Source organism: Streptomyces sp. NPDC091282, from assembly GCF_044757385.1.
Lineage (GTDB): Bacteria > Actinomycetota > Actinomycetes > Streptomycetales > Streptomycetaceae > Streptomyces > Streptomyces gramineus.
The window spans coordinates 1093488-1206597 of the sequence record NZ_JBIVUX010000002.1; the positions used below are offsets into that span (position 1 = coordinate 1093488).

Annotated in this window: 103 protein-coding genes (1 of these 103 running past the window's edge); 53 read left to right on the forward strand and 50 right to left on the reverse strand. The window is 73.3% G+C overall.

Annotated features, from left to right (window positions below):
- Positions 1-119: 119 nt before the first annotated feature.
- The 3 genes from ACIQOE_RS11980 to ACIQOE_RS11990 all read right to left on the reverse strand — a co-directional run bounded on the left by ACIQOE_RS11980 (position 120) and on the right by ACIQOE_RS11990 (position 4677).
- Complete coding sequence (locus tag ACIQOE_RS11980) at positions 120-1631, reverse strand: cellulose binding domain-containing protein (RefSeq protein ID WP_401411181.1); 1512 nt, start codon at positions 1629-1631, stop codon at positions 120-122.
- A gap of 418 nt (positions 1632-2049) precedes the next feature.
- Positions 2050-3369 (reverse strand): radical SAM protein, encoded by a 1320-nt coding sequence (locus ACIQOE_RS11985; protein ID WP_351328604.1) that lies wholly within the window; start codon positions 3367-3369, stop codon positions 2050-2052.
- A 300-nt stretch (positions 3370-3669) separates the two neighbouring features.
- Positions 3670-4677, reverse strand: coding sequence for a hydroxyacid dehydrogenase (locus ACIQOE_RS11990; protein WP_401411184.1), 1008 nt, complete (start codon positions 4675-4677; stop codon positions 3670-3672).
- A gap of 135 nt (positions 4678-4812) precedes the next feature.
- Here ACIQOE_RS11990 and ACIQOE_RS11995 point away from each other — a divergent pair, with 135 nt between their 5' ends.
- Both ACIQOE_RS11995 and ACIQOE_RS12000 read left to right on the forward strand, forming a co-directional pair.
- Entirely contained in the window at positions 4813-6066 is a 1254-nt protein-coding gene (locus ACIQOE_RS11995) for an FAD-binding protein (protein WP_365564807.1), read from the forward strand.
- A gap of 83 nt (positions 6067-6149) precedes the next feature.
- Positions 6150-7385, forward strand: coding sequence for an ROK family transcriptional regulator (locus ACIQOE_RS12000; RefSeq protein ID WP_401411187.1), 1236 nt, complete (start codon positions 6150-6152; stop codon positions 7383-7385).
- A gap of 16 nt (positions 7386-7401) precedes the next feature.
- Here ACIQOE_RS12000 and ACIQOE_RS12005 read toward each other — a convergent pair whose 3' ends face one another.
- The 3 genes from ACIQOE_RS12005 to ACIQOE_RS12015 form a co-directional block, all read right to left on the reverse strand.
- Complete coding sequence (locus ACIQOE_RS12005; RefSeq protein WP_351328613.1) at positions 7402-8082, reverse strand: alpha/beta fold hydrolase; 681 nt, start codon at positions 8080-8082, stop codon at positions 7402-7404.
- Positions 8075-8665: a TetR/AcrR family transcriptional regulator gene (locus ACIQOE_RS12010; protein WP_401411189.1), complete on the reverse strand. Its 591-nt coding sequence runs from the start codon at positions 8663-8665 to the stop codon at positions 8075-8077. Before ACIQOE_RS12010 ends, ACIQOE_RS12005 begins: the two co-directional genes overlap by 8 nt.
- A gap of 151 nt (positions 8666-8816) precedes the next feature.
- Positions 8817-10514: a DUF2264 domain-containing protein gene (locus tag ACIQOE_RS12015; protein ID WP_401411191.1), complete on the reverse strand. Its 1698-nt coding sequence runs from the start codon at positions 10512-10514 to the stop codon at positions 8817-8819.
- Between the two features lie 465 nt (positions 10515-10979).
- On the opposite strand from ACIQOE_RS12015, the gene ACIQOE_RS12020 reads away from it, so the two are divergent.
- Both ACIQOE_RS12020 and mmuM read left to right on the forward strand, forming a co-directional pair.
- Entirely contained in the window at positions 10980-13496 is a 2517-nt protein-coding gene (locus ACIQOE_RS12020; RefSeq protein WP_401411193.1) for a SpoIIE family protein phosphatase, read from the forward strand.
- Positions 13497-13556: 60 nt separating this feature from the next.
- Positions 13557-14474, forward strand: a complete 918-nt coding sequence (mmuM, locus tag ACIQOE_RS12025; protein WP_401411195.1) for a homocysteine S-methyltransferase — start codon at positions 13557-13559, stop codon at positions 14472-14474.
- Between the two features lie 258 nt (positions 14475-14732).
- Here mmuM and ACIQOE_RS12030 read toward each other — a convergent pair whose 3' ends face one another.
- The 5 genes from ACIQOE_RS12030 to ACIQOE_RS12050 form a co-directional block, all read right to left on the reverse strand.
- Positions 14733-16280 carry a carboxylesterase/lipase family protein gene (locus ACIQOE_RS12030; protein WP_401411197.1) on the reverse strand — a complete coding sequence of 516 codons (1548 nt, stop codon included), beginning with the start codon at positions 16278-16280 and terminating at the stop codon, positions 14733-14735.
- 245 nt (positions 16281-16525) lie between these two features.
- On the reverse strand, positions 16526-16768 hold the full coding sequence (locus tag ACIQOE_RS12035; RefSeq protein ID WP_351328626.1) for a hypothetical protein: 243 nt from the start codon (positions 16766-16768) through the stop codon (positions 16526-16528).
- The gene (locus tag ACIQOE_RS12040; protein ID WP_351328628.1) at positions 16765-17637 is read right to left on the reverse strand and encodes an isocitrate lyase/PEP mutase family protein; all 873 of its coding nucleotides are present in this window, start codon (positions 17635-17637) and stop codon (positions 16765-16767) included. Before ACIQOE_RS12040 ends, ACIQOE_RS12035 begins: the two co-directional genes overlap by 4 nt.
- Positions 17638-17796: 159 nt before the next feature.
- Positions 17797-18447, reverse strand: coding sequence for a ThuA domain-containing protein (locus ACIQOE_RS12045; protein ID WP_401411200.1), 651 nt, complete (start codon positions 18445-18447; stop codon positions 17797-17799).
- 31 nt (positions 18448-18478) lie between these two features.
- Positions 18479-19018 (reverse strand): membrane lipoprotein, encoded by a 540-nt coding sequence (locus ACIQOE_RS12050; RefSeq protein WP_365564832.1) that lies wholly within the window; start codon positions 19016-19018, stop codon positions 18479-18481.
- Between the two features lie 94 nt (positions 19019-19112).
- Between ACIQOE_RS12050 and ACIQOE_RS12055 the strand changes: the two genes are divergently transcribed.
- Together ACIQOE_RS12055 and ACIQOE_RS12060 are read left to right on the forward strand one after the other, a co-directional pair.
- Positions 19113-19745 carry a VOC family protein gene (locus ACIQOE_RS12055; RefSeq protein ID WP_401411202.1) on the forward strand — a complete coding sequence of 211 codons (633 nt, stop codon included), beginning with the start codon at positions 19113-19115 and terminating at the stop codon, positions 19743-19745.
- Between the two features lie 51 nt (positions 19746-19796).
- Entirely contained in the window at positions 19797-20195 is a 399-nt protein-coding gene (locus ACIQOE_RS12060; protein ID WP_365564837.1) for a VOC family protein, read from the forward strand.
- Here the strand turns inward: ACIQOE_RS12060 and ACIQOE_RS12065 are convergent.
- Together ACIQOE_RS12065 and ACIQOE_RS12070 are read right to left on the reverse strand one after the other, a co-directional pair.
- The gene (locus ACIQOE_RS12065) at positions 20181-20855 is read right to left on the reverse strand and encodes a helix-turn-helix domain-containing protein (protein ID WP_401411204.1); all 675 of its coding nucleotides are present in this window, start codon (positions 20853-20855) and stop codon (positions 20181-20183) included. The two genes, ACIQOE_RS12060 and ACIQOE_RS12065, sit on opposite strands and share 15 nt — an antisense overlap.
- A 60-nt stretch (positions 20856-20915) precedes the next feature.
- Positions 20916-22058, reverse strand: coding sequence for a YihY/virulence factor BrkB family protein (locus tag ACIQOE_RS12070; protein ID WP_351328640.1), 1143 nt, complete (start codon positions 22056-22058; stop codon positions 20916-20918).
- A gap of 149 nt (positions 22059-22207) precedes the next feature.
- Here ACIQOE_RS12070 and ACIQOE_RS12075 point away from each other — a divergent pair, with 149 nt between their 5' ends.
- The 15 genes from ACIQOE_RS12075 (at position 22208) to ACIQOE_RS12145 (ending at position 37130) form a co-directional block, all read left to right on the forward strand.
- Entirely contained in the window at positions 22208-23851 is a 1644-nt protein-coding gene (locus ACIQOE_RS12075; protein ID WP_401411207.1) for an acyl-CoA dehydrogenase family protein, read from the forward strand.
- A 294-nt stretch (positions 23852-24145) separates the two neighbouring features.
- Positions 24146-25420 (forward strand): GAF domain-containing protein, encoded by a 1275-nt coding sequence (locus ACIQOE_RS12080; protein ID WP_365564846.1) that lies wholly within the window; start codon positions 24146-24148, stop codon positions 25418-25420.
- Between the two features lie 206 nt (positions 25421-25626).
- Positions 25627-26961: a hypothetical protein gene (locus tag ACIQOE_RS12085; RefSeq protein ID WP_365564848.1), complete on the forward strand. Its 1335-nt coding sequence runs from the start codon at positions 25627-25629 to the stop codon at positions 26959-26961.
- 70 nt (positions 26962-27031) lie between these two features.
- Positions 27032-27622, forward strand: a complete 591-nt coding sequence (locus ACIQOE_RS12090; protein WP_401411209.1) for a GNAT family N-acetyltransferase — start codon at positions 27032-27034, stop codon at positions 27620-27622.
- Positions 27623-27714: 92 nt separating this feature from the next.
- Positions 27715-27798, forward strand: coding sequence for a putative leader peptide (locus ACIQOE_RS12095; protein WP_309500612.1), 84 nt, complete (start codon positions 27715-27717; stop codon positions 27796-27798).
- A 127-nt stretch (positions 27799-27925) separates the two neighbouring features.
- Positions 27926-29623 (forward strand): nitrite/sulfite reductase, encoded by a 1698-nt coding sequence (locus ACIQOE_RS12100; protein ID WP_365564853.1) that lies wholly within the window; start codon positions 27926-27928, stop codon positions 29621-29623.
- Positions 29620-29799, forward strand: coding sequence for a hypothetical protein (locus ACIQOE_RS12105; RefSeq protein WP_351328653.1), 180 nt, complete (start codon positions 29620-29622; stop codon positions 29797-29799). The genes ACIQOE_RS12100 and ACIQOE_RS12105 overlap by 4 nt, the downstream gene beginning before the upstream one ends.
- The gene (locus ACIQOE_RS12110; RefSeq protein ID WP_401411212.1) at positions 29796-30506 is read left to right on the forward strand and encodes a phosphoadenylyl-sulfate reductase; all 711 of its coding nucleotides are present in this window, start codon (positions 29796-29798) and stop codon (positions 30504-30506) included. Before ACIQOE_RS12105 ends, ACIQOE_RS12110 begins: the two co-directional genes overlap by 4 nt.
- Before the next feature lie 59 nt (positions 30507-30565).
- Positions 30566-31102 carry an adenylyl-sulfate kinase gene (gene cysC / locus ACIQOE_RS12115; protein WP_351328657.1) on the forward strand — a complete coding sequence of 179 codons (537 nt, stop codon included), beginning with the start codon at positions 30566-30568 and terminating at the stop codon, positions 31100-31102.
- The gene (gene cysD / locus ACIQOE_RS12120; RefSeq protein WP_401411214.1) at positions 31099-32034 is read left to right on the forward strand and encodes a sulfate adenylyltransferase subunit CysD; all 936 of its coding nucleotides are present in this window, start codon (positions 31099-31101) and stop codon (positions 32032-32034) included. The genes cysC and cysD overlap by 4 nt, the downstream gene beginning before the upstream one ends.
- A gap of 2 nt (positions 32035-32036) precedes the next feature.
- Complete coding sequence (locus ACIQOE_RS12125) at positions 32037-33374, forward strand: GTP-binding protein (protein ID WP_363020216.1); 1338 nt, start codon at positions 32037-32039, stop codon at positions 33372-33374.
- A 222-nt stretch (positions 33375-33596) separates the two neighbouring features.
- Positions 33597-34700, forward strand: coding sequence for an aliphatic sulfonate ABC transporter substrate-binding protein (locus tag ACIQOE_RS12130; protein WP_351328663.1), 1104 nt, complete (start codon positions 33597-33599; stop codon positions 34698-34700).
- Between the two features lie 33 nt (positions 34701-34733).
- The gene (locus ACIQOE_RS12135; protein ID WP_351328666.1) at positions 34734-35519 is read left to right on the forward strand and encodes an ABC transporter ATP-binding protein; all 786 of its coding nucleotides are present in this window, start codon (positions 34734-34736) and stop codon (positions 35517-35519) included.
- The gene (locus ACIQOE_RS12140) at positions 35506-36384 is read left to right on the forward strand and encodes an ABC transporter permease (protein ID WP_351328668.1); all 879 of its coding nucleotides are present in this window, start codon (positions 35506-35508) and stop codon (positions 36382-36384) included. The genes ACIQOE_RS12135 and ACIQOE_RS12140 overlap by 14 nt, the downstream gene beginning before the upstream one ends.
- 5 nt (positions 36385-36389) lie before the next feature.
- Positions 36390-37130 carry a sirohydrochlorin chelatase gene (locus ACIQOE_RS12145; protein ID WP_351328670.1) on the forward strand — a complete coding sequence of 247 codons (741 nt, stop codon included), beginning with the start codon at positions 36390-36392 and terminating at the stop codon, positions 37128-37130.
- Positions 37131-37373: 243 nt separating this feature from the next.
- On the opposite strand, the gene ACIQOE_RS12150 is transcribed toward ACIQOE_RS12145, so the two are convergent.
- A complete protein-coding gene (locus ACIQOE_RS12150) occupies positions 37374-37925 on the reverse strand; it encodes a DUF1697 domain-containing protein (protein ID WP_362648202.1) in 552 nt (183 codons plus the stop codon).
- A 383-nt stretch (positions 37926-38308) separates the two neighbouring features.
- On the opposite strand from ACIQOE_RS12150, the gene ACIQOE_RS12155 reads away from it, so the two are divergent.
- Entirely contained in the window at positions 38309-40570 is a 2262-nt protein-coding gene (locus ACIQOE_RS12155; protein WP_401411218.1) for an MMPL family transporter, read from the forward strand.
- Between the two features lie 29 nt (positions 40571-40599).
- Here the strand turns inward: ACIQOE_RS12155 and ACIQOE_RS12160 are convergent, their stop codons facing one another.
- From ACIQOE_RS12160 to ACIQOE_RS12170, 3 genes are read right to left on the reverse strand one after another with little or no spacing between them, the layout of a single operon-like run.
- Entirely contained in the window at positions 40600-41880 is a 1281-nt protein-coding gene (locus ACIQOE_RS12160; protein ID WP_401411220.1) for an ABC transporter substrate-binding protein, read from the reverse strand.
- Positions 41880-42713: a carbohydrate ABC transporter permease gene (locus ACIQOE_RS12165; RefSeq protein ID WP_351326046.1), complete on the reverse strand. Its 834-nt coding sequence runs from the start codon at positions 42711-42713 to the stop codon at positions 41880-41882. Before ACIQOE_RS12165 ends, ACIQOE_RS12160 begins: the two co-directional genes overlap by 1 nt.
- Positions 42710-43666 (reverse strand): sugar ABC transporter permease, encoded by a 957-nt coding sequence (locus tag ACIQOE_RS12170; protein ID WP_362648190.1) that lies wholly within the window; start codon positions 43664-43666, stop codon positions 42710-42712. The genes ACIQOE_RS12165 and ACIQOE_RS12170 overlap by 4 nt, the downstream gene beginning before the upstream one ends.
- Positions 43667-43819: 153 nt before the next feature.
- Here ACIQOE_RS12170 and ACIQOE_RS12175 point away from each other — a divergent pair, with 153 nt between their 5' ends.
- On the forward strand, positions 43820-44683 hold the full coding sequence (locus ACIQOE_RS12175) for a phosphotransferase enzyme family protein (protein WP_401411223.1): 864 nt from the start codon (positions 43820-43822) through the stop codon (positions 44681-44683).
- A gap of 109 nt (positions 44684-44792) precedes the next feature.
- On the opposite strand, the gene ACIQOE_RS12180 is transcribed toward ACIQOE_RS12175, so the two are convergent.
- From ACIQOE_RS12180 to ACIQOE_RS12195, 4 genes are all read right to left on the reverse strand, one after another.
- A complete protein-coding gene (locus tag ACIQOE_RS12180) occupies positions 44793-45512 on the reverse strand; it encodes a 3'-5' exonuclease (protein WP_401411225.1) in 720 nt (239 codons plus the stop codon).
- Positions 45513-45614: 102 nt separating this feature from the next.
- A complete protein-coding gene (locus ACIQOE_RS12185; protein WP_351326039.1) occupies positions 45615-46856 on the reverse strand; it encodes an SAV2148 family HEPN domain-containing protein in 1242 nt (413 codons plus the stop codon).
- 102 nt (positions 46857-46958) lie between these two features.
- Positions 46959-48275, reverse strand: a complete 1317-nt coding sequence (locus ACIQOE_RS12190) for a copper amine oxidase (protein ID WP_351326037.1) — start codon at positions 48273-48275, stop codon at positions 46959-46961.
- 64 nt (positions 48276-48339) lie between these two features.
- A complete protein-coding gene (locus ACIQOE_RS12195; protein WP_399011149.1) occupies positions 48340-49161 on the reverse strand; it encodes a Tat pathway signal sequence domain protein in 822 nt (273 codons plus the stop codon).
- A 196-nt stretch (positions 49162-49357) separates the two neighbouring features.
- Here ACIQOE_RS12195 and glgX point away from each other — a divergent pair, with 196 nt between their 5' ends.
- From glgX to ACIQOE_RS12210, 3 genes are all read left to right on the forward strand, one after another.
- Positions 49358-51466 carry a glycogen debranching protein GlgX gene (gene glgX, locus ACIQOE_RS12200; RefSeq protein ID WP_351326034.1) on the forward strand — a complete coding sequence of 703 codons (2109 nt, stop codon included), beginning with the start codon at positions 49358-49360 and terminating at the stop codon, positions 51464-51466.
- A gap of 160 nt (positions 51467-51626) precedes the next feature.
- The gene (treY, locus tag ACIQOE_RS12205) at positions 51627-54002 is read left to right on the forward strand and encodes a malto-oligosyltrehalose synthase (RefSeq protein ID WP_401411228.1); all 2376 of its coding nucleotides are present in this window, start codon (positions 51627-51629) and stop codon (positions 54000-54002) included.
- Between the two features lie 290 nt (positions 54003-54292).
- Positions 54293-55546: a M14 family zinc carboxypeptidase gene (locus ACIQOE_RS12210; protein ID WP_351326031.1), complete on the forward strand. Its 1254-nt coding sequence runs from the start codon at positions 54293-54295 to the stop codon at positions 55544-55546.
- Between the two features lie 153 nt (positions 55547-55699).
- Here ACIQOE_RS12210 and ACIQOE_RS12215 read toward each other — a convergent pair whose 3' ends face one another.
- The 3 genes from ACIQOE_RS12215 to ACIQOE_RS12225 form a co-directional block, all read right to left on the reverse strand.
- Complete coding sequence (locus ACIQOE_RS12215; protein ID WP_401411230.1) at positions 55700-56107, reverse strand: SSI family serine proteinase inhibitor; 408 nt, start codon at positions 56105-56107, stop codon at positions 55700-55702.
- Positions 56104-57429, reverse strand: coding sequence for a M14 family zinc carboxypeptidase (locus tag ACIQOE_RS12220; protein ID WP_351326028.1), 1326 nt, complete (start codon positions 57427-57429; stop codon positions 56104-56106). Before ACIQOE_RS12220 ends, ACIQOE_RS12215 begins: the two co-directional genes overlap by 4 nt.
- Before the next feature lie 171 nt (positions 57430-57600).
- Positions 57601-58152 carry a DUF1707 and FHA domain-containing protein gene (locus ACIQOE_RS12225; RefSeq protein ID WP_351326026.1) on the reverse strand — a complete coding sequence of 184 codons (552 nt, stop codon included), beginning with the start codon at positions 58150-58152 and terminating at the stop codon, positions 57601-57603.
- Between the two features lie 176 nt (positions 58153-58328).
- On the opposite strand from ACIQOE_RS12225, the gene treZ reads away from it, so the two are divergent.
- Entirely contained in the window at positions 58329-60074 is a 1746-nt protein-coding gene (gene treZ, locus ACIQOE_RS12230; RefSeq protein ID WP_365562715.1) for a malto-oligosyltrehalose trehalohydrolase, read from the forward strand.
- Positions 60075-60124: 50 nt separating this feature from the next.
- Here the strand turns inward: treZ and ACIQOE_RS12235 are convergent, their stop codons facing one another.
- The 6 genes from ACIQOE_RS12235 to ACIQOE_RS12260 form a co-directional block, all read right to left on the reverse strand.
- Positions 60125-61069, reverse strand: a complete 945-nt coding sequence (locus ACIQOE_RS12235) for an aminoglycoside phosphotransferase family protein (protein WP_401411233.1) — start codon at positions 61067-61069, stop codon at positions 60125-60127.
- 59 nt (positions 61070-61128) lie between these two features.
- The gene (locus ACIQOE_RS12240) at positions 61129-62259 is read right to left on the reverse strand and encodes an aminopeptidase P family protein (protein ID WP_365562718.1); all 1131 of its coding nucleotides are present in this window, start codon (positions 62257-62259) and stop codon (positions 61129-61131) included.
- Positions 62260-62373: 114 nt separating this feature from the next.
- A complete protein-coding gene (locus ACIQOE_RS12245) occupies positions 62374-62928 on the reverse strand; it encodes a PDZ domain-containing protein (RefSeq protein ID WP_365562721.1) in 555 nt (184 codons plus the stop codon).
- Between the two features lie 187 nt (positions 62929-63115).
- Positions 63116-65278: a germacradienol/geosmin synthase Cyc2 gene (gene cyc2, locus ACIQOE_RS12250; RefSeq protein WP_365562725.1), complete on the reverse strand. Its 2163-nt coding sequence runs from the start codon at positions 65276-65278 to the stop codon at positions 63116-63118.
- 161 nt (positions 65279-65439) lie between these two features.
- Complete coding sequence (locus ACIQOE_RS12255; RefSeq protein WP_401411236.1) at positions 65440-66591, reverse strand: damage-control phosphatase ARMT1 family protein; 1152 nt, start codon at positions 66589-66591, stop codon at positions 65440-65442.
- Between the two features lie 53 nt (positions 66592-66644).
- Positions 66645-67292, reverse strand: coding sequence for a ScbR family autoregulator-binding transcription factor (locus ACIQOE_RS12260; RefSeq protein WP_351326015.1), 648 nt, complete (start codon positions 67290-67292; stop codon positions 66645-66647).
- Between the two features lie 414 nt (positions 67293-67706).
- Between ACIQOE_RS12260 and ACIQOE_RS12265 the strand changes: the two genes are divergently transcribed.
- The gene (locus tag ACIQOE_RS12265; protein WP_401411239.1) at positions 67707-68648 is read left to right on the forward strand and encodes a lytic polysaccharide monooxygenase; all 942 of its coding nucleotides are present in this window, start codon (positions 67707-67709) and stop codon (positions 68646-68648) included.
- A gap of 17 nt (positions 68649-68665) precedes the next feature.
- On the opposite strand, the gene ACIQOE_RS12270 is transcribed toward ACIQOE_RS12265, so the two are convergent.
- A complete protein-coding gene (locus tag ACIQOE_RS12270; protein WP_401411241.1) occupies positions 68666-69316 on the reverse strand; it encodes a Tat pathway signal sequence domain protein in 651 nt (216 codons plus the stop codon).
- 613 nt (positions 69317-69929) lie between these two features.
- Here ACIQOE_RS12270 and ACIQOE_RS12275 point away from each other — a divergent pair.
- The 3 genes from ACIQOE_RS12275 (at position 69930) to ACIQOE_RS12285 (ending at position 72281) form a co-directional block, all read left to right on the forward strand.
- Positions 69930-70628 (forward strand): DUF6230 family protein, encoded by a 699-nt coding sequence (locus tag ACIQOE_RS12275; RefSeq protein ID WP_365576729.1) that lies wholly within the window; start codon positions 69930-69932, stop codon positions 70626-70628.
- Complete coding sequence (locus ACIQOE_RS12280; RefSeq protein WP_401411243.1) at positions 70628-71080, forward strand: DUF6114 domain-containing protein; 453 nt, start codon at positions 70628-70630, stop codon at positions 71078-71080. The genes ACIQOE_RS12275 and ACIQOE_RS12280 overlap by 1 nt, the downstream gene beginning before the upstream one ends.
- 220 nt (positions 71081-71300) lie before the next feature.
- Positions 71301-72281: a sporulation protein gene (locus ACIQOE_RS12285; RefSeq protein WP_401411245.1), complete on the forward strand. Its 981-nt coding sequence runs from the start codon at positions 71301-71303 to the stop codon at positions 72279-72281.
- A gap of 7 nt (positions 72282-72288) precedes the next feature.
- On the opposite strand, the gene tatA is transcribed toward ACIQOE_RS12285, so the two are convergent.
- The 3 genes from tatA to ACIQOE_RS12300 all read right to left on the reverse strand — a co-directional run bounded on the left by tatA (position 72289) and on the right by ACIQOE_RS12300 (position 75552).
- On the reverse strand, positions 72289-72555 hold the full coding sequence (gene tatA, locus ACIQOE_RS12290) for a Sec-independent protein translocase subunit TatA (RefSeq protein ID WP_362648132.1): 267 nt from the start codon (positions 72553-72555) through the stop codon (positions 72289-72291).
- 140 nt (positions 72556-72695) lie between these two features.
- Positions 72696-75200 carry a magnesium-translocating P-type ATPase gene (gene mgtA, locus ACIQOE_RS12295; protein ID WP_401411248.1) on the reverse strand — a complete coding sequence of 835 codons (2505 nt, stop codon included), beginning with the start codon at positions 75198-75200 and terminating at the stop codon, positions 72696-72698.
- The gene (locus ACIQOE_RS12300; protein WP_362648127.1) at positions 75190-75552 is read right to left on the reverse strand and encodes a metalloregulator ArsR/SmtB family transcription factor; all 363 of its coding nucleotides are present in this window, start codon (positions 75550-75552) and stop codon (positions 75190-75192) included. Before ACIQOE_RS12300 ends, mgtA begins: the two co-directional genes overlap by 11 nt.
- A 171-nt stretch (positions 75553-75723) precedes the next feature.
- Between ACIQOE_RS12300 and ACIQOE_RS12305 the strand changes: the two genes are divergently transcribed.
- Positions 75724-76179, forward strand: a complete 456-nt coding sequence (locus ACIQOE_RS12305; protein WP_351326000.1) for a TerB family tellurite resistance protein — start codon at positions 75724-75726, stop codon at positions 76177-76179.
- Between the two features lie 80 nt (positions 76180-76259).
- On the opposite strand, the gene ACIQOE_RS12310 is transcribed toward ACIQOE_RS12305, so the two are convergent.
- Complete coding sequence (locus tag ACIQOE_RS12310; protein WP_401411251.1) at positions 76260-77222, reverse strand: ABC transporter substrate-binding protein; 963 nt, start codon at positions 77220-77222, stop codon at positions 76260-76262.
- Positions 77223-77609: 387 nt separating this feature from the next.
- On the opposite strand from ACIQOE_RS12310, the gene ACIQOE_RS12315 reads away from it, so the two are divergent.
- From ACIQOE_RS12315 to ACIQOE_RS12330, 4 genes are read left to right on the forward strand one after another with little or no spacing between them, the layout of a single operon-like run.
- Positions 77610-80054 carry an ATP-binding protein gene (locus ACIQOE_RS12315; protein ID WP_401411253.1) on the forward strand — a complete coding sequence of 815 codons (2445 nt, stop codon included), beginning with the start codon at positions 77610-77612 and terminating at the stop codon, positions 80052-80054.
- Positions 80051-80530 carry a roadblock/LC7 domain-containing protein gene (locus tag ACIQOE_RS12320; protein WP_351325995.1) on the forward strand — a complete coding sequence of 160 codons (480 nt, stop codon included), beginning with the start codon at positions 80051-80053 and terminating at the stop codon, positions 80528-80530. The genes ACIQOE_RS12315 and ACIQOE_RS12320 overlap by 4 nt, the downstream gene beginning before the upstream one ends.
- Positions 80531-80564: 34 nt before the next feature.
- Complete coding sequence (locus tag ACIQOE_RS12325) at positions 80565-80981, forward strand: DUF742 domain-containing protein (protein WP_351325994.1); 417 nt, start codon at positions 80565-80567, stop codon at positions 80979-80981.
- The gene (locus ACIQOE_RS12330; protein ID WP_351325992.1) at positions 80968-81564 is read left to right on the forward strand and encodes an ATP/GTP-binding protein; all 597 of its coding nucleotides are present in this window, start codon (positions 80968-80970) and stop codon (positions 81562-81564) included. The genes ACIQOE_RS12325 and ACIQOE_RS12330 overlap by 14 nt, the downstream gene beginning before the upstream one ends.
- Positions 81565-81635: 71 nt before the next feature.
- Here the strand turns inward: ACIQOE_RS12330 and ACIQOE_RS12335 are convergent, their stop codons facing one another.
- From ACIQOE_RS12335 to ACIQOE_RS12360, 6 genes are all read right to left on the reverse strand, one after another.
- The gene (locus ACIQOE_RS12335; RefSeq protein WP_351325991.1) at positions 81636-82301 is read right to left on the reverse strand and encodes an ABC transporter permease; all 666 of its coding nucleotides are present in this window, start codon (positions 82299-82301) and stop codon (positions 81636-81638) included.
- Positions 82298-82948, reverse strand: a complete 651-nt coding sequence (locus tag ACIQOE_RS12340; RefSeq protein ID WP_351325989.1) for an ABC transporter permease — start codon at positions 82946-82948, stop codon at positions 82298-82300. The genes ACIQOE_RS12335 and ACIQOE_RS12340 overlap by 4 nt, the downstream gene beginning before the upstream one ends.
- Positions 82945-84075, reverse strand: a complete 1131-nt coding sequence (locus ACIQOE_RS12345; protein ID WP_365562752.1) for an ABC transporter ATP-binding protein — start codon at positions 84073-84075, stop codon at positions 82945-82947. The genes ACIQOE_RS12340 and ACIQOE_RS12345 overlap by 4 nt, the downstream gene beginning before the upstream one ends.
- 177 nt (positions 84076-84252) lie before the next feature.
- Positions 84253-84975, reverse strand: a complete 723-nt coding sequence (locus tag ACIQOE_RS12350) for an FAD:protein FMN transferase (RefSeq protein ID WP_365576736.1) — start codon at positions 84973-84975, stop codon at positions 84253-84255.
- A gap of 2 nt (positions 84976-84977) precedes the next feature.
- The gene (locus ACIQOE_RS12355) at positions 84978-85364 is read right to left on the reverse strand and encodes an FMN-binding protein (protein ID WP_365576738.1); all 387 of its coding nucleotides are present in this window, start codon (positions 85362-85364) and stop codon (positions 84978-84980) included.
- An 11-nt stretch (positions 85365-85375) separates the two neighbouring features.
- Positions 85376-86713, reverse strand: a complete 1338-nt coding sequence (locus ACIQOE_RS12360; protein WP_401411257.1) for a ferric reductase-like transmembrane domain-containing protein — start codon at positions 86711-86713, stop codon at positions 85376-85378.
- A 91-nt stretch (positions 86714-86804) separates the two neighbouring features.
- Between ACIQOE_RS12360 and ACIQOE_RS12365 the strand changes: the two genes are divergently transcribed.
- Positions 86805-87560 (forward strand): response regulator transcription factor, encoded by a 756-nt coding sequence (locus ACIQOE_RS12365; RefSeq protein WP_365576742.1) that lies wholly within the window; start codon positions 86805-86807, stop codon positions 87558-87560.
- 29 nt (positions 87561-87589) lie between these two features.
- Positions 87590-88993: an ATP-binding protein gene (locus ACIQOE_RS12370; RefSeq protein ID WP_401411259.1), complete on the forward strand. Its 1404-nt coding sequence runs from the start codon at positions 87590-87592 to the stop codon at positions 88991-88993.
- Between the two features lie 13 nt (positions 88994-89006).
- Here the strand turns inward: ACIQOE_RS12370 and ACIQOE_RS12375 are convergent, their stop codons facing one another.
- From ACIQOE_RS12375 to ACIQOE_RS12395, 5 genes are all read right to left on the reverse strand, one after another.
- A complete protein-coding gene (locus ACIQOE_RS12375) occupies positions 89007-90314 on the reverse strand; it encodes a PP2C family protein-serine/threonine phosphatase (RefSeq protein WP_401411261.1) in 1308 nt (435 codons plus the stop codon).
- 243 nt (positions 90315-90557) lie between these two features.
- Entirely contained in the window at positions 90558-90965 is a 408-nt protein-coding gene (gene msrB / locus ACIQOE_RS12380) for a peptide-methionine (R)-S-oxide reductase MsrB (protein WP_351940091.1), read from the reverse strand.
- 13 nt (positions 90966-90978) lie between these two features.
- Positions 90979-92367, reverse strand: coding sequence for a UDP-N-acetylmuramate--L-alanine ligase (murC, locus tag ACIQOE_RS12385; protein ID WP_401411264.1), 1389 nt, complete (start codon positions 92365-92367; stop codon positions 90979-90981).
- A 182-nt stretch (positions 92368-92549) separates the two neighbouring features.
- Positions 92550-93023, reverse strand: coding sequence for an indole-3-glycerol phosphate synthase (locus ACIQOE_RS12390; RefSeq protein ID WP_351325972.1), 474 nt, complete (start codon positions 93021-93023; stop codon positions 92550-92552).
- A gap of 155 nt (positions 93024-93178) precedes the next feature.
- Positions 93179-93958: a pyrimidine reductase family protein gene (locus tag ACIQOE_RS12395; RefSeq protein ID WP_401411266.1), complete on the reverse strand. Its 780-nt coding sequence runs from the start codon at positions 93956-93958 to the stop codon at positions 93179-93181.
- A gap of 37 nt (positions 93959-93995) precedes the next feature.
- Between ACIQOE_RS12395 and zapE the strand changes: the two genes are divergently transcribed.
- From zapE to ACIQOE_RS12455, 12 genes are all read left to right on the forward strand, one after another.
- Positions 93996-95102 (forward strand): cell division protein ZapE, encoded by a 1107-nt coding sequence (zapE, locus tag ACIQOE_RS12400; protein WP_365562773.1) that lies wholly within the window; start codon positions 93996-93998, stop codon positions 95100-95102.
- A 213-nt stretch (positions 95103-95315) separates the two neighbouring features.
- Positions 95316-95711, forward strand: a complete 396-nt coding sequence (locus ACIQOE_RS12405; protein WP_365562776.1) for a hypothetical protein — start codon at positions 95316-95318, stop codon at positions 95709-95711.
- A gap of 81 nt (positions 95712-95792) precedes the next feature.
- Positions 95793-96371, forward strand: coding sequence for a carbonic anhydrase (locus ACIQOE_RS12410; RefSeq protein ID WP_351325966.1), 579 nt, complete (start codon positions 95793-95795; stop codon positions 96369-96371).
- Positions 96372-96379: 8 nt separating this feature from the next.
- Positions 96380-97864: a SulP family inorganic anion transporter gene (locus ACIQOE_RS12415; RefSeq protein ID WP_365562778.1), complete on the forward strand. Its 1485-nt coding sequence runs from the start codon at positions 96380-96382 to the stop codon at positions 97862-97864.
- Between the two features lie 145 nt (positions 97865-98009).
- Positions 98010-98879 carry a slipin family protein gene (locus ACIQOE_RS12420; RefSeq protein WP_351325964.1) on the forward strand — a complete coding sequence of 290 codons (870 nt, stop codon included), beginning with the start codon at positions 98010-98012 and terminating at the stop codon, positions 98877-98879.
- Positions 98880-98931: 52 nt separating this feature from the next.
- A complete protein-coding gene (locus ACIQOE_RS12425) occupies positions 98932-99792 on the forward strand; it encodes a polysaccharide deacetylase family protein (protein ID WP_365562781.1) in 861 nt (286 codons plus the stop codon).
- An 18-nt stretch (positions 99793-99810) separates the two neighbouring features.
- Positions 99811-99993: a hypothetical protein gene (locus tag ACIQOE_RS12430; RefSeq protein WP_351325962.1), complete on the forward strand. Its 183-nt coding sequence runs from the start codon at positions 99811-99813 to the stop codon at positions 99991-99993.
- A 59-nt stretch (positions 99994-100052) separates the two neighbouring features.
- Positions 100053-100745 (forward strand): aminoacyl-tRNA hydrolase, encoded by a 693-nt coding sequence (locus ACIQOE_RS12435; RefSeq protein ID WP_401411270.1) that lies wholly within the window; start codon positions 100053-100055, stop codon positions 100743-100745.
- 225 nt (positions 100746-100970) lie between these two features.
- Complete coding sequence (locus ACIQOE_RS12440; protein WP_362648070.1) at positions 100971-102242, forward strand: DUF692 domain-containing protein; 1272 nt, start codon at positions 100971-100973, stop codon at positions 102240-102242.
- Positions 102243-102398: 156 nt separating this feature from the next.
- A complete protein-coding gene (locus tag ACIQOE_RS12445) occupies positions 102399-103181 on the forward strand; it encodes a DUF4142 domain-containing protein (RefSeq protein WP_401411273.1) in 783 nt (260 codons plus the stop codon).
- Positions 103182-103277: 96 nt separating this feature from the next.
- The gene (locus ACIQOE_RS12450) at positions 103278-104057 is read left to right on the forward strand and encodes a TIGR04222 domain-containing membrane protein (protein ID WP_351325954.1); all 780 of its coding nucleotides are present in this window, start codon (positions 103278-103280) and stop codon (positions 104055-104057) included.
- A 155-nt stretch (positions 104058-104212) separates the two neighbouring features.
- Positions 104213-105853, forward strand: a complete 1641-nt coding sequence (locus ACIQOE_RS12455; protein WP_401411275.1) for an alpha/beta hydrolase — start codon at positions 104213-104215, stop codon at positions 105851-105853.
- Positions 105854-105859: 6 nt separating this feature from the next.
- Here ACIQOE_RS12455 and hemQ read toward each other — a convergent pair whose 3' ends face one another.
- Together hemQ and hemG are read right to left on the reverse strand one after the other, a co-directional pair.
- Entirely contained in the window at positions 105860-106591 is a 732-nt protein-coding gene (hemQ, locus tag ACIQOE_RS12460) for a hydrogen peroxide-dependent heme synthase (RefSeq protein WP_351942008.1), read from the reverse strand.
- A gap of 5 nt (positions 106592-106596) precedes the next feature.
- On the reverse strand, positions 106597-108096 hold the full coding sequence (gene hemG / locus ACIQOE_RS12465) for a protoporphyrinogen oxidase (protein ID WP_401411277.1): 1500 nt from the start codon (positions 108094-108096) through the stop codon (positions 106597-106599).
- 155 nt (positions 108097-108251) lie between these two features.
- On the opposite strand from hemG, the gene ACIQOE_RS12470 reads away from it, so the two are divergent.
- Together ACIQOE_RS12470 and ACIQOE_RS12475 are read left to right on the forward strand one after the other, a co-directional pair.
- A complete protein-coding gene (locus ACIQOE_RS12470) occupies positions 108252-109136 on the forward strand; it encodes a DUF4349 domain-containing protein (RefSeq protein ID WP_401411279.1) in 885 nt (294 codons plus the stop codon).
- 37 nt (positions 109137-109173) lie between these two features.
- On the forward strand, positions 109174-110559 hold the full coding sequence (locus ACIQOE_RS12475) for an FAD-dependent oxidoreductase (protein WP_401411281.1): 1386 nt from the start codon (positions 109174-109176) through the stop codon (positions 110557-110559).
- A gap of 47 nt (positions 110560-110606) precedes the next feature.
- Here the strand turns inward: ACIQOE_RS12475 and ACIQOE_RS12480 are convergent, their stop codons facing one another.
- On the reverse strand, positions 110607-110873 hold the full coding sequence (locus ACIQOE_RS12480; RefSeq protein ID WP_390634488.1) for a hypothetical protein: 267 nt from the start codon (positions 110871-110873) through the stop codon (positions 110607-110609).
- A gap of 167 nt (positions 110874-111040) precedes the next feature.
- On the opposite strand from ACIQOE_RS12480, the gene ACIQOE_RS12485 reads away from it, so the two are divergent.
- Positions 111041-111865 (forward strand): rhomboid family intramembrane serine protease, encoded by an 825-nt coding sequence (locus ACIQOE_RS12485; RefSeq protein ID WP_401411283.1) that lies wholly within the window; start codon positions 111041-111043, stop codon positions 111863-111865.
- 15 nt (positions 111866-111880) lie between these two features.
- Here ACIQOE_RS12485 and ACIQOE_RS12490 read toward each other — a convergent pair whose 3' ends face one another.
- Positions 111881-113110: the 3' portion of a P-loop NTPase fold protein gene (locus tag ACIQOE_RS12490; RefSeq protein WP_399011111.1), read on the reverse strand. 63 nt of this gene lie beyond the right edge of the window; only the last 1230 of its 1293 coding nucleotides appear in the window; its start codon lies off the right edge, out of view; it ends in the stop codon at positions 111881-111883.

A 113110-nucleotide genomic window follows, 5' to 3' on the forward strand; every position in this document is an offset into this window, starting at 1 on the left:
ACTCGCCGCGGGGGGGGGGGGCGGCGGGCGGGGGGGGGGGGGGGGGGGGGGGGGGGGGGGGGGGGGGGGCCCCCCGGCGGGGGGGCCCCCCCGCCCCCCGTCTCCGTCACCGGCTCCGTTCACCCCTGCGCGCAGGAGTCACCGTTCAGCGTGAAGGAGGCGGGCGCGGAGTTCCGGCCGCTCCAGGTGCCGAGGAACCCGAAGGAGAGGGTGCCGTTCGGGGTCACCGACCGGTTGTAGTCGGCGGAGGCCGCGCTGACCCGGCCGCCGCTCTGGCTGACGTTCGCGTCCCACATCTGGGTGACCTTCTGGCCGTCCCGGAACGTCCACCCGACCTGCCAGTCGCTCAGGGCCTCGGTGGTGGTGACGGAGACGGTGGCCTGGAAGCCGTCGGTCCACTGGTTGACCAGGTCGTAGGTGACCCGGCAGGTGGCCGCCGCCGAGTGCGTGGGCGACGGGGACGCGGAGACGGGGCCGGTGGCGCGGTCGCCGGTGCCGGCCGGGGCGGTGGAGGTGCCCTGGGGCTCCGGGTCGGGGTTCGTGTCGGCCGGCCGGCTCGTGGTGGCCGACGCGGACGGGACGGCGGAGGCCTTGTGGGTGGCCGACGGGTGGACCGGCGGGGAGACCGAGGCGGGGTCGGCGACGGGCCGGCGGTCGTCGTGGGAGGCGGCGGCCGCGTCGTCGTCGGAGCCGCCGCCCATCGGCATCATCGAGACGCCGAGCGCCACCAGCGAGATCAGCACCGCCGCGCCGAGCAGCCCGTGGCGCAGCACCCGGCCGCGCCCGGCGCCCTCCTTGGGGTCACCGCCGTCGGCGTCGCCGGTGCCCGGACGGCCCGCGCCGAGCCGTACCTCGGCCGCGCGGCGGCGGCGCTCCAGGTAGGCGAGGCCGCCCCAGCCGACGACTCCGCCGGCGAGCGCCGCGGGCAGGCCGCCGCCGTGCAGGCGCAGGCAGGCGGCGGCCTCGGCGCACTGCACGCAGGTGGCGAGGTGCCGGGAGAGGTCCTCGGGCGTCTCGGCCGCCGCGGACCGGGTGACGGCGTCCAGGAGCCGGGCGTAGCTGCGGCACTCGGCGGCCATCGGCGTGTCGAGGTGGGCGCGGTGACAGCGGTCCCGGAACAGACCGCGCACCTGCTCCAGTTCCTGGGCGGCGACCGAGGCGTCGAGGCCGAGGCGGCGGCCCACCGAGGGCAGCGGCAGCGCCTCCACCTCGGCCAGCCACAGCAGTGCGGCGTCCGCCTCCTGCATGTCCCGCAGGCCGCGCAGCGCGACGGGCCGTTGCAGGGGCAGGCCCGTGTACCGGGTGGCCTTCTCGGAGTTGAGCCACAGCCTGAGGTCCGGGTCGAGCTTGTGGCCCACCCCCGCGGTCTCCCAGCCGGCGGCCGTGTTGCGGACCGCCGTGAGCAGCAGCGGGATCATCGGCAGCCGCGCGGAGCGCCGTCCGCCGCTGCGCACGGCGGCGGGGTCGGTGTCACGGGCCTCGCGCATCCCGAGGGCGAAGGCCTCGGTGGCCAGCTCGTTGGCCGCCAGGGAGCCGGAGGTGCACAGGTCGGCGTAGGAGAGGACCGCGTCCCAGCACTCGGAGAACAGCGCGGCCTCGGCGGCGTCCTGGGGGATCGGCAGGTCGGGCATGGGTCTCCTGCATCAAAAGCGAGGTCAACTCACCACATCGGCAATGGAGTTGGGGGGAACCTCGCGGCAGGACCCGAGCTTTTCACGTCTCCTGCACAACTGACAAGCGACCTATTCAAAACCGGTTACCGATGGTCGTGCCACGGATCCTCCGTGTCACCCGCACCACCGGTCCCCGGCGTCACGTCCGCCGAGCCCGCGTCCGCCGTGGCCCACCCCTCCGGCCTGTTGTACGCACCGCGACCGCGTTCCGACTCACCGTCCTCCTCGATCCCCCGCATTTCAAGGGCCGGGAGGGGGACGCGGCCGCCGCGGGACGGCCGGGAATCCGCCGGAACGCGCCGTCGGAACACGCCGCCGGAACGCGCAGGAGGGCGCCGGCGGTGCGCCGGCGCCCTCCTGTCCCGATCTCCGGGGGTCACACCTTGGTCGGCTCCTCCGCGGGCAGGCTGTCCATGAAGGAGCTGACGGAGAAGACGGCGTTGCCGGGGCCGGGTGGGCCGTAGCCGGGGGGCGAGGACAGGCCGAAGTCCTCCATCGTCTGCCGGTAGGCCTGGAGCAGACGGATGTGGTACTCCAGCGGGGCGCCGTGCGGGTTGGCCTTGCCGAGCGGGGTCGTCGGCTCCGGGCACCAGGTGGTGAAGCGGGGCGTGATGCCCTGCGACATGAAGAAGCGCAGGCCCTCGGTGGTGGACGCGATCGCCTCGTCGACGGTCTTGAAGCCGAACGGCTCGGCCATCTCCACGCCCGCGACGAAGTTGGGGATCACGTTGCGGGCGCCGAAGATCTCGGCCGAGTCCAGGATCCGCTTGTGCCACTCGTCCCGGCCGACGTACCGCTCCTTGCCCGGGCAGTACATCTTGAACAGGTACTCGTCCCACACCTCGTAGTTGGGGTGGTAGATCTGGACGCCGTAGTCCTTGAAGCGCTGCACGTCGTCGCGCGGCAGGGCCTGCGCCACCACCTTGCCGATCCAGCGGCCGGGGAACCGCTCCTCGATGGCCTTGGCGTAGTGCCCGTAGAAGTCGGCCTCGTCGCGGCCGGAGACGGTCTTGGTGATCGCTCCGCCGGTCAGCGTGTAGGCGGTGGAGGTCTTCGCGGTGTCGTACCGGTCGATGATCTCCAGCGCCTCCAGGACCTCCTCCACGTCCTTGACGCCGGTGTACGGCCGCCCGGCGGCCTTGTGCTGGCGCCAGTTGTGGTTGATGTCGCAGTACTGGCACTCCTCCTTGGCGCCGAAGTACTGGCAGACCCGGAAGACGGTGAGGTAGATCAGGTAGCCCCACTGGATGGTCGGGGCGACCTCCATCACGGACTTCCCGTTGGCCAGCTTGTGCCGGTAGTACTCCGGCATCGGCGGCACGCCGACGTCGGCGATCCGCTTGCCGTCGAGGTAGAGCCCGAGCAGCCCGTCCTCGTCGGCGGCCACCCGGTACGGCGAGGCGGGGTTCACCCGCACGGACACGACGGTCCGGCGCAGGTCGTAGGGGCCGCCCGTGAGGATGATCTCCTCCGGGGGCCGGCGCAGCGCGGCCTCGCCCAGCTCGGGCAGGGTGCCGTGGTCGAAGGAGAAGATGAAGTACGACTTCGGCTTCACCTCGCCGTTCTCGTTGTCGCTCAGGGCCGACGGGTCGAAGGCGACACCGCCCCGGAGCAGGTCCTCCTTGAAGACGGCTTCCCTCGGTACGTGCGGGAACCTCTCCATCAGGTCTTCGACCAGCGCGGTACGGCTGCCCATCCCGTGTCTCCTTCCGACTCAGGCGTTCGACTCCTCACGGTATGCCCCCGCTCGTTCGCCGGCGGTGCCGGGTCCCCTCACGCCGTGCGATTCGCCCGGTTTCGGCATGGTTTAACCGCCCCTTCGGCCGCCGCGAGGTGCCGCCGAGGCGCCTCCCGGACCACGGGAGAGGCGTCCGGAGCACCGGTACGGGGGTCCGGGACCGGCGTCCGGGACGGCCGGGACGGCACCGGACCGCGGGCGCGGCCGCGGGAGGCGGGGGGGGCGCGGGAGGCGGGGGGCGGGAGGCGGGGGGGGCCGTCAAGCGAGCCGTTCGAGCACCGCGGGGTCGACGGCGTGCCGCAGGCCCTCGCCGGCCGCCAGCCGCTCGGCCTCGGTCACCACGGTGAGCCCGAGCCGGGCCAGCTCGTTGCCCTGCGAGCCGGCCAGGTGCGGGGTGAGGAAGGCGTTGGGGAGGTCGAACAGCGGGGAGCCGGCCGGCAGCGGCTCGGGGTCGGTGACGTCGAGGATCGCGGTCAGGCGGGCGGCGCGCAGCTCCTCGACGAGGGCGTCGTGGTCCAGGAGCGAGCCGCGCGCGGTGTTGATCAGCACCGCTCCGTCCGGCATCAGGGCCAGCTCGCGGGCGCCGAGCAGACGGTGGGTCCGCGGGGTCTGCGGGGCGTGCACGGTGACGATGTCCGAGGTGCGCAGCAGCTCGTCCAGCGGAAGCAGCGGCACGCCGAGCCGGGCGGCCTCCGCCGTGTCCACGTACGGGTCTGCGAGGCTCACCACCAGGTCGTGCGGGCGCAGGAGTTCGATGAGGCGGCGGCCGATCCGGGAGGCGCCGACGACGCCGACGCGGCGGCGGAAGTTGCCGACGCCGGGGACGATGCCGTCCTGGGGGTGGGCGCGCCGGGCGCGCAGCCGGTCGCGGGCGGCGAAGACGTCCTTGCCGGCCAGCAGGATCATCGCGAGGGTGTACTCGGCGACGGGCAGCGCGTTGGCGGCGGCCGCCGAGGAGACCTGGATGCCGCGCTTCCAGACCTCGGGCGTGGTGAAGCCCTTGACCGAGCCGGCCGCGTGCAGCACCGCGCGCAGCGCGGGCATCGCGTCCAGGGCCGCGGTGTCCAGGACCGGGCAGCCCCAGCCGGTGACGAGGATCTCGGTGCGGGCGAGCCGCTCGCGGACCAGGGGATCGGCGAAGTCGTCGGCCACCGCGGCGGGATCGATCTCCACGCACGCGCGCAGCCGGGCCAGCAGGTCCGGCGGGAAGAGGTGCGGCAGGTTGTGGGCTGTCATGGCGAACGCGGCCTGGGGACGCTCGGGCAAGGAAGGGGCCTTCCGGCTCGGTGACGCGCGGACAGCGACCGGTCTCCACCGTAGGTCGGGGCGAATGAGAGGGTCAACGCACACGCGCTCTCCGGCGGAGGAGACGCGGGGCACGACAGGAATGGAACGACGGCGATGACGGATCCGGCGCAGACGGTCACCAACTGGGCGCGCAACATCACCTACACGGCCCGCGAGTTCCACCGCCCGGACTCGCTCGACGCGCTCCGGTCGCTGGTGGCGGACGCCGCACGGGTACGGGTGCTGGGCAGCGGCCACTCCTTCAACCGCGTCGCCGATCCGGGTCCGCAGGGCCTGCTGGTCTCGATCGCCGGGCTGCCGCCGGTGATCGAGGTGGACCCGGCGGCCCGCACGGTCCGCGTCGCGGGCGGCGTGCGGTACGCCGAACTGGCCCGCACGGTCGACGCGTACGGCCTGGCGCTGCCCAACATGGCCTCGCTGCCGCACATCTCGGTGGCCGGTTCGGTGGCCACCGGCACCCACGGCTCCGGCGTGGCCAACGGCTCGCTCGCGGCACCGGTGCGGGAGGTGGAGCTGGTCCTCGCCGACGGTTCGACGACGACCGTCGCCCGCGGCGACGCCCGCTTCGACGGCGCCGTGACCTCGCTGGGCGCGCTCGGCGTCGTCACCGCGCTCACCCTCGACCTGGAGCCGGCCTACCGCGTCGCGCAGACGGTCTACGTCGAACTCCCGCTCGAAGGACTGGACTTCGCGGCTGTGTCGGCGGCCGGGTACAGCGTGAGCCTGTTCACCGACTGGCGGGAGCCGGGCTTCCGGCAGGTGTGGGTGAAGCGGCGCACCGACCGGGACGCCGTGGACTTCGGCTGGGCCGCGCCGGCGACGCGGGCGATGCACCCGGTGCCGGGGATGCCGGCGGGCAACTGCACCGAGCAGTTCGGGGTGCCGGGGCCCTGGCACGAGCGGCTGCCGCACTTCCGGGCGGAGTTCACGCCGAGCAGCGGCGACGAGCTCCAGTCGGAGTACCTGCTGCCGAGGACGGCGGCGACCGAGGCGCTGCACGCGGTCGACGCGGTCCGCGAGTCCATCTCCCCGGCCCTGCTGACCTGCGAGGTACGGACCATCGCCGCCGATCCGCAGTGGCTCAGCCCGGCCCACGGCCGGGACTCCGTCGCGCTGCACTTCACCTGGGTCGACGACCTGGCGGCCGTGCTGCCGGCGGTGGGCCTGCTGGAGGAGGTGCTGGCGCCGTTCGCGCCGCGTCCGCACTGGGGCAAGGTGCACAGCGTGCCCGGCGAGGTGCTCTCCGAGCGGTACCCGCGGCTGGCCGACTTCCGGGCGCTGGCCCGGACCCTGGACCCCGGCGGGAAGTTCGCCAACGACTTCGTGCGCGACGCGCTGGCGCTGTGACGGAATACGACGTCACGGGCTTAATAAAGCCCTTTTCCTAATACCTTGTCCACAGCCCGCGGCTGCCCATAGCCTTGCGCCGTGTGAAGCACACATCACGTGACATCCGCACCGCGAACCGCTACGAGGTGCTGCGGCACATCATCGCCGAGTCTCCCACCTCCCGGCAGGAACTGGCGTCCGTCACCGGACTGAGTCTGGCGACGGTCGCCACCCTCGTCGGCGAGCTGCTGGAACTGCGGATGATCACCGAGGTCGGCTTCGAGGACTCGGCGGGCGGCCGGCCCCGCGGACTCGTCGCGGTCCACGCCTCGGGCGGCACGCTGGTCGGCGTCGACATCGCGGAGACGTACGTCCACGTCGAGCTGTTCGACCTCGCGCTGAACGTGCTGGCCCGCGCCGAGGAGGACCTGCGCCCCGGCGAGCACCGGCCGGAGCAGGTGGTGGGCCATGTGGCCGCGGCCGTCGACTCGGTGGCCGCCCGGGCCGGCGCGGCGGGCGGGCGGGTGCTGGGCGTCGGGGTGAGCGTGCCCGGGCAGGTGGACCGGGACACCGGGATCGCCGAGTACGCGCCCAACTGGGACTGGCACGACGTGCCGTTGCTCGACCTGCTGTCCGAACACATCACCCATCCCCTGCACCTGGACAACCCGCTGCGCGCCTGCGCGGTGGCCGAGCAGTGGTTCGGGGCGGCGCGCGGGCGCGGGGACGCGGTGGTGGTGAACCTGGGCACCGGGGTGGGCGCCGGGCTCGCGCTCGGCGGCGGACTGCACCGGGGCGTCAGCAACAGCGCGGGCGAGTGGGGGCACACCACGCTCGTCCTGGACGGGCGGCCGTGCCACTGCGGCAACCGCGGCTGCGTGGAGACCTACGTCGGCGCGCCCGGCATCATGCTGAACCTGCGCGAGGTCTGCCCGGACAGCCCGCTGCTGCGTCCCGACGACCAGACCGCGACGATCGAGGCGCTGGCCCGGGGCGTGGCGGACGGCGACCCGGTCGCGGTCCGGGTGGTACGGGACACGGCCCGGTACATCGGCGCCGGGGTCGCCAACCTGGTCAACCTGCTCAACCCCGAACTGGTCGTGCTCAGCAGCTGGGTGGCCCGCAGGCTCGGCGGGCCGCTGCTGGAGGAGGTCCGCGAGGCCGTCCGGCTCCACGCGCTCGCACGGCCGTTCGCCACCACCGAGATCGTCCTCTCCCCCATCCCCAGCGACCCGGTCTGCCTGGGCGCGGCCACCTTCGCGCTGGAGGGCACGCTGCGGTCGGTGGGACAGCGCAACGGGGTGCGCACGGGCCGCACCGCGTCGGGCTCACGGTGACCGGGCGGCCGGGCCGTCAGCCGAGCAGGATCTCCCTGACCCGGTCCGCGAAGGCCGCCGGATGCTCCAGGGTGCCCAGGTGTCCGCCGGGGAACTCGGCGAAGGCGCCGCCGGTGTGCCGGGCGACGGCCTCCGCGGTGGCATGCAGGAGCCGGCCGCGGGAGTCGGTTCCGGCGGCCACCGTGAGGCGGGGCAGGCCGGTGTCCGGCCGGTAGGCGGTGAACGGGCGCAGGACGTGGTCGAGGAAGACGCCGAACGGCGTCGCTCCGCCGTCGGCCGGGCGGCCGCGCTCCGCCTGCTCGATCAGTCCGGCCCGCTCGGCCGCGCCGTCGGGCAGCAGCGTGACGCACGGCGGCTCGTGGGCGATCACGCCCGCGCACCGTGCGGGGTGGCGGGCCAGCAGGTCGAGGGCGGCGACGGCGCCGGAGCTGGTCCCGAGGACGTACGCCGGTTCGTCCTCGCCCGCCGCCTTCGCCAGCGCCCGCCGGGCGCCCTCGCTCCAGTCCGCCACCCGCTGGTCGGCGACCGGTTCGCCGAGGTGTCCGTGGGCGAGGCCCAGCGGGTCGTACGTCACGACGGTGAAGTGCGGTGCCAGGTGGCCGGTCAGCGGGTCCAGGCCCATGGGGTGGCCGGCGCCGCCGGGGAGGAGGAGCAGCGCGGGTCCGCTGCCGGTGACGTCGTAGTGGGGTTCATGCATGGCGGGCGGTCTCCTCGTGCGGCCAGTGTTCAAGGGCGATGTGCAGGGCGTCGATCGCCCGGTCCCAGGACGCGCGGACGTCCCGCGGGGCGTTGAAGCCGCCGCCCGCCTCCAGGGCGCAGTAGCCGTGGAAGGTGGCGCGCAGCAGGCGGACGGCGTCGGTGGCGTCGGGTTCGACCAGGCCGTAGCCGCGCAGCATGCCGTAGGTGATCTCGACGGTGCGGCGCATCGCCGGGTCGGCCGGGTCGGCCAGGGCGGGGTCGACGCGGATCTGGGTGGCCGCGTACCGGCCGGGGTGGGCGAGGGCGTAGGCGCGGTAGGCGCCGGCGTAGGCGGCGAGGGCGTCCTTGCCCGAGCGTCCGGCGACGGCCGCGCCGATCAGGTCGATCATCTCGCCGCCCGCGAGCCGGGCGACCCGGTGCCGCAGGTCCTGGAGGCTCTTGACGTGCGCGTACAGGCTCGCGTCCTTGACGCCGAACCCGCGGGCCAGCGCGGACAGCGTGACCTGCTCGAACCCGGCCTCGTCGGCGAGTTCCGCCGCCGCCGCGACCAGCCGGTCGACCGTGATCCCGGCACGGACCATGTGCCACCTCCCTAGGAATCCTAGCTTTCATCCTAGGGGCCCTAGTTTTGGGGTGCCAGGCGATTTCCGGCGGCGGCGCGGGCGCACGGATTCCGCCGGTGCGGGCGCCGGGTTCCCCTCCCCGCCCGTCCGCGTCCCCGCCGGTCGCGGCTCATGCCCGCGCGGCGGGCTCCACTTCCACCGCGGACTCCCGCCAGCGCACCCGCAGTCCGGGGCCGCCGCTCCACACGACCGTGAGGTCCCGGTCCCCGTGCGCGGTCACGGTCACCGCCTCCGCGAGCGGTTCGGCGTCCGCCGTCCCGGTGAGCCGGCTCACCGCGACGAACAGGGCCGCCCGCTCCGCCGTGACCCCGCTCAGCGCCTCGTCGAGGCCGACGGCGGGCAGCAGTTCGGCCCGGAGCCCGTCCTCCGCGGCCCAGCCGGTCACCCGCACCGGCGTCCCCGGCGCCGCCCCTTCCACCCGGAAGGCCCGCACCTCCACGGCACCGCGCACCAGCACCGCACTCGTCACGCGGGCGCCCGAGGCGGCGGTGTGCCGGGAGGCGGCCCAGCCCGGTCCGACGCCCAGCGGCACGATGTCCGTACGGCTCGGATCGCCGTCCAGGAACACGCTGTTGTCGTACGACGCGGCGGGCCGGGTCACGGTCGAGTAGCCGAGCCGGGTGTAGTACGGGTCCCAGCGCACGTCCTCGCTGCCGTGGTTGTGCAGGCGCACCACGCCGTCCGAACGCGTCGACTGCACGAGCCAGTTGGCGGGCGCGATCGGCGTGACCGCGTCGGCGCGCTCGGCCGGGCCGGGTTCCTCCGTCGCCGTCCACACCTCGTGCTCCGCGGGAAGGAGCAGCCCGAGGAAGCCCTTGCTCGCCCAGTACGGCGAGGCGGGCCCCGAATAGCCCTGGAGGACCGCGGGATCGGGGCCGTGCCAGCCGAGGGTCAGCAGCCCCCGTCCGTCCACGGCTCCCCGGTCCAGGAAGTACCGCAGCGCGCCGGAGGCCAGCCGCCGGGTCTCGCCGGGCGGCAGGGGCGTGCGTCCGACGAGCGCGCCCAGCCAGAGCGGAGCCGCGCTCGCGAAACGGTAGGTCAGCGAACGGCCCTGGTGCAGCGGCGCACCGTCCCCGCCGAACAGCCGCGCGTAGTCGGCGAGATGGCGTTCCAGACGGCCGCCGTACAGGTCGAGCAGCTTCTCGTCGCCGGCCAGCCAGGCGTGCAGCACCGGGTAGAGGTGCAACGCCCAGCCGTTGTAGTAGTCGTACTTGCGGCCGTCGCCGTCGGTGTACCAGCCGTCTCCGGCGTACCACTCCTCGATGCGGGCCAGGCCGCGGTCGACCGCCCGGTGCGCGGCCTCCGGCTCATGGCCGACCTCGGCGAGGAACCCGCCGACCGTCACCGGGAACAACTCCCAGTTGGAGGGCCAGGGTTCGGCGGTGAGCGCGTCGGTGAGCCAGGCCGCGGCACGCTGCCGCACCCCGTCGTCGAGGCGGTCCCACAGCAGCGGGCGGGTCAGCCGCAGGGCGAGGGCGACGGAGGCGGCCTCGACCAGCGGCTGGCTCCGGTCCTCGACGCGCGGCCACACTCCCGACACACCGGCCGCAAGACCGTCCGCGTACCGCTGGAGCACCGTCTCGTCGCCGCGGAAGGCGGCGAGGAGCAGGGTGCGGGCGTAGCCCTCCAGTCCGTCGGAGAGCCGTCCCGACCAGCTCTGCCGGTCGCCGGGCAGGTGGTAGAGGGCGCGGTCCGGGGTGGCGTGGGGCTCCACGGCGGCCAGCAGGGCGTCGGCCGCCGCCTCCCAGTGGGCGCGGGTGTATCCGGTGCGCGGGCTGGGACCGCGGTCCTCGGGAGGCAGTCGCATCGGTGCCCTCTCTCGCTCGTACCGGACCGCGTACCGGACCGCGCGCCGCACGGACCTGGGGCGCCCCGGTTCCGGTCGGGACGCCCCAGGGGCTCTGTCCGCCCGTCCGGTGGCCGGCCGGCGGAATGTCCGCGGCGGCGACGCCGAGCGGATCACCTCAGGATGATTGACGCCGGGCCCGTTGGCCAGAAGCGCGATGAGGTTGCCGGGCGAGCCCGCCGGAATTGCACCGGCGACGCACGCCCCGGGCCCTTTTCGCCGCCGGCACCCGGCCGGCTCCCCGGCGGCGCGCGTCCCCTCGACCGTCCCCGCTCGGACGTTCTGTCACATACGGGAGATCGAGCCTGTCTAGTGACCGAACATCGCAAACGGCACCAGAACGGCGTCCGCATCTGCGTCCGATCCGGGGCCGGAGACCAGGCACCCAGTGCGCCTCCGCCCCCTTCGCCTAGGGACTAGAGCTCGATGCGCAGCACTCAGCACACCCACGAGACATCCGACTCGGCCATCGCGATGGTCGACGAGCAGGGCACGGTCCTCGGCTGGACGCAGGCCGCCGAGCGGCTCGTCGGCTACCCCGCCGGGGACGTGGTGGGCCGGTCCGCGGCACTGGTGGTGCCGTCCTTCGCGAAGGCGCCGACGATCTCCGCGTTCGTCGAACGCTGCCGCGCCCGCAAGGGCTGGTCGGGCACCACGGCGGTACGCCACCGGAACGGCCGGCTGCTCACCGTCAGCCTGCGGATCTCCATGCTGTCGGGCCGGGACGAGACCGTCCGGTGGCTGGTGTCCGTGACCGACGTGCGCACCCTCTCCCGCGAGACGACGAACGGATCGGTGCGGGAGTCGCTGCTGACCCGCGCGCCGATCGGCATCGTCGTCCGCGACCCGCAGCTGCGCTGCACCTGGGTGAACGACACGATGGAGAGCCACGACGGCATCCCGCGCGACCAGCGGCTCGGACGCCGGACCGCCGAGTCGCTGCCCGCCGCCAAGGCCGAGGCGTTCGAGGCGGCGCTGCGCCGGACCCTGCGCACCGGCACGCCCACCGTCCACGAGATCCGCGGGCGGCTGCCGACCGGTCCGCGCCGGGAGCACATCCTCACGGCCTCGCTCTTCTGCCTCCAGGGTGCCGACGGCGAGGCGCTCGGGGTGTGCGCCATCAGCGTCGACGTCACCGAGAGCCGGCGGGCGCAGGAGCGGCTCGCCATCCTCAGCGAGGCCGGAACGCGCCTGGGCGGCACGCTCGACGTCACGCGGACCAGCCAGGAACTGGCCGACCTCGCCGTGCCGCTGTTCGCCGACTACGCCGCCGTCGACCTGGAGCACTCGGTGACGACCGGGGAGGGCGCCGCGGTCCACATCGGCCCGACCGGCGAGCGGCTGCCCGTCTTCCGGCGGGCCGGGCTGGCCTCGGTCCGGCACGGAGCCCCGGAGTCCCCGTGGCGGCTCGGCGAGCCGGTCCCGGTGCCGCCCGTCGCGCCCTTCGTCGACGTCCTGCGCACCGGGAGGTCCCACCTGGAGCCGGTGCTGGACCTCTCCGCGGGCACCTGGACCGCCCAGGACCCGGAACGGGCACGGAAGATCCGCGAGCACGGCATGCACTCGCTGATGGTCGTCCCGATCCGCGCGCGCGGCGTCCTGCTGGGCGTGGCGTCCTTCCTGCGCACCGAGGACCCGGCGCCCTTCCAGGAGGACGACCTGCTCCTCGCCGAGCAGCTCGTCAGCCGCGCCGCGCTGTCCCTGGACAACGCCCGTCTGTACGCCCGCGAGCACGCCACGGCCCTCGCCCTCCAGTGCAACCTGCTCCCGCACCGCCTGCGGGGCGGCACGGCGGTCGACGCGGCCTCGCGCTACCTCCCCGCCGACCTGGACATCGGTGTGGGAGGCGACTGGTTCGACGTGATCCCGCTGTCCGGCGCCCGGGTCGCCCTCGTCGTCGGCGACGTCGTCGGCCACGGCATCAACGCCACCGCGGCCATGGGCCGGCTGCGCACCGCCGTGCACATGCTCGCCGAGATGGAGCTGCCGCCCGACGAACTGCTGACCCGTCTCGACGCCACCCTGGAACGGCTGAGCGACGGGGTCGCCGACCGCCGGGACCAGCTGACCGCCGTGACCGGCGCGACCTGCCTGTACGCGGTCTACGACCCGGCCACCCGCACGTGCGCCATGGCCGGGGCCGGGCACCCGCCGCCCGCGATCGTCGACCCGCGGGGCCGGGTCACCTTCCCCGACCTGCCCACCGGGACCCCGCTCGGCGTCGGACTGGGCACCCCCTTCGAGGCCGTGGAGTTCGAGCTGCCCGAGGGAAGCCTGCTGGCCCTGTACACCGACGGTCTGGTCGAGACCCGCGACCACGACATCGAGGCGGGCATGGACCGCCTGGGCGCGGCCCTGACCGAGCCGGGGCTCTCGCTGGAGGAGCTGTGCAGCCGCGTGATGGAGACCGTCCCAGGACCGGCACCGTCCGACGACGTCACCCTGCTGCTGGTCCGCACCCGTTCGCTCGGTCCCGCCCAGGTCGCCTCCTGGACGCTGCCGGGTGACCGGACCGCCGTCCGCAGCGCGCGCCGGCTGACCGCCGGACGGCTGGCCGAATGGGGCCTGGGCGGCCTGGAGGACTCCACGGAACTGATCGTCAGCGAACTGGTCACCAACGCCGTCCGCCACAGCAGCGGCCCGATCGGGCTGCGGCTGATCCGGCACCAGGTCCTGACCTGCGAGGTGTTCGACTCCAACGACTGCCTTCCGCGTGCGCACACCGCGCGCACCACCGACGAGAACGGCCGCGGGCTGTTCCTCGTCGACCGGCTGTCGCGCCGCTGGGACGCCCGGCCGGAGGCCGGCGGCAAGGTCGTCTGGTCCGAACAGGACCTGGCGCCGCCCCCGGCCCGCGGGCCCGCGCCGGACGCCGCGGGAGCCGGGCGCCTGCCGGAGCGGCCGCCCGAACCGGCCGTCGCCTGTCCGGCCCTGCCGTGGTGATCCGGACCAGGACCCGGACACGGCCCGTCACGCGCGACCGTTTCGACTAGCGTCGGGGACATGACCAGCGACAACTCCCCCGGCCTCGCCGGTGCCCTCGCCGCCGGGACGATCGTGCTCGACGGCGGCCTGTCCAACCAGCTGGCCGCCGCCGGACACGATCTGAGCGACGCGCTGTGGTCGGCCCGGCTGCTGGCCGACCGGCCCGACGCGATCGCCGACGCGCACCTCGCCTACTTCGAGGCGGGCGCGGACGTCGCGATCACCGCCAGCTACCAGGCCACGTTCGAGGGCTTCGCCGAGCGCGGGATCGACCGGGCGGAGGCCGCCCGGCTGCTCGCGCTCAGTGTGGACCTGGGCCGGGACGCGGTCCGGCGGGCCCGCGCGGCGGGGATCGGACGGCCGCTGTGGGTGGCCGCGTCGGCCGGGCCGTACGGGGCGATGCTCGCGGACGGCTCGGAGTACCGGGGCCGGTACGGGCTGAGCGTCGCGGAGCTGGAACGTTTCCACCGGCCGCGCCTTGAGGTGCTGGCGGCGGCCGGGCCGGACGTGCTGGCGCTGGAGACCGTGCCGGACGCGGAGGAGGCGGCGGCGCTGCTGCGGGCCGTGCGGGGCCTGGGCGTGCCGGCCTGGCTGTCGTACAGCGTGGCGGACGGGCGGACCCGGGCGGGGCAGCCGCTGGCGGAGGCGTTCGCCCTGGCCGCCGACGTGGACGAGGTGATCGCGGTCGGCGTGAACTGCTGTGCCCCCGAGGACGCGGACCACGCGGTGGAGGTCGCGGCGCGGGTGACCGGGAAGCCGGTGGTCGTCTATCCGAACAGCGGTGAGGTGTGGGACGCGCGGGCCCGTTCCTGGACGGGACGGCCGACGTTCACGGCGGAACAGGTCGCCCGGTGGCAGGCGGCCGGGGCCCGGCTGATCGGGGGCTGCTGCCGGGTCGGCCAGGAGGCGATCACCCGGATCGCCCGAACGGTGTGAGACACACCTGAGCGCCGCGAACGGCCACCGGGGCGGCCGGCGTTCACGGCGGAGCCGGATCGCACGGCGGCGCGGGCCGGGCTGACCGACTGTCCGACTGTCCGACTGCCCAGGACTGCTGCCGCCCGGTCGGGCCCGAGGCGATCGCCCGGATCGCGCGGACGGCGTGCGACACACCTGACCACCGCGAAGCCCGGACGCCCGGGAGCTGCTGCCCGGTCGGGCCCGAGGTGGCGGGGGCCGAGGTGCGGGCGGGGATCAGTGGCGGCGTACGGCGGCCACCGAGCGGCGCAGTCGGCGTACGGCCGTGGCCGGTTCGGCGGGCGGTTCCGGCTGCGGCGCTGGGTGGCGTGTCCACAGGGCGAACTCACGGTCCCGGGGGCCGGACACCGTGCGGGGTGGGCCGTCGCCGAGGACGCGGACCGGGTGGCTGTCGTCCCAGGACCGCCAGCCGGGATCGCCGGTGGCGGCGAAGCGGACCCAGGCGCCGTGCATCTCGTCGGCAAGCGCCTGCGGGGCGCCCTCGCCGGCCAGCCGGGCCGCGTCGGGCCCGTCCCCGGTGTCGAAGACGAAGCCCACTTCCAGGGCGTGGCAGGCGCCGAGCCGGGGCCTCCGGGAGGGCCAGGCGAACTCGTAGAGGTACGACGAGCCCGGCCGGGACTCGGCCAGCCGGTGCAGCGGACGGCGCAGCAGGTGGTCGGTGACCATCTGGCCGACGGTCTCGGCGGTGCCGGCCTCGGGGTGCAGGGCGCGGTAGCCGCGGGGCACCTCGTGACCGGCGTGGCAGCGGGCCCTGGCGCCGGCGAGGGCGACCGGGCCGAGCCGGTCGACGTGGTCGAGCAGGCCGCCGGGGACCAGCCAGAGCAGGTACTCGTCGCGGGTCCAGCCCATGAGGAGGTCGACGCCGGTGGCCGCCTCGCCGTCGAGGAGGGCCTGGAGCGGGTCGCGCGGGACGAGGTCGCCGTCGACGACGATCCCGAAGGCGGGGCCGCCCAGGACCGGGCTGCTCAGCCGGCCGACCTCGGCCTGGGTGCGCAGCAGCAGTTCCCGGTCGGCCTCGGCGAAGGCCTGGGCGGTGGCGGGGATCCGCAGGCGGTTGGCCATCCGGCGGACCATCCGGCGGACCTTGTCGCGCTCCGCGGCCTCCGGCGGGCCGCTCTGCAGCACGGCCCGGCGGATCAGCCCATGGGCCTGGGGCGCGGCGAGCAGGGCACCGGCGCTGATGGCCCCGGCGGACTGGCCGCACAGGGTGACGCGGTCCGGGTCGCCGCCGAACCCGGCGACGGTCTCGTGCACCCAGCGCAGCGCGGCGAGCTGGTCGCGCAGGCCGGGGTTGTGCGGGGTGTCGGGGAACAGGCCGTACCCTTCCACGCCCAGGCGGTAGTTGACGGAGACGAAGACCACGCCGTCGCGGGCGAAGGCGTGCCCGTCGTACACGGGCACGGCGGACGATCCTCTGGTCAGGGCGCCGCCGTGCAGCCAGACCAGGACGGGGAGCCGGGCGCCGGGGCCCGGCTCCGGGGTCCACACGTTGAGGTTGAGGCAGTCGTCGCCGGGGATCACCGGGTCGGACAGGTACTCCGCGAACGCCTCGGAGTACGGCGGTTTCGGCGCGGTGGGCCCGAAGGCGCCGGCGTCCCTGACGCCCTCCCAGGGTTCGGGCGGCACGGGCGGACGGAACCGGTGCGGGCCGAAGGGCGGCGCGGCGTAGGGGATGCCGCGGAACACCGCGACCCCGTCTTCCCACCTGCCGCGGACCGCCCCGTACGGGGTGCCGGCCACAGGGTCCGTCCGGTCCGCCGTCATCCGCCCACCCGCTCCTCCCGCCACGCGCCGGTCCGTCGGTGGCACCACGGCACCGCATCCGGTTCCAGTATTCCGCCGCACACGGCGGCGGGCCGGTCACACGCGGCTACTCGGCGTACCCCCAGGCTGCCCGCCCGCTCCCGGCTGAACCCACCCGCGCTTCGGCGCCCCGGCCGGGGACCGGGTCCCGCCGGACGCGGCGGGCGGCCGGACAGGTGTCCGGCCGCCCGCTCGCCCACGGATCCTCAGTCGTCGGCCCGGACCGGCTCACCGCGCATCGCCTGGATGGCGTCGACGGCGCTCCCGTCGTGGTCGCTGCCCGCGGTGCCCTTCCCGGCCTGGAGGTTCGCCGTCCGGTCCACCTCCAGGATGGAGTCGGCGTGCGAGTTGTCGATCACCGTGATCAGGCTGTCGGACGCGTACGCGGGGGCCACGGCCGCGCCGAGCAGCGCCGCCGCGACCGCCATCGCCTTCGGCAACCGCGTCACACGCCCACACCCTCCGGCACGGGCCCGTCGAGCCGTTCCCGCGCGATGTTGCGTTCCAGCAGGGAGGTGGAGGCCCGGACCCCGACGCCGCCGGCCGCGTCCACCTCGGGCAGCCGGCCGTCCGCGGCCTTGAGTTCGCCGAGCGCGCTCTCCATGGCCTCGTGCGCGGCGAACAGGCAGGGGGTGGAGTAGATGGCGACGTCGACCCCGAGTTCGTCCAGTTCGGAGAGCGAGAGCCGGGGCGACTTGCCGCCGCCGATCTGGTTGAAGAGCAGCGGCTTGTCGCCGACCACCGTGCGGATCCGGCGGATCCACTCCTCGCTGCGGACTCCGTCGACGAGGATCACGTCGGCGGCGGTGGCGGCCAGCCGCTCCGCGCGGTGCAGGATGTCGTGCTCGTCGGTGGCGTCCGTACGGGCCACGACGAGCAGGTCCTTGCGGGTCTCCAGGACCTTCTCCAGCTTGTCCAGGTACTCCTCCAGGGGCAGCACCTGCTTGCCGTCGGCGTGGCCGCAGCGGCGCGGCCGCTTCTGGTCCTCCAGGATCACTCCGGAGGCACCGATCCGTTCCAGCCCCTCCACCACGTGGCAGGCGACCTCGGGGTCGACGTAGCCGTCGTCGATGTCGACGAGGAGGTGGTGGTGCGGGAACGCGCCCCGCAGCCGCTGGACGAAGGCCACCATGTCGGGCCAGGCGATGAATCCGATGTCCGGCAGGCCGTAGTACGACGCGGCGAAGCCGAAGCCGGACACGAACATCCCGTCGTAGTGCTTGGCCGCGATCGACGCCGAGTACATGTCGTACACGCCGATCAGCGGGGTGGTTCCCGGCCCGGCGATCTGCTCGCGCAGCTTCTTCCCGTAAGTCAAGGTCCGGCTCCTCGTGTGGGTGGGTGGCGCGGCGGTTCGGTGACCTCCGCGTCTCGACAGCCCTTTGCCAAGACAAAAGCATCTCTAGATACGCATGTGACCAACTACATGCGCGAGCTTTACTCACCCCAACGGCGGATCGGGTTCACCGGAGAAACGTCACTTGGCGAGCCGAGCGGCCCAGGCCAGACCCCCGTGCAGATGGGCCAGGAAGACGGGATCCCGGTAGGCCTCGGGGGCGTGACCGAGTGCCGTGAAGAACACCCGTCCGGCCCCCTGCTCACGGCACCAGGCCAGCGGGTGGTCCTCCCCCATGCCCCCGCCCTCGTACGACGACTCGTCGGCGCGCAGCAGCACCCGCACCCGGCCGCGCGGACTGTCCCGGAAGTCGTACCACTCGTCGGTGAAGTCCCACACGGACGGCAGCCGCCGGGTCGAGGGATGGCCGGGGTCCTCGACGAGCACCCGGCCCGGCTGGTACGCCGGGTGGCGCTCGAAGCGGGCGCCGAGGAGTTCGCCGTAGTACGGCCAGTCGTCCTCGGTGCAGGCCGCCGCGTGCACGCCCGCGAAACCGCCGCCGGCCTCGACGTGGGCGGCCAGCCGGGCGCGGCCCCGCGGGGTCAGGATCTCGCCGCTGGTGGAGAGGAAGACGACGGCCGCGTACCGGTCCAGCGGCTGTTCCAGCGCGGCCGGGTCCTCGGTGGCGTCGACGTCGAAGTCGGCGAACTCCCGTACCGCGGCGACGGCGTCGGGGATGGAGTCGTGGCGGTAGCCGGTGGTACGGGTGTGCAGGAGCAGTCGAGGAGCCATGGCCGCATGGTCGCCGATGGCGGCCGGCGGTTCAAAGACCGGGCGTCGGCACGCTGTTGTCGGGGACGCCGTCGCCGGCGGGCGACAGGTCGCCGCGCTGCACCGGCTGGTCGTCGGTGAAGGCCGGGTCGGGCGTGGGCAGCAGGGTGTCCAGCTCGCCGGCGGTGGGCCGGTGGATCGCGCGGACGGCCTTGGCCAGCACGGCGCCCGAGACCCCGCCCTCGCCTTCGAGCCACACCACGCAGTCCTTCTCCTTCGCCTCGTACGGGTGCTGCCCGGCGTAGCGCAGGTGGTCGGTGTAGAGGTGGATGACAGCGCCGGTGTCGTCCGCGTACGAGGCGGAGAAACCGTCGTCGCCCTGCAGGCCCACGGACTGCTGGGCGAGCGTGAAGCCGGGCGCCTCGGTGACGTAGACCAGGTCCGGGTTCATGCCCAACGCCTTCGCCTTCGAGGCGAGTTCGGCCGGGTCGGCGGGCTTGGCGGCGCCGGGGTCCGCCTTCTCGGTACCGCAGCCGGTGAGCAGGGCGGCGGCGAGAAGCAGGGGCGGCAGGACGCGCACGGCACGGATCATGCGCCCATCGTGCCGCACGGGTGTTCCCCGGACATGGGGTTTTCCGGCCACCCGCCCGCTTGCCCGCTTCGGCGGCCGTGCCTAGCCTCGCACGGTGGATTCCGTTCCGCCCCTCCTCGACCATCTGGTGCTGGCGACGCCCGATCTCGCCGCCACCGTCGCCGACTTCGCCCGGCGGACCGGCGTGACGCCTGCGCCCGGCGGCGCCCACCCGGACCTCGGCACCCGCAACCACCTGGTGTCCCTGGGCAGTTCCGGCTATCTGGAGATCATCGGGCCGGACCCGGACCGGTCCGTGCCACCCGGCGCCCGCCCGTTCGGCGTCGACGGTCTCACCGCCGCCCGCACGGTGACCTGGGCGATCAGCCCGCCGGACCTGGACGAGGCGGTCGCGGACGCGCGGGCCCTGGGCTACGACCCCGGCACCCCGCACCCGATGAGCCGCAGGCGCCCCGACGGCACCCTCCTGTCGTGGCGGCTGACCGACAGCGCCACCGCGCATCCCTCGGGCCTGGTGCCGTTCCTGATCGACTGGGGTTCCTCTCTCCACCCCGCGGCCTCCGGACTGCCGGTCACCCCGCTGCTCGCGGTGTCCGCGACCGTCCCCGACCCCGCCGCGGTCCGCCCGCTGCTGAGGGCCCTCGGCACCGACCTGGACCTGGCCGAGGGGCCGGTGGGTCTCTGCTTCACCGTCGACACCCCGCGAGGTGCGGTGACCTTCCGCTGAGTGTCCGATTCCTTCAAGACCGCCGCCCGGACCGCCGCCTACGGTGACGTCATGACTCCACGATTCGCCGTCATCGGCCTGGTCGTCTCCGACCTGACCGCGTCCCTCGCCTTCTACCGCCGGCTGGGCCTGGAATTCCCGCCCGGCGCCGAGGAACAGCCGCACGTCGAGGCCGAGCTGCCCGGCGGGCTGGTCCTCGCCCTGGACACCGAGGCGACGGTCCGCTCCTTCCACCCGGCCTGGCGCGCGCCGGCGGGCGGCGGCCGGGCCGGGCTCGCCTTCCGCTGCGGCTCGCCCGCCGAGGTCGACGCCGTCTACGCGGAACTGACGGACGCCGGGTACCACGGCGAACTCAAGCCGTGGGACGCCTTCTGGGGCCAGCGGTACGCCACCGTGCACGACCCCGACGGCAACGGCGTCGACCTGTTCGCGCCGCTACCCGCCGAGTAGTCCGGTCAGCGGCAGCCCGGCCAGTTCCCGCACCTCACGGGAGAGGTGCGGCTGGTCCGCGTAGCCGGCCCGCACGGCGGTCTCGGCGAGCGGCACCCCGTTCCGGGCGAGCGCGAGGGCGCGCTGCATCCGGAGCACCCGGGCCAGCGTCTTGGGCCCGTAGCCGAACGCCGCACGGCTGCGCCGCAGCAACTGGCGCGCCCCCAGGCCGAGTTCGTCGGCCACAGCGGCCACGGGCCTGCCCTCGTCCAGGGCTTCGACGAGCCGCCTGAGGGACGGGTCGGCCGGTGCCTCCCGTTCCAGGGCGATCCGCTCCAGCGCGGCGGCGGGATCGGCGGCGGCCGCGGTCCGGGCGCGCAGCCGCCGTACCGTCGCGGACGGCCAGAGGTCGGCCAGGTCCACCCGCCGGTCGAGCAGTTCGTGCGCCGGGACGCCGAGGACGGCGGGCGCGGCACCCGGGTAGAAGCGCAGGCCCACCCACGTCCCCCCGGCGCCCGCGGTGAGGTACGCGCGGGTGTCGGGCCCGGCGACCAGCAGCCGCCCCTCGTGCCACAGCAGGTCCATGCATCCGTCGGGCAGCACCCGCCCGTCCCCGTCCGCACCGGGGGTCTTCACCCAGACGACGGCACCGGCGACCCGGGACGCCCGTTCCTCGTACACGCACGCCAGCCTAGACGCGGCCCGTCCCGGCCGTGGCGGCGTGCGCGTCCGGGCCTTTGCTCACGCCTCCGGCTTGCGCGGCGGATGGCTGCTCTTCACGTGCGTGCGCAGCCGTGCCGTGACGTCCTCCGGCGGCAGGAACCGGGACCAGCGCTCGGGGAACTCCGACGGCATGTCGGGGTCGTCCGGGTCTCCCGGGTCCGCCTCGCGGGCCGCGGTGGCGCGGGCCACGTACTCGGCGACCTGCACCTCGCGCAGCCGCTCGTTGGCGGCGCGCGCCGCGGCGGTGGCGGCGGCCGGCCAGACGCGGTCGATGGCGGCGTTCACCGCCGCGCCGACCAGCACGGCGAAGGCGGACACACCGATCCACAGGAGCACGGCGACGGACGCGGCGAGCGAGCCGTAGATCGTCGCGCCCTCGATGGTGTGGGTCAGGTAGATGCGCAGCAGGAAACTGCCGAGGACCCACATGGCGAGGGCCACCAGGGCGCCCGGCACGTCCTCGATCCACGGCGAGCGGACCGGCACGGAGACGTGGTACAGCGTGGTCAGGAAGACGATGGACAGGACGATCACGACCGGCCAGTACAGGACCTGGACGACCGTCTCCGACCACGGCACGATCCGGACCACCGCGTCGGGTCCGGCCACCATCAGCGGCAGCGCCACCGAGCCGATCAGCAGGGCAGCGATGAAGAGCAGGAAGGACACCACCCGCGTCTTCACGATGCCCCGGACGCCGTCGAGGCCGTACATCACGGTGATCGTGTCGATGAAGACGTTCACCGCGCGGGAGCCCGACCACAGGGCGAACAGGAAGCCGATGGAGATCACGTCGGGGCGTCCGCCTTGCATCACGTCGTGCAGGATCGGCTCGGCGATCTCCCTGACGCCCTTGTCGGACAGGACGGTCCGGGAGGCGTCCAGGAGGTTGGCCTCCAGGCTCGCGATGGTGTCCGCACCGGTCCAGTCGTCGACGTAGCCGAGCAGGCCGATGAGGCTGAGCAGCAGCGGCGGCACCGACAGCAGGGTGAAGAAGGCGGCCTCGGCGGCGAGGCCGAGGATGCGGTACTCCATGCAGGAATTGACGGTGTCCTTGAGCAGCAGCCAAGCCGTCCGGCGCTTGGAGACGTTCCGGTAGAGGGCCCTGGCCCGGTGGAGCCGGCCGGAGGGCCGCTCGGGGGTATCGCTTGCTGGCTGCACGCCCTAAAGGTATCCGCCGTCCGGGGCTGTACTCATCTTCCGGGGTCCCGGAGGGATCTTCCGGACCCGGTGGGATCGTGCCCGGCGACCTGGGGTACCCCTGTGTCACGCTGGAGACCACCGCCTCCGTCCCGGGTAGGTTCGCAGACATGGCAGGCACGACCACGCACACCGTGACCAATCAGCCGCCGCCGCTGGTGGGCTACGACCTCTTCGCCGCCGACCACGCCCTGGTCGAGGCCGTCGCCCGGCACACCGCCCCGGAGCTGCTGGAGGAGGTACGGGCCGAGCTGTCCACGATCGGTGTCTCGGCCGGTTCGGCGCAGGTGCAGGAGTGGGCGGCGCAGGCCGACGAGAACCCGCCGCGGCTGCGCTCCCACGACCGCTACGGGAACCGGATCGACGAGGTGGAGTTCCATCCCGCCTGGCACCGGCTGCTCGGCAAGGGCGTCGGCGCGGGGCTGACCACCGGCTGGGTACGGCCCGGCGGGCACGTCCGGCGGGCGGCCGCCTTCCTGGTGTGGACCCAGGCCGAGGCCGGGAACTGCTGCCCGCTGTCGATGACGAACGCGGCGGTGCCCGCCCTGCGCACCGACCCGGAGCTGGCCGCCGTGTGGGAGCCGCTGCTGACCTCCATGATCTACGACCGCGGGCTGCGGCCCGCCGCCGGGAAGGCCGGCGCCCTGTTCGGCATGGCCATGACGGAGAAGCAGGGCGGCAGCGACGTCCGCGCCAACACCACCGCCGCCGTCCCGCTCGCCGAGCCCGGGACCTACGCCCTCACCGGGCACAAGTGGTTCTGCTCGGCACCCATGTCGGACGGCTTCCTGGTGCTGGCCCAGGCACCGGGCGGACCGACCTGCTTCCTGGTGCCGCGCGTCCTGCCGGACGGCACCCGCAACGTCTTCCTCCTCCAGCGTCTCAAGGACAAGCTCGGCAACCGGTCCAACGCCTCCGCCGAGGTGGAGTTCGACGGCACCTGGGCACGGCGGGTGGGCGAGGAGGGCCGGGGGGTGCGGACCATTATCGGGATGGTCGCCGCGACCCGGCTGGACTGCGTGCTGGGCTCGGCGGGGCTGATGCGTCAGGCGGTTGCCCAGGCCGTGCACCACTGCTCCCACCGCGAGGCGTTCGGCGGGAAGCTGGCCGACAAGCCGCTGATGCGCAACGTGCTGGCCGACCTGGCGGTCGAGTCGGAGGCCGCGACGGCGCTCGGGCTCCGCCTCGCCGCCGCCCACGACGACGGCGGCGAGGCCGAACGGGCCCTGCTGCGGCTGGCGTTGCCGGCCGCCAAGTACTGGGTGACCAAGCGCTGCGCGCCGGTCGCCGTGGAGGCCGCCGAGTGCCTGGGCGGCAACGGGTACGTGACGGAGTCGGGACTGCCCCGCCTGGTGCGCGAGTCACCGCTGAACTCGCTCTGGGAGGGCGCGGGGAACATCCAGGCGCTGGACGCGCTGCGGGCGCTGCGGCGCGAGCCGCAAGCACTGGACGCCTACCTTGAGGAGATCGGCCGCGCCCACGGCGCCGACCACCGCCTGGACCGCGCGGTCAAGGACCTCTTCTCCGAACTGGCCGACCTGGAAGGCATGGAGGCACGGGCCAGGCGCCTCGTGGAACGCCTGGCGACGGTCCTCCAGGGCTCCCTGCTGGTCCGCTTCGCGCCCGCGGAGGTGGCGGACGCCTTCTGCGCGTCCCGGCTGACCGACGACGGGGGCGCGTCCTTCGGCACCCTGCCGCGCGGCCTGGACCTCGCGGCGGTGGTGGACCGGGCCCGGGTGCGCGTCCCGGTCTGAGGGGCGCGAGGGTGGTGCTGCGCCGACACGGCACCACCCCCGCTTCTTCGGCCCATGTCAGGCCGGCGACGCCGAGGCGCCGGCTCAATTTTCGGCCACTCCCGTTCCGTCCACCAGGGTTGCAAGGGGTTGCAACATCTCGGTGACTGTGGGCGGACCGTGTGCCTCCGGCCCTGGAGAACGGCAGTATGAGACGCGCAGTCGGACCGGAAACCGCCGCCCGGACGGCTTGACAACGCACATCCATGCCTTTTCCGAGGACTGCCCGGGAGGACCTCAGTGGGGAACCCGCCGATGGACGTGGCGCGACTCGCCGCGGTGGACGCGGCACAGGCGGCGCGGTTACTGAGCGAACTGCGCGAGGCGCGGCTGGCCGGCCGGCGTGGGCGGATCGCGCCCCGGCCGGTGATCGAGCAGTCCTGGGGGCGCACGCTGCGCAGCGGCGTCGACCCCGACCACGACTTCGGTGCGGGGCTGCTGTCCTCCGACGAGGTGCGGCGCAGGCGCGAGCGGTCACCGCTGCGGGACGTACTGCCGGTGCTGCGCGAGGGGTTGCTTTCGGTCGCGGACGCGGCCCAGCACATCATGGTGGTGGCCGACGCCGACGGCCGGGTGCTGTGGCGCGAGGGTTCCTCACCGGTGCTGCGCAAGGCCGACGGCCTCGGCTTCGCACCCGGCGCCGACTGGCGCGAAGACGTCGTCGGCACCAACGGCGTCGGCACGCCCGCGGTGGTGCGGCGGCCCGTCCAGGTCTTCGCCGCCGAGCACTTCGCCCGCTCGCTCACCTCCTGGACGTGCTCCGGCGCCCCCATCACCGATCCGCGGGACGGCACGCTGCTCGGCGTGGTCGACGTCAGCGGTCCGCTGGAGACCATGCACCCGGCAACCCTGGCCCTGGTGGACTCGGTGGCCAAGCTGGCCGAGGCCCGGCTGCGGGAACTGCACCTGGACGCGCTGGAGCGGCTGCGCGCCGTCGCGGCGCCGATGCTGGCCGGGCTGGGCGGCCGGGCGGTGGCGGTGGACGCGGGCGGCTGGACGGCGGCGGTCGTCGGCATGCCGTACCCGCGGCGGCTCACGCTGCCCAAGTCCCTCTCGCCGGGCCGCCACCGGCTGCCCGCGCTCGGGCTGTGCTCGGTGGAGCCGCTGGCCGGCGGCTGGCTGCTGCGCGCGGTGGACGAGCCCGCCCCGGCGGAGGGCGGACGGCTGGTGCTCGACCTCGCCGGGCCGCGCCGGCCCTCGGTGACGGTGGGCGGCGGCGCCTGCTCCTGGTCGAAGGAACTGAGCCCGCGGCACGCCGAGTTGCTGTACCTGCTGGCGGTCCGGCGCACCGGGCGCAGCGCGGCCGGGCTGGCCGAGGACGTGTTCGGGGACGCCTCGCGGACGGTGACCGTGCGCGCCGAGATGTCCAGGATCCGGCGCTACCTGGGGCCGCTGCTCGAACACCGGCCCTACCGGTTCCGGGAGGACGCGGAGATCGAGGTCCGGCTCCCGGCCGACCCGCTCGACCTGCTGCCCTGCTCCAACGCCCCGGCGGTGGCGGCGGACAGAGGGCCCGGCCCCCGGTCCTGACGCCGGGCGCGCCGAGGCCGGCGGCGGCCGGGTGCGGCCCCCGTTCCGCGCATCAGGGACATCGAGGGACGTATCTTCCGTATATTTGCTGCGTCTTCGCGGTACGGCCGCCCAGACTGCCGTAGCATCCCGGTGCGGGCACCCTCAACTGCACCTCGGTCAACGTAACGACCATGGGGCGCAGTTGGTCCGCCTCGGGAGGAGACATGAAGCATCGCGGCAGACACCGGCGGCGCAGGCGGGGCGCGGCACTGCGCGCCGCCCTGGCCGGGGCCGCGCTGGCCCTCACCGCGACCGCCACGATCGTCAGCGCCTCGCAGGCCACGGTCGCCGAGGACCCGGGCGCGCTGAAGCCGCTGACCTCCGCCGCCGACACCGCGCGGCTCCAGCTCCAGGAGAACCTGGTGCCGCGCCGCTCGCTGGACCGGCTCGCCGCCTCGATGGGCGGCACGGTCGGCGTCGACGACGTCCTGGCCGGCGCCGACCACGCCCTGCGCCCGGCGGCCGACTGCGGCTCCGGGGACCGGGACTCGCTGCCGGTCGTCCCGGCGGCCACCGAGGCCTACTGCTGGGACCCCACCGACACCCTCACCGACGACTGGCGCCCGGCCTCGGTGACGACCTCCTCCGACGCGGACGACGACGGCCTGTGGGGCGCCAACCGGGTCGTCCTGGCCGGCTGGACGCACAGCGCCTCCAGCGGCCCGGCCGCCTCCCGGGGCCTGGCCAGGGTCGCCGTCGTGGACGACAACGACCCCGCGCACCCCTCGTACTCCTGGGTCCTGCTGACCGTGCCGAGCGTCGACGGCCGCACCTACCGGGGCCTGACCTCGCAGATCGCCGGCATGGCCTGGTACGGGAACAAGCTGCTGGTGACCACCGCGCCGGGCAGCGCCGAAGCGCTCTACGTCTACGACCTCAACCGCATCCAGCGCACGTCGGTGCTGTCCGACCGGATCGGCCGGGTGCCCGGCGGCTGGTCGGCCGACGGCTTCCGGTACGTGATGCCCGCCGTGGGCTCCTACCGGTTCACCTCGGGGGCCTGCTCCGAGAGCGGCGCGCCCTGTCCGAGCGCGCTCGCCGTGGACCGCGGGACGGCCCCGGACAGCCTGGTCCTCGGCGAGTGGACGCCCGCGGGCGGCGACCGGCGGGCCCGCCTGTGGCGGTACGCGTTCGACGAGGACCCGCGGCACGCCGGGGCGCTCGCCACCGATGCCGCCGGCCGGGCCGACGCGGTCGAGGCCTACCGGACGGAGGCCTCGGAGATCCGGGGCGTCCTGTCGTACCGCCCGCCGGGCGCGACCGCCTCCAAGTGGTACGTCGGGCACCTGCCCGGCGCCATGGACGGGCACGGCAGCCTGTGGCGGCAGGACCGCAGGGGCGCGCAGGCGGCCCGCTGCGGCTCGGACGCCTCGCACCGCTGCTGGGCCGAGAACACCGGCTCGCTGTCCTACGCCCCCGACACCGGAGAGGTGTGGTCGGTCTCCGGCCGCATGCTGTTCTCGGTACCGCTGCGCTCGATAGACGCCTCGCTCGGATGACGGGCACCGGCGCCTGATCGATGCGGACGGCCATCGACACGGGCGGGGCCCGGATGATTGCCTGGCCTCCATGAACAGCGTCGTCGTGACCACCTGGTCCCTGGAGCAGACCTCCCCGGCCGACCTCCTCCCGGCCGCCGCGCCGGAGGGCGGCGCGGTCGAGGTCGTCCGCTCGCAGGTCCCCTCCCCCGAGTTCAGCCGGTTCCTGTACGCGTCCGTCGGCGGCGACATCCGCTGGACCGACCGGCTGGGCTGGACGTACGACCGGTGGCTGGAGCACCTGGAGCGGCCCGGCGTGGAGACCTGGGTCGGCTACGACAGGGGCACCCCGGCGGGCTACGTCGAGCTGGCGCCGCAGGACGACGGGGTCGTGGAGATCGTCTACTTCGGCCTGATCCCGGCGTTCCGGGGCCGCCGGATCGGCGGTCACCTGCTGTCGTACGGCGCGGCGCGCGCCTGGGACCTGGCGGAGCGCTGGCCGGACCTGCCGCCGACGAAGCGGGTGTGGCTGCACACCTGCAGCCTGGACGGCGAGCACGCGATGGCCAACTACCAGCGGCGCGGTTTCCGGCTCTTCGGAACCAAGACCGAGGAGGAACCGGACGTCGCGACCCCGGGCCCCTGGCCGGGCGCACGCCCCCCGGCGCGGCCCGGGGCGTGACCCGCGGCACCGCATCTCACCATTCAGAATAGATCCGTCCGAATCGCGGACAATGGTGGACTGGCCCGAGATCCGCGTGACACGCTTCCGTCATGTCTGGAACTGGAATCGCCTTGGTGAGTCGGCGGCACGTCGACCTCGGCCGCATGTCCAGCGCCATCTGTCCGGCGGGCTGAGAGCACAGCACCGCCGCCGTCTCCTGTCCAGACCTTCCCTTGCGCAGTGTCGCGCAGACACGCCCTCATGCGCCCGTATGCGCAGGTAAGAGCCGCTTCCCCGCCTGTCCCGAAGGACGTATTCGCCATGGCCGCCACTCCGCAGAACCCTGCCGCCTCCGCGCCCCGCCGCAAGGTGAGCCGTCACCGTGGTGAGGGTCAGTGGGCCATGGGGCACTTCACCCCGCTCAACGGCAACGAGCAGTTCAAGAAGGACGACGACGGTCTCAATGTGCGGACACGCATTGAGACGATCTACTCCAAGCGCGGCTTCGACTCGATCGACCCCAACGACCTGCGCGGACGGATGCGCTGGTGGGGCCTGTACACGCAGCGCAAGCCCGGCATCGACGGCGGCAAGACGGCCATCCTCGAACCGGAGGAGCTGGACGACAAGTACTTCATGCTGCGGGTGCGGATCGACGGCGGCCGTCTCAGCACCACGCAGCTGCGGGTCATCGGCGAGATCTCGCAGGAGTTCGCGCGCGGCAGCGCGGACATCACCGACCGGCAGAACATCCAGCTGCACTGGATCCGCATCGAGGACGTCCCCGAGATCTGGAACCGGCTGGAGGCCGTCGGGCTGTCCACCACCGAGGCGTGCGGCGACACCCCGCGCGTGGTCATCGGCTCGCCGGTCGCCGGCATCGCCGAGGACGAGATCGTCGACGGCAGCTGGGCGATCGACGAGATCAACAAGCGGTACATCGGCAGCAAGGAGTTCTCCAACCTGCCCCGCAAGTTCAAGTCCGCGATCTCCGGTTCGCCGCTGCTCGACGTGGTCCACGAGATCAACGACATCGCCTTCGTCGGTGTCGAGCACCCCGAGCACGGTCCCGGCTTCGACCTGTGGGTCGGCGGCGGCCTGTCCACCAACCCGAAGATCGGCGTCCGGCTCGGCGCCTGGGTGCCGCTGGCGGAGGTCCCGGACGTGTGGGCCGGCGTCATCGGCATCTTCCGGGACTACGGCTACCGGCGGCTGCGCACCCGCGCCCGCCTGAAGTTCCTGGTCGCCGACTGGGGTGCCGAGAAGTTCCGGCAGATCCTGGAGGACGAGTACCTGGGGCGCGCGCTCGCCGACGGGCCGGCGCCCGCCGAGCCCGTCTCCCGCTGGCGCGACCACGTCGGCGTGCACCGGCAGCAGGACGGCAACTTCTACGTCGGTTTCGCCCCGCGCGTCGGCCGCGTCGACGGCGCCACCCTGGCGAAGGTCGCCGACCTCGCCGAGGCGCACGGCTCGGGCCGGGTGCGGACCACCGTCGAACAGAAGATGATCGTCCTGGACGTCACCGAGGACCAGGTCGACTCGCTGGTGGCCGCGCTGGAGGCGCTGGACCTGACCGCCCGCCCGTCCTCGTTCAGGCGCGGCACGATGGCCTGCACCGGCATCGAGTACTGCAAGCTCGCCATCGTCGAGACCAAGCAGCGCGGCTCCACGCTGATCGACGAACTGGAGCGGCGGCTGCCCGAGTTCGACGAGCCGCTCACCATCAACGTCAACGGCTGCCCGAACGCCTGCGCCCGTATCCAGGTCGCGGACATCGGTCTCAAGGGTCAGCTGGTCCTGAACGACGCGGGCGAGCAGGTCGAGGGATTCCAGGTGCACCTGGGCGGCGCGCTGGGCCTGGAGGCCGGGTTCGGCCGCAAGGTCCGCGGTCTCAAGGTGACCTCCGAGGAACTGCCGGACTACGTCGAGCGGGTGCTCAGGCGGTTCCAGGCGGAGCGCGAGGACGGCGAGCGGTTCGCCGCCTGGGCGTCCCGCGCCGACGAGGAGGCGCTCTCATGAGCGAGCGGGCCGCGCCCTTCTACTGCCCCTACTGCGGTGACGAGGACCTGCGTCCCAGTGAGCAGGGCCACGGCGCCTGGGAATGCGCGGCCTGCAACCGCGCATTCCAGCTGAAGTTCCTCGGGCTGCTCGCCCGCGGACTGAAGCACTCCGAAGCCGGAGGGGAACAGATATGACCACAGCTCAGGAAGACCGCAGCACCGACGAGTTGAAGGAGCTGGCCGAACGGGCCGGCCGTGACCTGGAGGACGCCACCGCCCTGGAGATCCTCCAGTGGGCGGTGGACACCTTCGGCAAGGGCTTCTGCGTGACCTCCTCCATGGAGGACGCGGTGGTGGCCCACCTGGCGTCCCGCGCCCAGAAGGGCGTGGACGTCGTCTTCCTCGACACCGGCTACCACTTCCCGGAGACCATCGGCACCCGGGACGCCGTCGAGGCCGTCATGGACGTCAACGTCATCACCCTCACCCCGCGCCGGACCGTGGCCGAGCAGGACGCGGAGCACGGGCCGCGGCTGCACGACCGCGACCCCGACCTGTGCTGCCGGCTCCGCAAGGTCGAGCCGCTGGAGCGGGGCCTCGCGAACTACACGGCCTGGGCGACCGGGCTGCGCCGCGACGAGTCCCCGACCCGGGCGACCACCCCGGTCGTCGGCTGGGACGAGAAGCGCCGGAAGGTCAAGGTCTCCCCGATCGCCCGCTGGACCCAGGACGACGTGGACGCCTACGTCGCCGAACACGGCGTACTGACCAACCCGTTGCTGATGGACGGCTACGCCTCCGTCGGCTGCGCGCCCTGCACCCGACGGGTGCTGGAGGGCGAGGACGCGCGGGCCGGCCGCTGGGCGGGACGCGCCAAGACCGAGTGCGGTCTGCACGGATGACGGCCACCACGCCGTCCACGAGGACGGCCTTCCCGCTTCCGACGAACCAGGAGAACAACGTGACGACCGGAGCCACCGTCTGGCTCACGGGTCTGCCGAGCGCCGGCAAGACCACCATCGCGTACGAGCTGGCGGACCGGCTGCGCGACGAGGGCCACCGCGTCGAGGTGCTCGACGGCGACGAGATCCGCGAGTTCATCTCGGCGGGCCTCGGCTTCAGCCGTGAGGACCGGCACACCAACGTGCAGCGCATCGGCTTCGTCGCCGAACTGCTGGCCCGCAACGGCGTCACGGCGCTGGTACCGGTGATCGCCCCGTACGCGGACAGCCGGGACGCGGTGCGCAAGCGCCACCAGGAGAACGGCACCGCCTATGTCGAGGTGCACGTGGCGACCCCGGTCGAGGTGTGTTCCGTACGCGACGTGAAGGGTCTGTACGCCAAGCAGGCCGCGGGCGAACTGTCCGGGCTGACCGGTGTCGACGACCCGTACGAGGAGCCCGAGACGCCCGATCTGCGGATCGAGTCGCAGCACCAGACCGTGCAGGAGTCCGCGGCGTCCGTGTACGCCCTGCTCGCCGAGAGGGGACTGGCATGACGACCGTGGCGACCCACGGAGAGGGCACCGGCACGCCGTACGCCCTGTCCCATCTGGACGCGCTGGAGTCCGAGGCGGTCCACATCTTCCGCGAGGTGGCGGGCGAGTTCGAACGACCGGTGATCCTCTTCTCCGGCGGCAAGGACTCCATCGTCATGCTCCACCTCGCCCTCAAAGCCTTCGCCCCCGCGACGATCCCCTTCTCCCTCCTCCACGTGGACACCGGCCACAACTTCCCCGAAGTCCTCGACTACCGCGACCGCGTCGTCACCGCACACGGACTGCGCCTCCACATCGCCTCCGTCCAGGACTACATCGACCGCGGCGTCCTCAAAGAACGCCCCGACGGCACCCGCAACCCCCTCCAGACCCTCCCCCTCACCGAGAAGATCCAGCACGAGAAGTTCGACGCCGTCTTCGGCGGCGGCCGCCGCGACGAAGAGAAAGCACGCGCCAAGGAACGCGTCTTCTCCCTCCGCGACGAGTTCTCCCAGTGGGACCCCCGCCGCCAGCGCCCCGAACTGTGGAACCTCTACAACGGACGCCACGCCCCCGGCGAACACGTCCGCGTCTTCCCCCTCTCCAACTGGACCGAACTCGACGTCTGGCAGTACATCGCCCGCGAAGCCATCGACCTCCCCCAGATCTACTACGCCCACGAGCGCGAGGTGTTCCGGCGCGACGGGATGTGGCTGACCGCCGGCGAGTGGGGCGGCCCGCGCGACGACGAGACGGTGGAGAAGCGCCAGGTGCGCTACCGGACCGTCGGAGACATGTCCTGCACCGGCGCGGTCGATTCGCACGCCGGCACGCTGGACGCCGTCATCGCCGAGATCGCCGCGTCCCGGCTCACCGAGCGCGGCGCCACCCGCGCCGACGACAAGCTCTCCGAGGCCGCGATGGAAGACCGCAAGCGCGAGGGGTACTTCTAGAGATGAGCACGACCACCACGGAACTCGGCCTGACCGAGACCACCTTGCTGCGGTTCGCGACCGCCGGGTCGGTCGACGACGGCAAGTCCACCCTCGTCGGACGACTGCTCCACGACTCCAAGTCCGTCCTCACCGACCAGCTGGAAGCCGTCGAACGCGCCTCCGCCTCCCGCGGCCAGGACACCCCCGACCTCGCCCTCCTCACCGACGGCCTGCGCGCCGAACGCGAACAGGGCATCACCATCGACGTCGCCTACCGCTACTTCGCCACCCCGAAACGCCGCTTCATCCTCGCCGACACCCCAGGCCACGTGCAGTACACCCGCAACATGGTCACCGGCGCCTCCACCGCCGAACTCACCGTCGTCCTCGTCGACGCCCGCAACGGCGTCGTCGAACAGACCCGCCGCCACGCCGCCATCGCCGCCCTCCTCCGCGTCCCCCACGTCGTCCTCGCCGTCAACAAGATGGACCTGGTCGGCTACGAGGAGCGGGTCTTCGCCGCGATCGCGGAGGAGTTCACGGCGTACGCGACCGAGCTGGGCGTCCCGGAGGTCACCGCGATCCCGATCTCCGCGCTGGTCGGCGACAACGTGGTGGAGCCGTCCGCCACGATGGACTGGTACGGCGGCCCGACCGTCCTGGAGCACCTGGAGACCGTCCCGGTCAGCCACGACCTGGCGCACTGCCACGCCCGGCTGCCCGTGCAGTATGTGATCCGCCCGCAGACCGCCGAGCACCCCGACTACCGCGGCTACGCGGGTCAGATCGCCGCCGGCACCTTCCACGTCGGAGAGCAGGTCACGGTCCTGCCGTCCGGCCGTACGACGACGATCTCGGGCATCGACCTGCTCGGCAAGCCGGTCCGGTCGGCGTGGACCACCCAGTCGGTGACCCTGCTGCTCGCCGACGACATCGACGTCTCGCGCGGCGACCTGATCGTGCCGACCAAGGACGCGCCGGAGACCACCCAGGAGGTCGAGGCGACCGTCTGCCACGTGGCGGACCAGCCGCTGACCGTCGGGCACCGGGTGCTGCTCAAGCACGGCACCCGCACGGTCAAGGCGATCGTCAAGGACATCCCGTCCCGGCTCACCCTCGACGACCTCTCCCTGCACCCGCACCCGGGGCAGCTCGTCGCCAACGACATCGGCCGGGTGAAGATCCGTACCGCCGAGCCGCTGCCGGTCGACTCCTACGCCGACTCGCGCCGCACCGGCTCCTTCATCCTGATCGACCCCGCCGACGGCACCACGCTCACCGCCGGCATGGTCGGCGAGTCGTTCGCCTCTCCCGAGCCCGTCAAGGACGCGGCCGAGGACGACGGGTGGGACTTCTGACGTGACCTCCACCGACATCTACTCCACGTTCGCCAAGGAGGGCGGCCGCGTCGGCAGCGGCACCCTCGGCAGCGGGCAGGGCGGAGTGGCGCGATGTGTGCGTTGACGTACGCGCACTGCCTGCGCGCCCTCACCCCCCACCGCCGTGAACGAAGACCTGCCGACCTCCCGGCCACGACCTGAGAGACCGTGACCGCCGGGCCTCCGAGAGGAACACCTCCCGTGCCTGCAACAAAAGCCTTCCGCCGCAGTCTCGCGGTGATAGCCGCGCTTCCCCTGCTCACCCTCGCCGCCTGCGGTTACGGGTCGGACTCCGACAAGACCGACACCGCCAAGGTCGCCGCCGGGTCCAAGAAGATCGACGGCCTGGACACCGTCAAGATCGGCTACTTCGGCAACCTGACGCACGCGACGGCGCTGGTGGGCAACCAGAAGGGCTTCTTCCAGAAGGAGCTCGGCGCCACCCAGGCCAAGTACGCGATCTTCAACGCGGGTCCCTCGGAGATCGAGGCGCTCAACTCCGGCTCCATCGACATCGGCTGGATCGGCCCCTCGCCGGCCATCAACGGCTACACCAAGTCCGACGGCACCGACCTGAAGATCATCGGCGGTTCCGCGTCGGGCGGCGTGAAGCTGGTCGTGAACCCGAAGAAGATCACGTCCCTGAAGGACGTCAAGGGCAAGAAGATCGCGACGCCGCAGCTCGGCAACACGCAGGACGTGGCGTTCCTCAACTGGGCCGCCGACCAGGGCTGGAAGGTCGACGCGCAGAGCGGCAAGGGCGACGTCACGGTCGTCCGCACGGACAACAAGATCACCCCGGACGCCTTCAAGGCCGGTTCCATCGACGGCGCCTGGGTGCCGGAGCCGACCGCGTCCAAGCTGGTCGCCGAGGGCGGCAAGGTGCTCCTCGACGAGTCCACGCTGTGGCCCGACAAGAAGTTCGTGATCACGAACATCATCGTGTCGCAGAAGTTCCTCAAGGCGCACCCGAAGGTCGTCGAGGCCGTGCTGAAGGGCTCCGTCGAGACCAACAAGTGGATCAACGCCAACCCGGACCAGGCGAAGGCCGCGGCGAACAAGCAGCTGGAGGTCGACTCCGGCAAGGCGCTGCCCGACGACGTCCTGGACCCGGCCTGGTCGTCGATCCAGTTCACCGACGACCCGCTGGCCTCCACCCTCAACACCGAGGCCGAGCACGCCGTCAAGGCCGGTCTGCTCTCCGACCCGCTCCTGAAGAACATCTACGACCTGACGATCCTCAACAAGGTCCTCAAGGCCGAGGGCGCGAGCACGGTCGACGCCGCCGGTCTCGGCAGCAGCTGACCGGTCCCGACGCGTTCCCAGGAGGTGACGACCATGGCCACGACCACGACACTCGCCAAGGCCGGCGAGTCGGTGGAGCACGCGGCACGCCTTGAGCACGTCTCGAAGTCCTTCGCGACTCCCGGCGGGCAGCAGCTCGTCCTGGACGACATCACGCTCGATGTCGCGCCGGGCGAGTTCGTCACCCTCCTGGGCGCGTCGGGGTGCGGCAAGTCCACGCTGCTGAACCTGGTGGCGGGGCTCGACCGGCCCACCGCGGGCTCCATCGCGACGGACGGGCGGCCCGCCCTGATGTTCCAGGAGCACGCCCTGTTCCCGTGGCTGACCGCGGGCAAGAACATCGAACTCGCCCTGAAGCTCGGCGGGGTCCCGAAGAACGACCGCCGCGACCGCGCCGAGCGGCTGCTCGAACTGGTCCGGCTGAAGGGCGCGTACGGCAAGCGCGTCCACGAGCTGTCGGGCGGCATGCGCCAGCGTGCCGCACTGGCCCGCGCGCTCGCCCAGGAGAGCAACCTGCTGCTGATGGACGAGCCGTTCTCGGCCCTGGACGCCATCACCCGGGACGTCCTGCACGACGAGCTGACCCGGATCTGGCAGGAGACCGGGGTCTCCGTCCTGTTCGTCACGCACAACGTGCGCGAGGCGGTGCGGCTCGCCCAGCGGGTGGTCCTGCTGTCCTCGCGGCCGGGCCGGATAGCCCGCGAGTGGACGGTCGGCATCCCGCAGCCGCGCCGGATCGAGGACGCGCCGGTGGCCGAACTGTCCCTTGAGATCACCGATGTACTGCGTGGGGAGATCCGCCGTCATGGCCAGCACTGAGACGACCGCGGCCAAGGACGCCGGAAGCGTCGAGGCGGGCCTCGACGCGCTGGAGACGTCGACGGCCGGCCGCCCGACCTTCCGGCAGGTCTTCACCGCCAAGATCCTGCCGCCGATCATCGCGCTCGCCGTGGTCCTCGTGGCCTGGACGCTCCTCGTCCCGGTCGTCGACGACCCGTCCAAGCTGCCCTCCCCGTCTGCGGTGGGCGGCGCGTTCAAGGACGCCTGGCTCAAGGGCGACCTGCTCGGGTACATCTGGACCAGCGTCAGCCGCGGCCTGCTCGGCTTCCTCTTCGCCCTGGTCATCGGCACCCCGCTGGGACTCCTGGTGGCCCGGGTGAGGTTCGTGCGCGCCGCCATCGGCCCGATCCTGTCCGGCCTCCAGTCGCTGCCGTCGGTGGCGTGGGTGCCGCCGGCCGTGATCTGGCTGGGCCTGAACAACTCGATGATGTACGCGGTGATCCTGCTCGGCGCGGTCCCCTCCATCGCCAACGGGCTGGTCTCCGGCGTCGACCAGGTGCCGCCGCTGTTCCTGCGCGCCGGACGTACGATGGGTGCGACGGGTGTGAAGGGCATCTGGCACGTGGTCCTGCCGGCGGCGCTGCCCGGCTATGTCGCGGGCCTGAAGCAGGGCTGGGCGTTCTCCTGGCGGTCCCTGATGGCCGCGGAGATCATCGCGAGCTTCCCGGACCTCGGCGTGGGTCTCGGCCAGCTCCTGGAGAACGCGCGCACCGCGAGCGACATGGCCATGGTGTTCGAGGCCATCATCCTGATCCTGTTCGTCGGCATCGCGATCGACCTGCTGATCTTCAGTCCGCTGGAGCGGTGGGTGCTGCGCAGCCGAGGCCTGCTGGTGAAGAGCTGAGGTCCATGCGTACGAAGCCCGTTCTCCTCGTCATCGCCCACGGCAGCCGCGATCCGCGGCACGCGGCGACCGTGCACGCCCTGGTGCGGCGGGTGCGGTCGCTGCGGCCCGGGCTGCGCGTGGAGACCGGCTTCCTCGACTTCACCGTCCCCTCGGTGCAGGGGGTGCTGGAGTCGCTGGCCGCGGAGGGCGTCCGTGACGTCGTGGCCCTGCCGCTGCTGCTGACCCGCGCCTTCCACGCGAAGGCGGACATCCCCGCGGTCCTGCGGGACGCGCCCGCCCGGCTGCGGATCCGGCAGGCGGAGGTGCTCGGACCGTCCCCGCTGCTCCTGGCGGCCCTGGAACGGCGGCTGCACGAGGCGGGGCTCACCCCCGCCGACAAGCCCTCGACCGGGGTCGTGCTGGCCTCGGCGGGGTCCAGCGACCCGGAGGCGATCGCGGTGATCGCGGACATCGCGCGGGAGTGGCGGAGCACCGGCTGGTGCGCCGTGCGGCCCGCGTTCGCCTCCGCCTCGCTGCCGCGCACCGAGGACGCGGTGCGGGAGCTGCGCGAGCTGGGCTGCGCCCGGGTCGCGGTGGCCCCCTACGTCCTCGCCCCCGGCTTCCTGCCCGACCGGATCGCGCGGGGCGCGGCACAGGCGGACGTGCTGGCCGACGTCCTCGGTCCGGCGCCGGAGGTGGCCCGGGTCCTGCTGGAGCGGTACGACGCGGCCCGCACCCCGGCCCTGGCGGCCGTAGGGGCCTGAGCGGCGGCTTGGGTCGTGCGGGCACGGCGGCGGCGCTTTCGGGGTTCGCGGTCCGGCGCTCCCCTGTGACGTCGGACCGCGAACGGCCGGCCGGCGTGCGCTCTGGCGAGCGGCGGCGCCGGGCCGGCTCTTACTTCTGCGCCGTGACGGGCGAACGTGTCACACCTGCGCCTTTACCGTTCAGCCGTCAACCACTTGTCCGTGCGGGGCAGTTGGCCGGCCGGTCGCCGCGGCCGCGGGTGCTCAGGCCGCCGGGGCGGTGAGCTGCACCAGTTTGACGACCGTGTTCCAGTTGCGGGTGGTGGCGATCAGCCCCTTGTTGGTGCGCGGCCTGGACAGCGCCTCCGCCAGCTTGGAGCGTCCGAGGCCGTCCGGGGCGTACAGGTACAGCGCGCGGTCGCCGAGGCGGAACTCCTCGGGGAGGTGGGCGGCGGCGTCCAGGTCCGCGAACCGCTCCGGCGCGACCGGCGCGGAGAAGTAGGTGACGTGCAGCTGCCTGGCCTCCAGCTCGGCGGCCGGGAAGGGGCAGGCGTCGGCGATCGCCCTGAGGTAGGCGTGGTCGCGGACGAGCACGTCGACCGGGAAACCGAACCGCTCCTCGATCGCCGCGGACAGCTCCGCGGCCAGCGACTCGCCGTCCCCGTGGGCGGCGGCGAAGACGGCCTGCCCGCTCTGCAGGTAGGTCTGCACGGACCCGTACCCGAGGCCGGTCATGAGCGCCCGCAGCTCGGCCATCGGGAGCTTCTTCCTGCCGCCCACGTTGATCCCGCGCAGCAGTGCCGCATACATCGTCATTCGAACACCTTAGAACGGCCGTCGTGCCCCGTGGGGGCGGGCACGACGGCCGTGCCGGGCATGCCGGGCTGCCCGAAACTCTGGCCGATCAGACCGCTCCGGATCAACTCCTACACGCACCTGTGACTTGTTCAACAAGGTTTCGTAATCACAAAGCGGATCCCCGCCACCGGAACGGACAGCCCTGATCATCACCCCCGAGATGGGTCGATAGATGTAAGGGCCCGACATACTCCCAGGCGATGAGGGCCGCCCGTCCCACTTCACCGGACAGTACGAGGAGTCGGTCTTGTCCGGCCCCTACCTTCGAAGCGAACGCAGGAAGTCGTGAAGAGACCGTGGCGGCCGGGGCCGTCACCGCACACGAGGGGGGCGATCCCGTCATGGATCCCGTCAGGGGAAGCGGAGAGACGCGGGTGCGGGGCCTGGCCGCCCGGGCCGGCGGCTGGAGCGCCCGGCACCGCTGGGCCGCCGTCGGCATATGGGTGCTGTTCGTCGTCCTGGCCATGGGGCTCGGCTCGGCGGCCGGCCGGGTCGACGTCGACGAGAGCGACCAGCTCAAGGGCGAGACCCACACCGCGGCGCGGATCATCGACGACGCGGGCATCGAGGAACCGGCGAGCGAGACGGTCCTGATCCAGTCCGGGGACCCGGCGGTCAAGGCCACGGACGCCGGGTTCAGGTCCGCCGTCCACGACGTCGTCGCGGCGGTCGCGGGCACCGGCGAGGCCACCGGCATCACCTCGCCGTACACCACCGGAACCGTCTCCAAGGACGGCCGCAGCGCCCTGGTCCAGTTCGACATGCGGGGCGACGCCCAGACCGCCGCCGACCGGGTCGGGCCGGTGCTGGACGCGGTGGCCGGGGTGCAGAAGGCGCACGGCACGCTGCGGATCGCGGAGATCGGCGGCGCCAGCATGAACAAGCAGTACGACGACGCCTTCGGCAAGGACTTCCAGCGGGCCGAGTACTCCGCCGTGCCGGTGGCCTTCGGCATCCTGCTGATCGCCTTCGGCGCCCTGGTGGCCGCGCTGCTGCCGGTGGGCCTCGCGGTCACCGCGATCATGGCGACGATGGGCCTGATGGGCCTGGTCAGCCACCTCCAGCCGATGAGCGACACCGCCAACTCCGTGATGCTGCTGGTCGGCATGGCCGTCGGCGTCGACTACTGCCTGTTCTACCTGCGCCGGGAGCGCGAGGAGCGGCAGGCGGGCCGGGACGCGGGCGCGGCCCTGCGGATCGCCGCGGCCACCAGCGGCCGGGCGATCATCGTCTCCGGGGTCACGGTCTGCGTGGCGATGGCGGGCATGCTGTTCACCGGGCTCGCCGAGTTCGAGGCGATGGGCCTGGCGTCCCTGATGGTCGTCGCGGTCGCCATGGTCGGTTCGGTGACCGTCCTGCCCGCGCTGCTGTCGCTGCTGGGCGAACGGGTCGAGAAGGGCAGGCTCCCGTTCCTGCGCCGCCGGGCGCGCACGGACGGGCCGTCCGAGAGCCGCTTCTGGACGGCGGTGCTGCGCGGTGTGCTGGCCAGGCCGCTGGTCTCCGTGCTCGTCGCGGTCGGGGCGCTGCTCGCGGTCGCCGCACCCGCCCTCGGCATGAAGACCTCCCAGCTCACCCTGGACCAGGAGTTCGGCGGCTCGCTGCCGATCGTGCAGACCTACGACCGCGTCAACCAGGCCTTCCCCGGCGGCTCCGAGCCCGCCGAGGTGGTCGTCAGGGCGAAGGACATCAACGCCCCCGAGGTGCGCCGGGCACTCACCGACTTCCGGAAACAGGCGATCAGTTCGGGTGCCTCGCGCGGCCCGGTCGACATCAAGGTGCACGACGCCCAGAACGTCGCCCTGATCTCCGTCCCGCTGGTCGGCGGCTCCGACATGGACAAGGCGGGCCAGAGCCTGCAGAAGCTGCGCGACCGGGTAAGGCCCGCCACGCTCGGCCGGGTCGCCGGGGTGCAGGCGCCGGTGACCGGGAACGTCGCGGGCAACGAGGACTTCAACGACCAGCTGATGGGCTCCGTCGTCCCGGTCTTCGCCTTCGTGGTCGTCTTCGCCTTCCTCCTCATGCTGCTGTCGTTCCGCTCGCTGACGGTCGCGATCACCTCGATCCTGCTCAACCTGCTCTCGGTCGGCGCCGCCTACGGCATCCTCGTCGCCGTCTTCCAGCACGGCTGGGGTGCCTCGCTGGTGGGCGCCCAGGGCGTCGGGGCGATCGTCAGCTGGCTGCCGCTGTTCCTCTTCGTGATCCTCTTCGGCCTGTCGATGGACTACCACGTGTTCGTGGTCTCCCGGATCCGCGAGGCCCGGCTGCGCGGCCGGTCCACCAGGGACGCGATCCAGCACGGCGTGGTCACCACGGCCGGGGTCGTCACCAGCGCGGCCGTGATCATGGTGGCCGTGTTCGCGATCTTCGGCACGCTGTCCATGCAGTCCATGAAGCAGATGGGCGTCGGCCTCGCGGCAGCGGTCCTCATCGACGCGACGGTCATCCGGGGCGTGCTGCTCCCGGCGGTGATGGCGCTGCTCGGCGAGCGCAACTGGTACCTGCCCTGCTGGCTGCACCGGCTGCCCGACCTGACGCACGACGAGTCCCCGGAGCCGCCGGCCCCCCGGGCAGTCCGGGACGAGCCGGACCGGCTGCCGGTCTGACCTCGGGACACGCGCCGCGGCACGGGTGCTCAGCGCTGGTAGCGGGCCAGCACCAGGTTGCCGTCCCGCTCCAGGCGCCGGCGCAGTTCACCGAGGCCGATGGCGCCGCTGTAGTACGACTGGAGGGCGGGGGTGGCCACCTTGTCCTTCCATTCCGGGTAGCCGCGCACCGTCTGGGCGGGGGCGGGGCTGAGCCCGGCGGCCAGGGCGGTGCCGGTGGCCCAGCCGTATCGAGTGGTGTGCAGGGCCGGGTCCTTCAGGGCCTGGGTGCCGGTGGGCAGCATCCAGTCGCCGAGGGCGAGCCGGACCATGTTCTTCGGCCGCAGCAGGAAGTCGATGAACGCGGCCGCCTCCTTCTTGTGGGGACTGTCCTCGGCGACGGACAGCGTCTGCGGGCTGACGCCCTGCGCCGTGCCGTCGGCACCGGCCGGGGCCGGCAGCACCTCCCAGTCGAAGCCCTTCGGCGCCTGCTGGACGATCTGCTGGCGGTAGGAGAAGCCGAGCGGCACCATCGCGTACCTGCCGCCGAAGAAGCCGGGCAGGGTGTCCGAGCCGCCGCTGCCCAGGGTGGAGCCGGGTGCGCTGTGGTCGACGACGACCTGGTCGTGGACGGTGCGCGGCACGGCCTGGTCGGCGGCCCCGAACCGCACGGTCACCCTGCCGTCCGCGCCCCGGTGGAAGAGCTGTCCGCCCGTCGACAGGGAGAGGTTGAGCGTGGCGGAGACGGGCTCCTTGAGCGGCCAGGCCACGCCGTACCTGCCGTCGCCGCTCAGCTCCTTGGTGACCGCCCTGAACTCCGCCCAGCTCCAGGGGTGTCCGGGGGTCGGGATGCGCACGCCCGCCTGCGCGAGCCAGGCGCTGTTGGCGATCAGCACCCGCGGCTCCTGGAGGAAGGGCACCCCGTAGACGCCGTCGCCGAAGGCCGCCGTCCGCCAGCTCCGCTGCGGTATGTCGGATCTCAGCCGATCGGACAGCAGCCCGGTCAGGTCGGCGAGGTAGCCGCCGTAGGCGAAGTCGGCCAGGTCGTCGGAGGCGTCGTGGATGATGTCCGGCGCCTCACCGCCCTCGAAGGAGGTGAGCAGCTGGTCGTGGACGCTGTCCCAGCTTCCCTGCACGTACTCGACCTTGACGTCCCGGTGGGTGGCGTTCCACTCCCTCACCAGCTCCTTGTTGGCGGCGACCGACTCCTCCTGCCAGGCCAGGGACTGGAAGCGGAGGGTGACAGGACCGTCGTTCCGGGCACCTGACGCGCAGCCCGCGAGCAGCAGGAGGAAGGCGGCGACGACCGCCGTGCCGGCCCTGGTCCGCATCAGCTCTTCACCGCCCCGGTGAGCATCCCGCCGGTGATCCGGCGCTGGACGAGTGCGAAGACCACCAGCGAGGGCAGGGTGGCCAGGAAGGCGGCCGCGGCGAGCGGGCCCAGGTCGGCCACGCCCTCCGCGCCGATGAAGTGGGTGAGGACGACCGGCAGGGTCTGCTTCTGCGGGGTCTTCAGCAGCACCAGCGCGAAGAAGAACTCGTTCCACGCGGTGACGAAGGCGAACAGCCCGGTCGCCACGATCCCCGGCGCCAGCAGCGGTGCGGTCACCGACACCAGCGTCCGCAGCCGCCCGGCCCCGTCCACCGCTGCGGCCTCCTCCAACTCGACGGGGACCGCCCGGACATGGCCGACCAGCATCCACAGCGCGAACGGCAGCGCCCACACCACGTACACCATCACCAGCCCGGACAGGGAGTCGATGAGCCGCAGGTGCTTCAGCACCAGGAACAGCGGGATGATCACCAGCACGAACGGGAACGCCTGGCTGACCACCACCCAGCCGCTGACCGCCCGGGACAGCGGGCCGCGCCGCCGGGCCACGACGTAGGCCATCGGGGTCGCGAGGAGGACGGCGACCAGGGCGGCACCGAGCGCGGCGACCAGCGAGTTGAGGCCGGCGCGCAGCAGCGGCTGTTCGCCGAAGGCCTGCCGGAAGTTGGCCAGGGTCGGGTGCCGGGGGATCCAGGTCGGATGCAGACTGCCCAGCTCGGCAGGTGACTTGAAGGCCGTGGAGAGCAGCCACAGCAGCGGGAAGGCCAGGAAGACCAGATAGCAGAAGAGGGCCGCGTACTGGGCGGCACGGGCGCCGGGCCGGGTCTTCACGCGTCCTCGCCTCCCCGCAGCCGGCCCGCCAGGAAGACGGCCAGCAGGACGGCGATCACCGCGACCATCACGCAGCCCATCGCCGCCGCGTAGCCGAACTGGCCGTAGCGGAAGGCCTCTTCGTAGGCGAACAGCATCGGCAGCCGGGTCTTGCCGCCGGGGCCGCCGCTGGTCAGGACGTAGACCAGGGCGAAGGAATTGAAGTTCCAGATCAGGTTGAGCGCGGTGACGGCCAGCGCGACCGGTCTGAGGGCGGGCCAGGTGACCGTGCGGAAGCGGCGCCAGGCGCCCGCGCCGTCCACGGCGGCCGCCTCGTGCAGTTCGCGCGGGGTGTTCTGCAACCCGGCGAGCAGGGCGACCGTGGTCTGCGGCAGGCCGGCCCAGACGCCGACGACGATCACGGCGGGCAGGGCGGTGCCGAGGCCGCTCAGCCAGTCCCGGCCGTCGCCGAGACCGAGGTCGCGCAGGGTCTCGTTGAGGATCCCCGCGTCCGGGTTGTAGACCAGCCGCCACATGATGCCGACGACGACCTCGGGCATCGCCCAGGGCACGATGGCCAGGGCTCGGGCGAAGCGGCGCAGCCGCAGCTCCTCGTTCAGGAGGAGCGCGAGGCCGAGGGCGAGCAGGAACTGCGGCACGGTCACCCCGGCGGCCCACACCAGGCCGATCCGGAACGACTCCCAGAAGAGCGTGTCGTGCAGGAGGTCCTGGAAGTTGAGGCCGCCGGTCCACCGGGTGGCCGCCGTCCGGCCGGACTGGGCGTCGGTGAAGGCCAGCAGGATCCCGTAGAGCAGCGGGCCGACGCTCAGGACCAGGATCGGCACGAGCGCGGGCAGGACCAGGAACCAGGCGCCGTGGCCGGTCAGGCGTGCGGCGTCCGGCCGCCGCACGGTGGCCGTGTTCGTCGCCAGTGCCACGTCGTCCCCCTTCGCGGCCCGCTCGGGCCTGGTCATGGTCGTGAAGGCAGCGTGTTCCGTCAAGGCACCGCGTACCCGCCACGACCTTCGCGGATGCGAGACTGGCCGGCGGACGGCCGGCGGACCGCGCCGTGTGCGTTCGCACAGCGGCGGGCGCGAGGGCCACGGGAACGGACACGGAGGCGGACGATGGACGAGGCAAGGGCGCGGGACGTACTGGCCGCGGCGGGTGTGCTGCCCGGTGCGGCGGCGGGCGCCTCGCTCCTGGCCCTCGGCGAGAACGCGGTTTTCGCCGCCGGGGACCTGGTGGTGAAGGTCGGCCGTGACGCCGAACTCCTCGACCGGGCCCGGCGGGAGCTGGAGATCGCCGGATGGCTGGCGGAGGCGGGCGTCCCGGCCGTCCGTGCCGCCGAGCCGAAGGCCCGGCTCGTGGACGGACATCCGGTGACCGTGTGGCACCGGCTGGCGGAGCCGGTACGGCCGGCCGGGCCGCGCGATCTGGCGGAACTCCTGCGGATCGTGCACGCGCTGCCCGCTCCCGGCTTCGCGCTGCCGCCCCGCGAGCTGCTCGGCGGTGTGGAGCGCTGGCTGCGGCTCGCCGGGGAGGCGGTCGACCCCGCCGACGCGGCCTATCTGCGGGAGCGCCGGGACGGCTTCGCCGCGGCCGCCGCCGCGCTGACACCGCGGCTGGCCCCGGGACCGATCCACGGCGACGCGCTGCCCCGCAACGTGCACGTCGGCCCGGACGGTCCGGTCCTGGTCGACCTGGAGACCTTCTCGTGCGACCTGCGCGAGCACGATCTGGTGGTCATGGCGCTGTCCCGGGACCGGTACGGCCTGCCGGCCGAGGCCTACGACGCGTTCGTCGAGGCCTACGGGTGGGACGTGCGGGAGTGGGAGGGGTGCTCGGTGCTCCGGGGCGCGCGGGAGACGGCGAGTTGCGCGTGGGTGGCGCAGCACGCGCCGAGCAGTCCGAAGGCGCTGGCGGAGTTCCGCCGACGGGTGGCGTCGCTCCGGGACGGCGACGAGTCGGTGCGCTGGTACCCCTTCTGAGCCGCGGCCGGGGAGCGCCCGACGGGACGCGGGGCCGTGGTGGATGTGCGGCCGGTGCCGCGTGAGCGCGCCGGTCCGCAGCGGACGCGGCTCACGGCCGGCGCGGTGCTCAGACGGCCTCGGCCGGCTCCCGCAGCGGCCACGCCCCGTCCACCACGGCGTCGGCCTCTCCCTTGCGCCGCAGGAACTCCTGGAAGTCCGCGGCCCATTCCGCGTACCACTCCACCTGGCACCGGTGGAGCTCGGCCGGGCCCAGCGCCGCGACCTTCGGGTGGCGGCCGGCTATGGCCCCGGCCAGCCGGGCCGCGGCCAGGGCGTCCGCCGACGCGTCGTGGGCGGCGGCGAGGGTGACGCCGTACTCGGCGCAGACCGCCTCGAGGTTGCGCTTGCCGCGGCGGTAGCGGTCCACCCGGCGGTCGATGGTGTACGGGTCGATGACCGGAGCGGGGTCGAGGCCGCCGAGGCGGTCGGCGAGGGACGGCAGGCCGTGCCGGCGCAGTTCCGCGGAGAGCAGGGTGAGGTCGAAGGCCGCGTTGTAGGCGACGACCGGGACGCCCGTCTTCCAGTACCCGGTGAGGACGTCCGCGAGGGCGTCGGCGACCTGGTCGGCGGGGCGGCCCTCGGCCGCCGCCCGCTCGTTGCTGATGCCGTGCACGGCGACGGCGTCCGCCGGGATCTCCACGCCCGGGTCCGCCAGCCACTCGCGGCGGCCCAGCTCCTGCCCGGCCCTGACCTCGATCACGGCGCCCGTGACGATCCGCGCCTCGCGCGGATCCGTACCCGTAGTCTCCAGATCGAAGCCGATCAGGAGTTCCTGGTGCCAGCCCATGGGCGGTCCCCCTTCTTGGTGGTGCTTTCCCCCAGTGGTCTCCACCCTCGCATGCGCCACTGACAATCGGGGGACCGCGTTCCGCTTGTCGTCACGCCCGTCTCAGGACACAGGGCGCGAATCCACCCAAGCCATTTCGAACTCCTCACGGTAGGTCGGGAAGAGCCCCGACTCCATGACATCGTCCGACTTGACCACCTTGTCGCCGTTGCGCAGGACCAGCACCGGCGACTCCATGCCCCGCGCCCCGCGCAGGTAGGACTGGACGATCGCGACGCCGTCGGCGCCGTCGCCGTCCACCAGGTAGGCGGAGAAGCGCGGGGTGTCGTCGTACACCTGGATCTCGAAGGCGCCCGGGTCGCGCAGCCGGGAGCGGACCCGGCGCATGTGCAGGATGTTCATCTCGACCGAGCGGGAGAGTTCGCCGCGCTTCATGCCCAGCTCGCGCTCACGGCGCTTGATCGCGCTGGAGGCGGGGTTGAGGAAGAGCAGCCGGATCCGGCAGCCGGTCTCGGCGAGCCGGACCAGGCGGCGGCCGGAGAAGTTCTGCACGAGCAGGTTCAGCCCGATGCCGATGGCGTCCAGCCGGCGGGCGCCGCCGAAGAGGTCCTCGGCCGGGAACTGGCGCATGAGCCGGACCCGGTCGGGGTGGACCGCGACGACGTCCGCGTAGCGGTCGCCCACCAGGTCCTCCACCGCGTCCACCGGCAGCCGGCGCGCGGAGGGCACGTCACCGCCCGCGCCGAGCATCTCCAGCAGCCTGGCCGAGGCCCGTTCGGCCTGGCCCAGGACGGCCTCGGAGAGCGCCCGGTTGCGGGAGACGACGTTGCGGGTCACCTCCAGCTCGTCCAGAGCGAGTTCGACGTCCCGGCGTTCGTCGAAGTACGGCTCGAAGCACGGCCAGTGCTGCACCATCAGCTCGCGCAGCTGCGGCAGCGTCAGGAAGCTGATCACGTTGTCGTCGGCCGGATCCAGCAGGTAGCCCTTGCGGCGGCTGACCTCGCGGACCGCGACCGCCCGCTGGACCCACTCCTGGCCGGCCGGTCCGGCCGCGGCCACCACCCACTCGTCGCCGTGGACGGGTTCGTAGATGGGCCGGAGCACGGCGGCCACGACGGTGCGCAGCCGCTGCTCGACCAGGTTCAGCCAGATGTAGGCGCGGCCCGCCCGCTGGGCGCGCGTACGCACCTCCAGCCAGGCGTCGGCGTCCCAGTCCAGCTCCGGACCGATGGAGCCCGAGGCGTCCATCGGCCGGGCCAGGGACACCGCGCCGGGCGGGACGTCTGTGGAGTTCCCCTCGTGACCCTCGTCACCAGGGGGCAGCTCCAGGCCTCCCGAGCCCACCCGTGCACCGCCTTCCGCTCCCCCGCACCTTCCCCGTGCCAACGATCAAGGAAGGGTACTCCGGGAGCGGTCGGCGGTGCAGCAGGATGGACAGGTCGTTTCTCAACTACCGTTTCCGGGCTGACCGTTCTGATCGGCGAGAGCGGCCGGAGTGAGCGGATTCATAGCGGTGACATCACGCGGGGCGATGGAGAAGCCCTGCCAGTGGACCGGCATCGGCTGCTGGTCCTCGTCGCGCGCGATGTGGTGGAAACCGACGTTCACCCAGACCACGGGGTTGGTGAGGGTCTGTCCGTTCACCCACTGGTCGACCGTCTTGGGGTGGCCGTTGGCGCAGCCCGGGTTGTTGCTGGCGAACAGCTCGCACTTGTCGTACTGGGTGAAGTAGACGTCGTGCTTGGTGAAACCGTGACCCGGGTACTTGTTGGTGGCGCCCTGGACGATCTCGTACGAACGGGCGTGCCCGTCCTTGTTCTTGCCCGCCGTGCTGACCACGCGCCACCAGCGCATGTTCTTGGAGTCGCCGGCGAGCTCCTTGGTGACGTTGGTGCGGGTGGTCTTGTTGGTGGGCGCCTCCTGGCCGTGCGCGGGCGCGCTGACCTTCGAGTCGTACTGCTCGACGCGGCTCTTGGAGGAGCCGTCGAGGTCGAAGTCCAGCTTCCAGAAGACGTTGTGGCTGTGGCTGGTGGCGTAGGCGTGGGCGCCCTTGCCGATCGGCCAGCCGCGGCCGTCACCGGCGTCGTAGTCACCCGGCGAAAGGCTGCCGGTGGCACCGACGTTCATGTTGATCGTGCCGTCGTCCTGGAACCGCCACTCGGTCATGTACTCGTACCAGCCGACCTTGTTGACGGTGTAGACCAGCAGGTCCTTGCCCTGCTGCTGGTACACCCGGTTGCCGGTGTCGGCCTGCATGCGGTACGCGTGTCCGCGCGAACGGGTGGTGGTGCACAGGCCGTTGACGTTCGGGTGCGCCGGGTCCCAGGCGTCGGGGACCTTGACGGTCTTGATGGTGCCGCCGGGGCACTCGGCCGAGGCGAGCGGCACCAGGCCCTGCGCGAAGCCGAAGCCGGTGAGGTCGTCGTACTCGACGCTGCCGTCGTCGTAGGGGACGTCGATCTGGCCGAGGCGGGCGCTGGAGAGGACCTTGATCGGGGCCGCCTCGCCCTTGGGCTGGTAGGAGATGTGCTCCAGGACCAGCCCGGCCTTGCTGTCGTAGCGCCAGCACATCCGCCAGGTGGTACCGGTGGAGAGCTTCTGCTCGATCCGGTAGGCGGCGGAGCAGTCGGCGGCGGGCGCGGCGGCCTGCTTCGGCTGTGCGGCGGCGGGTCCGGCCGCGGTGGTGGCGCCGGCGGCCAGCGCCGCCACGGACAGGCCCACGGCGGCCGTCCGGCGGGCGCGGCGGATTCTGTTCGGATGCATGACGAAGTGACTCCTCGTACGGGAGATGCTCGGAAGGGAGCTGGGAGGTGCGGACGGGACCGGCTCAGCGACCGAGCTTGACGACCTTGCGCGCGCTCAGGTCGACGATCAGCGAACGGGCGTCGATCCAGGGCCCGTTCTTGACCTTCGGGAAGAGCCGCACGCAGCGGTGTTCGCCGCACGTGTCGAGCGCGGCCGGCTGGGCGCCCGGAGTGGCGCGGTAGACCGCGCTGTTGAGCAGCAGCTGCTGCTCCGGGGAGGTGAGGTCCTCGCCGGTGGCGTCCTTGAAATCCGCCTTCAGGCCGGCGCCGAGCGGGTCGGCGACGAGCAGCCGCAGCGCCTCGACGTTCTCGTCGTGGCTGAGCGGCGGCTGGACGCCCTGCCGGGTGGTGGTCTGCTCGACCTTGCCGGTGTCGAGGTTGACGGTCCGGGTGACGAGGCTGTCGTCCCGGTAGTCGTAGAACGTCACGTCCGCGCGCCGCGGCGCGTTCGTGGCGTCCAGCTCGTCCGCGTCCGGTTCGGCCAGGTCGACGCTGATCCGCTCCGGGCCGCGGTGCCCCTCGACGTTCTCCCCGGCGCTGAACATCTGCTTGGTCAGGGCGAGTTGTTCGACGCGCTTGGTCTCGTCGTCGGTCAGCGGATCGCTGCCGGTGCCCTTCTTCCCCTCGGCCGGCGCCTGTTCCACCACGCCCGGCCGGACGGTGCCGGAGCCCTGCCCGGTCTGCCCCGCCTGCGCGGCGACCGCGCCGGTCCCGTCACCGCCTCCCGAGTCGTCCGCCCCCGCCGTCCCCGGCAGGGTGATGCCGACCATCACGGCGGTTCCCGCCACCGCCAGGCCCGCACCGGCCACCACTTTGCCCAGATGGCGGTGCACTATCCTGCGCACATCTTCCCCCTACTCCCCCTTGGTCACAGGGAGTACGTGTCTGCCCCACTGGTTCGGCACACGTGGCCACTTGAGGCGCTGTGTGCACTGGTCGCCGGGTAAGAGGGACGTAAGTCGGATGGGGTTCCATTACTTTCGGGCAGACTCATGACCAAGGCGCCCCCGCGCGCGATGCACACCTGGAAGAGTCGACTTCATGCAGGTCTGGCCTGGAGAGGCATATCCGCTCGGCGCCACGTACGACGGCGCCGGGACCAACTTCGCGGTGTTCACGGAGACCGCGGACCGAGTCGAGCTGTGTCTGCTGCACGACGACGGCTCCGAGACGGCGGTGGAACTGCGCGAGAGCGATGCTTTCGTGCGGCACGCGTACCTGCCGGGGGTGATGCCCGGACAGCGCTACGGCTTCCGGGTGCACGGCCCCTACGACCCCGGACGCGGGCTGCGCTGCAACTCGGCGAAGCTGCTGCTCGACCCCTACGCGAAGGCGGTCAGCGGGTCGGTGCGCTGGGGCGAGGAGGTGTACGGCTACCACTTCGGCGACCCCGACAAGCGCAACGACCTGGACTCGGCCCCGCACACCATGACGTCCGTGGTGATCAACCCGTACTTCGACTGGGGCGACGACCGGCGGCCGCGCACCGAGTACCACCACACGGTGATCTACGAGGCCCACGTCAAGGGCCTGACCATGCGCCATCCGGGCCTGCCCGAGGAACTGCGCGGCACCTACGCGGGCCTGGCGCACCCGGCCGTCATCGAGCATCTGACGGAGCTGGGCGTCACGGCGCTGGAGCTGATGCCGGTCCACCAGTTCGTCAACGACCACCGCCTGGTCGACATGGGCCTGAACAACTACTGGGGCTACAACACGATCGGTTTCTTCGCCCCGCACAACGCGTACGCCTCCTGGGGCGACCGCGGCCAGCAGGTCCTGGAGTTCAAGTCGGCGGTCCGGGCGCTGCACGAGGCCGGGATCGAGGTGATCCTCGACGTGGTCTACAACCACACCGCCGAGGGCAACCACCTGGGCCCGACGCTGTCCTTCAAGGGCCTGGACAACCCGTCGTACTACCGGCTCACCGACGATCCCCGCTACTACATGGACACCACCGGCACCGGCAACTCGCTGCTGATGCGGTCCCCGCACGTCCTCCAGATGATCATGGACTCGCTGCGGTACTGGGTCACCGAGATGCATGTCGACGGGTTCCGCTTCGACCTCGCGGCGACCCTGGCCCGGCAGTTCCACGAGGTGGACCGGCTGTCGTCGTTCTTCGACCTGGTGCAGCAGGACCCGGTGGTCTCCCAGGTGAAGCTGATCGCCGAGCCGTGGGACGTGGGCGAGGGCGGCTACCAGGTGGGCAACTTCCCGCCGCTGTGGACCGAGTGGAACGGCAAGTACCGGGACACCGTGCGCGACCTGTGGCGCGGCGAGCCGCGCGCGCTCGCGGAGTTCGCGTCCCGGCTGACCGGCTCCTCCGACCTCTACCAGGACGACGGCCGCCGCCCGCTCGCCTCCATCAACTTCGTGACCTGCCACGACGGTTTCACGCTGCACGACCTCGTGGCGTACAACGACAAGCACAACGAGGCCAACGGCGAGGACAACCGGGACGGCGAGAGCCACAACCGCTCCTGGAACTGCGGGGTCGAGGGCCACACCGACGACCCGGCGGTCCTCGAACTGCGCGAGCGGCAGATGCGCAACTTCGTGGCCACGCTGATGCTCTCCCAGGGCGTGCCGATGATCGGCCACGGTGACGAGTTCGCGCGCACCCAGCAGGGCAACAACAACGCCTACTGCCAGGACAACGAGGTCTCCTGGGTGGAATGGCCGGAGACCGAGGACGACGGCGGTCTGCCGGCCTTCACGCGGGCGATGGCCCGGCTGCGCAAGGAGCACCCGGTGTTCCGGCGCCGCCGCTTCTTCCACGGCCGGCCGGTGGAGGGCACCCACGACGAGCTGTCCGACATCGCCTGGTTCACCCCGGAGGGCCACGAGATGGCCCCGCAGGACTGGGGATCGGCGCAGGCCTCGGCGCTGACGGTGTTCCTCAACGGCAACGCGATCTCGGAACCGGGCACCCGCGGGGAGCGGATCGCCGACGACTCCTTCCTGCTGATGTTCAACGCGTCGCCGGAGCCGCTGGAGTTCCTGGTGCCGGTCAACCACGGCCGGCAGTGGGAGGTGGTGGTGGACACGGCACGGGCCGACGGCGTGTCGCCGGGGGAGAAGGCGGACGGCGGGTCGCGCCTGACCCTGGTGGGGCGGAGCCTGACGGTCCTGAAGCGGCCGGCGTAGGGCGGGTGCGCCCGGACGGACCGCCGTCCGGGCACGCCCGCCGGGGCCGGTCGCGGCGGCCCGGCGGCGGACGCGTGTCCGGCAGCGGCCCCGCACCGGCGCCGGGCGGTTCGCCGTGCCCGGTGACAGACAATCGCCCGGGGCGGGTACGTAGCTCTGCATGACAGCCGAGCGCACCTCCGCCACCGTGCCGACAGCCACCTACCGCCTCCAGCTCCAGCCCGGCTTCCCCTTCCGGGCCGCCGAGGCCGCCGTGCCGTACCTCTCCTCGCTCGGCGTCTCCCACCTCCACCTCTCCCCCGTCCTGGAGGCCGTCCCCGGCTCCGCGCACGGCTACGACGTCGTCGACCCCGCGCGCGTGCGCGAGGAGCTCGGCGGCGAGGAGGGGCTGCGCTCGCTGGCGCGTACCGCGCGGGAGCACGGCCTCGGCCTGGTCGTGGACATCGTGCCGAACCACATGGCCATGTCGCCCCGCCACAACAAGGCCCTGTGGGAGGTCCTGCGGGAGGGCCCCGAGGCGCCCACCGCGCGCTGGTTCGACATCGACTGGGCGGCGCAGGACGGCCGGCTGCTGGTGCCGGTCCTCGGCGCCCCGGTCGGCGAGGTGCTCGACCAGTTCGTGGTCGACGGCGACGTGCTGCGCTACCACGAGCATGCCTTCCCGCTCCGGGAGGGCACCGCGGGCCTGCCGCTGCCGGAGCTGCTGGACGCCCAGTGGTACCGCCCGGTGTGGTGGCGGCTGGCCCGCACCGAGCTGAACTACCGCCGGTTCTTCAGCATCTCGGAGCTGATCGGGGTGCGGGTGGAGGACCCGGAGGTGTTCGCGGCCACCCACGCCAAGATCCTGCAGTTGCTGCACGAGGGCGTGGTGGACGGGCTGCGCGTCGACCACCCGGACGGCCTCGCCGATCCCGGCGGCTATCTGGCGCGGCTGGACGAGGCGACCGGCGGGCGCTGGACGGTCGTGGAGAAGATCCTGGCCGACGGCGAGCGGCTGCCGGCCGGCTGGCCGGTCGCGGGGACCACCGGGTACGACGCGCTGCGGCAGGTGGACGGCCTGTTCACGGACCCCGTGGGCGCCGGTGAACTGCTCGCCGGGTACCGGCGGTTCGCGGCCCCTCAGACGGACCGGGGCGGCGACTGGGCGGCGACCGTGCGGCGGGCCGCCTACAAGGTGCTCACGCACGAGCTGGCGGCCGAGACGGACCGCCTGACCCGGACCGCCGCGCGCGTGTGCGCGGGCTCCCCCGATCCGGCGCTGCGCGACCGGGCGCCGTGGGCGCTGCGCATCGCGCTGGAGGAATTGCTGGTGCGGATGCGGGTGTACCGGCCGTACGGCCCCGCCGACGTCGCCGACGTGGTCACCGACAAGGACGCCGAGGAGGCGCGGGCCGCGTTCCTGGTGCCCGAGGAGGGCGGGGCCGTCGACGTGGTGCGCGGGCTGCTGCTCGGGCCGGACGGCGGGGCCGGGCCCGCCGAGTTCCGGGCGCGGTTCGCGCAGACCTCCTCCGCGCTGCGGGCCAAGTCCGTGGAGGACACCGCGTTCTACCGCTACGTGCCGCTGCTGTCGGCGACCGAGGTGGGCGGTGACCCCGGCAGCCCCGGGGTCTCCCCCGAGGCCTTCCACGCCTACTGCGCGCGCGTGCAGCGCGACTGGCCGCTGACCGGCACGGTGGTGACGACCCACGACACCAAGCGCAGCGCCGACGTCCGGGCGGCGCTGGCGGTGCTCACGGAGTGCTCCGAGCGGTGGGCGGACGTCCTGACGGAGGTGACCGGGGACGGGGTGGGCGTGCCGGACGCGCAGCTGGCCTGGGCGGCCTGGCAGACGGTGTTCGGGCTGGGTCCCGCGGCTCCGGAGCGGGTGCAGGGGGCGCTGCTGAAGCACGTGCGCGAGGCGGGCCTGTACACGAGCTGGACGGAGCAGGAGCCGCCGTACGAGGAGGCGGTGACGTCGTTCGTCGCGCAGGGGCCCTGCGGGGCGCCGGGAGAGCGCGTGGCGGCCTTCCGGGCCTCGCTGGGCCCGCACGTCCGGGCGAACGTGCTCGGCACGGCTCTGGTGCACCTGACGATGCCGGGCGTGCCGGACGTCTACCAGGGCACGGAGGGCGAGTTCCTGGCGCTGGTGGACCCGGACAACCGGCGGCCGGTCTCCTTCCCGCCCGGACAGCCGGGCGAGAAGGACGCGGTGACGGCGGCGGCGCTGCGGCTGCGGGCGCGCCGCCCGGACGTCTTCGGCGAGACGGCGACGTACGCGCCACTGGCGGCCGAGGGCCCGGCCGCCGCGCACTGTCTGGCGTTCGCGCGTTCCGGAGAGGTGATCACCGCGGTGACCCGGCTGTCACTGCGGCTGGCGGCCGCGGGCGGCTGGCGGGACACGGTCCTGCCGCTGCCGCCGGGGCGGTGGGCGGACGTGCTGGCTCCGGAGCGGGAGTTCACGGGCCGCGCGCGCGTGACGGAGCTGTTCGGGGAACGGCCGGTGGCACTGCTGGAGCGGGTCGACGGCACCGGCGGCGGGGCGGGCGACGAGGGCTGACGACGCGGACGTCCCGGCGGGCACACGCGACCTCATATTCACTCGTACGGGTGAATATGAGGTCGAGTCCGGGTGTTGCCGAAACTCGTCGGGCGCCCGTGGCGTCGGTAAAGGCGCGCGGAGCCGTTCCGCGCCCCGTAATGGCTTCGCACTCCCGTCGGCGCCCGTCGCCTCGGCGGCCGACGGCACATGCGTCCGGGCGCCCCCTGGAGCCTCCCCCGGGAGGTTCTTGACAGTTCACCCATGTCGTGCGGGACTGGACAATGCGAAGCCGGGCGGACAAGTCGGGGGTGGGTCCACTGCCGGAGCTGCGCTACCCCAGTGTTCCCGAACTCGTCGCGACCGCCCGGGCGCTGGCCGCTCACCGGCCGGGCCTGTGCACGTTGCGGCAGATCGGCCTCTCCCGCGCGGGCAGACCGCTGCACCTGCTGTCCGTCGGGCACGCCCGGCGGGCGGTCCTGGTGGTCGCGGGCGCCCACGCCAACGAACCGGCCGGCGGCGGCACGCTCCAGGTGCTCGCCGAACGGGTGCTGCGCGACCGGGACCTGAGAGCGGACACCTCCTGGCACTTCCTGCTGTGCGCGGACCCGGACGGGGCGAGCCTGCACGTCACCCCGGCACCGCGCAGCCTGCTCGACTACCACCACGGCTTCTACCGCCCGTCCGGTCCCGAACAGCCCGAGTGGTCGCCCTCGGTGCTGCCCCCGGACCGGCTGCCGCCCGAGACCCTGGCGCTGCTCGGCGTCATCGACGAGCTGCGCCCCTACCTCCAGGTGACCCTGCACGGCACCGACCTGGGCGGCAGCTGGGTGCAGCTGACGAGGGACGTGCCCGGGCTCGCCGAACCCTTCGCCAAGTCGGCGGCGGAGCTGCACATCCCGGTCGAGACGGGCGCCTCGGACGCGGCGGGCTGGCCGGCGTCCGGGCCCGGGGTGCGGGTGATGCCGGCACCGGGGTCGGGCGTGGCCTACCCGAGCCTGCCGGACGACGCCCGGCACAGCACCTGGTACCACGCGCACCGCTACGGCGGCCTGACGGCGGTGGTGGAGGTGCCGATGTGGGCGAGCGACCTGGTCGACGACCCGGCGCCGCACCCGGCGCCGGCCGCGGCGATGCGGCGGCTGGCGGGCCGGCTGCTGCGCGACTCGCGCGAGGTGGAACGGGTGCTGACCGAGGCGCTGCCCCGGCTCGACGGCCTCCTGGACGGACCGCTGCTGCGGGCGGCCCGCTGGGCGCTGGCGCTGATCCCCGGGCTCGCCGAGGACTGGGTGCGGCGGCCCCCGATCGACACCACGAGGGCCTACGTCGGCAGCGTGGACGCCTTCGGGCGGCGGCTGCCGCTGCGGGCCGCGTCGATGCTGCTGCGGGTGCTGCGGGAGGCGGACGACCGTGCGGCGCCGCGGCTGGAGGAACTGGTCTCCTCCTGGTGCGACGCCTACGGGGAGCGCTTCCAGGCCCGCTGGGTGCCGTTGGAGCGCCAGGTGGAGCACCAGTCCAGGACGGTACTGGCGGCCGCCCAGCACGCCCGCGACCGGGCGGCGTGAGGCTCCGGAGCCGAGCCCTGCGGGCCACGCATGTCGGGCCACGCATGTCGGGCCACGCCCGCCGGGCCGGGCGCCCCGGAGCCGCCGCCCCGGATCGGCTCGCCCTCGCCGGGTTCAGGCGCCAGGTTCGGCCGCCGGGTCGAGCCGCCGGGTTCAGCCGTCGAGGGCGAAGACCGGTCCGGTGCGGGCCGACAGCTGGCACGAGTTCGCGAAGGTCTCGCGGTAGTCGACCGGGCGGCCGTGCCACCGCCCGAGCGCCCGTGCGGTCACCGGGGCGTAGACCATCGGGCACATCGCGTTCGCGGCCGGCGTGAGGCGCGTGATGTCGCCGTCCACCGCCGTCAGTCCGGCGCACGCCTCGGCGGCGCGGGCGTGTCCGCGGGGCGGGTCGCACAGCAGCAGCGTGCCGCCGGAACGGCTCTCGCCCCTGGTGACGGTCAGGAACAGGTAGTCGCCGCCGCGGGCGGCGCCGGGCGCGGCCTGGGCCGGGCCTGCGGCGAGGAGTGCGGCGGCCGCCAGCAGGGCGCCGCCGGCCGCTGTCGCTCTGGTCAGAGGGTTCATTCCCGGTGCATCGGCACGGCGGCCTCCGCACCCCAGCCCGGCTCACCCGAACGAGCGCGCACGCGCGCGTGCCGCCGCGCCAGATCGAAGGCGCTCAGCACCACCCGCGTCTGGTACTCGGCCTGGCGCGCGACCGGGATCCAGCGTGCGCCGAAGGCCTGGTGGCAGTCGGCGCACCAGGCGTCGATCAGCCGGTCCAGGTCGGGCAGGGCACCGGCCGGGTCGTGGCCGGCGGCGCGCAGCAGCCGGTGCAGCAGACCGGCGGTGCGCAGGACCAGCCGGCGCCCGGCGATCCGCAGGGCGGTCAGGTGCGCGGTGCTCAGCGGGGGCAGCGGGCGGGCGGCGGCGGCCGCGGTGCCGGGGTCCCAGGCGTCCGCGAGGCCCGGCCAGACCAGCAGGTAGTCGTCCACCGGCGCGAGCAGCCGGGCGGCGTCCGGCGCGGCGGACAGCTGCGGCCGGATACGGGCCAGGACGCCTTCCAGGAGGCGGGTGTCGTGCCGCAGGGTCCGGCTGACGGCACGCAGCACCGCGTCCCGGTCGGCGGGCGGTGTGGCGTCCTGGACGGCCGCCACGCCCCACATGGGCGCCTCGACGATGGCGGTGAGGGTGCCCTGGCGGTGCCGGGGGAACCAGGTGGACTCGACGGCCGCCTCGGTGAGGGCGGCCGCCAGACCGCCCCGGCGGGGCGGCGGCACCCGGTAGACGGCCGGGCCGAGGACCGGCCAGTACAGGGCGTCGTAGGCGCCGAGTTCGACGGGGATCCCGAGCCGGCTCGCGGTGTGCGCGAGGCGCGGGGCGAGGCCCGGCAGGTCGTCGGTCAGCTCGACGAAGCCGCCGCCGATGTCGACGCCGTGCAGCGAGAACTGGAGGAAGGGCCGCAGTTCGTCCTGGAGGTCCAGCAGGGCGCGGGTCTCGGGCAGCGCGGCGGCGTCGGCCCCGTCGGGCAGCCACTCGGGCTGTTCGAGGAAGCCGGGCCGGAAGAAGTTCCGGAAGTGGTGGCCGAGCGTGTACGGCCCGGCGAGCCAGCCCTCGTTGCGGCGCGCGCCGTCCGGGTCGAGGCACAGCAGCAGGTTCCAGGTGACGTCGGCGTCGTCGGTGTACCGGGGGTCGGCGAGGACCCGGTCGGCGAGGCGGAGCACGGTGGCGCCGCCGACGGGTTCGTTGGCGTGCGGGCCGGCCACGACGAGGGTGTGCCGGCTGCCGTGACCGATCGAAAGCAGCCACAGCGGGGCACCCGCGCGGGAGGTCCCGATCCGGTGCAGCCGGGCCGTCCGGGGGTGCTCGGCGACCAGCCGGGCCGCCCGTGCGGACAGCTCGTCCACAGACGGGAAGCGGTGGAGGGGCGGCAGGGCACACCTCCACGTCGCTGTGCCGTCGGTTCACGTGATGTGCATGGAGTACGCACAGTCAGTCACGACTTGTCCGGTACGTCAACACCGCGGCGGACAAACGTTTTTCGGCCACGTGAGAAAAGGTGTGAACAAGGTGCGGGCTCAGTGCGCCGACAGCCGGAAGCACATCCGTCCGAAACCGATCAGGTCGCCCTCGCGGACGACGGCGGCACCGGTGACCCGGCGGCCGTTCACGGTCGTGCCGTTGGTGGAGCCGAGGTCCCTGAGCACCCACACGCCGCCCTGCCGCCGGAGTTCGGCGTGCACCCGGGAGACCGTCTCGTGGTTGAGCCGCAGCCCGTTGGCCGGATCGCGGCCGATGCGCAGCGGGTACCCGGAGCCGGGGTGCGGCAGCAGCAGCTTGGGCAGCCGCTCGGCCTGCCAGGCCCGGCGCAGCCGTACCGTGAACCCGGAGACGGCCTCCACGGTGCCGAGGAGCACGCGCGCGAAGCGGCTCTCCTGGGGCAGGTCCGCGGTGAGCACGGCGAGTTCGTCGGCCCGGCGGGCGGCCAGCGCCAGCTCCATCCGGCGTACGAACGTGTCGTGCGACAGCCGTCCCATGGCGACGCCGTCGCGCAGCACACTCAGCGCCTTCTCGCGCTCCGCGTCGGACAGCCGCGCGGGATACGTGTTGAACTCGAAGGACGACGTCACGCTGCCGATTCTCGGTCAGTGAACCCCGGGTGTCCAGAAAACGGGGAAAGGGCCGTCCCGCGCGCGTACGTACGGCGACACCCGTCGGCAAAGCCGGGATTCAAAGCGGATTGATCTCTTTTCACGGCACGATGGACGGACTACCTCACGATGAGCCAGACGAAGGGGAACCGTCCGTGCAGTTCGAGGTGTGGGCACCGCAGGCAGACCGTGTGACGCTCCATTGCGACGGCGCCGCACGCGCGTTGGAGCGTGATCCGCGACGGCCCGGCTGGTGGGCCGGGGACGCGGACGCCGAGGACGGCACCCGCTACGGGTTCGCGGTGGACGACGGCCCGGTGCTGCCCGACCCCCGCTCGCGCCGCCAGCCGGACGGGCCGGACGGGCTGAGCGCGGTCGTCGACCACGCCGTGTACGCGTGGGACGCCGTGTGGCCGGGCCGGGCGCTGCCCGGCGCGGTGCTCTACGAGCTGCACGTGGGCACGTACACGCCCGAGGGCACCCTGGACGCGGCCGCGGAACGCCTGGAGCACCTGCGGGAACTGGGCGTCACACACGTGGAGTTGATGCCACTGTGCCCGTTCCCCGGCCGGCACGGCTGGGGGTACGAGGGGGTCTCGCTGTGGGCGGTGCACGAGCCGTACGGCGGCCCCGAGGCGCTGAAGCGCTTCGTCGACCGGGCCCACCGGCTCGGGCTCGGTGTCGTCCTGGACGTGGTCCACAACCACCTCGGGCCGTCGGGCAACCACCTGCCGGCGTTCGGGCCGTACTTCACGGAGACCCACCACACGCCCTGGGGCGCGGCGGTCAACCTGGACGCGCCCGGTTCCGACGAGGTGCGCGCGTACCTGGTGGGCAGCGCGCTGGCCTGGCTGCGCGACTACCGGATCGACGGCCTGCGCCTGGACGCCGTGCACGCGCTGTGCGACACGCGCGCGTGCCACTTCCTGGAGGAGCTCTCGGCGGCCGTGGCGGCTCTGGCGGCCGAGTCGGGCCGGCCGTTGTTCCTGGTCGGCGAGTCCGACCTGAACGACCCGCGGGTCATCACCGCGCGCGCGGAGCACGGGCTCGGCCTGGACGCGCAGTGGAACGACGACTTCCACCACGCCCTGCACACCGCGCTGACCGGCGAGTCCCAGGGCTACTACGCGGACTTCGCGCGCGCTCCGCTCGCCGCCGTCGCCAAGACCCTCACCGGCGGCTACTTCCACGACGGCGCCTACTCCAGCTTCCGGGGCCGCCGGCACGGCCGGCCGCTGGACCGGGCGCGGGTGGCCGGGCACCGGCTGCTCGGCTACAGCCAGACCCACGACCAGATCGGCAACCGCGCCCAGGGCGACCGCCTCTCCGCGGTCCTCTCCCCCGGCCTGCTGGCGTGCGCGGCCACGCTGACGCTCACGGCGCCCTTCACGCCGATGCTGTTCATGGGCGAGGAGTGGGCGGCCGCCACCCCGTGGCAGTTCTTCACCGACCACACCGACCCGGAGCTGGCGGAGGCGGTACGGCGCGGCAGGCGGCGGGAGTTCGCGGCGCACGGCTGGGCGGAGGAGGACGTCCCCGATCCGCAGGACCCGGCGACCCGGGACCGGTCCTGCCTCGACTGGTCGGAGCCGGAACGCGAACCGCACGCGCGCGTGCTCGCCTGGTACCGCCGGCTGATCGCGCTGCGCCACGAGCAGCCGGACCTCACCGACCCGGACCTGTCCGACACCAAGGTGGCGTACGACGAGGAGGCGCGCTGGCTGGCGTTCCGGCGCGGTGACGTGCGGGTCGCGGTGAACCTGGGCCGGGAGGCGGCCGCCATCCCGCTGGGCACCGGGCGGGTGGAGGTGCTGGCCGCGTGGGACACCGTGACGGCACCGGACGCGCACGGGCTGCTGCGGGTGCCGCCCGCGTCGTGCGTGGTCCTGACACAGACGTGAGCAGGCGGGCGTGAGCAGGCGGGCGCGGGGCACACGGGCGTGCCCCGCGCCTACGCCTGACCGTCCGCGTCGTCGTCGCGCAGGTCCGACACGCGCTCCAGCAGGATCGCCTCCCAGGCCCGCCGCAGCTGGGTGCGCAGCAGCGGCAGGGGGCGGTCGTCGCGGCCGTCCAGGCGGTCGGTGAGGCGCAGGACGGTGTCGCAGCGGGCGAGCCACAGGCCGCGCAGGCAGGGGCGGACGCCGTAGCCGGCGAGGGTGGCCGCGCGGACGGCCGCGCCGGAGCCGACCGCGAGGGCGAGCCCGGCGATGTCCTCGGCGGGGTCGCCCACCGCCGCGTCGGTCCAGTCGAGGACACCGCGCACCCTGCCGTCGGCGCTGACCACCAGGTGCTCGCCCTTGAGGTCGTGGTGGACCAGCACGGCCGTACCGGGCTGGGCGGCGAGCTGGACGGCGCCCGGCGAGGTGAAGTGCAGCAGCGGCGCGGGGTCGAACTCGTCGGCGACGGCGAGGCGTTCGGCGGCGGGCACGGCCATCCTGCGCAGCGCCTCCAGGGAGCGCGGCGGGATGCGGGGCACGCCGAGCGTCTCGGCCTGCCGTACCGGCACCTCGCGGAGCCCGGTGAGCAGTCCGGCGAGGTCGGCCTCGCCGACCGCGGAGACGTCGTGCTCCTCGGCGGTGCCGCCGGGGATCACGACGTCCAGCGCGCAGGTCAGCCCCGGTGCCCACTCGCCGTGCGCGACGCCGGCCGGGACGGTGACGGGCAGGTGCGGGCGCGCCAGGTCGCGCAGGCGCAGTTCGCGGCGCATCCGCGCGGCGGCCTCGCGGTCGGGCGCGAGCCGCAGCACGTACCGGGTGCCGACCCACCAGGCAAAGTGCTCACCGCCGGCCGCCACCGGCCGGACGTCGGGGCCCGGGGTCATGGCCGTGCTCTCCCTGAGCAGGGAACGGACCAGTCGGCGGACGGTGTCCGCGGTGGGTGTCGGTGCCTTGGTCATGGATCGTGCCGTCGCCGTTCGGGGTGGAGGGGGCGGGCGGGTGCGCCGGAGCCGGTCGGTCAGCCCACGACGACCATCTCGCGGGTGGTGTTGTTGAAACGACGCCCGCCCTCCCCGGTCACCGTGACGATGTCCTCGATCCGTACCCCGAAGCGGCCGGGCAGATAGATTCCGGGTTCGACGGAGAAGCACATGCCGGGCACGAGCGGCTGCTCCTCGCCCTCGATCATGTACGGCGGCTCGTGCGTGGTGACGCCGATGCCGTGGCCGGTGCGGTGGATGAAGAACTCGCCGTACCCGGCGTCGGTGATGACCGCGCGGGCGGCCCGGTCGACGTCCTGGCAGGCGGCCCCGGGACGGACCGCCGCGAAGCCGGCCTCCTGGGCGGCGCGCACGATGTCGTGCACCTCGCGTTCCTCGGCGGTCGGGGGGCCCACGTGCACCGTTCGGGTGGTGTCGGAGCCGTAGCCGTCCTTGAGACCGCCGAAGTCGAGGACGACCATGTCGCCGTCCTGGATGACCCGGTCGCCCACCTCGTGGTGCGGGTTGGCGCCGTTGGGGCCGGAGCCGACGATGGTGAAGTCGACCTGCTCGTGGCCGAACCGGCGCAGCAGGGCGGCGAGGTCGTGGCCGACGTCGGACTCGCGGCGGCCGGCGAAGGCGACCGTGCGGATCTCCTCGAACGCGGCGTCGGCCGCCGCTCCGGCGGCGGCGAGGAGGTCGAGTTCGGCCGCGTCCTTGACGGCGCGGAGCATGGGCAGCGCGTCGGTGAGGGAGGCGTAGGCGGTGTCGGGACGCGCCTTCTGCAGGCCCAGCAGGTGCATGGCCCAGGCGTTGTCGCTGACCCCGAAGCGGCCGTCCTTGCCGAGCAGCTCGGCGGTGACGGCGTAGGGGTCGGTGCCGTCGGTCCAGTTCCGCAGGCTCAGCACGGCCGCGCCGTCGGCCTTCTCCGCGTCGGGGGCCTCCAGCGTGGGGACGACGAGGACGGGGTCGCCGCCGGGGGTCAGGACGAGGAGGGTGAGCCGCTCGGTGACCGCGGTGGGCGTGTAGCCGGTGAGCCACACCATGTCGGGGCCGGGGGCGATCAGGAGGCCGGCGAGTCCGGCCTCGGCCGCGGTCCGCGCCGCGCGCGCCATACGGGACCTGTAGTCGCCTGCGGTGAAGGGCGCGGCGGGGGTGGTGCCGGTCATCCAGGGCCTCCTTGCGCGGATGCGGGGCGGTACGGCCCCGGCATGCATCCTGCCCGGAGCGGAGGGGCCGCGCGAGCCGGTTCGCGCACGAGCGCCGCCGGCCGCCCCCTATGGTCACGTCACGACACCGGGAACCACCGTCAGCTGCTGGTAGCCGCCGCTCGCGTGCCGCACCGTGAGCTTCGCCTCCTTGCCCGGCGGGGCGGCGCGGACCACGCTCACCAGGTCGGCCGCGCTGTCGATCCGCCGGTCGCCGAGCTGGAGCAGGACGTCGCCCCGGACCAGCCCCGCCGTGTAGCCCGGCCCCGGCACGTGCACGCCGACCACCAGCGCGCCCACCCGCTCGGCGTCCACGGCCTCCACGCCCAGGGTCGCGGCCGCCGCGGGTGCGGGGGCCGGGGCGGCCGACGGGACGGGTCCCGCGGGTGACGGCGGGGGCTGCCTGCGCAGGTCGGCCAGTCTGCTCATGCCGATCACCGTGGCGCCGGCCGTGCCGAGTCCGACCCCGGTCAGCAGCAGGACCGTGCCGACCGACAGGCAGAACAGCAGGGACCTGACCCGCCGGCCGCGCCGCGGGGCGGCGTGCGGGTGCCGGGCCGGGCCGGGTTCGGTGTCGTCCCGGCGGTCCTGACCGGGGATCGGCTTGGGACGCAAAGCGGTCTGTTCCATGGTTCGCCTCCAGCCGCAGCCCTACCCGGCCCGCGCGGTCGCGACGTGACACGAACGAGTGAGACTGCCGTGGGGCCGGCCGCGGAAGGCGGGGCCGCCGCCCGCGCGCCGGTCCCGGCGGACGGGCAGCCTCGGGTCCGGCACGGACCTCGGTCGAAGGGGTCCGTGCCGGTGACACCTGGGACGGTCAGCCGGCGGGGAGCGCCGGGGTGAGCGGGGGACGGTCCGGCAGGAAGCCGTGGGCCCGGCGGGCGAGGTGGCCGGCCGTGTAGCGGTCGACGTGCCGGTGCCAGTTCAGGACGCCGGCCATCCAGTTCTGCAGGTCGCGGACGTAGCCGTCCATGGCCGCGCGCGCCTCGGACGACAGCTCGAAGTCGTCGTACAGCACCGGGAGTTCATTGCCGACGACGTGCTCGAACTGCTGCATCCGCTGGGTCGTCAGGTCGTGCACGACACGCAGGGCGGTCGGGTAGTCGACGCCGAAGAAGTTCTGCACGACCAGGATCGCGTTGTGGAACTCGCCCTCGTACTGGATCTCCTTCTGGTACGAGAAGACGTCGTTGACGAGCATGCCGTAGTCGATGGCGGCGTTCTCCAGGGAGCGGACCGGTCCGCTGCGGTAGACCTCCGCGGGGATCGCCGGGCCGCGGCCGCGGCGGGCCAGGCTCAAGGTGAGGTCGGAGCCGAAGGTGGCCCGGCGCATCTCCAGGTAGTCGACGGGGTCGGGGACGCGGTGCTGGAGCTGGTTGGACAGCTCCCACAGCCAGCTCTCGGTCATCACGTCGACGGACTGCCTGAGCGCGAGCCGGTCCTCGGCGCTCGCTCCGGCGGTCGTACGGGCCCACAGGTCGGCCAGGCCGCGTTCCATGCCGGTGGCGGGCACGGTGGCGGGCTCGTCGGCGAGAGGCATGCAGGCGGACAGGCGGGCGGTGGCGAGCCGGGCGCCGGCCAGGTCGCGCCGGACGCCGAAGACCAGCGGGTAGTAGTCGTCGGCGTAGGTGCCCCAGGCCAGCCAGTCGGTGGCGAGGTCGAGTTCCGCGGGGGTGGCGTCCGGGTCGAGGCCCGCGGCGCAGAGCGCCAGGTCGGAGGCCGCGAGCTTGTCCTCGTCCCAGACGCCCTCGGCGAGCATGCCGGTGCCGTGCATCCAGGCGGTGAGCCGGGACCTGGCGGCGTCCAGGTGCGGGCTCAGCTCGACCTCGTAGGGCATGTGGAAGTCGGGCAGGAGGGAGGGGCCGACCTGCTGGAAGGGGACATGGGAGTAGGCCCGCAGGCGTTCCGCGGCCGCGGACGCGAGCAGCGCGCCGACGTCGGCGGCGGAGGTGCCGGGGCCGGTGAGGTGCTGCCAGGAGGAGGCCGCAACGGCGCCCTGGTTCATGTAGCGGCTGGAGCGCAGGTGCCACTCGTGGCCGCCGGACTGCCAGTCCTGGAGGCCCTTGGTGTAGGCGGCGATCGCGGCGGCCTCGCCGGGCGTGAGGCCCTTCTCGGCGGCGACGGCGGGGACTTCGGTGAGGGCGGTGTGCTCGAACTGGTGCAGGCGGGAGGTGAGGATGTCGTTGACGGTGTCGGCGGCCTGCTGGGTGGTGCAGCCGAAGAAGGTCTCCAGGACCAGCACGCCGTTGCTGTTCTCGCCCTCGTCCTCGACCTCGCGCTGGTAGGAGAACAGGTCGTTGCGCAGGTGGACGGCGTCGGCGAAGGTCTCCATCAGGACCCGCAGCGGCCGGGTCCCGGCGACGGCGGCGGGCACCTCGGCCGTCGCGTACTCGACGAGCCCCGCCGACCACGGGGCGCCGCCGACCTTGCGGCGCATCTCGATGTACTCGACGGGGTTGGCGATCCGCCCCTCGTTGATGTTGGACAGCTCCCACATCGACTCGTTGAGCAGGTGCTCGGTGGCGACGGAGAAGCGGCGCCGCCAGTCGACGGACATCGACGGCACCGTGCGCGCCCACAGGTCGGCCAGGCCCGCCTCGACCGGGTTCCGCGGCTCCGGCACGGGTGCCGCCGGGTCGAGCGGCATGAACAGCGGGAGCCGTTCGAGATGGGCCTTGCCGGCGGCGCGGTCCTGGGTGCGCTTGTACATGTCGAGGAAGTGGTCGTCGAAGAAGAACACCCACACGTACCAGTCGGTGATCAGCGACAGGGCGGGGCCGTCGCAGTCGGGGTGGGTGTAGCCACACAGCAGGCCGTAGTCGTGTGCCTCCAGGTCGGCCTGGGTCCAGATCCCCGATCCCTCCAGCATGCCCATCCCGCGGGCCCATTCGGTGGAGTGGGTCCTGGCCTCCTCCAGGTGCGGATTGAGCCGCGCGGGATACGGCATGTAGAAGTGCGGGAGTTCGAACGGCTGCGTCATGGCCGGGCCCTACCCGGGCGCTTCAACGGCCATCCACCACGGGGCACATGATCACACCATCGCGTGAACCCGGGCGGAACCCGGGAACTTCGGACACTCGCTGTGGGCGCACCCCCGGCCGCCGGACGCGCGGGGGGGGACTTCGAGGGACGGGCCGTGCCTCAGGCCGACGCCGCCGGGCTCGGGTTGACCTGGATCAGGGCGTGGGTGCCGGCCGTGCGCCAGCGCTGCCCCTCGGCCGCGTCCAGGGCCGCCACGGTGTCCGGGGAAAGGCCGGTGATCACATCCGACTTGAGGGTGCGCAACGCGGCCACCGGGCCGGGAAACCAGTCGGTGACCTCGGCGAACGGCGTCGTCGGCGGCCACAGCCGGTCGCCCACCAGGCGGCGGTAGTTGAGGTCGCCCTTGAACAGGGTGAGGTCGGCGGCCCCCCATTCGGCGCGCAGGTCGCCCGGCGCCTCGGCGTACGGCAGCGGGGCGCAGGAGAAGGGGTGGGCGCGCACGGCGAGCCGGCCGTCCGACAGCGCCGACCAGAGGGTGCGGCCGTACGCGGCGGCCGCACCGGGCGCGGCGGTGAGCCTGCGCAGGGCGTCGAGGAGGTCGGCGGTCGTGGCGTCGGAGACGTAGGAGGGGTACGGCTTGAGGTGCAGGACGGCGTCCGCGACCCGCCCGGTGTCCAGGAGGTGGGCGATCAGCAGCAGATCGGGGACGAGTTCACGGCCCGCGTTGTCGGCGACCATGCACAGGGTGCCGCCCCGGAGCAGCGGCCACAGGCCGGCGCTGTCGTCGGCGACCAGGGCGGAGACGGCCTCGCCGGACTCGGCGGAGAGACGGAATCCGAGGTCGGCGCGGTTGCCCCAGAGCGAGCCGTGCAGCAGGGCGCGGTCCGGGTCCTCGCCGAGGGTGTCGAGCGCGGCCAGTTCCTCGTCGGTCTCCTTCGCGTCGAGTTCGGCGAGCTTGAAGGGGCGGAAGGGGTCGATGCCCTGCCAGGGGCCGGGGTCGAAGTAGCCGACGGCGTCCAGGAGCCGGCGGTAGAAGTAGCTCTCCGACCACAGCCACGGCACGTCGAACCAGGACTGCCCGAGGTGGCGGTCCAGGCCCCAGCCGCGCCACCGGTCGTCGCCGGGCAGCGGCCCGATCGTGCCTTCGGTGCAGTCGTGCAGCAGGGCGTCGAGGGCGCGGTGCTGTGCCGGGCCGTACGGGAAGGCGTCCCGGACCCGGCGGATGATCGCGGGGTGCCGTTCGGCCAGCACGCCGTGCGGGAAGGGGCCGGTGGTGCCGAGGATCACGGGTGCGGCGGCGGAGTCGGGCATGGGCGTCACGCTATCGCGCGGGCCGCCCGGCTCCGCCGGACCGACGCCGCCCGTCACCCGGCTCTGATCTCGCGCTCCAGCTGGGTGGCGAGGGTCAGGTAGCGGGCGCGCCGGTGCACCGGGACCAGGCCGCGGATCATCAGGAACCACATCTCCGCGACCCGGCGCGGCAGTCGTCCCACCGGCTCCAGGTTGCGGCCGGCCACCCGGGTCCCGACGAAGAAACAGACCAGGGAGTGCGCGACCGCGCCGATGTCGATGTCCGGGTGGACGTCGGACTCCTTGACCGCTCCGTGGAGTTTGCGGGTGGCGAACTCCAGGGCCTCGGTGAACGGGTGCCGCAGCGGCGGCCGCACGCTGACGTCCGCGGTGGACAGCCGCAGTCCGGCGCGCGGGATCGGGCCGTCGACTGAGAGCCGGGCGATCGCGAACGTCAGGCGCATCAGGGCCTCCAGCGAGGAGTACCCGCGGTTGTCCAGCTCCTTCACCAACTGGCCCGACGTGCGGGCCTGGAGTTCCATGATGGCGTGTGCCAGGTCCTCCTTGGCGGCGAAGTGGAAGTAGAGCGCCCCTTTGGTGACCTTCGCGTGCTCGACGATCTCACTCAGACTGGTGGATTCGTAGCCGCGCCGGTCGAAGAGGTCGGCGGCGGCCGTGATGATCGTGGCGCGGGTCTGCTCCGCGCGTAACTGCCTCGCCATCACTCGACACTCCTCACGGCTCCAAACCGACGGGGCATGCGGTTTGTTTCTCACCCCGTGCACACGATAGCTCACCGTGCGGCAACGGGAGGCACCTGCGCGGACCCTGGTGACGGACATCCCCAAGTGGCGGGCCCGGCCTCGCGATCGGCGGCCTTGCTGCACCGACGCACGGGATCGGGACACGTCACCCCCTCGCGTCCGTGCCGGCTCCCGGGGGTGATGCGGACGTCCTGGTGTGCACCGGCGATCACAACGATACGAGCCGCACGGTCGGTTCTCAATGACGCCTGCGCAGTCCGCGCACCGGCCGGGCCGGCCCCGCCCGCGATCGGCCACGCTGAACGGCCCGGGTCCGAACTCCGTACTCACGTCGGCAGACTTCGTACCCGCGCCCGCCGAGGAGACGTCCCGATGACCCGGACGACCGCCCGTGTGACGGGAGCCGCCGTCGCGGCTCCGCTGCTCCTGCTGTCCTGTGCGGCGGGTTCCGCCCAGGCGCACGGCGCGCCCACCGACCCCGTCAGCCGGGTCTACGCCTGCTCCCCCAGCGGCGGCAGCGCGGGCACGGCGGCCTGCCGGGCGGCGATCGGGGCGAGCGGGCAGGACTTCACGGCGTGGGACAACCTGCGGGTGGCGGGGGTCGACGGCCGTGACCGGCAGGTGATTCCGGACGGCAGGTTGTGCAGCGGCAACCTGCCGGCGTACCGGGGGCTCGACCTGGCGCGCGCGGACTGGCCCGCGACCCGGCTGACCCCGGGCGCCAGGATGACGATGACGTACGCCTCGACGATCGCGCACGCCGGCACGTTCAAGCTGTACCTGACGAAGCAGGGGTACGACCCCGCGAAGCCGCTGACGTGGTCCGAGCTGCCGGAGCGGCCCTTCGCCGAGTTCAGGGACCCGCCGCTGACGAACGGGGCGTACCGCTTCACGGCGACCCTGCCCGCCGACCGGACGGGCCGTCAGATGCTGTACACGATCTGGCAGAACAGCAGCACGGCGGACACCTACTACTCGTGTTCCGACGTGGTGTTCCCGGCGCGGACGAGCGGCGGGGCCGCGACGGCGGCCACGCGTCCGCGGACCCGTGCGACACCGGCACCGAGCGCCTCGAAGAGCCCGGCGCCCACCGCCACCGCCTCGCGCACCGGCGCCGCCTCGGCACGGCCGACGGCGACGGCGGCAGCGGTCCCCTCGCCGGGGACCACGACCGCCGCCGCCGACAGCGCTCCCGTGGCCTCCGACACGAGCACGGGATCGGGCCCGTCGGCGCCACTGCTGGCGGGCGGCGCCGCCGCGGTGCTGGTGCTCACCGCGGGCGCCGCCCTGGCGTTGCGTCTGCGCCGGCGCTGACCACCGGCGCGATCCGGTCAGTTGACGAAGACGGTGGCGCCGTTGTCGGTGACCGGTGCGTACTTGGCGGTGAAGTATCCGGCGGCGAAGCAGAGCGAGGAGCCGGAGACCTTGGTGAACGCCTGGTTGGTGAAGGCGATGCTGTTGCCGGAGTTGCTCGCCGTACCGGACAGGCTCGGCGCCTGGTAGACGCAGGTGATGCTGCCCAGCAGCGTCTTCAGCTTCACCGTGGTCTGGATGGTGGAGCCGGCCGCCGGGGTGACGGTGAGGGTGCCGTTGGAGGCGACCGCGGTGGAGTAGGGCAGGTTGTCGACGGTGATGCCGGTGACACCGGTGACGCCGAGGACGTTGCTGGAACAGCTGCTGGCGTCGAAGGTGTGCCCGGTGACCGACTCGGTGGCCGTGCCGGGGGCGGCCGGGTTGTCGGTGACCTTGGCGGTGAAGACCGAGGACGTGCACTTCACGCCACTGGTGCCGGTGGCGCTGGAGTAGAGGGTGGCGCTGGTGCCGGAGGCCAGCGGCGCGCTGAGGACGTCGCCGACGGCGACGGCGGTGCCGCCGGCGCTGCCGGTGGTGAGCACCGCGCCGTCGGCGGAGGCGGGCACGGTGGCGGCCGCCGACAGGGCGACGACGGCACCGGCCAGGGCGATGAGGGATCGCGTACGCATGCGGGTTGCCTCTTCTCTAGGGGACTTCCGTGAGGTGAAGAGAGGTGGGGAGGTCACGGCGGACGCGGCTGCGCCGCCGGCCGCCGCCGGCCCGTGACGCCTTCTCCGTACGTGACGGACCGGCAGCGGCGACCGAGCCGGGCACCGGCCGAGGGCCTGGGGGGTCGAGGCCTTCGGACGGGCCGGTCGGGGGCGTTCGGGCACGGCCCCCGGGGGAAGCGGCCGTGCCGACGCCGTACGCGGAGCGGTGATCGAAAAGGCCGGGAAACGGCCGATGCCGCTCGGCGGATCCGGCGCCACGGATCCGAAGGAAACCAGGGAGATTTGTAGACCTGAGCAACCGTCAACGTCAAGGGCAGACAAGGGAGTTGAGGATTCGATCAAGGGAATACGAGGCCGGAGCACAATTGACGCATATTCAGCACCCTTTTTTCACATCTGCCTTGACCCATTAAAGTAACCGCCGGTAACTTTCGGGATGGCTACTGCTGCGTAACGAGAAAGCCCTTGCGTCCGCCGGGAGTTGCGAGGAGGCGTGCGCGGCAGCCGCTGTCCGCGCCAGGACAACGTGCCACTGAAGCCCAACCCGCGTGACTGATGCATGGGAGCAGACATGGCCTCGTCCCCGGACATACCGTCCGCCGACAACACGCCGGAGAACCCGGGAAGCGGTTCTCCTTCCGACGCACCACCGAGCACCGGAGCCACCGAAGGCGAACCGAGACGGGGACGGGTCCGTGCGCGCCGGGCCGCCGTGATGGCGGTCCCGGCCACCGTGGCCCTGGCCGGCCTCGCGGTCTTCACCGCACAGGGCGTGCTGGGGGTGTCGTTCTCCATCTCCGGCATGCCCTTCACCGTCACCGCCAAGTCGCTGGACGGCACCGGCTTCGAGCAGTTCGGCGGGCTCGACAACATGATCAAGGACAGCCCGAACGAGGGCGACACCGGCGGCCAGGTGCTGATCATCACCTCCGCGATCAAGAAGGCGACCCTGGACAGCCTGTGCCAGAGCGTCGACCTCGGCGGCGTCAACCTGCTGATCAAGGCGGGCAGCGGCTCCTCGAAGGTGGAGGCGACCGACCTGACCACCGACTCGACGGAGCTGTCGGGCAACGCGTCCTTCAACAACATCGAGATCGGCAACGACGCGAGCACGCTCGACAAGGCCGGCGTCCAGGGCCCGGCGGGCGTCTTCAGCCAGCAGGCCGACACCGTGCACATCGACAACCTGCGGCAGACCAACTACGCGACCACCGCTGCCGTGTTCAAGCTTCCCGGCCTGAAACTCGGCTTCAGCGACTCGGGCTGCTGATGTCCGGCACCGGCACCGAACGTCGGGGGCGGCGAGCCGCCTTCCGCGGCTGGCGCTCCCGCCGGCCGTTCTGGGGCGGGCTGCTGCTGACCCTGGGCGGCGGGTGGATCCTGCTCACCGAGAAGGCCTCGCTGAAGGTGGTCGTCCACGTCGGCATGCAGGGCCTGGCCGGCTATCTGCTGCCGGTGGTGATGGTGATCTGCGGCCTGCTGGCCCTCTTCAACCCTTCGCAGCGGCTCTTCTACTCCATCGTCGGCATCCTGTGCTCCCTGGGCAGCTGGGTCACCTCCAACCTGGGCGGCTTCTTCATCGGCCTGGCCCTCGGGGCGGTCGGCAGCTGCATGATCTTCGGCTGGCTGCCGGACCAGGAACCGCGGGTCGGCAGGCGCAAGCGGCGCAAGCCCGAACGGGCCGCCGCGCAGGGCTTCGGCGAAGGGGCGAAGGCGGTCTGACACGGTGCGGGAGGCGGACCGGCGACCCTCGGTCCGCCTCCTTTTCCGTGTCCGGGAACACCGCGCCCCCTCGCCCCGCGCTCGGCCGCCGCCCCGCTCGCCTCCTCCGAACAGGTGACTTGGGAACTTCTTTGCCGTGGCCGCGAGTTCAGCGGGCAGCCGGGTGACGAACGGTCAGCCCGGGTGTGAGTGACGAGTGCGGCGAAGGAGCGGCGGCTTCATGGTGTTCAAACGGCTGCTGGGCGCGATCGGGGTCGGCGGCCCCTCGGTGGACACGGTGCTGGACGGCGCCGCGGTGCTGCCCGGCCACGTGCTGTCGGGGCGGGTACGGCTGAAGGGCGGCTCGGCGGCGGCGGAGGTCGAGCACATCGGGCTCGACCTGCTCGCGCGCGTCGAGGCGGAGCACGAGGAAGGGGAGAGCGAGGGCGCGGTCGTCTTCGAGCGGTTCACGGTCGGCGGCGGCTTCCGGCTCGGCCCGGAGGAGGAGCGGGAGGTCCCCTTCAGTGTTCCGCTGCCGTGGGAGACGCCGGTCACCGAGCTGTACGGACAGCCGCTCGGGATCGTGCTCGGAGTGCGCACGGAGGTCGGCGTGGCCGGCGCCCGGGACAAGGGCGACCTGGACCCGCTGACGGTGCGGCCGCTGCCCGTCCAGGAGGCGGTGCTGGAGGCCCTCGGGCAGCTGGGGTCCGGCTTCCGGTCGGCGGACCTGGAGTACGGCCGTATCGGCGGCACCGGACAGCAGCTGCCCTTCTACCAGGAGATCGAGCTGACCCCGGCTCCGCGGTACGCGCACGCGGTCCGTGAGATCGAGCTGACCTTCCTCGCCTCACCGGCCGGCCTGGAGGTGGTCCTGGAGGCGGACAAGCGCGGCGGTCCGTTCTCCTCCGGGCACGACGCGCTGACCCGGTTCACGGTCCGCCACGAGGACGCCCACTCGCTGGACTGGAACAGCGAGGTGGACGGCTGGATCCGCCAGTTGATCGCGCACCACGAGGCCTACGGCAGCCACGCGGCGTACGGCCACGGCGCGGAGCACCACGGCTACGGCGCGGACCACGACGGCCACCACCGCTCCGGACCCGGCCTCGGCACGGCGGTCGCCGCCGGTGCGGCGGGTCTCGCGGTGGGCGTGGTCGGCGGGCTGGTGGCGGCCGAGGCGGTGGACGAGATCGGCGACTTCTTCGAGGGGGACGAGGAGTAGCGGCCGGTCAGATCGCGGTGGCGGTCGGCTCGGCGGTCCTGCCCGGCTCCGGCTGCACGGGGGCCGGGGCCGGCTCCGCCGCCATCTTCACCGACGCGGGCTCGACGGGTGCGGAGGCGTCGTCCTTCTGCATCGCCTTCGCCTCGCTCTTGAGGATGCGCATCGACTTGCCCAGGGCCCGGGCGGTGTCCGGCAGCTTCCGGGAACCGAAGAGCACGATGAAGACGATCGCGACGACCAGCAGGTGCCAGGGTTCGAGTCCGTTACGGAGCATGACCGCCCCCTCCCTTTCTCACGTTGTTCGGTGCCGGCGCAGGGATGCTTCCCGCACCCGGCCGAGCGGCGACGATTGCCACATTGCGCAACTGTACAACCCTGCTCCGCGAACGGTCCCCCGGCCCGGCCGCGAGTTCGCTACGGCAGGCGCCGGTCGTGGCGTGCCCGCACCGCCCGCAGCGCCGGCGCGTACAGCGCGAGGACGGCGGCGAGCAGCAGCGGGCAGGCCGGCGGCAGCCCGGTCATGCCCAGGGCCGCGCCCAGGGGGCTCGGCGGGAGCAGCAGGCCCACGGCGGCCAGCGCGGCGGCGGCCCATCCGATGGGCCCCGGCCGGCTGCCGCCGCGCAGCAGGTACATCACCAGGGCCTGGGTGAGCAGGTTCTCGGTGAACCAGGCGGAGTGGAAGACGGCCCGGTCGTCGAGGGCGTCGGGACCGCGCAGGGCGATCGCCAGGACGCCGAAGGTGGCCAGGTCGGCGACGGCGTTGAGCACGCCGAAGCCGGTGATGAACCGCAGGAAGGCGCGCGGCCGCAGCACGGTCGGGCGGCGCAGGGCCGCCGGGCCGGGGCGGTCGTACGCGAAGGCGAGCTGGGCCGCGTCGAAGCACAGGTTCTGGGCGAGCACCTGGACCGGGAGCATCGGCAGGAAGGGCAGCAGCAGGCCGGCCAGGAGCATCGCGATGACGTTGCCGAGATTGGAGGAGAGGGTGACCCGCAGGTAGGAGGCGATGTTGGCGCTGCTGTGCCGGCCCGCGGTGACGGCGTGCCCGATCGCGCCGAGGTCCTTCTCGGCCAGCACCACGTCGGCGGTCTCGCGGGCGAGGTCCACGGCGGTGCGGGGCGCGATCCCGACGTCGGCCGCGCGCAGGGCGGGGACGTCGTTGACGCCGTCGCCGAGGAAGCCCACGGTGTGCCCGGCGGCGCGCAGCGCGGAGACGATCCGGGCCTTGTCCTTCGGGGTGCAGCGGGCGACGACGTCCGCGGTGAGGTCCGCGGGGTCGCCGGCCACGGCCACCCGTACCGCGTCCAGGCCGAGGTCCCGGCAGGCGCGGGCGGCGGTCGCGGGGTGGTCCCCGGTGAGGACGCGGACGCCGATGCCGAGACCGGTGAGACCGCGCAGGGCCTCGGCGGCGCCGGGCGCGAGGGCGTCCCGGAAGGTGACCAGGCCCCGGAAGACCAGACCCCGCTCGTCGGCGGCCGTGTAGGGGCGGGTGCGGGCGGGCCGCTTGGCGGTCGCGACGGCGAGGACCCGCAGCCCGGCGCCGGCCTCGCGGGCGGCGAGGGCGAGCAGGCGTTCGCGGGCGGCGGGGTCGAGGTCGCAGTGGGCCAGTACGTCCTCGGCGGCGCCCTTGGTGACCAGGACGTGGGTGCCCAGGCCGCCGGCGACGACGGCGGTGGCGGTGCGCCGCGCGGGGTCGAAGGGGACCGCCCCGACGCCGTCGTACTCCTCGCCCACCGCTCCGGCCGCGGCGAGCAGCGCCTCGTCCAGGGCGTCCGGGGCGGGCAGTTCGGCGAGCTGGAGGGTCCACCAGGCGCCGACGGCCGCCCAGCGCAGCACGTCCGGGTCGGCGTGCCCGTCGCGGCCGAGCGCGCTGTCGACGACGGGCCGGTCCTGGGTGAGGGTGCCGGTCTTGTCGAGGCAGAGGACGTCGACCGCGCCGAGGTCGTGGAGGGCGGGCAGCCGCCGTACGACGACCCGGTGGGCGCGGGCGAGCAGGGCGGCGGCCCGGGCCAGGCAGGTGGTGACGATCACCGGGAGCATCTCGGGGGTGAGCCCGACGGCGACCGCGACGGCGAACGGCAGGGTCTCAAGGCCCCGGCCGCGCAGCGCGGCGTTGGCCATGAGGACCAGCGGCGGGGTGAGCAGCATGAAGCGGATCAGCACCCAGGAGATGCCGTGCACCGACCGGTCGAAGGCGCTCGCCTCCCGCCGTCCTTCGGCCGTGTGCTGCGCGGCGGCGAACCGGGTCCGCTCCCCCGTCGCCACGACCACCGCCGTGGCACTGCCCGAGGCGACCCCGCTGCCTTGGAAGCAGAGGTGCGGCTCATCGAAGGGGTCCGCGCCGGGCGGGACGTCCGCGCCGGGGATCTCGGCGGCGGCCTTGGCCACGGGCGCCGACTCGCCGGTGAGCACGGCCTGGTGCACGGTCAGCCCGCGGGCGCGCAGCAGCCGTACGTCGGCCGGGACCAGGTCGCCGGGGCCGAGCCGTACGACGTCGCCCGGCACCAGGTCGGCGACCGGGATCTCACGGGCCCGCGGTGCGGCGTCCGCTCCGGCGCGGCGCAGCACGGTGGCGGTGCCGGCGACCAGTTCGCGCAGGGCGGCCAGCGAGCGGTCGGCGCGGTGTTCGCCGGCGGCCCGCAGCCCGCAGCTGACGGCGACCAGGGCGAGGATGACCACGGCCGTGCCCCAGGAGGCGACGAGGGCGGAGACCAGGCCGAGGGTGAGCAGGACGGCGGTGAAGGGGTCGCGCAGGGCGCGGGCGCAGCGCAGCGGCCAGGAGGCGGTGTGCGGGGCGGGCGGGACGTTCTCGCCGGTGCCGGCGAGCCGGGCCGCGGCCTCGGCCTCGGTCAGCCCGCGCGGTCCCGTCGCAAGCCCGCGCAGCACCTGCAGTGCGGTGGCGGCCGCACCCTCAGAGGCCATGGAGGCGGGGTGCGGGGAGTTCGGCGGCGGCGGTGCGGGCGGTCAGGCGGCCGACCAGGAGGCGGACGACGTCGACCACGTCCGGGTCGTCGACCAGGTACACCTGGCGGCGGCCCTCCCGTCGGGAGCGGACCAGTCCGGCCAGTTTCAGCTTGGTGAGGTGCTGGCTGACGGCGGGCAGCGCGCCGCCGACCCGCTCGGCGAGGCCGGTGACGTCGCTCTCGCCCTGGGCCAGCGCCCAGACGATGTGCAGCCGGGCGGGCGAGGCGAGCAGTCCGAAGGCGGCGGCGGCCTCGGTGAGCACGTCCGTGGAGGGGTCGTCATGGCCGCTGCCGGCGGGGGCGTGCGCCACTGTCGTACTCCTCCTGTCCACCGCGTCGAGGGGATCCGTACCGGATCGGAGGGAACAGTCTAGGACGCGGGAACTTCCGGGTGGCCGCGTCAGTTTCTACGTTGTTGTAGAAGCAAATTCCTGACAAGCAGGACTCTTGGCAGGCACGTACCGACCGAGGAGTGAGTGCGCATGGCTCTGTGGGACCGCATCAAGGACTCCGCGACGCAGATGCAGACCCAGCTCGTGGCGAAGAAGAACGACTTGAAGAGCGGTGCCTTCCGCGACGCGAGCATGGCGATGTGCGCGCTCGTGGCGGCCGCCGACGGCACCGTCGATCCGTCGGAGCGGCAGCGGGTCGCCCAGCTCATCGCGACCAACGAGGTGTTGCAGAACTTCCCGGCGGACGACCTGCGCCGGCGTTTCGAGGAGAACCTGGACAAGCTGACCGCCGACTTCGCCTTCGGCAAGGTGAGCGTGCTGCAGGAGGTCGCCAAGGCGAAGAAGAAGCCCGCCGAGGCGCGTGCGGTGATCCAGATCGGCATCGTGATCGGCGGCGCGGACGGCGACTTCGACAAGACCGAGCAGGCCGTGGTCCGCGAGGCCTGCTTCACGCTCGACCTGCCGCCGCACGAGTTCGACCTCTGACCGTTGTCCGCCCGGCCAACGGCACAGGGGCCCGCGGGTCCCTGTGCCGTTGGCGCCGCCCGGCGGTCACCGGGCGCGGGTCAGCCGGTGAGGCCGACCTTCTTCAGCCAGGCCTGGGCCACCTCCAGCGGGTCCTTGTTGCCGGAGCTGACCTGGGTGTCGAGGTCCAGCAGGGCCGCGGTGTCGAGCTTGGCGGAGACCGCGTTGAGAGCGTCGGTGGCCGTCTGGTTCAGGGCGCTCTTGTAGACCAGGGGCTGGACGTTCTCGAACCCGAAGAGGTTCTCGGGGTCCTGGAGGACGACGAACTTCTCCTTGGTGATGGTCGGGTCCGTGCTGAAGATGTCGCCGGCCTGGACCGCGTTCTTCTTCAGGGCGGCCTGGGTGAGCGCGCCGCCCGCGTCGAGGGCCTTGAAGGACTTGAACTCCAGGCCGTACACGGACTTGAGGCCGACCAGACCCTGCTGGCGGGTCTGGAACTCCGGCGAGGCGCCGATGACCAGGTCCTTGGCGATGTCCTTGAGGTCGCCGATGGAGGACTTCTCGGTGAGCTTGTACTTGGCGGCGGTCGTCGCGTTGAGCGTCACCGTGTCCTTGTCCTGCGCCTCCGCCGGGTCGAGCAGCGTCAGCTTGGAGTCCAGCTTGGCCTCGATCGCCTTGGTGGTCTCCTCGATGGTCTTCGGGGTGGCCTTGGGGTCGAGGTAGGCGAGCAGGGCGCCGTTGTACTCGGGCAGGACCGAGATCGAGCCGTTCTTGAGCAGACCGTAGGTGGTCTCACGGCTGCCGATGTTCGGCTTGTAGGTGACCTTGACGCCCTTGGCCTTCAGCGCCTCGCCGTAGATGTCGGCGATCAGGGTGCTCTCGGCGAAGTTGTTCGAACCGACGACCACGCTGTCGCCGCCGGCCTTGCTGTCGGACAGCGGGTCGGACTTGCTGTCGTCGGAGGAGGAACAGCCCGCCAGCAGGGCCGTCGCCGCGGCGAGCGCGACGGCCGCCGCACCTCGGTATGTCCGGATTGACCTGCTGGGAAGGGTGTTGGAAGTCACGGTTGCCGTTTCCGGGAGCTGTGGACAGAAGGGTGGGGGTGTTGCTGGACACCACGCGGGACCGCTGCGCACCACACGGGTTTGCTGCGCACCACATGGCGCTCTTGCGAACCAATCCACACGATCCAATCCAGCCGGTTCTCGATGAGTCAAGTGTCTCCGGGTCACCGATTGGCTTCGATCCGTGCCCACTTGTGGACGCAGAGCGGTCTCTTTGTAACGGATTCTTGATAAAGAGCAAGCGGAATCGAGCTTCAAGAACGCTGTAGTCTCACGGCAGTTGATATCGGTCACAGCGGTGCACGGGGCCCGCTACTCGGTGTCGTTCCGCAGCAGCTCGGGGTGAAGACGCCCCCACAGTCGAGACACCTTCATGAAGGAGGCCCGGTGTCCACGAACCAGGTGGACGCGACCGTCCGGCCCGCCCAGGAGCGCGGCGGGATACGGGGTTTCGCCGACCGTTGGCCCTTCCGGCGCAAGCTCAACCTGCTGGTCGGTGTGCCGCTCGCCGTCATCACGGTACTGCTCGCCTACGTCTTCACCGACCTGGTGCGGCAGTCCGCCAGCGCGGACGACGCGGCACGGCTGGTGCGGGACTCCACCCAGGTGGCCCGGCTGGTGGGCAAGGTGGAGGCGGAGCACCAGCAGGCGATCCTGCTCTCCGCGCGCTACGAGTCCGGCGACAGCAAGCCCTCCTCGGTGGAGTACCGCGCGGCCCAGCACGCGGTGACCGCCCAGCTCCGCGCGGTCCGCGACGCCTTCGGCGACCGGCTGCCGGACACCGAGGCGGACGCGCTGCGGCAGGTCGAGGGCCTGACCAGCCTGCGCGAGACCGTCGAGCAGTCCTACCTGCCCGCGGACAACATCGACCCGGCGTACTCCAGCGCGGCCGACGACCTGATCGACGGCCTCGGTCTGGACCGCAACGCCGACCTCGCCGCCACCTTCACCGGCAACCTGCTCGACTCGCTGCTGCGCGCGGACGCCGCCCACGGCGCCTTCGAGACCAACGTCCTCGCCGCCACCACCGGCGACACCAACGCGCTGATCGAGCTCACCAGCGCCGTCGGTGCCTACGACCTCTACCAGCACCAGGCCGAGCGCTTCGCCCGGTTCGCCACCGAGGGGCAGGCGGCCCAGCTGGCCTCGATCGAACACACCAAGGCCCAGGCGCAGATCGCCCAGTCCTTCGCCGAACTGCAGATCGACCCGAGCCGGCTGCAGGCCGGCAGCCAGGAGGACATCCGCAGGGCGGTCTCGCAGGCGCTCACCGCCTACCCGTACTACCTGCAGCAGGCCCCGGCCCGGCTGAACATCACCGCCTCGCTCATCGGCCAGATCGCCGACCGGGCCGACTCCTCCGCCGACTCGGCCAAGACGCGCGCCATCTACCTGCTGACCGGCACCCTGTTCGGCTTCGTCCTGTGGATCGCGCTGGCCGCGCTGGTGCGCCGCTCGGTGATCCGCCCGGTGCAGGCCCTGACCGGGGTCGCGCACGAGGTCGCCGAGGTGGCGGGCCGCGAACTCGCCCGGGTCGCCGACGACGACGCCGAGGACGCCGGGCCGCCCCGGCTGCGGGACATGCCGGTCACCGCCCGCGACGAGATCGGTGACCTGGCCGACGCCTTCAACCAGGTGCAGACCACGGCCGCCGCGCTCCTGGAACGCCAGGTGCTCAGCCGCCGCAACACCGCCGAGATGTTCGGCAACGTCGGCCGCCGCGTCAGCAACCTGACCACGCGCCAGCTGGCCTTCATCGACGCGGTGGAACGCGCCGAGACCGACCCGGCGCTGCTGGAACGCCTCTACTCCATCGACCACATCGCCGTCCGCCTGCGCCGCAACGCCGACAGCCTGATGCTGCTGGCCGGCATCCGCGAGACGGTGCTGTCCTCGGGGCCCACCCCGCTGTCCAACGTGGTCCGGGCCGCGCTCGGCCAGATCGAGGGCTATCAGCGGGTACGGCTGTACGCCGGCACCGAGGCGATGATCGAGCCGGACATCATCGGCGACCTCACCCTGATGGTGGCCGAACTCCTGGAGAACGCGGTGTCGTTCTCGCCGGAGGGCAGCCCCGTCGAGGTGACCGTCCGCACCGGTGAGAGGGGCGCCCACGTCGTCGTCACCGACCACGGCCTGGGCATGAGCGCCGAGCGGCTGGCCGAGGAGAACGCCCGGCTGATCCGCCGCGAACGCCTCGACCTGATGCCGACCAAGGTGCTCGGCCTGTTCGTGGTGGGTGCGCTGGCCCGGCGCTGGGAGATCGGCGTCGAGCTGACCCGGACCCCGGGCGGCGGCGTCACCGCCGAAGTCACCCTGCCGTCGCGGCTGCTGCTGACGATGAGCGCGGTGGCCGACACCTCCGGCACCCCGCTCGCCGTCGAGGCGGCGACGGCGACGGCGACGGCGACGGCGACGGCCGAGCCGACCGGGCCCACCGCCGCCGCCTCCGTACCGGCCGCCGCCGAGCCCGAGAGCCTCCTGCCGCGCCGGGTGCCGCGCCGCGAGCCCACGGCACAGGACGCACCGCCCGCGCCGGTCCCGGCCGCCCGCTCCGGTGAGCCCGCGGCCGACTCGCCCGACGGGTCGCGACCGCTGCGCCGCCGGGTGCGCGGCGCGACCCTGCGCACCACCGCGGGGGCCGCCCAGGCCCTCGCCCAGCAGCCGCGCAACCGCGACGCCGACGCCGAGCGGGACGCGCTGGAGGAGTTCGAGGCGGCGGTGGAGCGCGCCCGGCGCGAGAGCGACACCGCAAGCCACGAGCGGCCCGCGCCGCCCGAGACCAACCCGCCGCACCACCAGATCCACCTTCCGGAAGGAGCCGAGCAGTGAGCACGTCGACAGGTGACACCCCGACGGGCGGCGCCGCCACGCCGACCGACCTGCAGGCGGCCGCAGCCGACTTCACCTGGCTGCTGAACCGCTTCGCGACCGAGACAGCCGGAGTGGTGGACGCGATCGCCGTGTCCTCCGACGGCCTGCTGATCGCGGTGTCGGAGCTGCGCGAGCGCGCGCACTCCGAACGCCTCGCCGCGATCGTCTCCGGCATCACCAGCCTGGCCGCCGGAGCCTCCGGCAACTACGGGCTGGGCGGCCTCAACAAGGTCATCATCGACCTGGAGGGCGGCCACGTCATCGTCTCCGCGATCGGCAGCGGTGCCGTGCTGGGCGTCGTCGCCGACAACGAGGCCAAGCTCGGCAACATCGCCTACGAGATGACCCTGTTCGCCAACCGCGCCGGTGCCGCGCTCAGTCCGCAGCTGGTCCTGGAGCTGAAGAACAGCGTCGGCGTCCCACAGACGCGCTGACCGGCGGAGCCGGTCGAGAGAGGAAGACACAGCCATGGCGGACGGCTTCCCGCCCCCGGGCCCGGACCCGGTAGGCCCGGCCCCCGCCGTACGGCCGTTCCTGGTCACCGCCGGCCGGGTGGCGGACAGCGCCTCCGGACCGGCGATGCCCGTCGAGACCCAGGTGGTGGCGACCACCGCGGGACTCGACGCGCTCGCCCGGCTCTCCTTCGAGCAGCACGACATCATCGCGGCGTGCCGGCTTCCGCAGTCGCTCGCGGAACTGGCGGCACGGCTGCGGCTGCACCTGAACGTGGTCCGGGTGCTCGCCGAAGACCTGCGTGAGGCCGGGCAGCTGACCGTGCACGTGCCCGACTTCGAAGCCACCCACGACTCGTCCGTCCTGCGCAGGGTTATCGACGGCCTGCGGGCCATCCCAGACTCCCGAGGGGTACTCCGTGACACCGACTGACTCGCTGACCCGGGGCACCGGGCGTACGGCCGTACGGCCGCCGCTGCCGGTGAAGATGGTCATCGCGGGCGGTTTCGGCGTGGGCAAGACCACCGCCGTGGGCTCGATCTCGGAGATCGAGCCGCTGACCACCGAGGCGTCGATCACCGAGGTCGCGGCGGGCGTGGACGACCTGTCGCTCACCCCGCGCAAGACGACGACCACCGTGGCGATGGACTTCGGCTGCATCACCATCGACCCGACCCTGAAGCTGTACCTGTTCGGCACACCCGGGCAGGAACGGTTCGGCTTCATGTGGGACGACATCGTCGAGGGCGCGCTCGGCGGGCTGGTGATCGTGGACACGCGACGGCTCGACGACTGCTACGCGGCCGTCGACTACTTCGAGCACCGCGGGATTCCGTTCGCCATCGCCCTCAACGCGTTCGACGGGCGGGTGGAGCACACGCTGGACGAGGTCCGGTGGGCGCTGGACGTCGCCGACGGGACGCCGGTGGTCGTCTTCGACGCCCGGGAACGGGGTTCGGTGCGGGACGCGCTGCTCGTCGTGCTGGAACTGGCGCTGGCGCGCCGCGAGGGGTAGTGCGGCGCGGGGGGGTGGGGAACTGCGGACCGTGCGTCGGTCGCGCAGTTCCCCGCGCCCCCTTCGGGGCGCTAGCTCCTGCGTACGCCCGGTGAGACCGTCAGGCGCTGGATCGCCCAGAAGATGCCGAGCGTGGCCAGGGCCATCGCCGCGACCAAGGTCGCTCCGCCCACGACCTTCTCGTAGTTCTTCTGGTAGAGGCCGTCGATGATGTAGCGGCCGAGGCCGCCCAGGCTGACGTAGGCGGCGATGGTGGCCGTCGAGACGATCTGGATGGTCGCCGAGCGCAGGCCGCTGAGGATCAGCGGCAGAGCGACCGGGAGTTCGACCTGGAAGAGCACGCGCGCCTCCGGCATGCCCATGCCGCGTGCGGCGTCCACCGGGGACGGGTCGACCGAGCGCATCGCCTCGTACGTGGTGACCAGGATCGGCGGTACGGCGAGGATCACCAGCGGGACCATCACCGGCAGCATGCCGAAGCCGAGCCAGATGAACATCAGGACCAGCAGGCCGAAGCTGGGCAGGGCCCGGCCGGCCGTGGCGATCAGGGCGAGGGCGTTGCCGCCGCGCCCGTAGTGACCGGTGACCAGGCCGACGGGCAGGCCGATGACGGCCGCGTAGGCGAGCGCCTCCAGCGAGTACTGGACGTGCTCCCACAGCCGGGTGGGGATGCCGTCGTAGCCGTGCCAGTGCGAACTGTCGCTGAAGAAGGCGTGGATGAAGCTGAGGACGTTCACCGGGTGCTCTCCTTCGGCATCCAGGGAGTCAGCACACGGCGCACCACGACCAGGAGGGCGTCCGCCAGGATCGCCAGCACGGCCGTCGTCACCACGGAGTTCACCGCCAGTTCGGGGCGGTGGTAGAGGTTCGCGTCGTTCAGGAGGTTGCCGAGGCCGCCCTGGTTGCCGATCAGCATGCCGACGCTGACCAGGGAGATGCTGGAGACGGTGGCCACCCGCAGGCCCGCGATGATGGCGGGGACGGCGATCGGCAGCTGCACCTGGAAGTACCGGCGTACCGGCCCCAGGCCCATCGCGGTGGCGGCGGCCAGGGTCTCGGCGGGGACCGAGCGGACGCCGTCCACGATCGCCGGGACGAGCACCACCAGGCTGTACACCGCGAGCGGGATCATCACCGTGGTCTCGGTCTGGCCGGTGTAGTCGATGAGGACGACGAAGAAGGCCAGGGACGGGATGGCGTACAGGATCGTGGTCACGCCGAGGACCGGCGGGTACAGCCAGCGGAAGCGCACGCAGAGCTGGGCGATCGGCAGGGACACCAGCAGGCCGGCCAGCACCGGGACGAGGGCCTCGCGCAGGTGCAGGCCGATCAGCCCGAAGTAGGTGTTCTGGAGGTCGCTGGGTATGTCGAAGAAGCCGCTCATCCGGCGGCCTTCGCGTCGTCGCGGCCCTCGGCGTGGGCGGCCCGGATCGCGGCACCGATGACCTGCTGGGAGACGACGCCGACCGCGCGTCCCTCGCCGTCGACGGCCACCGCCCAGCCGGTCGGCGAGAGCACCGAGCCGTCGAGCGCGGCGCGCAGCGAGTCCCGGCCGGGCTGGAACGGCCGACCGTAGGACAGCAGTCGCGCGGGGTCGATCGAGCCGGCGGTCAGGGTACGGGGCTCGCCCCAGCCGAGCGGCCTGCCGTCCAGGTCCGTGACGAGGAGGTAGGGCGCGTCCGGCGAGGTGCGGGCGTCGAGCTTGGTGGCGTCGGCGTCGACCGGGACGATCGGGGCCCGCTGCAGCTCCAGCTCCGCGGACGGGAAGAAGGACAGCCTGCGGATGCCCCGGTCGGCGCCGAGGAAGTCCTCGACGAACGCGTCGGCGGGGTCGGTGAGCAGTTCGGCGGGCGGCGCGAACTGGGCGAGGTGGCCGCCGGTGCGCATCACGGCGACGGTCGTGCCGAGCTTGATCGCCTCGTCGATGTCATGGGTGACGAAGACGATGGTCTTGCCCAACTCGCCCTGGATGCGCAGCAGTTCGTCCTGGAGACCCTTGCGGACCACCGGGTCCACGGCGGAGAACGGCTCGTCCATCAGCAGCACGGGCGGGTCGGCGGCGAGCGCCCGGGCCACGCCGACGCGCTGCTGCTGGCCGCCGGAGAGCTGGTAGGGGTAGCGCTTGGCGAGGGCCGGGTCCAGGCCCACCCGCTCCATCAGCTCGGCGGCGCGGGCGCGCGCCTTCTGCTTGCTCCAGCCCAGCAGCCGGGGCACGGTGGCGATGTTGTCGGCGATCGTGCGGTGCTGGAAGAGACCGGCGTTCTGGATCACGTAACCCATCGACCGGCGCAGGGTGTTGACCGGCTGCGCCTGGATGTCGGCGCCGTCGAGGAGGATCCGGCCCTCGCTGGGTTCGATCATCCGGTTGATCATGCGCAGGGTCGTCGTCTTGCCGCAGCCGGACGGGCCGACGAAGACGGTGATCGAGCGATCCGGTATCTCCAGGGAGAGTCGGTCGACGGCGACCGTACCGTCCGGGTACCGCTTGGTGACTGAATCTATCCGTATCAAAACGCCGAATGCCCTTCGGGTTTGGCTGAGGCTGCCCGGTTTCGACCACGGTCGCCGTGGCGCAGGTCGTTGCGGGGAGAGTCTAGACCGCAAGTGTTTCAGCACTTTGGCGGCCGACCCGTCGTCCTCACTCTGTGACCTGCCGTCGGTTTTTGGACCGCGCCGGGCGCGCGGGGCTCAGGCGGCGGCCGGGAAGCCCGCGGTCCGCAGCACCTGCCGATCGGCGTCCACGGCGAAGACCTCGCAGCCGGGGCGGGCGGCGGCCCAGCCGACGCCGTCGGCGCCCATCGCGAAGGCGGCCGTGGCCACGGCGTCCGCCTCGGTCAGCGTGGGCGCCACGACCGTCAGGCTGAGCAGTGCGGTCGCCGGGCGGCCCGTGCGGCCGTCGACGATGTGGTCGCCGCGCTCGTAGCGGGCGGAGGTGGCCGCCGCCCCGTCGGTGAGTTCGAGGACCGCGCACAGCCGGCCGGCCCGCTCGGGATGCCGTACCCCGACACGCCAGGGACCGCCCGAGGCGACCACGTCGCCGCCCGCGTTCAGCACGAACCGCCGTGCCCCGGCCGCCGCCAGCAGGTCCGCCGCCCGCTGCACCGACCAGCCCTTGACCACCCCGCAGGGATCCAGGCCGCGGCCCGGCAGCCGTGCGTCGAACGCGCCGCCGCTCGCCCGCCGGTACTCCTCGCACAGCGCGAGCACCTCGGCGAGGTCCGGGCTCACCTCGGTCCGGGAGAGCGCGCCCCGGTCGAGCCGGCGGACCTCGCTGTCCGGCTCGAACGGGCTGAACCGTTCGTCCACCGCGCGCAGCCAGGCGAACACGGCGTCCGCCGCGCCCGCCGGGACGTCCCGGTCGTCGACGCGCAGCGAGACGGGGAAGCCCATGACGTGTTCGACCCGGCGCACGGTCAGCCCTTCGCGTCGATGGCGGCCTGCAGGGACTCCCGGTAGCCGTCGCTGGTGACCGTCGCGCCCGACACGGTGTCGACGTCCGCGCTCTGCGCCTTCAGCGTCTCCGCGATCAGGACCGGTACGGCCGCCGTGGTCTGCGGGTGGTCGGGCTGCCGGAGCATCGTGACCGCGGTGATCCGGTCGCCGTCGAAGGTCGCCCGGACCTGGACGGGTCCCTTCTCGGTGTCGACCGTCGTGCCCTTGACGACGGTGCCGGTGGCGGCCGCGGAGTCCGGCGCGGGCCGGGCCGCGGAGACCGTGGTGCCGCCCGCGGACGGCTCGTAGCGCCAGACGGGGACCAGGCCCGCGATGCTGAGGGCGACGACGGGTATGGCTCGCTTCACAGGTGTCCCTCTCATCCCGCCAGGCCGAAACGCTCGAAGTGGATCTGCGGCTTGGGCACGCCCAGGTCGTCCAGGGTGCGCAGGACCGCGTTCATCATCGGCGGCGGCCCGCACAGGAAGACGTCCCGGTCGGCGATGTCCGGCACCAGCCGGGCCAGTTCGCGCGGCGCCAGCCTGTCGGGGACCGGCGGCCCGGTGACCAGGTGCAGTTCGGCGCCCTTGGCGACGGCCAGGTCGCGCAGTTCGCCGAGGAGGACCGCGTCCCGTTCCGCCGCGACGCGGTAGATGACGACCGCGTGGCCGTCCAGGTCCTCCAGGAGGGCACGGACCGGGGTGACGCCGACGCCGCCCGCGATCAGCAGGGAGTCGGTCCTGCGGCGGTGCAGGGCGGTGAAGGCGCCGTAGGGGCCCTCGGCGAAGACCCGGGTGCCGGGCTTCAGGTGGCGCAGGGCGGCGCTGCCGTCGCCGACGGCCTTGGCGGTCAGGCGCAGGGTGCGGCCGTCGGGTGCGGCGGACAGGGAGAACGGGTTCGCCTGCCACCAGCGGTCCTTCGTCAGGAACCGCCACAGGAAGAACTGACCTGCCCTGGCGCCCAGTTCGTCCAGGTCGCGGCCGGTGACGTAGACCGAGACCACCTGGTCCGACTCGGGGACGACGGCCGACACCCGGAACCGGTGGCGGTGGTTGCGCCACAGCGGCAGGACCAGCCGGCCGACGGCCACCGAGCCGAGGGCGACGCCCCACAGCGCGTACCAGTAGGCGGTCGCGGCGGGCGACGCGGTGAACGTCGTACCGACGGCGACCTGGTGGGTGAAGGCGAGCACCACGGCCACGTAGGTGTACAGGTGGACGAAGTGCCAGGTCTCGTAGGCGAGCCGGCGGCGGGCGGAGCGGGCCGAGACCGCGCCGACCGCGAGGAGGACGCCGAAGGCGACGACCGCGCGCAGGACCCCCTCCGTCGTCCCGGCGAGGTCGACGATCTCGCCGACCGGGCCGGTGCCCGTGCCGTCGGCGTACCCGAAGGCGATGAAGACGACGTGCCCGAGCAGGGTCCACAGCAGGGCGAAGCCGGTCCACCGGTGCCAGGAGGTGAGCCGGTCCATGCCGATCCGGCGGTCCAGCCAGAGCAGCCGGGCGACCAGCACCAGCTGGAAGGCCATGACGAGGGCGCCGTACAGGCCGAGGAGCCGCCCGATCACGATCAGCGCGTTGGAGGCGAAGCCCGCCCGGGCGAAGAGCCAGGCGACCACGGCCGCGTTCACGGCGAGCACGGCGTACAGGCACGTGCGGGCCACCACCCCGGGGCGGGTCGCCGTGGGGGGCGCGGGGGGCGATTGGACGGTCGTCACGGGTCGGCAGCTCCTTGATCGGGTCCTGGAGGTCGAGCTTCACCCGCGGTCGCTGTCGTTTTCCTGTCGGACGACTTTCAACTGGTTATCGATGTACTCCCGGGGCGGACGCGGGTCCGGCGTCCGCCGCCGCGTGCCGCAGTATGAGCGGGTGGAAAAAGTACGACTCCTCGTCGTGGACGACGACCCGCCGATCGCCGACCTGGTCGCGACCGTCGCACGGTACGAGGGCTGGGAGGCCGTCACCGCGTACTCCGGCGAGGACGCGCTCGCCCGGGCCGCCGACTTCCGGCCGGACATCGTCGTGCTCGACCTGATGCTGCCGGACGTGGACGGCTTCGGCGTCCTGGACCGGCTGCGGCACTCCGGGACGATGGTGCCGGTGGTGTTCCTCACGGCGCGCGACGGGGTCGCCGACCGGGTCGCGGGGCTGACCCGGGGCGGGGACGACTACCTGGTCAAGCCGTTCGCGGTGGAGGAGCTGATGGCCCGGCTGCGCACGGTGCTGCGGCGCAGCGCGGGGCCCGGTTTCCCACGCTCGGTGCTGCGGATCGCCGACCTGACGATGGACGAGGACACCCGTGAGGTCCGGCGCGGCGAGCGGCTGTTCGCGCTGACCCCGACCGAGTTCGAGGTGCTGCGGTACCTGATGCGCAAGTCGCCGACCGTGCTCACCAAGGCGCAGATCCTGGACCACGTCTGGGAGTACGGCTTCGGCGGCCGCTCGAACGTGGTGGAACTGGTCGTCAGCCGCCTGCGCCGCAAGCTGGACGAGGCCGGCGGGGAACCGCTGATCCACACCGTGCGCGGCTTCGGGTACGTCATACGGCAGCAGGCCGCGGAGTGAGGGGCCGGCTGCGGCGGTCCTTCCGGGACATGCGCCTGGGCACCAGGCTGGCGCTGGGCATCGGGGCGCTGGCGCTGGTCGTGTTCGCGGTCGTCGGCACCGCCCTGACGACGTACATGCGGGACTACCTGTCGGCCCAGCTCGACGACCAGCTGGGTCTCGCCCAGGTCGCGCAGTCCAAGAGCATCGCGCAGCACGGCACGCTGCAGGGCAAGAAGTACTACCACTGGTACTACGCCGTGTACGACGTCTCGCACGGCACACCGGTGCTGCGCACCCCGGAGGAGCGCGGCGACCTGCCCTCGGACATCGCGCCGCTCACCTCGGTGGCCCGGGCGCAGCTCGCCGCCGGTACCGAGGTGCTGCGGACCGCGGACCTGACCGGGAAGGGCGAGTACCGGCTGCGCGGCTGCGAGGTGGAACCGGGCGTGGTGCTGGTCAGCGGCGCGCCCACGGACAGCATCGACGACACCGTACGACAGCTGGTCACGGTCCAGGTGGTGGCCTTCGGGCTGGCGCTGCTGGCGCTGGTGGTGTTCGGCCGCCGGCTGCTGCGGCACGGCCTGGAACCGCTGAGCGACATGGCGCACACCGCGCACGGGATCGCCTCGCACGACCTGACCCAGGCGGCGGCCCGGCTGCCGCTGCGCGCGGCCCGGCGGGGCGGCGGCCCCGAGGTCGAGGAGCTGCGGACCGCGTTCAACACGATGCTCGAACACATCGACCGCTCGCTCGCCGTCCGGGCGGAGGCGGAGCAGCGGCTGCGCCGGTTCGTGGCGGACGCCTCGCACGAGCTGCGCACCCCGCTGATGTCGGTGCGCGGCTACGCCGACCTCTTCCAGTACGCGGCCGCCAACGCGCCCGCAGAACGCGACAAGCACCTGGCCCGGTTGCGCGCCGAGGCCGCCCGGATGGGTGTCCTCCTGGACGATCTGCTGCTCCTCGCGCGTCTCGACGCGGCCGAGGTGGAGGCGCCGCTGCGGCTGGAGGAGACCGACCTGACGGAGCTGGTGCGGGAGGCCGCGGACGCGTTCCGGGCGGCGCACGCCGGCCGTCCGCTGACGGTGACCGCCGGGCCGGACCCGGTCCCGCTGCGGCTGGACCCGGTCCGTGTCCGCCAGGTGGTGGACAACCTCCTCACCAACGCGGCGGTCCACACGCCCGCGGGCACGCCGGTGTCGGTGACGGTGGGCACCGCTCCCGGCGGGGCGACGGTGAGCGTCGCCGACCACGGCCCCGGCGTTCCGGCCGCCGACCGGGCCCGGGTCTTCGACCGCTTCTACCGTGTCGACAAGGCCCGCAGCCGCGACCACGGCGGCAGCGGCCTCGGCCTGTCGGTGGCCCGTGCCCTGGTGGAGGCGCACGGCGGCACGATCGAACTGGCCGACGGCCCGGACGGCACGACCACGTTCACCCTGACGCTGCCCGCCTGACCCGGACCGGGTCTCACAGCCCCGGTGCCCGTTCCTCCTCCGCCTCGTAGGTGAAGCCGCCCTGCCGGGGATGCGGGCGGGCCGCGAGGACCGCGACGTCGTCCTCGGCGTTGCGGGCGTCGAGCCGGGTGACGATGGAGTCCAGAAGGGCGTCCACGCCGACGGCGGGCTTGAAGTGCAGGTCGGCGAGGCGGCTCAGGGACCGGTCGATGTCCTCGTCCCGGTGTTCCACCAGGCCGTCCGTGAACAGCACGAGGGAGTGGTCGGGGCCGAACCGGTGGGTGGCCGACTCGTAGCCGCCGAAGCCGGTGCCGAGCGGCGGCCCGACCGGGACCGGCAGCAGCGAGGTGCGGCCCTCCCCGGTGATCAGGGCGGGCGGGAGGTGGCCCGCGCTGGACAGGGTGACCTGACCGCGGCTCGGGTCGACGCGCGCCAGCAGGCAGGTGGCGGGGCGCCGGTCCGCCTCGTCGGCGGCGAGGGCGTCCATCTGGCGCAGCACCCGGTGCGGGGGCAGCTCGGAGGAGGCGATGTAGCGCAGCGAGGACCGGTAGGCGTTCATGTCGACGGCGGCCTCCAGGCCGTGGCCCATCACGTCGCCGACGACGAGCAGGCTGCGGCCGAAGTGCAGCCGTACCGTCTCGCACCAGTCGCCGCCGACCAGCACGCGGCCGCCGGCCGGGAGGTAGCGGATCGCGACGTCCAGGTTGGGGTGCGGCCGGCCGGGCTCGGACAGCAGGGCGCGTTGCAGGTCACCTGCGGTGCGGTTGACGTGCTCGTACTCGCGGGCGTGCCGGATGTGGGAGGCGGCGCGTTCGGCGAGCAGGGCGAGCAGTTCGGCCTCCGCCCGGACGAAGACCCTTCCCTCGCGGGCGCAGACCAGGACGCCGTACTGCTCGGAGCCGCTGTTCAGGGGCAGGCACACGGCCGGGCGGGTGTGGCTGCCTGCCGGGCGGGCGAGCCAGGGGTCCGTCCAGTGGTCGGCCGCCGGGGAGCCGGCGTCGCGGGCCACCGCGGTGGCCCAGCGGGCGTCGGGCAGCAGGTCGGCGTCGCCGGTGATCGACTCGTAGCCGGAGACGGTCTCGCCCGTGCGGCGCATCACGGCGGCTCCGCCGCCGGTCAGCCGTACCGCGGCGCGGGTCAGTTCCCGGCAGGTCGTGGACTCGTCGAGCGTGGTGCCGATGCCGGCCGCGGCCGTCCGCAGCAGCCTGAGGGGCGCGGCGGGGTCGGCGCCGGCGGCGGGCCCGTCCAGTGCCCCGGGGCCGTCGGCGGACGCGGGTCCCCTGCGGGACTGGAACCATCGCGCGACACCCAACACCTTCACAGAATCTCAAACAGCACCGCGGCAGGCACCAGACGGCCGGGCCGCCGCGGCCCCGCAGGAGGCCGTCGTCGCGGCCGGCGGCCGTGCGCGGCGGCCACCGGGGCGTCCCGCGCGCGGCCCGGCACTCCCGGGGAGCCGTCCCGTCGCCGCGCGCGCCGGGTACGCCCGAATGGAGGGCGGGGACGGCGCCGACGGCACGGAGCCGGTCCGGGCGCCGCGGCCCGGACCGGCTCCGTGTCCCGCTCAGCTCTCGTCGGGCGCCAGCCGCAGCGAGATCGAGTTGATGCAGTACCGCTGGTCGGTCGGGGTCGCGTACCCCTCGCCCTCGAAGACGTGCCCGAGGTGCGAGCCGCAGCGCGCGCACCGGACCTCGGTGCGCACCATTCCGTGCGTGCGGTCCTCGATCAGTTCGACCGCGTCGGTGTCCTTCGGGTCGTAGAAGGACGGCCATCCGCAGTGCGACTCGAACTTCGTGCCGGAGGTGAACAGCTCCGCACCGCAGGCGCGACAGGAGTAGACGCCCTTGGTCTTCGTGTCGGTGTACTCACCGACGAAGGCCGGCTCGGTCGCCGCCTGACGCAGCACGGCGTACTCGGCCGGGGTCAGCTCCGCCCGCCACTGCTCGTCCGGCTTGTCTACGTCGTACGACATGACTCTCAGCCCCTTACTTCGCCAGGCGTTCCAGGATCTTCGGGCCCAGGTCGGTGACATCGCCCGCGCCCATGGTGAGAACCAGATCACCGGGCTTCGTCATTCCCGCCAGCACGGTCGGCACCTCGTCCTTGTCGTGGACGGCGGTGACGTCGGCGCCCGCGGCCCGTGCGGCCTCGATGATCAGCTCGCTGGTGACGCCGGGGAGCGGGTCCTCGCGGGCCGGGTAGATGTCCAGGACCAGCGAGGCGTCCGCCAGGGCCAGCGCGTCGCCCATCTCCTTGCCCAGCTCCTGGGTGCGGGAGAACAGGTGCGGCTGGAAGACGACCAGGATCCGGGCGTCGCCCGCGGCGGCGCGCATGGCGTCCAGGTCGGCGGTCATCTCGGTGGGGTGGTGGGCGTAGGAGTCGATCACCTGGACGCCGGCCGCCTCGCCCTTGAGCTGGAGGCGGCGCTTGACGCCCGTGTACGCGGCGAGCGCGGGCGCCAGCTCGGCGGCCGGGATCCCGAGCGCCACGCCCGCGGCGAGCGCGGCGACGGCGTTGTGCGCGTAGTGGCGGCCGGGCACGGAGACCGCGAAGGTCAGCACGGTCCCGTCCAGCTCGACGGTGACCTCGCTCCTCAGGCCCTGCGGCACGACGGACAGCACCCGTACGTCCGCGTCGGCGGCGGCGCCGTAGGTCACCGTGCGGACCTTCCCGGCGAGCCGCCGGGTCAGCTCCCGCGCGCCCTCCTGGTCGGCGCTGATCACCAGCGTGCCGCCGGGCACGATCCGGCCCGCGAAGATCTCGAAGGACTGGTAGATCTCGTCCATCGAGGCGTAGTTGGCGTGGTGGTCGAGTTCCACGTTGAGGACGATGGCGACCTCGGGCGCGTACTTGTGGAAGCTGCGATCCGACTCGTCCGCCTCGGCGACGAAGATCTCGCCGGTGCCGTGCACGGCGTTGGAACCGGGGGCGTCCAGGTCGCCGCCGATGGCGTACGACGGCTCGCGGCCCAGCTCGGTCAGCGAGACGGCCAGCATCGACGTGGTCGTGGTCTTGCCGTGGGTGCCCGCGACGGCGATCGGGCGCAGGCCGTCCATCAGGGCGGCCAGGGCGTCCGAGCGGTGCACCACGGGGACGCCCAGCTCGGCGGCGCGCGCCAGCTCGGGGTTGTCCCCGCGGATCGCCGACGAGACGACGACACAGCTGGCGTCGTCGGCCAGGTGCCCGGCCGCGTGCCCGATGTGCACGGTGGCGCCCAGCGCGCGCAGCGCCTCGGCGGTGGCCGACTCCTTGGCGTCGCTCCCGGCGACCCGGGCACCGCGCTGGGCGAGGATCTTGGCGATCCCGGACATCCCGGCGCCGCCGATCCCGATGAAGTGCGGTCGCTCCATGGCGGTAGGAAGGCCGGGTGCCATGTGTTTCTCCCCAGAGACGGTACGTGCGGAAGCAGCCTTAGCCTATGCGCTCGGGCACCGGGTGCCGCGCAACGGGCACCGGCGCCCGCGGCTGCCCCGGGGGCCGCCGGGAGCGGCGCGGGCGGGCACGGCGCACCGGCACCGGCCGGCGCCCCGCACCCCGGCGGCGTCCGCGCCCGCGGCTACGCCTTGCTGTGCGAGAACAGCTTCAGCACCGGCACCCCCACCTTGTGCCGGGCCCGGGACGCCCAGTCCCGGTGGAAGAACTCCTCGACGTAGTGCGGATCGGTCAGGACGATGACCTCGTCCGCGCCCACCTCGTCGACGATCGTCTTCAGCGCGTCCAGCGGATGGTCCTCGACCATCCGTCCCTCCGCCGAGCTGCCCGCCGCCCGCAGCGCCGTCAGGGACACCTCCAGCGCCTGTTCGGCGAGTGCCGTGGCCGCCTCGCCCTGCGGTGTCTCGCCCTCGCGCGCTGCTTCGTCCAGTTCGCCGAGCGCGATGTCGTCGATGGCCCGCAGCAGGCGGTCCGCCTGGTCGCCGCGCGGCTGGAGCAGCACGTGGAAGGAGACCTGCTCGTCGCCGTGCAAGGTGGTGACGAACTCCACGTCGGCGGACGTCAGGGCCTTCTCGATCATCAGAACGCTTGTGAACACCAGGCGCCTCTTCTCCATGAGAGGGCCACTCGGACCCTCTGTCCTCCCTGGGCCTAGCCGACCCTGCGGAAACCATCCTGCCCCGTGATCGCACGGGTACTACCGGATTCAGTGTGCCCGCCGGAAGCTAAGCGGAACGGTAGATTCCGCCGAATTCAGGACCGCTGGTAGCGACTGAACAGGAATCCGGCCTCCTCCAGCAGGGACACTAGTTCGAAATGCCGGGGCACGGTGACACCGGGCCCGCCGGAAATCCGCTGCGCCCCTCCCGCCGTCAGCATCGGGGACACGGTCAGGCACAGCTCGTCCAGGACGCCGGCGGCGACGAACTGCCCGAGCAGCCGGGGCCCGCCCTCGGTGAGCAGCCGGGTGTGGCCGAGACCGGCGAGGACGCGCACCGCGCGGGCCGGGTCGACACCGGCGCCGTCGCCCGCGGCCAGCACCAGGGCGCCCGCGCGCTCGGCCGCGGCCACCCGGTCCGGCGCGGCGGCGGCGCCGGTGAGGACCAGGGTCGGGACGAGGGGCGAGGTGAACAGCGGCAGCGAGAAGTCGAGGTCCAGGCTCGCGGTGACGACGGCGACCGCGGCCGCCGCGCCCTGCCCCGCCGCCGCCCTGGCGGCGGCGAACTCGGCCCGCGCGCGGGCCGGCCGGTACCCCTCCTGGCGTACCGTTTCCGCACCGACGACCACGACGTCGGCCAGGGCCCGCAGGGTGCCGAAGATGCGCATGTCGGCGGCGCCGGAGATGGGCTGCGACCGTCCGTCGTGCTGGGCGGCGCCGTCGAGCGTGGAGACCATGTTGGCCCGCAGCCAGACCTCCCGCCCGGCGGGATAGGCGTAGGCCAGCGCCAGCTCCGCCAGGCTCCACTCCCCCTCGGCCGGGCCGCCGGATGCCGGGGCCGCTGTCTCTTCGGTCACAGGGAACAGGCGTCGCATGTCGTGCAGTGTGGCACGGCAACTACCATGGATGACCGTGTCGTCTTCTCCCGCCGCTTCCGAGGTCAGCCCCATAGCCGACGCGGCTCCGCTGTCGCTGTGCGCCCGCTCGCCGCACGTCCCCGCGGACCGGCTGGTCGCCGAGATGGTGCCGCCGCCCCGCTTCGACTCGGTCCGCTTCGCCACGTACATACCGGACCCGAACCAGCCGAGCCAGACCGAGGCCGTGCGCGTCCTCGAAGGCTTCGCGGCCGGGCTCGGCGGGGCGCACGCGGCGGGCGGCGGCAAGCGCGGCCTCTTCGGCTTCGGGAGGGCGAAGGCGCCCAAGACCCCGGCCGGACCCCGCGGGGTCTACCTGGACGGCGGGTACGGCGTCGGCAAGACCCACCTGCTCGCCTCGCTCTGGCACGCCACACCGGCCGAGCCCGCGCTGAAGGCGTTCGGCACCTTCGTGGAGCTGACCAACCTGGTCGGCGCGCTCGGCTTCCAGCAGACCGTGCAGACCCTCTCCGGTCACCGCCTGCTGTGCATCGACGAGTTCGAGCTGGACGACCCCGGCGACACGGTCCTGGTGTCGACGCTGCTGGGCCGCCTGGTCGACGCGGGGGTCGCGCTCGCCGCCACCTCCAACACGCTGCCGGGCAAGCTCGGCGAGGGCCGGTTCGCGGCGGCGGACTTCCTGCGCGAGATCCAGGGCCTGTCCGCCCACTTCCGCGCGCTGCGCATCGACGGCGAGGACTACCGCCACCGCGGCCTGCCCGAGGCGCCGGCGCCGTTCTCCGAGGAGCTGGTGACCAAGACGGCGTACGCCACCGCGGGCGCCTCCCTCGACGACTTCCCGCAGCTCCTGGACCACCTGGCCAAGGTGCACCCGAGCCGTTACGGCGCGCTGACCGACGGCCTGACGGCGGTCTGTCTCACCGACGTGCGGCCGGTGCCGGACCAGTCGACCGCGCTGCGCCTGGTGGTCCTCGCGGACCGGCTCTACGACCGCGAGGTCCCGGTGCTGGCCTCCGGGCTGCCGTTCGACAGGCTGTTCAGCGAGGAGATGCTGAACGGCGGCTACCGCAAGAAGTACTTCCGCGCGATCTCCCGGCTCACCGCCCTGGCCCGGGACGGCAAGGGGCTCGTCGCCGCCGAGTAGGCGCGCCGCCGCCGAGTAGGCGCGCCGCCGTCGGCCGCGACGCCACGCCGAGGAACTCGATCGAGCCACCCCACCGGCATTTTTTACGCTCTCTTCGGTTCGCAACACCCAGTTAACCCTGCAAAGGACTGTGCGGGGTTAACGTGTTTCTTGACCAACCATTGACCTGTGCTTGGTGCGCACAAGAGACGTGAACTGTCGCGAGGGGGGCTCATGTTCCGTGGTACGACGGCCCGGACCGTGTTCGCGCTCCTGGCCGCCGCCCTGCTCGCCGTCCAGTTCTTCGCACCCACGGCAACATTCGCAGCCGCGCACACACTCCGTCATGCCGAGGCCAAGGCCGCGTCCGGTCCCCAGACGCACGCGGCCATCGTGCGCGACGACCACCACGTGCTGCGCGGCCACGGCCGCTGCGGTGAGCTGCCCGGCCCGCCCCGCGTCGCCGACCGTCAGCGCACCTCCACCGCCGGCTGGGCCGACGACCGTCCGCCCGCCGCGCGGCACACCGAGGCGATACCGGCCAGGACCGTCCCCGCGGTCCCCCGGGACCACGCGCCGAGAACGTCAAGAACCCACTCGCCGGCCGCGCTCCAGGTCTTCCGCTGCTGAGCGGCGGGTTCGCCCGCCCACCCCCCACAAACGTCGTGCAAGCCCGACGCGCCCCTCCGGCGCGCCAGGAGGAGTCCCATCATGCAGCCCCTCATCGACAACGCCCGTGCCTTCGGACAGCGCCCTGAGGAGTTCGCCGAACTCGCCGCGGGCCAGTCACCGCAGGTGCTCTTCATCACCTGCTCCGACTCCCGTGTCGTCCCGGCCCTGATCACCGGCGCCCGCCCGGGCGAGCTCTTCGAGCTGCGCACCGCGGGCAACATCGTCCCCCCGTACGCCTCCGTCCACCCCACCGGCGAGGCGGCCACCATCGAGTACGCCGTGGAGGTGCTCGGCGTCCGCGACATCGTCGTCTGCGGGCACTCGCACTGCGGCGCCGTCGGCGCGCTGGTGCGCGGCGACGACCTGACCGCCGTACCCGCCGTACGGGACTGGCTGGCCGGCGCCGAGCCGCGTCCGGCCGGCGCCCCGCAGGACCCGGCCGTCGCCGAGGGCGTGCAGAACCACGTGCTCGCCCAGTTGCTGCGGCTGCGCTCCTACCCGTGCATCGACAGGAAGCTGACGCGGGGCGAACTGACCCTGCGCGGCTGGTACTACGAGGTCCACACCGGTGCCGTGCGCGAACACCGCGCCGAGACCGACGCGTTCGAGACCCTGTGAGCGTCGCGATGTCCAAGTTCCCGTACCTGAAGCAGGACTTCACCGCCTCCCTCGTCGTCTTCCTGGTCGCGCTCCCGCTGTGCGTGGGTGTGGCCGTCGCCTCCGGTGTCCCGGCCGAACTCGGCCTGGTCACCGGCATCGTGGGCGGGCTCGTCACCGGGGCGCTGCGCGGCAGCAGCCTCCAGGTGTCGGGACCCGCCGCCGGTCTGACCGTGCTCGTCTTCGAGGCGGTCAAGGAGTTCGGGCTGCCGGTGCTCGGCGTGATCGTGCTGATCACCGGCGTGCTCCAGATCGCCATGGGCGTGCTGCGGCTGGGCCGCTGGTTCCGGGCCATCTCGGTCTCCGTGGTCGAGGGCATGCTGGCCGGGATCGGGCTGGTGCTGATCGCCGGCCAGCTCTATCCCGCGCTCGCCGCGAAGGCCCCTGATTCGGGGCCGGGCAAGATAGCCGGGCTGCCGCGGGCGTTCGCGGACGCGCTCGGGGACGGGGAGGCGCTGGCCTCGCTCGCCCTCGGCGCGGGCACCGTCGCCGTCCTCGTCCTGTGGAAGCACCTCCCGGCGAAGGCACGGACGGTTCCCGGCCCGCTGGCCGCCGTCGGCCTCGCCACCCTGGCCGCGTTCCTGCTGGGCCTCCCGGTCGCCACCGTCGAGGTGCACGGGCTGCTCGGCTCCGTCCAGCCGCCGACGGCGAGCGCCTTCGGCGAGCTGGCGAGCCTCGGGGTGATCGGCACGATCGTGGCGTTCACGCTGATCGCGTCCGCCGAGTCGCTGTTCAGCGCGGCGGCCGTGGACCGGCTGCACAACGGTCCGCGCACCCGGTACAACCAGGAACTGATCGCCCAGGGCGCGGGCAACGCCCTGTGCGGAGTGCTCGGCGCGCTGCCGATGACCGCGGTGATCGTGCGCAGCGCGGCCAACGTGCAGGCGGGCGCCCGCACGAAGGCGTCGCGGGTGCTGCACGGCGCCTGGCTGCTGCTGTTCGCGGCGCTGCTGCCCGGCGCCCTCGGCCTGCTGCCGATCCCGGCGCTCGCCGGTGTCCTCGTGTACTCGGGGGCCAAGCTGATACCCGTACGGGCGCTGGCCGTGCTCTGGCGCGAGCACCGCGGCGAGGCCCTGGTCCTGGTCGTCACCGCGGTGTCGATCGTGGCGGTGAGCATGTTCGAGGGCGTGCTGATCGGGATCGCCCTGTCGATCGTCAAGACCGCGTGGGAGGCCTCGCACATCAGGCTGGAGGTGGTCGACAAGGGCGCGGGCCCGGTCGACGCGTACCTCTCGGGCAACGCGACCTTCCTGCGGTTGCCCAGGATCCTGGACAGCCTGGAGGCGCTGCCCCAGGACCGCCCGGTCCGGGTGGACCTGTCCGGGCTGCACCACCTCGACCACGCCTGCCGGACCGCGCTGGAGAGCTGGGCCGAGCGGCACAGCGACGCCGGCACCGAGCCGGTGCGGGTCACGGCCGGATCGGCCGGGCCCCCGAGGGACACGGCCGTCTGAACCGGCGGCCGCACCCGGGCCGGGACGCCGACGCCCCTCGGCATCCCGGCCCGGACCTGCTTCCCGGCGGCCGTGGCCCCGAGGCACCCGCCGGGCATATCGTTGCAGCATCAGACATACCGGACCTCTCTGGCTGGAGGTCGTCATGGTTCAGGAGCTGCTGGTCGCGATCGTGGCGGCGCTGTGCGCCGGCGCGCTGTACGTGGCCGCGGGGGCGCGGGTCGTCAAGCAGTACGAACAGGGTGTGCTGTTCCGGCTCGGCCGGGTCACCGGTTCCGTACGACAGCCCGGGTTCAATCTGGTGATCCCGTTCGCGGACCGGCTGCACAAGGTCAACATGCAGATCGTCACGCTGCCGGTCCCCGCCCAGGAGGGCATCACCCGCGACAACGTCACGGTGCGCGTGGACGCGGTCGTCTACTTCCGGGTGGTCGACGCGGTGAGCGCACTGGTCAAGGTGGAGGACTACAAGTTCGCCGTCTCGCAGATGGCGCAGACCTCGCTGCGGTCCATCATCGGCAAGAGCGACCTGGACGACCTGCTCTCCAATCGCGAGCAGCTCAACCAGGGCCTGGAGCTGATGATCGACAGCCCGGCCGTGGGCTGGGGCGTGCAGGTGGACCGCGTGGAGATCAAGGACGTGTCGCTGCCGGACACGATGAAGCGCTCGATGGCGCGGCAGGCCGAGGCCGACCGGGAGCGCCGGGCGCGGATCATCAACGCCGACGCCGAGTTCCAGGCCTCGAAGAAGCTCGCCGAGGCGGCCCAGCAGATGGCGAGCACGCCGGCGGCCCTGCAACTGCGGCTGCTGCAGACGATCGTGGCGGTGGCCGCCGAGAAGAACTCCACCCTGGTGCTGCCCTTCCCGGTGGAGCTGCTGCGGTTCCTGGAGCGGGCCCAGCAGCCCGCGCCGAACGGCGCCGCCGGGCCGGGCCCGACCGGCCGTCCGGAAGCCGTTCACCCGGACGGAGCGGTGCGGGAGGACACCGCGGCGCTGCGGCATCCGCCCGGGTGACCCGGACTCGCGCCGCCCCGAAAAAACGGACAATCCGACCTACGTTCATAGGGTGATCAGACCAGTACGCCGTCTTACCGCCCTGACCGTCGCCGGCGTCGCCCTCGGCGCCGCGCTCGCCGCCTGCGGCACCACCGCCCCGAGCCCGCACACCGCGCACACGAGCCCCGCACCCGCCCGCCCCGCACCCGCCGCGAAGCCGCCCACGCTCCCCGCGGGGCCGGGCGGTCTGGCCGCCGTCTTCTCCAACGGTCCGCGCACGGCGGGCAAGACCGTCGCGCTGACCTTCGACGCCGACATGACCGCCGACGAGGGGCCCCGCGCGGCCGCCGGCGAGCACTTCGACAACCCCGCGCTGATCGCGACCCTGCGCCGGCTGAAGGTGCCGGCCACGGTCTTCATGACCGGCCGCTGGGCCGACGAGTACCCGGACCAGGCCCGTTCCCTCGGCCACGATGCGCAGTTCGAGGTCGCCAACCACTCCTACAGCCACTACGCCTTCACCGGCGACTGCTACGGCCTGCCGACCGTCTCCGCCGCGAACATGAAGTCGGACGTGCAGCGTGCCTACGCCGCGCTGCTGCGGGCCGGCGTCCCGCATCCGATGCCGTACTTCCGCTTCCCCGGCGGCTGCTACGACGACCAGGCACGGCGCGCGGTCGGCTCGCTCGGGGTCACCGCGGTGCAGTGGGACGTGGTGAGCGGCGACGCGTTCGCGACCGACGCCGATGCCGTCACCCAGCAGGTGCTGGACGGGGTGAAGCCCGGCTCCGTGGTCGTCATGCACTGCACGCGCAGCGCCGCCCCGACCACCGAGGAGGTGGTCCGGCACGTCGTGCCGGAGCTGCGGCACCGGGGCTTCCGGTTCGTGAAGGTGTCCGAGCTGATCGGGCGGACGCCCGGTCATCGCTGACCGTTCTACGCTGGAGGCATGAGCGACGAGGGGTACTGCACGGCCGCCGGGGTGTCCGAGCCGCCCGGGACGGACGGTCCGCCGTTCGCCGAGTGCGTGCTGTGCCGGGAGCCGACCGAGTACCCGGAGTCGTACCGGGGCATCACGATGTGCCCGCGGTGCGAGTGGCAGGAGGCGCAGCGAAGCGCCTGCTCGGGGTGAGCGGCCGGACGGACCCGGCCGGTCCCCGGCTCCGCCGCACGGCCCCTTAGGGTGTCCGGGTGAGCGCTCCTTTCCAGGTCTCGGCGAACAGCCGGGACGACGCACCCCAGTTCGTCCTGCCCCTCGTCGTACGGATCGAGAAGGCCGCCCCGCCCGCCCGCACCGACGCCCTGGAGACCGCCGCCCGTGCCGTGCTGACGCTGCTCGGTGATCCGCGGGCGCTCGGCGACGGGGAGTGGGCGCAGACGGTCCGGGACTGGGAGGACGCCCGGATCCGCAAGGTCGTGCGGCGGGCCCGCGGGTCCGAGTGGCGGCGGGCCGCGGAGCTGCCCGGGATCACGCTGACCGGGAAGTCCGCCGAGGTGCGGGTGTTCCCGCCGGTGCCGCTCGACGGCTGGCCGAAGGAGCTGGCGAAGCTGCAGGTGTCCGGGACCGAGCTGGACGACCCGGAGCCGCCCGCCTCCGCCGACCGGACGCGGCCCGTGCTCTGGCTGAACCCGGAGCTGGAGATGTCCGCGGGCAAGGCGATGGCCCAGGCCGGGCACGGGGCCCAGCTCGCCTGGTGGGCGCTGCCGCAGGAGGAGCGCGAGGCCTGGCGCGAGGCCGGGTTCCCGCTCGCCGTGCGGACCGCCGGTGCGGCCGAGTGGCGCGAGCTGACGGACAGCGGGCTGCCGTTGGTGCGGGACGCCGGGTTCACCGAGATCGCGCCGGGCAGCTGCACCGTGGTCGCGGACCATCCCGCCCTCCGCTGACCAGTGCTTTTTTGAATTCCCTGACGAACTTTGCCGTCTGCTTGAACACCGCCGCCGTCGTGCCCGTACGTCCGGTCACCGGACCGGCGACACGGGCAGGCACGGGGCGTACAGCTCCCCGGAGCGCGGACACGAACCTCAAATGTTGCTCTGAAGCGGCAGGCAACGCGGTTCGCGGACGCGCTCCGGGGCCATACCCCCGTCAGTCGGAGGAGGGGGAGGACCATGGTCCTGGAGCGGCTGGGAACGGGCATCGGCTGGCGGCCGGAGATCGCGGACGCCGTGGAGCGCATGCCCGGCGTCGACTGGGTCGAGGTCGTGTCCGAGAACACCTGCCCCGGCCACCTCCCCGAGTCGCTGCGGCGGCTGCGCGAGCGCGGGGTGACGGTCGTACCGCACGGTGTCTCCCTGGGCCTCGGCGGCGCGGACCGGCCGGACGGGCACCGGCTCGCGGCGCTCGCCGAGCGGGCCGAGGCGCTGGGCTCCCCCCTGGTCACCGAGCACATCGCGTTCGTCCGCGCGGGCGGCCCGCTGACGGCCACACCGCTGCTGGAGGCCGGACACCTCCTCCCCGTGCCCCGCACCCGGGACGCGCTCGACGTCCTCTGCGAGAACGTGCGGATCGCCCAGGACGCGCTGCCCGTGCCGCTCGCCGTCGAGAACATCGCCGCGCTGATCGGCTGGCCGGGCGAGGAGATGACCGAGGGACAGTTCCTGTACGACCTGGTGGACCGCACCGGGGTCCGGCTGCTGATCGACGTGGCGAACCTGCACACCAACCGCGTCAACCGGGGCGAGGACCCGGCCGCAGCGCTCGCCGAACTCCCCGTCGAGGCCATCGCCTACGTCCATGTCGCGGGCGGCGTCGAACGGGACGGCGTCTGGCACGACAGCCACGCCCACCCGGTGCCCCCGGAGGTCCTGGAGGTGCTGAGCCACCTCGCGTCCCGGGTCACGCCACCGGGAGTGCTGCTGGAGCGGGACGAGAACTTCCCCGAACCGGCCGAACTGGAGCGGGAGCTGGCGGCGATCCGCGGGGCCGTGGCGGCCGGGGGCGGGGACCGCGGCGGCCGCTCCGCCCCCGCGGTGCGGCCCGCCGCGCCCGAGGTGGCCGACGCCACCCGGCAGCGCGTCGGTCTCGGCCAGGCCGCGGTGCTGTCCGCGCTGGTCGCGGGGACACCGGTGCCGGAGGGCTTCGACCGGGTGCGGATGGGCGTGCAGGCGCGGGCGCTGGCGTCGAAGCGGGCGGACGTGGTGGCGAAGGTGGCCCCGGAGCTGCCCGAGATCCTCGGGGACGGCTACCGGCCGGCGTTCCTGGCGTACGCGCAGGAGCAGCCGATGACCGGCGGCTACCGGCGCGACGCCCTGGACTTCGCGGGACGGCTGCTGCGCGAGGGCCGGGCGGGCGACAGGGTCTCCCGCCGGCGCCTGCGCACCTGGTGGCTGGACCGCGCGGGCGCGGCGCCCCGGCGCGGGGCACTGCTCCGACGGGGGTGAGGACGGCGCGCGCACCGCGGGACCCGACGCGCGGGGGTCCGCGCCCGGCGTCCGGGGGCGGACCCCGCCCCCCTCGGCCCGGGGCCGCGCTCCCCCGCCTCGGTAATATGCCAAGCCCGCACGGCGAAGCCTGAGCCGTGCGGCGCAGGAGGCATCATGCACGCACGTTACCGACCCCCTGTCCGAGGCCGGGGCATATTCACCGGCACCGGACTGCTCCTCACCTGTCTCGCGGCGACCCTCGCCGCCCTGGTCTTCCCGATCTGGTCGTACGCCGACCGCTCGGACCCGACCGGCTCGGTGAACGTGCTCAGCGACCGGACCGTGCCGACCCGCTACGGCCCGCTGTCCGCCCTCGACCGGGACTTCGTCGTCAAGGTGCGCCTCGCCGGGCTCTGGGAGCTGCCGGCCGGCGAGATGGCGGAGGAGAAGGGCACCACCCAGGCCGTCCGGGCCGCCGGACAGCACCTCGTGGACGGCCACACCACCCTGGACGCGCACGTGCGCAGCGTGGCCGGCATCCTCGGCCTGCCCATCCCCAACCAGCCCAACGACCAGCAGCAGCAGTGGCTCGCCACGCTGGCCGAGGCGCAGGGGCAGGACTTCGACCGGCAGTTCGCGAACATCCTGCGGCTGGCGCACGGCCGGGTCTTCTCGGTCGTCGCCCAGGTCCGGGCCGGTACCCAGAACATCCTGGTCCGCGGTCTCGCCGACGACGCCAACACCACCGTCCTGGACCACATCAAGATGCTGGAGGCCACCGGGTACGTCGACTTCGGCGCGCTGGCCGGGCAGTTGGCGGCCACGCCCGCGCCCGTCCCCTCGCCGCCGGTGTTCGCGCCGGGCGACGCGATCCCGGTCACGCCGTCCCCGCAGACGGCCTCCGCCTACCCGTTGCCGCCCGCCGCCTCCAGTCCCCCGCCGACCGGCACCCCTTGACCTGGGCGGCAAACGGAACGTCACGTACCCACAACACTCGGTCCGGAATGTGAACAGGGCATGGTGTTTCCCAGACCCCTGGCATAGAAACACGTCATGTTCTGGGTGCTTCTCCTGCTCCTGGCCTGGGCCGTCGCCGGCACCGCCTGCACACGGCTGTGCCTGGCCGCCGTCCGCGCGGCGGCCGTCGGCACCGACCCGGTCCGAGGCCGCGATCTGACGCTGTACGAGGCCGCGTTCCTGTCCGGCGGGCCCGCCCGGGTCGCCGACCTGACCCTGGTGTCCATGGCCCGCCAGCAGCGGCTGCTGCTCGCCCACACCGGCTGGGCGACCGTGGTGGACCCGCGTGCGCGGGACGAGATCGAGCGGTCGGTGATAGGCGCCATCGGACCCGAAGGACAGTCCCGGATAGCGCCGGTGCGGTCCGCCGCGGCCGACACGGACGCCGTGCGCAGCCTCGGCGAGGGGCTGGTGCGGGCGGGCCTCGCGGTGCCGGACGCGGCGGCGCGGACCACGGTCGCGGCGGGCGTGCGTCAGGTGCGGGCCGCCGCGCTCGCCGTGACCGGCCTGGCGGTGGCCGCCCTGACGCTGCCCGCCCCGGCCGGGATGACGCGCGATCTGATCGCCGTGTGGTTCGCGCTGCCGCTCACCCTGACCCTGAGCTGCCTGGGCATAGCCCGGGTCGAGGTGCACCCGTACGCGCGCTGGGCGTCCCCGGCCGGGCAGCGGCTGCTGGGCGGAGTGCGCCGGCGGGCCGGGCGGGCGGCCGACGACCACTCGTTCCTCGCCTCCGTCGCCGTCCGCGGCATCCGCGCGATCGGCGAACCGGAGCTGCGTGCGGCCTTCGCACACCGGGACCAGCTCCCGCGGGAGTGAGCGGGGGCGTACAGGGGCATTGGCGCCGACACCGGCCGATGGTGCTTGCCTTCGCCGCCGACCGATCGAAATATCCCTTTTATTGCTGCCGTGCAGTCGCTGCGGTGCCGTTGCTGCCGCGCCACGCAGCGACCGCACCGAAGGGATACCCCCACATGAGAGCACCCGTCCTGTATTCGGCAGCCGGGTCCCTGCTCCTGACCACCCTGGCCGCCGCCCCGGCCGGGAGCGCGCCGCGCGTCCCGGACACGGCGGCGGCCGAGCTGCGCGGTACCTCCGTGGCCGCCGCGCGAGCGCGCGCGGAGGGCATCGACTTCGGCAAGTGCGCCGCCTCGCTGGAGTACCCGAGTTCCTTCCAGTGCGGCACGCTGAGCGTCCCGCTGGACTACGCGTACCCGCAGGGCAAGCAGATCCGGCTGACCGTCAGCCGGGTGCGGGCCACCCACAAGGACCCGCACAACAGCAAGCGCAAGGTGCCGAGGCAAGGCTCCCTGGTCTACAACCCGGGCGGTCCCGGCGCCTCCGGCATGGACTTCCCGATGGTCGGCACGCTCCCCGAGTGGAAGCGCCTGGCCGCCGCCTACGACCTGGTCGGCTACGCCCCGCGGGGCGTGGACCGTTCGGCGCCGCTGTCCTGCGTGGACCCCAAGCGCTTCTTCAAGGCGCCCTCCCCGTCGCCGGCGCATCCCTCGGCCGCGTACAAGAAGGCGCGGGTCGCGGAGGCGAAGGCGTACGCGCGCGGCTGCCTCAAGCGGTCCGGGTCGAAGCTGAGGTACTACACCTCGCTCAACAACGCCCGGGACCTGGACGTGCTGCGCGCCGCGCTCGGCGAGAACCGGCTGACCTTCATGGGCGCCTCCTACGGCACCTACTTCGGCGCGTTGTACGCCACCCTGTTCCCCTCGCACGTACGGCGGATGGTGCTGGACTCGGCGGTCGACCCGGACCCGGCGCAGATCTGGTACCGCGCCAACCTCGACCAGTCGGCCGCCTTCGAGGGCCGCTGGGCGGACTACCGGGAGTGGATCGCCCGGCACGACGACGTCTACGGGCTCGGCGACACGGCGGCGAAGGTGCAGGCGAGTTACGACCGGGCGAGCAAGCGGCTGGCCAAGAAGGCGGCCGGCGGGAAGGTCGGCCCGGCGCAGCTGCAGGGCGCGTTCCTGACGGCCGGGTACTACGACGACTTCTGGCCGAGCCGCGCGGAGGCGCTGTCGAAGTTCCTGAAGGGCGACGCGAAGCCGCTGGTCCGGCTGGCGGCGCCGACGCAGGCGACGGCCGCCGCCGCGGAGAACGGCAACGCGGTGTACACGGCCGTCGAGTGCAACGACGCGGCCTGGCCGACGGACTTCGCGACCTGGGACCGGGACAACACCCGGCTGGCGCGGGTGGCGCCGTTCGAGACCTGGGACAACGCGTTCATGAACCTGCCGTGCGCCTACTGGCCGGTGCCCCGGCAGAAGGCCCTGGACGTGCGCACCGGTCCCGGTGAACTGCCGCCGACGCTGATCCTGCAGGCCGAGCGGGACGCGGCCACGCCGTACGCGGGCGCGCTGGAGCTGAACCGGCGGCTGGCCGACTCGGTGCTGGTGACCGAGCGGGACGCGGGCACCCACGGCATCGGCGGCGGCCCCAACAAGTGCGTCAACGGCTACCTGGAGGCCTACCTGCTGGAGGGCCGGCTCCCGGAGCGGCGGGCGTCCTGCGCGGCGCACCCGGAGCCGAAGCCGGCCGGCCGTGCCCGGCAGTCCAAGAAGCTGCGGGACTCCCTGAAGGGGCAGGCCGGCCGGCGCTGAGCGTCGTCAGGCGAGGCCCGCGACCAGCTCCGCGACGTCCTTGCGGCGGCCCGTGTAGAACGGGACCTCCTCGCGGACGTGCATGCGGGCCTCGGAGGCGCGCAGGTGGCGCATGAGGTCGACGATGCGGTACAGCTCGTCGGCCTCGAAGGCCAGGATCCACTCGTAGTCGCCGAGCGAGAACGAGGCGACCGTGTTGGCGCGCACGTCCGGGTAGCCGCGGGCCATCTTGCCGTGGTCGGCGAGCATCCGGCGGCGGTCCTCGTCGGGCAGCAGGTACCAGTCGTAGGAGCGCACGAACGGATACACGCTGACGTAGTTGCGCGGCGTCTCGTCGGCGAGGAAGGCCGGGATGTGCGAGCGGTTGAACTCGGCGGGGCGGTGCAGCGCCATGTTCGACCAGACCGGCGCGAGGGCGCGGCCCAGCTTCGTGCGGCGGAAGAGGTTGTACGCCTCCTGGAGCTGGTCGCTGTCCTCGGCGTGCCACCAGATCATCAGGTCGGCGTCGGCGCGCAGACCGGAGACGTCGTAGGTGCCGCGCACGGTCACGTCCTTGGCCGCGAGCTGGTCGAACAGCTCCTGGACCTCGTCCGCGTAGCCCGTGCGGTCCTCGGGCAGCACGTCCTTCAGCTTGAAGACCGACCACAGGGTGTAGCGGATGACCTCGTTGAGGTCCTTGGCCAGCTTGCCCTTGTTCGGGATCCGCTCGGCGGCGGTGGTGGGGGCGTCGTCACTCATGGTCCTCATTCTCCCGCTCCGCCGTGCAGGCTCTGCACCGGGTGGGCGGTCAGCTCCCGGACCGCCGTCAGGTCGCCGCCCAGCTGGTCGACGGCCGCGTACGCGCTCGCGACGCAGGCGGGGATGCCCACGCCGTCGTACGGGGCGCCGCAGACCGCGAGGCCGGGGACGGCGGCGACGTGCGCGCGGACCCGGGCCACGCGCGCGTGGTGGCCGACGGGGTACTGGGGCAGGCCGTCGGTCCAGCGGGTGACCCGGGCGGCGAGGGGGTCGGCGTCCAGGCCGGTGGCCTCGCGCAGGTCGTGCCGGGAGACGCCGACGAGGTCGTCGTCGGCGCGCCCCAGCACCTCGGTCTCGCCGTACCGCCCGACCGAGGTGCGCAGGACGACGACGTCCGGGTCCTCCTCCGCGATCCAGCCCCACTTCTGGGAGGCGAAGGTCGCGGCCTTGATGGTCCGGCCGTCCACCGGCGGCACCAGGAACCCGCTGCCCTCGGGCAGGGCGAGGCCGGCCCGGCGGTAGGCGAGGGTGATCAGGGCCATCGAGGCGTACTCGACGGCCGCCAGTTCGGCGGCGGCCGCGGGTGCCTCGGCGCGCAGCAGGCGGGCGGCGACGGGAGCCGGGACGGCGACGATCACGGCGTCCGCGTACCGCACCCGGTCGCCGGCGACGATCCGCCAGCCGGTGCGCGGTCCGCCGGCCGGCGAGCCGTCGCGGCCGGGATCCCGCGTCGGGTCCGGTGCCACCCGGCGCAGTTCGGTCACCGGCGTCCCGGTGACAATCTCGCCGCCGCGCGCCCGCACCGAGGCGGCCACCGCGAGCGGCAGGGTGCCGACGCCGCCCTCGATGCCGGTGAACACCGGTCCCGTCTGCCGGGCCGCGGCCGCCTTGGCCTGGATGTCGCGGACGGCCTCGGTCAGCGAGTCGTGCGTCCGGGCCGCCTGGTAGAGCTGCGGGACCGCCGAGCGCATCGAGATGCGGTAGGCGTCGCCCGCGTAGACCCCGCCGAGCAGCGGCTCGACCAGCCGGTCCACGACCTCCCGGCCCAGCCGCCCGGCCACGTACTCGCCCACCGCGACGTCGTCGCCGACCTCGGTGCGGGGCAGTTCGGCGTCGCGCCCGATCCGGGCGAGCCCTTCCTCGGACAGCACGCCGGACAGCGCGGCGGCGGTGCCGGGGACGCCCATGACGTGGCCCTTGGGCATGGGACGCAGGGCGCCCCGGGTCCAGATCGACGCCGTGGCGGTGGACGGCGGCCGCAGCCGGTCGCCGAGACCCGCATCGCGGGCCAGGGCGACGGCCTCGGGACGGCGGGCCAGCATCGACTCGGCGCCCAGGTCGACCCGGACGCCCGCGATCTCGCCGGGCAGCAGCTTGCCGCCGACCCGGTCGGCGGCCTCCAGCACCGTCACGCGCACGCCGCGCTCCAGCAGCCGGTGGGCCGCGGCGAGCCCCGCGATCCCGGCCCCGACGACGACGACCTGGCCCGTGTCCGTTGCGCTCATGGCCCCACTCTCTCAAACCCGGGCCCGCGCTCCCGGCCCGGCCCGGTGACCGGCGCGCGTCCTGGCCGTGACCGCATCGGGACCCGCGCGCGCCAACGTCCCGCACCGCCCCGGCGTCGAAGGAGCGTCATCCGTCACCACCCCCGGGGGGAACCATGCGCCATCCCGTACGACCCGTCCTGGCCGGCCTGCTGGTGGCCGCCGCCCTCGCCCTCACCGGCTGCGGCGCGGGCGGCGGTTCCGGCGGCTCCGCGAGCGACTCCGGTGCCAAGGCCGCCGTGGGCGGTACCGCCCGGGAGGCGGCGGGCCCGGGCGGGGACACGGCCGGCGGCGGCCGGGGCACCGGGCGCGCGCCCGCGCTCACGGCGAACCGGATCATCCGCACCGCCTCCCTGACGGTGCAGGTCAAGGACGTGCCCCGGGCTCTCGACGAGGCCCGCGACACGGCCGAGAGCGCCGGCGGATACGTCGGCGACGAGACGACCCGCCGGGACTCCGGGGGCCACGAGCGCACCAGGGTGGTCCTGCGGGTGCCCACCGAGCGGTACGACGAGGTGCTCGCGCGCCTCCAGGGCGCGGGCAGGCTCCTCGACCGCACCGCGAAGGCCCAGGACGTCACCGACCAGGTGGTGGACGTCGACAGCCGGGTCGCGTCGCAGCGGGCCAGCGTGGCCAGGGTCCGCGAGCTGATGGACCGGGCCGCCAGGCTCAGTGACGTGGTGGCCCTGGAAGGGGAGTTGAGCAGCCGGGAGGCCGACCTGGAGGCGCTGCTCGCCCGGCAGGCGTCCCTGAAGGACCGCACCGCCATGGCCACCGTCACCCTGTCGCTCACCCGGACGCCGGCGGTGCGGGCCGCGCACGACGACTCGCCCGGATTCACGGACGCGCTGGCGGGCGGCTGGCACGCCTTCGTCACCGTGCTGCGCTGGATCGCGCTGGCGCTGGGCGCGGCCCTGCCGTTCGCGGCGCTCGCGGCCCTGGTCGCGGTCCTGTGGTGGCGGATCGTGCGCCGGCGCCGCACGCCCGGCGGGGAGACCTGAGCGGGACCGGGATTCCCTCGCCCCGTAGCGTGTTCGCATGGACATGAGCGGTGGACGGGAACGGCTGGTGGTGATCGGCGGGGACGCGGCGGGCATGTCCGCGGCGTCCCAGGCACGCCGGCTGCGGGGACCGGACGAGTTGGAGATCACGGCCTTCGAACGCGGCCGTTTCAGCTCCTACTCGGCGTGCGGGATCCCCTACTGGGTCGGCGGCGACGTGGCGGAACGCGACGAACTGATCGCCCGCTCGCCCGAGGAGCACCGGGCACGCGGCATCGACCTGCGCATGGGCACCGAGGTCACCCGGATCGACGTGGCCGGGAAGCGGGTGCGGGCGCGTGACCTCGCCTCCGGCGCCGAGTCCTGGACGCCGTACGACAAACTCGTCATCGGGACCGGCGCCCGCCCGATCCGCCCCGACATGCCGGGCGCGGACGCGCCCGGGGTGCACGGCGTGCAGACGCTGGACGACGGCCAGGCGCTGCTGGACACGCTGGCCGGCACGCGTGGCCGCCGGGCGGTGGTGGTCGGCGCCGGCTACATCGGCGTCGAGATGGCCGAGGCGATGATCAACCGCGGTTACGAGGTGACGGTCGTCAACCGCGGCAGCGAGCCGATGTCCACGCTCGACCCGGACATGGGCCGCCTGGTGCACGCGGCGATGGAGGGCCTCGGCATCACCATGGTCAACGACGCCGAGGTCACCAAGGTGCTCACCGGACCGGACGGCGGTGTCCGGGCGGTGGCCACCGAGGACGGCGAGTACCCGGCGGACGTGGTGATCCTTGGCATCGGCGTCCGCCCGGAGACGAGCCTGGCGCAGGCGGCCGGTCTGCCCGTCGGCGCGCACGGCGGCCTGCTCACCGACCTGGCGATGCGGGTCCGCGGCCACGAGGACATCTGGGCGGCCGGCGACTGCGTGGAGGTCCTGAACCTGGTCTCGGGACAGGAGCAGTACGTCCCGCTGGGCACCCACGCCAACAAGCACGGCCAGGTCGTCGGCACCAACGTGGGCGGCGGCTACGCCACGTTCCCCGGAGTCGTCGGCACGGCGGTGAGCAAGGTGTGCGACCTGGAGATCGCCCGCACCGGGCTGCGCGAGAAGGACGCGCTGCGGGTGGGTCTGCGGTTCGAGACGGTCACCATCGAGTCCACGAGCCGCGCCGGGTACTACCCCGGCGCGAGCGGGATGACGGTCAAGATGCTCGCGGAACGCCGCACGGGACGCCTCCTGGGCGTCCAGATCGTGGGGCGGGAGGGCGCCGGCAAGCGGGTCGACATCGCGGCGGTGGCGCTGACGGCGAACATGACGGTGGAACAGATGACGGCCCTGGACCTGGGCTACGCGCCGCCGTTCTCACCGGTGTGGGACCCGGTGCTGGTGGCGGCGCGGAAGGCGGTGGCCAAGGTGAACGCCCGGTAGGGGGCGCGGGGGCGCGGCCGTCGTGCGGCCGCACCCCGCGGCGTGCCTCAGGCCGTCCCGCTGATCCTCGGCAGCGACGTGACGCCGGCCCCTCCCGGCGCGGGCGTGGCGGCGGGCTGCTCGGCCCCCGTACGCGCGTGCGCCGCGGCCGGCCGGGTCGAGCGCAGCCGGTTGCTCACCGCCTCGTCCAGCGTCACCGGCCGCTGCATCTGCGCCGCCAGCCGGCCCGCCTCCTGACCGAGCCGCGCCACGTCCTCCCACGGCAGCCGTACGACGAGGGAGATCTCCGCCTCGCCGTCCGGCATGGCCTGCATGGGAGGGAACCCCTGAGAAGCAACCCGCTCGTTCATCGCCTGGTCCTCACGTCGCCGGAATCATCACCTGAAGCTCATCGGTCGCAGGGACATACGCGCCCGCGCGCGCCGACGTTCACCGGGGCGCTCGGCGCTTCGGGCGCCCCCGCCCTGGGCACTAGTGAGCTGTGGTCATCCCCGTCCATGACGTCAACCCGGTGCGGCGCACGCCGTACGTGACGTACGCGCTCATCGCCGCGAACGTCCTGGTCTTCCTGTTCATGCCCGGCATAGCCGGTTCCGTGGCCGGCAGCAGCGACCTGGCGCAGCTGTGCCATCTGCAGGCGTTCACGGACCACTACGCGGCGGTCCCGCGGGAGCTGATCCACCATCAGATGCCGTCCCTGGTCCCGACCGGCGCCGTGGGCATCGGCGGGCACGGTCCCGGCTGCGTGGTCGCGCCGCCCTCCTACGACAAGTCGCCGGCGCTGTCGGTCCTCACGGCGATGTTCCTGCACGGCAGCTGGCTGCACCTGCTCGGCAACATGCTGTTCCTGCTGATCTTCGGCAACAACGTCGAGGACCGGATGGGCCACGTCCGGTACGTCCTCTTCTACGTCGTCTGCGGCTACGCGGCCTCCTACGGCTTCGCGCTCCTCAACGACGCCTCGGGGGACCCGCTGATCGGCGCGTCCGGCGCGATCGCCGGGGTCCTCGGCGCCTATCTCGTCCTCTACCCGAGGGCCAGGGTCTGGGTACTGGTCCCGTTCCTGGTCTTCCTGCCGCTGCGGCTGCCGGCCTGGCTGGTGCTGGGCTTCTGGTTCGTGCTCCAGGCCGTGTACTCGTCCGGCGAGGGTGTCTCCGACGCGGGCACGGTGGCGTACGCGGCCCACATCGTCGGCTTCCTCGTGGGCATGCTCCTCGCCTGGCCGCTCAAGCCGGGCACGCCTCCGCCGCCGGAGCCGCGCGGCCTGCTGTTCGGCAGGCGGGCCCGGCCCCGGCACGGCTGGTGAGGACGGGCCGGGGGCTCAGTAGTCGTCCCTGGAGGGGAGGTAGACGGGGCCGGCCGCGGTCCGCAGAGTGCTGATCATCGAGCGGACCGTGGCGTCGGAGGGCGCCTGCAGGGCCCCGTCGCCGCCCGCGGCGATCAGTCCCTCCAGGGCCCGGTCGGCGCGGAAGGGCACCAGTTCGTCGGACAGGTCGCTCAGGTACCGGTCCCGCTCGCGGGAGTCGGCCGCGTTGCGCATCCGCCGGAAGTGCGCCGCCAGGGTGTCCCAGGAGCTGGGCTCGGCCGCCAGGACGTGGAAGAACTCCCGGTGGCGGCTGCGGATCACCAGGAGCGCGGCCAGCTGGAGGTGGAAGACCCGGCTCGGCACGGTGCCGCCGGCCCGGGCGATGCTCACCTCCATCGCCATGTTGAAGACGTTCACGAACCGCTTCAGCCGCCGCGGGTTCGCGCCCAGGCCCCGCTGGAGCAGCCGCCAGAACGCGGGGCCGTCGACCTGCGGGTGGACCCACGGCGCGAGGGTGTCGCGCAGGGTCTCGAAGCCGACGTCCGGGAGGAAGAACGGCAGCTGGACGATCTTGTCCAGGTAGGCGAGCCCGGACACCACCTCGGCGGGCGCGTTCCTGAAGGCGTCGCCGAACTTGTTGGTGGCGACCGCGGCCAGCACGTCCAGGTCCAGGGCGAGGACGAACACGCACTGGGACTCGCCGAGGAAGAGCTTGAGCGACTCCAGCACGGTCATCGCCGAGTCCGGGGTGCAGCGGTCCAGGTCGTCGACGAAGACCACCAGCCGTCCGCCGGGCCCCACGAACTCCTCCACGGCGTCGCGGAAGTCGTTCTCGAAGCGGTTGACCTGGCGGTACTGCTCGGCGTCTCCCCGTGACAGCTCGGTGAGCAGGGCGTCCACGTCACCGCTCTTGATCACCCCGCCGGTGGCGGCCGAGGCGGCCGTACCGAGTCCGGCACGCACCGAGAGCCAGGTGGCGGCCTTGGCGAGCCGCAGGGCCTTCTCCTTCAGGCCCTCCTCGTTCTCCATCTCGGCCAGGATGGTGTGCAGCAGTGCCGCCCACACCTCGACCTTGCGGTCGTACTTCCACGGGTTGAACCAGATGGTGCGCACCTGGCGCTCCGTCAGCCGCCCTTGCCACAGGCGCAGGAAGCTGGACTTCCCGGTGCCCCAGGAGCCGAAGACGCCCACGGTGAGCGGCAGCGGCGACGCCAGTTCCACGGAGCCGTGCAGCACGTCCACGTA

Coding starts and splice junctions, on each gene's coding strand:
- ACIQOE_RS12150 (WP_362648202.1), bottom strand. CDS start 37,925: ATGACGATGTATGCGGCACTGCTGCGCGGGATCAACGTGGGCGGCAGG.
- ACIQOE_RS12475 (WP_401411281.1), top strand. CDS start 109,174: ATGGACATGAGCGGTGGACGGGAACGGCTGGTGGTGATCGGCGGGGAC.
- ACIQOE_RS12410 (WP_351325966.1), top strand. CDS start 95,793: ATGCAGCCCCTCATCGACAACGCCCGTGCCTTCGGACAGCGCCCTGAG.
- ACIQOE_RS12050 (WP_365564832.1), bottom strand. CDS start 19,018: ATGATCCGTGCCGTGCGCGTCCTGCCGCCCCTGCTTCTCGCCGCCGCC.
- ACIQOE_RS12105 (WP_351328653.1), top strand. CDS start 29,620: ATGAGCGAGCGGGCCGCGCCCTTCTACTGCCCCTACTGCGGTGACGAG.
- ACIQOE_RS12175 (WP_401411223.1), top strand. CDS start 43,820: ATGGACGAGGCAAGGGCGCGGGACGTACTGGCCGCGGCGGGTGTGCTG.
- ACIQOE_RS12325 (WP_351325994.1), top strand. CDS start 80,565: ATGGCGGACGGCTTCCCGCCCCCGGGCCCGGACCCGGTAGGCCCGGCC.
- ACIQOE_RS12080 (WP_365564846.1), top strand. CDS start 24,146: ATGGACGTGGCGCGACTCGCCGCGGTGGACGCGGCACAGGCGGCGCGG.
- ACIQOE_RS12470 (WP_401411279.1), top strand. CDS start 108,252: ATGCGCCATCCCGTACGACCCGTCCTGGCCGGCCTGCTGGTGGCCGCC.
- ACIQOE_RS12275 (WP_365576729.1), top strand. CDS start 69,930: ATGGCCTCGTCCCCGGACATACCGTCCGCCGACAACACGCCGGAGAAC.
- ACIQOE_RS12440 (WP_362648070.1), top strand. CDS start 100,971: ATGGTCCTGGAGCGGCTGGGAACGGGCATCGGCTGGCGGCCGGAGATC.
- ACIQOE_RS12455 (WP_401411275.1), top strand. CDS start 104,213: ATGAGAGCACCCGTCCTGTATTCGGCAGCCGGGTCCCTGCTCCTGACC.
- mmuM (WP_401411195.1), top strand. CDS start 13,557: ATGACCAGCGACAACTCCCCCGGCCTCGCCGGTGCCCTCGCCGCCGGG.
- ACIQOE_RS12090 (WP_401411209.1), top strand. CDS start 27,032: ATGAACAGCGTCGTCGTGACCACCTGGTCCCTGGAGCAGACCTCCCCG.
- ACIQOE_RS12110 (WP_401411212.1), top strand. CDS start 29,796: ATGACCACAGCTCAGGAAGACCGCAGCACCGACGAGTTGAAGGAGCTG.
- ACIQOE_RS12045 (WP_401411200.1), bottom strand. CDS start 18,447: ATGGCTCCTCGACTGCTCCTGCACACCCGTACCACCGGCTACCGCCAC.
- ACIQOE_RS12145 (WP_351328670.1), top strand. CDS start 36,390: ATGCGTACGAAGCCCGTTCTCCTCGTCATCGCCCACGGCAGCCGCGAT.
- ACIQOE_RS12010 (WP_401411189.1), bottom strand. CDS start 8,665: ATGGTCCGTGCCGGGATCACGGTCGACCGGCTGGTCGCGGCGGCGGCG.
- glgX (WP_351326034.1), top strand. CDS start 49,358: ATGCAGGTCTGGCCTGGAGAGGCATATCCGCTCGGCGCCACGTACGAC.
- ACIQOE_RS12285 (WP_401411245.1), top strand. CDS start 71,301: ATGGTGTTCAAACGGCTGCTGGGCGCGATCGGGGTCGGCGGCCCCTCG.
- ACIQOE_RS12405 (WP_365562776.1), top strand. CDS start 95,316: ATGTTCCGTGGTACGACGGCCCGGACCGTGTTCGCGCTCCTGGCCGCC.
- hemG (WP_401411277.1), bottom strand. CDS start 108,096: ATGAGCGCAACGGACACGGGCCAGGTCGTCGTCGTCGGGGCCGGGATC.
- ACIQOE_RS12395 (WP_401411266.1), bottom strand. CDS start 93,958: ATGCGACGCCTGTTCCCTGTGACCGAAGAGACAGCGGCCCCGGCATCC.
- ACIQOE_RS12305 (WP_351326000.1), top strand. CDS start 75,724: ATGGCTCTGTGGGACCGCATCAAGGACTCCGCGACGCAGATGCAGACC.
- ACIQOE_RS12155 (WP_401411218.1), top strand. CDS start 38,309: ATGGATCCCGTCAGGGGAAGCGGAGAGACGCGGGTGCGGGGCCTGGCC.
- ACIQOE_RS11985 (WP_351328604.1), bottom strand. CDS start 3,369: ATGGGCAGCCGTACCGCGCTGGTCGAAGACCTGATGGAGAGGTTCCCG.
- ACIQOE_RS12365 (WP_365576742.1), top strand. CDS start 86,805: ATGTACTCCCGGGGCGGACGCGGGTCCGGCGTCCGCCGCCGCGTGCCG.
- ACIQOE_RS12180 (WP_401411225.1), bottom strand. CDS start 45,512: ATGGGCTGGCACCAGGAACTCCTGATCGGCTTCGATCTGGAGACTACG.
- tatA (WP_362648132.1), bottom strand. CDS start 72,555: ATGCTCCGTAACGGACTCGAACCCTGGCACCTGCTGGTCGTCGCGATC.
- ACIQOE_RS12100 (WP_365564853.1), top strand. CDS start 27,926: ATGGCCGCCACTCCGCAGAACCCTGCCGCCTCCGCGCCCCGCCGCAAG.
- ACIQOE_RS12430 (WP_351325962.1), top strand. CDS start 99,811: ATGAGCGACGAGGGGTACTGCACGGCCGCCGGGGTGTCCGAGCCGCCC.
- ACIQOE_RS12030 (WP_401411197.1), bottom strand. CDS start 16,280: ATGACGGCGGACCGGACGGACCCTGTGGCCGGCACCCCGTACGGGGCG.
- ACIQOE_RS12135 (WP_351328666.1), top strand. CDS start 34,734: ATGGCCACGACCACGACACTCGCCAAGGCCGGCGAGTCGGTGGAGCAC.
- ACIQOE_RS12370 (WP_401411259.1), top strand. CDS start 87,590: ATGCGCCTGGGCACCAGGCTGGCGCTGGGCATCGGGGCGCTGGCGCTG.
- msrB (WP_351940091.1), bottom strand. CDS start 90,965: ATGTCGTACGACGTAGACAAGCCGGACGAGCAGTGGCGGGCGGAGCTG.
- ACIQOE_RS12245 (WP_365562721.1), bottom strand. CDS start 62,928: ATGGAACAGACCGCTTTGCGTCCCAAGCCGATCCCCGGTCAGGACCGC.
- ACIQOE_RS12280 (WP_401411243.1), top strand. CDS start 70,628: ATGTCCGGCACCGGCACCGAACGTCGGGGGCGGCGAGCCGCCTTCCGC.
- ACIQOE_RS12260 (WP_351326015.1), bottom strand. CDS start 67,292: ATGGCGAGGCAGTTACGCGCGGAGCAGACCCGCGCCACGATCATCACG.
- ACIQOE_RS12075 (WP_401411207.1), top strand. CDS start 22,208: ATGGCAGGCACGACCACGCACACCGTGACCAATCAGCCGCCGCCGCTG.
- ACIQOE_RS12420 (WP_351325964.1), top strand. CDS start 98,010: ATGGTTCAGGAGCTGCTGGTCGCGATCGTGGCGGCGCTGTGCGCCGGC.
- ACIQOE_RS12255 (WP_401411236.1), bottom strand. CDS start 66,591: ATGCCCGACTCCGCCGCCGCACCCGTGATCCTCGGCACCACCGGCCCC.
- ACIQOE_RS12160 (WP_401411220.1), bottom strand. CDS start 41,880: ATGCGGACCAGGGCCGGCACGGCGGTCGTCGCCGCCTTCCTCCTGCTG.
- ACIQOE_RS12415 (WP_365562778.1), top strand. CDS start 96,380: ATGTCCAAGTTCCCGTACCTGAAGCAGGACTTCACCGCCTCCCTCGTC.
- ACIQOE_RS12020 (WP_401411193.1), top strand. CDS start 10,980: ATGCGCAGCACTCAGCACACCCACGAGACATCCGACTCGGCCATCGCG.
- ACIQOE_RS12085 (WP_365564848.1), top strand. CDS start 25,627: ATGAAGCATCGCGGCAGACACCGGCGGCGCAGGCGGGGCGCGGCACTG.
- cysD (WP_401411214.1), top strand. CDS start 31,099: ATGACGACCGTGGCGACCCACGGAGAGGGCACCGGCACGCCGTACGCC.
- ACIQOE_RS12170 (WP_362648190.1), bottom strand. CDS start 43,666: ATGACCAGGCCCGAGCGGGCCGCGAAGGGGGACGACGTGGCACTGGCG.
- ACIQOE_RS12215 (WP_401411230.1), bottom strand. CDS start 56,107: ATGAACCCTCTGACCAGAGCGACAGCGGCCGGCGGCGCCCTGCTGGCG.
- cyc2 (WP_365562725.1), bottom strand. CDS start 65,278: ATGACGCAGCCGTTCGAACTCCCGCACTTCTACATGCCGTATCCCGCG.
- ACIQOE_RS12445 (WP_401411273.1), top strand. CDS start 102,399: ATGCACGCACGTTACCGACCCCCTGTCCGAGGCCGGGGCATATTCACC.
- ACIQOE_RS12190 (WP_351326037.1), bottom strand. CDS start 48,275: ATGCATCCGAACAGAATCCGCCGCGCCCGCCGGACGGCCGCCGTGGGC.
- ACIQOE_RS12095 (WP_309500612.1), top strand. CDS start 27,715: ATGTCTGGAACTGGAATCGCCTTGGTGAGTCGGCGGCACGTCGACCTC.
- murC (WP_401411264.1), bottom strand. CDS start 92,367: ATGGCACCCGGCCTTCCTACCGCCATGGAGCGACCGCACTTCATCGGG.
- ACIQOE_RS12140 (WP_351328668.1), top strand. CDS start 35,506: ATGGCCAGCACTGAGACGACCGCGGCCAAGGACGCCGGAAGCGTCGAG.
- ACIQOE_RS12450 (WP_351325954.1), top strand. CDS start 103,278: ATGTTCTGGGTGCTTCTCCTGCTCCTGGCCTGGGCCGTCGCCGGCACC.
- hemQ (WP_351942008.1), bottom strand. CDS start 106,591: ATGAGTGACGACGCCCCCACCACCGCCGCCGAGCGGATCCCGAACAAG.
- ACIQOE_RS11995 (WP_365564807.1), top strand. CDS start 4,813: ATGACGGATCCGGCGCAGACGGTCACCAACTGGGCGCGCAACATCACC.
- ACIQOE_RS12340 (WP_351325989.1), bottom strand. CDS start 82,948: ATGAGCGGCTTCTTCGACATACCCAGCGACCTCCAGAACACCTACTTC.
- ACIQOE_RS11980 (WP_401411181.1), bottom strand. CDS start 1,631: ATGCCCGACCTGCCGATCCCCCAGGACGCCGCCGAGGCCGCGCTGTTC.
- ACIQOE_RS12270 (WP_401411241.1), bottom strand. CDS start 69,316: ATGCGTACGCGATCCCTCATCGCCCTGGCCGGTGCCGTCGTCGCCCTG.
- ACIQOE_RS12125 (WP_363020216.1), top strand. CDS start 32,037: ATGAGCACGACCACCACGGAACTCGGCCTGACCGAGACCACCTTGCTG.
- ACIQOE_RS12015 (WP_401411191.1), bottom strand. CDS start 10,514: ATGCGACTGCCTCCCGAGGACCGCGGTCCCAGCCCGCGCACCGGATAC.
- mgtA (WP_401411248.1), bottom strand. CDS start 75,200: ATGGCCTCTGAGGGTGCGGCCGCCACCGCACTGCAGGTGCTGCGCGGG.
- ACIQOE_RS12480 (WP_390634488.1), bottom strand. CDS start 110,873: ATGCAGGCCATGCCGGACGGCGAGGCGGAGATCTCCCTCGTCGTACGG.
- ACIQOE_RS12265 (WP_401411239.1), top strand. CDS start 67,707: ATGACCCGGACGACCGCCCGTGTGACGGGAGCCGCCGTCGCGGCTCCG.
- treY (WP_401411228.1), top strand. CDS start 51,627: ATGACAGCCGAGCGCACCTCCGCCACCGTGCCGACAGCCACCTACCGC.
- ACIQOE_RS12005 (WP_351328613.1), bottom strand. CDS start 8,082: ATGCATGAACCCCACTACGACGTCACCGGCAGCGGACCCGCGCTGCTC.
- ACIQOE_RS12235 (WP_401411233.1), bottom strand. CDS start 61,069: ATGACCAAGGCACCGACACCCACCGCGGACACCGTCCGCCGACTGGTC.
- ACIQOE_RS12240 (WP_365562718.1), bottom strand. CDS start 62,259: ATGACCGGCACCACCCCCGCCGCGCCCTTCACCGCAGGCGACTACAGG.
- ACIQOE_RS12060 (WP_365564837.1), top strand. CDS start 19,797: ATGACTCCACGATTCGCCGTCATCGGCCTGGTCGTCTCCGACCTGACC.